The sequence below is a fragment of the Streptomyces sp. NPDC025784 genome (assembly GCF_055558435.1).
Genome location: NZ_JBVHMN010000025.1, coordinates 1 through 92,875, shown reverse-complemented (window position 1 = coordinate 92,875; position 92,875 = coordinate 1). Strand labels below are relative to the sequence as shown.

Here is a 92,875-nt window from a genome sequence, read left to right as displayed (position 1 = left end):
CGCGTGGTGCGCGTCATCACCGGTGCACCGGGGGAGGACACCCCGCGGGGGCCCGGGCCGCTAGCGGCCGGGCCCCCCTCATGTTGCTTGCGCCAGTGCCGGCGCCCAGGAGGCTCGGATTTTATTGCTGTATCTTCCGCAATCAACCGTTCATGTGGACGGTGAAGTGCCTTTCGGTGACTCCGGCGGGAATGGTACGAACGAAGCCCGAGGCATTGCTGTACGCGCCCGATCCACCGGTAATGCCGACGTCGACGTACGACGGAGCGGGCAGGTGCAGCAGCGCCTGTGCGGCGAATTGCCCCTCGGGCAGGGAGAAGGTACCCAGACACTGGAGCGCCGTCGGATTGACGTGGGTGACGGTGCAGATCGCGCTGTGATCGCCGACCTTCTTGCCGTCGCGATAGAGGTCTTCGTGGACGACGTTCTCGTCACCGATGCTGGCGCCCTTCTGGCCCAGATCTATTTCTGCAATTGAGGTCTGCTTGCCGACCAGCTCGAAGGTCTGGGCCCGGTGCTTCGCCGCGGGAGCGCTGACGGAAGAAGCCGGCGAGTCCGCCGAGGCCCATGGCGCAAGAGTGATGCCGCCGGCGAGTGCCGTGGCCACGCCTGCGGCCGCACTCAGGTAACGCCCCTTCTTGGTCTTGAAAATCTTCTGCATCATGTGGCTCCGTTCGGTGGTGAATCGATGCGATAGCGACAGAAAGAGCTACCGGCCCCGATGGGGGGCTCCCGATGGATAGGGCCGGCTTGGATCGCCTCGCGATACAGCCCTTGTTCGGGTAGATGGTGGGACAGTTTCATATCAATTCGTCACCTGTCAAACAGGTGACGAGATAAGGATCGAGCTCCTGGTCGCCGACGCGGGCAAGAGGCGAGCCCTGTGTCGATGGTCATATAGGAGTATATGCTCCTAAGTGTACTGCAGGCCGCGCCGCGGTTCCAGGGGCAGCACGAAGCTACGCAGGGGCATCGAGCCGACACACGTGCTGAGCGGTGAAACAGGCGCCGAGGCAGGCGGCTCGAATCACCCCCTGGGCACTGCCACCGAGAGCGTGTCTACGGGCGGGACTCCGAGGAACAGCGGCTCAGCCCGACGCTCATGACTGGTGGCGCGCTTCGCGTCCGCGCCACTGGAGGACTTCGAGAGCGGCCGCCACTTCGAGGGTGTGCCCGGCCAGCGGGCGCGGCAGCAAGTGGTCGGCGCGGGCGAGCCGCCGGAGCAGGGTGTTGCGATGGGTGAAGAGGCGGGTGGCGGCCCGGGAGGCGTTGCACTGTTCGGCGATGAAGACGCGTACCGCGTCGGTGATGTCGGCCGGTGCCGTTGCCAGGTCGCCCAGGACGCGACTGACGAAGCGGTCGGCGTGTTCGGGGTCCTGGGTGAGGAGCGCGACGAGTTCGACCTCGTCGTACGAGGCCAGGCGTTGGACGGACGACAGGCGGGCCAGCATCTGCTGTGTGGTGAGTGCGTCGAGATGACTGCGGCGGAAGCCGTCGACGCCGGGGGCGGGCGAGCCGAGCGCGATGCGTACGGCGGGGAATCCATCCAGGGCGTCCTGGACATGGTCCGCGTCGGGACCGGCCGTGGACCCACACCCAGCGGGTCGCGGCACTGGCGAGGACGCTCAACGGCGGTACCTGGCCGGCCGCGGCGGCCAGGGCGTCCGCGGCGCGGTCGAGTTGATGGAGGTCGGCCCCGGGATCGTCGGCCCAGACGACGGCTGCGGTGTGCGTCGGCTCCAGGGCGTAGCCCAGTCGTGCCTGGGCGCGCTGCTGGGTGATCGGCGCGCCGTCCAGCAGCAGGGCCACGATCTCGCGGCGCTCGGCGTGGGTGCCCCGGGTGAGCTCGCCGCGCTCGACGTGCATGCGTGCGGCGATGGCGGCGACGGTGTCGTCCACGAAGGCGGCGATGGAGCGCAGTGACACGTCGAGCAGCTCGCGCAGTTCCTCGGTATCGGTGGTGAGCGAGCAGGCGATCTGTGTCCACACCCGCACGGCGACACTTTGACCCACCCGGTAGGAGTCGAGCGCGGATTCGTCGAGGCCCCGCCGCACGAGGTCGCGGGCGATGGCCAAGGGGGCTTCGCCGTCGTTCGCGGGCACCGGTTCGCCGGGGGCACGGACGTTGCAGGCTGCCCAGAACAGCAGGTTGGACCGGTTGGTCCGCCGTGTCCCGGCGGCGAGGACCGGGTCGGCGGCGACCTGCTGTGCCTGGCCGGACAGTGTGGCCGCGTCGAGTTCGGCGAGCCACTCCGGCCTGGGACGCAGCGCGATCTCGGCGCCCCGGCGCATCAGTTCCCGTACGCGGGGCGACGGCGGATTCCACGGCGGCATGCGACGACACTAGTGGTGCACTGTGCACCGCACGAGGGTCGATACGGTGCAGATCGCGACTGGCCGCTCGGTCACCCGGGCCTCACCATGGTCGAGCCGCACCTCGTCGTCTGGAGTCGTCGCCCATGTCTGCTGCCTCAGCCCCGTCCGCCGTCGAGCATGTCGACGTCCTGATCGTCGGCGCCGGGATATCCGGCATCGGGGCCGGTCGCTATCTGAAGACCGAACTGCCGTCGAAGACGTTCGCGATCCTGGAGGCGCGGGCCGCCTCCGGCGGGACCTGGGACCTGTTCCGCTATCCGGGCATCCGGTCCGACTCGGATCTGCACACCTTCGGCTACGAGTTCAAACCCTGGCGGGACGAGGAGTCCATCGCCTCCGCGCCACGGATTCTGTCGTACCTGCGCGAGACCGCCACCGAGAACGGCCTGGACAGCCACATCCGTTACCACCACAAGGTGGTTTCCGCGTCCTGGTCGACCGACCAGGCGCGGTGGACGGTGCGCATCGAGCGCGCCGACACGGGCGAGCGCACCGCACTGACGTGCGCCTGGCTGTTCTGCGCCGGCGGGTACTACCGCTACGACGAGGGTTTCATCCCGCACTTCGAGGGCCGGGAGCGCTTCGGCGGCACGATCGTGCATCCGCAGCAGTGGCCCGAGGACCTGGACTACGCAGGCAAGCGGGTCGTGGTGATCGGCAGCGGCGCCACCGCGGTCACACTGCTGCCCGCGATGGCCGACACCGCCGCGCACGTGACGATGCTGCAGCGGACCCCGTCGTACATCCTGCCGGTGCCGAAGAAGGACGTGATCGCCAACGCCTTGAAGAAGTACCTCGGGCCCGAACGGGGCTACGCGTTGACCCGGCGCAAGAACATCGCCCAGCAGCGCTTCGTCTGGTCCTTCTGCAAGCGATACCCGAGGACCGCACGCAGGCTCATCCGGTGGGCCAACGCGAAGCAGCTGCCCGATGGTTATCCGCTCGACGAACACTTCAACCCGCCGTACGACCCCTGGGACCAGCGCCTGTGTGCCGTCCCCGACGGGGATCTGTTCAAGGCCATCGCCGCCGGAAAGGCCTCCGTCGTCACCGACCGGATCACCACGTTCACCGAGGACGGAGTGCGGCTTGAATCCGGCCGGGAACTGGAGGCCGATGTCGTCGTCACCGCGACCGGGCTGAACGTGCAGGCTTTCGGCGGCATCACGGTCACCGTCGACGGCGAGGAGATCCGCCTGTCCGACACCGTCGCCTACAAGGGCATGATGCTCTCCGGGATTCCCAACCTGGCCTTCTCGATCGGCTACACGAACAGTTCCTGGACGCTGAAGGTCGGTCTGCTGTGTGAGCACTTCTGCCGACTGCTGGCCCACATGGACACGGCCGGCCACGACATCTGCCGCCCCGAAGTGGCCGATCCGGGGATGGAGACCCGGCCGTTCCTCGACTTCGCCGCCGGCTACATCCAGCGCGCGGTCGACCAACTGCCCCGGCAGGGCGACCGGTTGCCGTGGCTGACCTCGATGGACTACCACTCGGACGTCAAGCTGCTCCGCGCCGACAGCGTCGTCGACCCGGAACTGCACTTCTCCCGGGTCGAGGCCTCCCACGCCGAGTCCACGGCGGTCGCCGGCTGAGCGTCGTGAGAAGGGTGGGGACGAGGCGCCGCAGCATGTGGTGACTACGGCGGAATATCACTCAGGCCTGATCGGCTGCCTGCTCGGCTTCGTAACAAACACTGCAGGTCAGGCGCCTGGCCGCGGGCCTTGCCGTGGAGGTGCCGGGCGCGCTGGAAAGCGATTCGCTGGTGACATGCAGATGCGTGCCGCAGATTCCGGCCCCGCACCTCGAGCAGACGCCGACAGCGCTGGCCGGGCTCGGGACGGTGGTCGAAGCCCGGGGCGTTTCGACCATACAGTCGAAGCAGTTCATGACAACCGGCCTTTCTGGGCAAGGAAGCCTAGCCGACTTCCGCATTCTAGCCTCGATACCTTCAGAACACTCGGACCACGGTCGCCGTCACTGATATCCGGTCCGAATTGCCGTGATGTCCAGGCTCCTTATGAATTCACGCTGTGCAACACGGCGCCAACAGGAGGCGAGGTCGTTCGCCGGGCGCTCCACAGGTATTCATGGGACGCTGTGTGCACGACCGGCTCGCGGCTGTCGCTCATGCCGGTCCAGGCCGGTACGGGCACGGACGACTCGATGCTCCAGTGCTGCACGGTGGCGGTTCCCTCCGTCGGCGGGCGGCTCGCCGCACTCGTGACACGCGTCGCCATTGCCGTCCCGCGTACACGCTCGTATGTTCTTGAATAGCGAGCCATGGCTTCCAGTGCCGAAATCCCACACTCGGGCGACGAGTCGGCGCACATTGTGCGGTGGCGCGGCACTGCCACGGGTGCATTCGAACGCGGTCCGACCCGTGATCCCGATTGCATGAACGATCCGGTCGCTGGTTGAGGATATCTGCTGTGCGGATACGCGAGAGGTAACGTCATGGACGGTATTGCCGATATGGGGGGAGCCCCGGGATGGGGCGCCGTGCCGCCGCCGAGGCCGGATGAACCGGTCTTCGAGGCACCCTGGCAGGGTCGGGCCTTCGCTCTGACACTTCTGTCCAGCCGTATCGCGTGCGGCGGCTACAACCCTGATGCCTTCCGGCACGCGCTGGAACGCCTGGACCCTGCCGCCTATCTGGATGACGGCTACTTCGGGCGCTGGCTCAACGCCGCGGAGCTGATGCTCACCGAAAGCGCCACCCTCGCGGTGGGTGCGATCGACGCCCGCGCCCGCAACCTGCGTGGTGAACATCTTCAGGAGCCGCCGCCACCCGCCCCTCGTCCCGACTACGCCCCGACCGCCGTGCCGGTCGGCGCGGGCTCGCTGCGCTCCGTGGACACCGCGCCGGTCTTCGTTCCCGGCGAGCGTGTGCGGGCCAGGGCCAGGTCGGTGCCCGGGCACACCCGGCTGCCGAAGTATGTGCGGGGACACGTCGGTGTCGTCGAGCGCATCCTGCCGGCTTCCGTGCTGCCGGACACCAACGCGCACTTCCTGGGCGAGAATCCGGAGCATGTCTACTCGGTGCGGTTCGACTCGGCGGAGCTGTGGGGAGCCGACGCGGCGCCCTCCACAGTCACAGTGGAGATGTACGAGAGCTACCTGGAGACAGCCTCATGAACACCAGCGGAGCGGGCGACCGCCTGCCCCCGTCCCTGCGCGCCGAGGCGCTTGAGCAACTGCTCACCGAACGGGGCCTGATCGACCCCGAGGCGATGGACGGGATCATCACCACGTACGAGACCAACGTGGGCCCGCTCAACGGCGCCAAGGTCGTCGCCAAGGCCTGGACCGACCCGGAGTACCGGCGGCGGCTTCTGGAGGACGGCACCGCGGCCATCAAGGAGCTGGGGTTCTCGGGGGCGCAGGGCGAGCACATCGTCGTGGTGGAGAACACGGCGACGACACACCACGTCGTGGTGTGCACGCTGTGCTCGTGCTATCCGTGGCCGGTGCTCGGCCTGCCGCCGAGCTGGTACAAAGACCCCGCTTACCGGTCGCGGGTGGTCAAGGAGCCCCGTGCGGTGCTGTCCGAGATGGGGCTCGAACTCGACCACGACGTGCGGATCACCGTGCACGACTCCACCAGTGAGGTGCGCTGGCTCGTACTGCCCGAGCGCCCGGCCGGCACCGAGAACCTGTCCGAGGAAGAACTCGTGCCGCTGGTGACACGGGACAGCATGGTCGGCGTGGCCAAGGTGGCGGCACCATGAGCGCGCCATTGGACATCGACGGGCCCACCGCACCTCCGAGGTCCAACGGAGAGCTGGTCTTCGCCGAACCCTGGGAGGGTCGCGCCTTCGGCATGGCCGTCAGCCTGTACGAGGCGGGCGCCTTCACCTGGCCGGACTTCCAAGGCGCTTTGATCGCCCGGATCGCGGCCTGGGAGGCTGCGGCGGCATCGGAGGAGCCCTACTGCTACTACCGGCTCTGGCTGGCCGCCCTCGAGGACGTACTGGTCGGACTGCGCGCCGTGACCGCGGACGAGGTCGCCGCGCGCGCCCAGGCCCTGGCGCGACGTCCGGCGGGCCACGACCACGTGCACCCCTCGCCCCCGCACTGAGACGGGGCGCACACTCTGCGCACACCGGACTCAGTACCGCCACGGTTTGTGCCGGTGCTTCCCACCCGGCGGTTGGTCGGACGGCGCGGAATCGCTCGGCTCGGAGCACACGGCCAGGCACCGAGGGGTGCCGGGCTGATCGCGCCGCGCAGGAAGGCATGGGGGGAACCCGGTCTTGCCGCACGATAAATACGAGCATGTGCTCGTACCGTCCGGTCCCGTCCCGGGCGGGGAGCTCCTGCCTCTGTCCGTCCCACCAGTGCATTCGGTGTGCTGTGGTCCAAGCGAAGGAACCCCCTCATGTCCATCAAGAACAAGGTGCTCGCCGCTGCGGCGGCGGTGATCGTCGTCGGCGGCCTGGGTGCGGCGGGAACGGTCCCCGCGAACGCGGCCACCCAGGGGTGCGGGGACAGCTGTATCCAGATCTACAGCGCGAAGTTCGGCACGTCCGCACAGCCCAATCTGGTTGAGACCGTGTATCGAGGGGAGGCGAGGGCGGGCCGGCCCACCGTGATGCACCCCGTCAGCAAGACGGACCCGGCCGGCGACATCGCCGGTCACCGTGCGGGCCCGGTGTCCGATTTCTACAAGGTCGGCCTCGTGTCCGCCGAGGTGAACGAGCACTACGGCAACCTGCGCGCGGTGGAGGTCGAGTACGCGCCGCACGGCATCCGCACCGGTCTGTGCGCGGGCCTGGCTCACACCGCCCACCAGAACGAGGGCTTGACCCTGCAGAAGTGCAGCGTCTCCGCCAGGACCGTCTGGATCATCGACACCACGGATTCACCCTCGACCGTGTCGCAGGGGCACTTCCCGCTGGTGAACGGCTCGAACACGAACTTCGCCCACCCCTACTCGATGACGTTCACGCACGACTCTCCCGACCACGACGGCTGCGGGGACGGCGATCACCGGAGCGCGGTGCCCTCGCAGATCCGGGTCGCCAGACTGGCGGGCAACCCGTCCCACGTGCCCGACAGCCAGCTGTGGGGTGTGACGAAGTAGCAATCGTCGCGCACACCTGAGCAGATCGTGCTGTGCCCGACCGGTGCGGACTCCCGCGGCGAGCCCTCTCCGCGCGGCTCCGGATCCCCTTCGCCGCCATGCACCCGCGACTCGCGCCATCCCGACGGGCTGGCCGGACGGGAGGCCGGGGTGGTCTGCGGGAGTCTCCTGGCGCTCACAACCGGCTGTACTTCTCTATGTCTTCGGTGAACTCCTGGATCGCCTGTGCCGTGAGTGTCGGCCGTGTGTCGGCGATGGCGTTCATGTAGTCCTCCGTGGTGGCCGGCCGGCCCTGACGATGTGTGACCTCGCGCTCGAACGCCGCTTGAGCCCCCTTGCGGGAAGCGAACTCGATGTCGGCCGGCGTGAACATCTCGCTGGCCTCGACCAGTTGGCCGACGTCGACCTCGTCGGACGCGGCCATGAGGTAGCGGCCCCAGATCGCCTCACGCGCGGCTCGGTCCGGCGGGCCGATCGGGATGACGTAGTCGAACCGGCCCGGACGCAGGAACGCCGCGTCCAGGGAGCGTACGGAGTTGGTGGCACAGGCCAGCAGTCGCGCGTCCTGCTCGCGGAAGACGGGGATGAGTTTGAGCAGTTCATTGGTGACGCCGTGACCGGGGTCCACCGCCTTGCCCGACCGCACGCCGGCGATCTCTTCCACCTCGTCGATGAAGAGCACCACCGAGTCCAGTTCCGCCAGGTCGGCGAAGGCCTCGCGCAGTGCCGCGGCGAGTCCCTCGTCGGTGTCGGCCGCCAGACGGGAGGGGAACAGTTCCACGAACGGCCAGCTCAGTCGTGAAGCAACTGCCTTGGCGAAGCTGGTCTTTCCGGTGCCGGGTGGTCCGAACAGGATGATCGCCTTGGGCGGGACGACACCGTAACGGTCCGCAAGTGCCGGTTCGGTCAGCGGGAGCACCACACGTCGTTCGACGACCTGCTTCTCCCGCTCCATGCCGGCCATGGTGTTCCAGAGTCCGTCGGGCAGCATGCGGCCGCCCAGCGCATCGAGGACACCGGCATTGACGGTGCCGGGAGGTTCGAGCTTCTCGTAGTAGGTGAGGCCGTCACGGGACTGGTATCCGCAGTTCTCCAACGCCCTTGTCCCAGCGGCGTGAGCGGGCAGCAGCGCGCTGATGTGGCGCACACCCATCGCCCGCAGACGTCGTTCCACCTCGGCGAGCAGGGCACTGCCGATGCCGCGTTCGCGCCAGCGCGAGGCCAGCGCCACCAGGAGGATCCATCCACGTTTGCCGTAGGCCTGCGCAACGGCCATGCCCACCAGTTCGTCGCCGACCACCGCGACCACCGCTGTCTGACCCGCCTTGGCCGCCGCCATGACCTCGGAGACCGGAAACACCCTGTGTTCGTCTGCCCGGCGGCTCTGGTCCCAGATCTGGATGGCCTGGTCGAGGTCGTCGTCGTGATAGTCGCGCAGATGCCATACGGGCATCGTCACCACCTCGCTCGGGTGGGGAATCCCATTCTCCCCAGGGCGGCGGAGAGTGACGAACGGACCAGGCTCTCCTCCACGCAGCACTCGGCGGAGCCGACCTGCGTCCCGCGTCGAGCAGTCGCCGTGCGAGCCGTCGGCTCCCGGCTCATGCTGGAAACGAGGGGGGTGAGACAACGGAGGAAGTGGTGGAGATGCGGACCGTTGTCGATCTCACACGCTGCCAGGGCTACGCGCAGTGCGTGTTCCACGCCCCCGACGTGTTCGAGCTGCACGGCGAGGAGGGGCTGCTGTACGCCACGGCCGTGCCCGACGACCAGATCGAGCGCGTGCGCCAGGCCGCGGCGGCGTGCCCGGTGCAGGCGATCCTCCTCGGAGAAGCGGTGAGCAGCGGTGCCCGGTGACCTGAAGGACGGCCGTATCGTCATCGTCGGCGCGTCGCTTGCCGGGCTCAGAGCCGCGGAGGCACTGCGCGAGGAAGGCTTCACCGGCTCACTGACCGTCGTGGGGGATGAACCCTACGCGCCCTACGACCGGCCGCCGCTGTCGAAGCAGGTGCTGCTCGGGCAGGCCACAGCGGACACCACCGACCTGCCGATGCGCATGAATCCGGACGCCGAGTGGCGGCTGGGCGTACGTGCCACCGGTGTGGACCTACTGGCGAAACAGGTGCTTCTGGAGGACGGGGAGTCACTGCCGTACGACCGGCTGCTGATCACCACCGGGACCCGGGCACGGCCCTGGCCCGACCCGGACGAGGCCGCCCTGGAGGGTGTGTTCACCCTGCGGACGCGAGAGGACGGCGCCGGGCTGGCGGAGCGGCTGGCCGCGGAGCCGGAGCGGGTGCTGGTGATCGGCGCCGGTTTCACCGGTTCGGAGATCGCATCCGCCTGCCGGGAACTCGGAGTGGAGGTCACGGTCGCCGAACGCGGCCCCGCACCTCTGGTGGGTGCCCTGGGCGGCACCCTGTCGAAGCTCGCTGCCGTCATGCAGCGCAATCACGGTGTGGATCTGCGCACCGGGGTGACGGTCACCGCTCTGCACGGCAACGGCAGCTTCACCGGAGCGGAGCTGTCCGACGGCAACCGCGTCGACGCGGACGTGTGCGTCGTGGCGTTGGGAGCCGTCCGCAACGTCGAATGGCTGGCCGACTCCGGACTGGCGGCGGGCCCGCGCGGGGTCGCCTGCGACGCCGGTTGCCGCGCCTTCAACATGTACGGGATCGTCACCGACGACGTCTTCGTGGCCGGCGACGTCTCCCGCTTCCCCCACCCGCTGTTCGGCTACCAGATGCTTTCGCTGGAGCACTGGGGGAACGCCGTGGAACAGGCAGAGGTGGCGGCCCACAACATGGTCAACCCGGGGCCGCTGCAGCGCCCGCACCTGTCCATCCCGACCTTCTGGTCGACCCAGTTCGGACTCAACATCAAGTCGGTGGGCGTTCCCACCTACTCCGACCACGTCGTCATCGCCCAGGGGTCGCTCGAGGCCCGCCGTCTGGCGATGGTCTACGGCTACCAGGGCCGGGTCACGGCCGCGGTCACCGTCGACATGGCCAAGGCCCTGGACTACTACCGGCACTTGATCGAGACCGCTGCTCCGTTCCCGCCGCCGCCCGGCGCGCAGGACCGGGCCATCGCGGCCGACATCACGATCCCCTCCGAGGTTCCGGACCCTTCCGTCCTGTCGCACGGCCCGACCGTCGCACTCACCGGCCATCTCCCCGACCGCCGGCTGGCGGTGGTGTGAACCACCGACCGGCCCGCGTTCTGCCCACCCCGAGGAGCCGTCATGGACTCCGAGACGTTGCTGGCACGGATCACCGACTACGCCAGCCGCCCCAACCCCTACCCGCTCTACGAGGAACTCCGCCAAGCCGGTCCCGTCGTGTGGCAGACGGGCGGCAATTGCGTGATCGGCACCTACCATCAGATCGCCGCGCTGCTCCACGACCCGCGGATGAGCGCCGCCCCGCACGCCCATGGTGAGGCGCCTCGACAGCCGTTCCTACGGGTGGACGACCCCGAGCACCACCGACTGCGCACCCTTGCCATGCGGCCCTTCGGCCCCCCGCACAGCCCCCGCCGTATCGAGGGCATGCGCGGGGAGATAGACGCCATCACCAAGGAGCTGATGGCATCCTTCGAGCCGGGCCGACAGATCGACATCGTCGACGACTTCGCCTACCCGCTGCCCGTCACCGTGATCTGCCGTCTGCTCGGCGTGCCGCACGAGGACGAGCCGCTCTTCCGGGCCTGGTCCGACGCCCTGGTGGCATCCGCCGACGTGCGACCGGACCAGGAATCCGACGAGACCGACAAGGCCGGTGAGCAGGCACGCATGGAGATGGGCGGGTACCTGCTGAATCTGGCCGAGCAGCGTCGTGGCCACCCGAGCGACGACCTGCTGTCCGCCTTCGTCAACGAGCCCGACCCGGCCCTCCGGCTCACCCAGGAGGAGCTCGCCATAACCGCCGTACTGCTCCTCATCGCCGGACACGAGACCACCGTCAACCTGATCACCAACGGGGTGCTCACTCTGCTGCGCCGGCCCGAGGAGCTGGATCGCCTGCGGCGCGAACCCGATCTGCTGCCGCGAGCGGTCGAGGAACTGCTGCGTTATGAACCACCGGTCCACATGCGCGAACGCATCCCGATCGCCGACATCGAGGTGGCCGGCACCGTCGTCCCCCGAGGAACCTCCGTCATCCTGGTCCTTGCCTCCGGCAGTCGCGACCCCAAACGGTTCCACGAGCCCGACAGGTTCGACCCCACCCGCCCCGACAACCAGCACCTCGGCTTCAGCAGCGGCATCCACTTCTGTTACGGAGCGCCCTTGGCCCGTCTCGAAGCGCAGGCGGCGCTCGGCGCACTGCTCCCTCACCTCGGCACCGCCGGCCTGGTCCAGGATCCGCCGCCCTACCGCCAGAACGCCATGCTGCGCGGGCCCCGCCACCTGCCCGTCCAGCTGTGAAAGCGTGGATCGGGCAGACGGGCCACCGACAGCCCCGCTCCGGGGCGCGGTGTCAGGCATTGCGCAGGAGATCGGCCGCTCGCTCGGCGATCGCGTACACGGTGGCGTTCGTGTTGTTGGACGGGATCGAGGGGATGACGGAGGCGTCGGCGACACGCAGGCCGTCGAGACCGCGGACGCGCAGCGCCGAGTCGACGACGGACATCTCGTCCTCTCCCATCATGCAGGTGCCCACCGGGTGGCAGTACGACCCGAAGTGTTTGCGGGCGTAGTTGCTGATCGACTCCGCGTCCACGGCGTCGAGTCCCGGGCTGACCTCCTCGATTCCCCATTCGGCGAGGGAGGAGGACCAGGCGATCCTGCGCGCCGTCGTGATGCCGGACAGCACTGTCCGGACGTCCTGCTCCGCGGAGAAGTAGTTGGGGTCGATCACGGGTGCTGCGTAGGGGTCGGCCGAGGTGATGCGTAGTGTGCCGCGGCTGGCCGGGCGCATGGGGGACACACCGATGGTGAAGCCGTTCGACACGGGGGCTACGGGGTTGGGAACCGGTATGTCGATGAAGATGATCTGCAGGTCCGGTCCGTCCGCCTCCGGTGTGCTGCGCAGCAGACCCAGGATCTCGCCGTGGTTGTTGCGCGCCATGGGCACCGGGCGTTGTGCGCGGAAGACGAGGTTGGCCCGCGGGTGGTCGTGCAGGTTCTGCCCGACCCCGGGAAGTATGTGGAGGACGTCGACCTGCGCCTGCCGGAGGTCCTTCTCGGGGCCGATGCCGGAGCGCAGCAGCAACTGCGCCGATCCGATCGTCCCGGCGGTGAGCACCACTTCACCGGCCGTCGTCGCGGTGCGGACGCGGCCCCGCGTGCCGTACTCCACGCCGGTGCAGCGAGTGCCGTCGAAGAGCAGACGGTGCGCGACCGCGTCGGTGACGACGTCCAGGTTGGGGCGGTTGCGTACCGGGGTGAGATAGGCGTCGGCGGCACTCTGGCGCCGTCCGGCGACGATGTTGAGGTCCACCGGGGCGAAGCCCTCTTCGAGGCCGCCGCTGATGTCGAAGGCCCGGCGGTGCCCGGATTCGACCGCCGCGTCGAGGCACGCGAGCAGGACCTCGTTCGGCTCGGCGGCCGGGCCGACGAACAGCGGTCCGTTCGTTCCGCGGCCGACCGCGCCGCAGACGGCGGTCTCGCTGCGCTGGAAGTAGGGCAGCAGGTCGTCGTACGTCCAGTCCTTGGCTCCGTGCTCGCTCCAGGCGTCGTAGCCGGTGTGGTGTCCGCGTGCGAACACCATGGCGTTGATCGCGGTGGAGCCGCCCAGGCCTTTGCCACGCGGAAGAGCCACCGGGGCGCCGGAGGCGCGCTGTGGCACGGTCAGGTCACCCCAGCCGGCCTCCGAGGCGGCCAGCGAGGGCCACGCCGGCGGCTGGGCGACAGCGTCGGGGAGCGTGGACGAACCGGCTTCCAGGAGGAGCACGCGGACGTTCTCGTCCTGCGTCAGCCGGGCCGCGAGCACACACCCTGCCGTCCCAGCGCCTACGAGTATGTAGTCGTACACAGTCGGTGATGACATGACGATTCCATCCTTGCCTGAATCGGTGGAAGCCTTTCGAGCGTAACACCGGTTCGAATCACTGATTCGATAGATTTGATAGCGTTGATTCATGACCGCTGACGTGGTGGACGGCCAGACGGCCGAGACGCTTCATCGCAAGATCGTTCTTGCCGCTGCCGATGTGCTGGAGAAGGGAGGGCTGGACGCCATGTCCACGCGCGCCGTGGCGACGCGTGCCGGTGTCTTCCCGCCGACGATCTTCCGGCTCTTCGGGGACAAGGACGGCCTGCTGGAGGCGGTGGCCGAGCACGGCTTCGAAACGTATCTCCAGGCCAAGAGCCGCATTCCGTACAGCGACGACCCGGTCGCGGACCTCCGCCTCGCCTGGGACCTGCACATCGAGTTCGGGCTGATGCAACCGGCCTACTACGTCCTGGTCTTCGGGCAGGCACGCTCCGGTCACCTGTCGCGCGCCGGCCGCAAGGCCGTCGCGGAACTGCAGCGCATGATGACCCGCGTCGCCGCGGCCGGTCGGCTGCGCATGAGTGTGGAACGGGCCACGGCCGTCATGCACGCCGCGGGCGTGGGCGTGGTCTCCACGCTGAACAGCACACCCCCCGAGGCTCGCGACCTGGACACGGCCGTCGTGACGCGCGACGTCGTCTTCGACGCCATCGCCGCGCCCCCCGTGGCAGATGCGCCGTCCCCTGCGAAGGACGCGGGTCCGGCCACCGCAGCCATGGGGCTGCGCGCGGTTCTGGCCGAAGCGGGGGATCTGCCCCTCAGCCCGGGGGAGCGGCTGCTCCTTCTGGAACTGCTCAACCGTCTTGCCGACGCCCCGAAGGTCATCGGCTGACGGAAACCACTGATGGCTTCCACGAGTCGTCGGCCCGCGCCGCTGGGACGGAGACTGTCGATCGCCTCGGGCCCGAGCGCCGCTCAAGAGGTGACCCTCCCGGTCGATGCCCTGGCGAGAGCCTCGGCCGCGGAGCGCGCCGCCTGCTCCACGAGGTCGATGCCGATCTCCTGGGTGCTGCTGCCGTTCAGCAGGACGGCCAGGTAGAAGACCCGGCCGTCCTTCTCTATCCGGCCGATGCTGTTGACGTCCCACTTGTTGCTCTGACTCCTCTGCAACCAGCCGTTCTTGAGGGCGGTGGGCCGTCCCGGATCCGCTGCCACGGAGACGCCCCAGTCCTGGTCCGGCGCGATGTGGTACATCAGATGCTGGATGTAGGCCCGTGCCGCGGAATGGAGCGGCGACCTGTCACCGAACACGGCGGCCAGCAAGCGGACCTGATCGAGTGCGGTGGTCTGGGTGAGGCCCCAGACGGTGCCGTCGCCCCCCGTGGTCTCCCGTAGCCCGAGACGCGCGTTGGCCTTGTCGAGCGCCGATGCCCTGCCGATGGCCGACCAGAGCGCGCTGGTCGCGTCGTTGTCACTGTTCTCGATCATGGCGGTCGCGAGGCCGCGCTCCCGGGCGGTCAACTCCCGCCCCGCGTCCTGGGCTTGGAGCAGAAGTGTGGAGAGTATGTCCACCTTGACGATGCTGGCCGTGTCGAAGATGCCCCTGCCGTAGTCGGCCCATCTGTTGCTCCGCGGGTCCAGGAGCGCGACCGACATCTTGCCGGTCCCGAGAAGGGACGTGACAGGAGCCAGCGCCGACTTGAGGTCCACAGTGCCGGGCGGGGTGGGAGCGGACGCGGTCGCCGGTCCGGTGGGGGCCGCCGGTGTGCCGGCGTCCGAGGGGTTCAGCCAGCGTGCCGTGCACGATGCGGCAGCGCCTGCCAGGACGGCACCGGTGGCCACCGCGACTGTCACGCGTCGCCTCTTGACCCGTCTGTGGCGCCGTACTTCGGCCCGGGTCGGACGGCGACCGGCGGGGATCTCACGTCCGGTTTCGATGTCGTGCGGGTGCGAGTCCGACATGCGTGGGCATCTCCTTGCACCGTGCGGTGGCGCCTGTGCTGGTGAACGAAAGGGTCCGCGGCGTTCGGGTGCCACGGACGGCCGAGACGGGGCCTGGAGGGGCGCTGAGCGCAGGTCTCTTCGGCGTTCTGCCGAGCGGGAATCGGGACGACCGTGTCGGCGTGTGCTGGGAAGCCGCGGCGCCCGGCATGCAGGGAACCGGCGGTGCCGGCCCGGCCCCGCACCGGTCCGGAGACGAGTGCGGGGACGAACCCGCCGGCCCCCCGCCCGCGACGGTTGCCGCGGGCGGGGGCTCAGCCGCGATGCACGCCGCATACGCGGCAGCGCCGGATCGGCGTCACATCTTCATGCCGGAGTGACTGCCCTTCATGTGCTTCATGCCCGTGGATCCGTTCATGTCCATCGACATGGCGTGGATCTCGTGGACGGCGGCGGGCATGATCACGAAGGGGCGCATCATCCCCTCGTCCTCGTGGGACAGGATGTGGCAGTGGTACATCACCTTGCCGGTCTGCTTCGCCAGACGACCGGCCACCGTCACGATGGTGTTGGCGTTCACGGTGATGGTGTCCTTCCAACCGGACTCCTCGGGAGCGACGGGCACCGTCCCTCCGAGGGTGATCGGCTTCGTCGTCCGTCCCGCGGCGGGGTCCATCCCCGACCCGTCCACGGAACGGCGGTCGATCACCTGGAAGTTCATCAGGTGGATGTGCATCGGATGGTAGATCGGCACCTCCGGGGGTCCGACGCTGATGAAGTGCCACTTCTCCCACGTGCCGGACGCGGCGAAGAAGGTGGTCGTGTCCTCGAACGTGGCACCGGTACGCCGCAGGGTTCGGGTCTTGCCCGACATCTCGATCTGCACGATGCCGTCCTCGGGCTTCGTGTCCCCCGACACCTCCTGCATCTCCCAGAGTTGAGGCATCGCGCCGGTCTTGTCGAAGGTCAGCACGACGAAGCGCTCGGTGGCGTCCGAGGGGACGTCCTCGGCCTTGAGGTTGCGGAAGGAGCTTGACAACGTTGTCGGAACAGGGTGGTGAGGGTACCGCTTCTTGCCGACACGGAACTGCATGACTTCGGGGAAGGGCATGATGAAGTCGGGAAGAGCAGCTCCGGGCTGCTGGCCCGGGATGGAGTTGACGAGCTTCAGCCGCTTCCCGGGGAATGCGGCGAAGTCGATCACGATGTCGGCGCGCTCCGCGGGGGAGAGCGTCACAGCCTCCTCGACGGTGTGCGGCTTCCCCAGCAGGCCCAGGTCCGTGCCGATCAGCTTCATCGCGCCGGGCACGGCCTTGCCGGTCTCCTCGTCGATCACGACAAGTCGGTAGACGCGGGCGTCCGAGACGTTCACCGCACGGAAGCGGTAAGCCCGCGCCTCCACGTCGAGGTACGGCCAGACCACACCGTTGACCATGGTGAACGGGTTGAGGGTGGCGAGCGCCGGCGGCAGAGTGCCAGGCTCGGGAACGTCGTGTCCGCCGATGATCCTCTTGCAGAGGATCTGCCCGTTCAGGCGACCCTGGGAATCGGTGTCGAAGTTCGCGTCCTGGATGGTCAGGGGAATCTCGAAGTCGCCGTGCGGCAGGTCGAGGCGGGACTCCTCCTTGTCGCGGACGAGGTAGTTGCCTATCAGGCCGGCCGACACGTTGAGTGCGGTGACCGCCATGGCGTGGTCGTGGTAGAAGAGGTGCGCGGCCGCCTGGTCGTTCGCGTACTCCGCCAACTGCGCGCTGCCCGGCCCGACTCCGAACTCGGCCGCACCGTCGTTGAGGGCGTTCTGGTGTCCGCCGTGCAGGTGCACCGTCGTCCAGGCGGTGAGCTTGTCGACCTCCGCTCGCGGGAACGAGCCCTCGGATCCCGGGCGGTTGTAGGGCAGCAGGCCTGGTCCAGGGCCTTCGGGGTGGACCCAGACCGCCTTGACGGGGGTGGTGCCCGTCAGCTTGTTGCTCCACGCGACTCGGAACTTGTGTCCCCGGCGTGCCTCGATGGTCGGACCGGGGAAGTGGCCCTCGTAGGTCCACAGCCGGGTGGTGGGCATCTGGGAGTGCAGGCGCAGCGTTGCCTCGACGAGATCGATCTCGGTGACGCCCTTGCCCGCAGGGCGCAGGGTCGGAGGTATGCGCAGCGGATCCTTGAAGGGAGTCAGCGTCGAGAACGCCGGCTTGCTCACGCCGTCGATGACGCCGGCGGTGAGCACCTTGTCGTCCTCGGCTCCGTTCCCCTTGAGGATTCCGGTACCGGCCACGGCGACGGCGGCTGTGGTGAAGCCTGCCATGCCCAAAAGGGACCGCCTGGTCGTGCCTGTCATGTGATGGTTCGTCCTAACTCGGTGGTTGAGGCGCACGAACGCACATCGCCGAGGCCGTCGAGGCCTCAAGGGTGTGGTTCGGCAACGCACTGGCGCGGAAGAGGCGCCTTGTGTGGAGAGAAAGGTTCCGCGAGGTGGTCGACCCGCCCACAGGGTTTCCGTCCTCGCCCGTTGTCCCGACCGGCCGTTCTGGCTCGTGGCGATGGCGGAAGAGACGCGTGGGCCCTCCCGCGGCCGTTGCCGGATGCCGGCATGACCGGATCTCACAGGATCGACTGGAGCTACCGGTTCACGCTTGCACCCCGTCATGCGATGCAGGCCGGATGACTGGGAGGTGGTGAAGGGGCGCGTCGACCGGGTCCGGCTGCGCAGGTCCATCGGACCGGTGTCGGCAGCCGTGACCTCGGGTCCGTGTGACGTCCCCGTGCTTCACTCTGGCCACTGAAGTAGATCATAATAAACTTGACTGTGCAAACATCGTGCTGAAGTCGTGTGGGTTCTACGAGTGTTCCGACGACGCGGTCCGCGGTCGTCCCATCGGTGGAGGCTGTCCGCTCATACGTTGTGCACTTGGGCGGTCACATCGCTCCACTCGCACACCGCACCGGCCGACCGGGCACATCAGGGCGACACCCCCATCGTCCTCCGCCCGCACATGTGTCGGTCAGCGGTCGCCCGTGTCGGCGCCGGCCCGTGCGTCGTCGGGTACGAGCCGAAGGCCGTGAGCGGTCTGCGCGGAGCTCGTCGTGTCGGCCGGTCCTGTCTCGCGCAAGGCCGAGGTCTCACTCTTGATGATCCGCATCGACTGTCCGAGGGAACGGGCGATGCCGGGAAGTCGTTTGGCGCCGAAGAGGAGGACTACCGCGACGAGGAGCAGCATGATCTCGGGTGCTCCGAGTTTTCCGAACATGGGCGATTCCTGTCTGAGTGCATGTACACGCACGGAGTCAGAGCACCTCATGAGGGCGGGCGATCTGCCCCGCCCTGCAAGGGAGCCCTGGGCACCGATCACATGGTGTGGCGTCGAGAAGGTCCTTCCGGCGGAGTGGCTACGGAACTTCCGCGGCCGCTCCGCCGGCCGAACAGCCCCGACACAGACAACACGAGTGGACAGGGCCAAGATGTTCACGGTCTGCCCGAACACGGGCACGTCCTCGGTGAGCTGCCGGCGGTCGGCCCGCGTGCGCGGGTGTCACCCGGCCCCCGGCGGACCGCTACCGATGCGACGCGTGACGGGACAGGCCCCGCTCGACCGCGCCGGCCATCGCGCTCTCGCCCGCGGCGTTGGGATGTACGGGCGCAGCCGGAGTCTCCGGAGCGAACGTCTCGATCCACCGGTTGCCCGTCGGCTGACACAGATCGTGTCCGACGGTGGGCGCGTAGGTGTTGACGTACTCCGCCCCGCCCCGGCGCGCCTGGCGGGCGAGCATTCCGTTGAGCTCCTTCTCCTTGTCCCGCAGATAGGAGAAGTCCCCGGCCGCCAGAGGCACCTTCGCACTGGTGCAGCCGACTCCGTTCTCGGGGAAGAGGTCGGGATATCCCACCACCACGACGCGGGCGTGCGGGGCGCGGTGACGGATGCCTCGAATCACCTGAGCGACCTTCGGGGCGGTCTGTTCGATGGACTCCGTGATCGTGTCCGACCCCGTGCCCGTGAAGTGGGTACGGCACGGAGCACCGGCGGGATCGGTGGCGGAGAGCTGCGCACAGGTTCCCAGGACGGTCGAGAAGCCGATGTCGTTGCCGCCGATGGTGACCGTGACCAGGTCGGTACCCCGATCGAGGGCATCGAGCTGGGCCGGCACCGCGCCCTGAGCGGACGCCATGTGGGCAGTGGTGGCTCCGGCGCAGCTGACATCCGTCAGCGTCGCCCCCACCGAATGGGCGGCCAGGGAGGGGTAGTTGTGGTCGGAACGCAGGCAGGTCGCGTCGGACTGGTTCGGGACCAGGGGCGCGGAGGCGTACGAGTCACCGAGGGCGACGTAGTCCACCTTGTGTCCGCTGTCCGTGGCGGCGTCGGCCGACGCCGCCACAGACGTGGCAAGTGCTGCTCCTGTGGAGAGCAGCACGGTGCCCACGGTCATGACGCGTGCAGCGCCGGACGTGGGAAACAGTCTTCGCACAATGTGTCCTCTCGGGGTCGGGCTTTCCGGCGGGCGAGGAGCGGCGGCCACGGCTGTGGTGGTACCGCCGCGCCGCACGTCCGGCGCAGAAGCCCGGGCGATCTCCGCCCCGGCCGACGCTGGTGAGCACTGCGCCATGTGGGGCGCGTCAGCGGGCGGTCGAGGCATTCACTTCTCACACGTACGGAGAGCGTGAGCAGGTGTCACGCGCACGGTAACGACTTGGTTTCTTATGAGGGACGGAAGTAATTGACGATGCAACTATAGTTGGGTACCTTCACACGCATACCGCCTCTCCGGTCTGGATTCGGCGGTACGTTGTCGCCTCCACCGCGGGCCGGGTACCGGCCGGAGCGGCCTCTTGCGACGTGAGTCAGGAAGCTTCTCGCCGTGCGCATCCTCTTCTTCAGCAACTCCCTGCCCCAACGCCTGTCTCCGCTGCTGCCGCTGGCTCGGGCCTTCCGTCTGCAGGGCCACGATGTCGCGCTCTCCACCACTCCGGAGGCAGCCGTCCGACTCGAGCCGGAGGGCTTCGAACTGCTGCTCTGCGGCCCCACTCCGTACGAGGTGTCCGCTGAAGTCGCGCGCCGTGCCGGAGCCGACATCCTGTTCAGCGCGACCACGAGCCTCATGGCGGAAGTCTTCGCCGGCACACGTGTCGACCTCATGGCGGACGAAGCCCTGGACCTGACCGAACGCTGGGCACCCGACCTGATCGTCTCCGAGCACTACGACTTCGTGGGTCCACTGGTCGCGAGCGCGCTCGAACTGCCCTGCGCCGTAGTGGCCTCCGGTCCTGCGCCGGCAGCCGAGGAGCTGCACGCCCTGGCGGCGACGGTTCGCCCACGGTATGTCGATCGCGGACTGCGGCCACCCTCCCATGTCCCGTCCGGTCGCTGGCTGTTGGATCTGTGCCCGCCCAGCCTGCAGCGCCGGGGACGGCCTCCGTTCCCTGAAAGCATCGGGCTGAGAGCGGAACCCGGCCGGGGTTCGGTGAACTGGTCATGGGCGCGCCGGACGACCGGCATCCGCAGGCCACGGGTACTCGTCGACTTCGCCCCGGAAGCGGAGACGTCGCTCGGACTCGACACGGTGCTGCACTCGTTGGGTACGCTCGACGTCGACCTGGTGGTCACCGCGCCGAACGGAGATGTCGACGCTGTCGGACCGGAACCGGTCCGGACACCGGTGGATCCAGGCTCCCCGGACGGCGAGCGGCCGGACGGTGTTTCCGCGGTGGTTCATCACGGAGATCCGGACATCACGTTCGCCACGCTGGCGCGTGGCATACCTGCCGTCGTCGTCCCGGAGTCGCCCGAGCAACAGCAACAGGCGGAGCGCCTCGCGGCCATCGGGGCGGGTATCGCGCTGCCGGCACGGGAACAGGACCCCGCGGTGATCACGGCTGCGGTCGGCCGACTGCTCTCGGACGCACGCTTCACCGTGGCGGCGTCCCGCGTCCGCGACGAGATCGCCGCCATGCCGACGTCGGCGCAGGTGGCTCGGCGGCTCGTGACGTCGCTTCGCCACGCTCAGGACGAGGGAGCGTCGGCAGAGCCTGCTTCTGTCACGGCCTGGTGAGCTCGGTGCCGACCGTTCTCCCCCGGGCAGGAGGGCCCGGGGCCACGGTGAAGGAGGGCATGCTGTGGGGTGTGCGCCGGTCCGCGGCGCACCCGCGGCTACTTCTCCGCGCGGGACCGGGCCAACGCGACGGCTTCCCTGGGCGACCCGTGGTGAACGGGGCCGTGGCCGGGAGCCATGACGTCGGCATCGACGGCCTCCAGCGAGTCGAGTGCGCCGAGGGCACGGGTGCGATCGGTGTGGAACATGTCGGGCAGCAACTGGGGGCCTGACAGGCGAGATGTGGGGTGCGCCGTCACCAGGGCGTCGCCCGTGACGAGGATGCCACTGCCCGGCAGGTGGTACGCGCAGTGACCCTTGGTGTGTCCGGGCGTGTGGATGGGGACGGGTGCCCCGGGCAGGTCGAGGGGTCCGGTGTCAGGAAAGGTCTGTGCGACGCGGACGGGGACGTGTGCCGTGCCTCCGGCGCGCAGTGCGTGCGCGGCCCAGGGGACCACTCCCGGTCGCCATGCCTGGGCGAGTACCTGAGCCACGGACACCTGGTCGAGATAGTCCCGGCGGGCATGCGGGACCTCCTCGTGGTGCATGACGACAGGCACGCCGTGAGTGAGGCGGAGGCGCTCGGCCGACCCGATGTGGTCGTTGTGCGCATGCGTGACCAGGATGGCGGTCACGGCGTCCGGAGCCAGCCCGACGGCGTCCAGGGACGCCAGCAAGGTGTCGTGGTCGGCCGGGTAACCGGTGTCGATCAGCGTGCAACTGTCGCCGTCCTTGATGATCACCCAGTTCGTGTTGCTGCCGGAGACCTGGTACACGTCGCGGTCGATGCGCACGACGTCTTCTCCTCGCAGGACCTTGTGCATTCTCTTCCGACTCCCATGATGTGGCGGCGCTCGGGCGGGCCAAGGGTGCGCGATGCGAGCACGGTGCGGCCGAGATCCGTCGCCTCCGCGCGAGACACGCACCGTGCTCACGGAGGCGGCGGGACCAGGGCGTCCAAAGGCTCCTCGCCGGTGGACATGTCCAGCGCACGAGCGCCGCGGTGCCGAGCTTCCCTCGCAAGAAACACGAATCGGCGACCGCTGTGGTTCACACGTTCACTGTTCCGTCCGGCATCCGTCGTCCACTGTGCGAAGGGCTTTCCGCCGGGCTGTCCGAAAGGTGCGCTCCGTTCCCTCCGGCCGGTCTTGATCCTGACCACGGCTGCATGCGGCGGCACACCTGGGACCGTGCGGTATCTCGTCACCGTCACAAAAGCGGAAGTTTTCGGACACCTGCCTCTGCCTACAGTGCGCGTGCGGAGGCTGCATCCGGCCTGCGACCGTTGTGACAGAGAACCAGGACGGCTCAGAAGACGATGGCTACGCCCCCCACGGAAACGACGTGTTCGGAGCTGCTCGCGCTCATCATGACAGAGCACCGGCACGGGCTTGTCGCGTATGCGGAGAGGATGCTGGGCGACCATGGGCTCGCCGAGGACGTCGTGCAGGAAACGATCATCCGGGCATGGCGGAACATGGACCGACTGCTCGGTATGGAAGGCTCGGTGAAAGGGTGGCTGTTCACCGTCACCCGTCACCTGATCGTGGACTGGGTGCGAAAACCACATGCGCGCAGGGAGGTTGTGGGAGGCACGTACAGCGAACCCTCGTCCGGCACCGATCACATCGAGGCGGTGCACCACGCCATGGTGGCCCGTCCCACGCTGAGCCGACTGTCCCCCGAACACCGGGCGGTTCTGGTCCACCTCTACCTGTTCGACCGCACCATCAAGGAGACCGCAGCCATCCTCGGCATACCTGCGGGAACCGTGAAGTCCCGTCAGCACAACGCCCTGCGCAAGCTCCGTAGGGCGCTCCACGCCGACGTGGTCGCCTGAACCGACCGCGGGACGTCACCCGCGACGGATTTCGGGGCACCGGGACCACGGAACGGGCCACGGCGCCCCGCGGCCGCGCCGCACGGTGCCGCGCCTCAACGGCGCCTCGGGCGTGGTGGCATGTCGAGCGTACGGGTGAGCTGGCGCCGGAGTGTCTCGCGCTGGGGTGAAAGGCGGGCGTCCTGGACGAGCGCGGGCAGGAGCTTCCGCTCAGCGGTGATCCACTCGGCGGCGTCGGCGCGATCGTAGAACGTCTGTGGTCGGACTCCTGGCCGCGGCGGCGGCAGGATCACCGTACGGCGTTCCGGCGCGAGCAGGGCGGTCGCGGCGTCGGCGCTGTACAGGTAGTGCTCGAACATCCGCGCACGCGCCTGGAACCGCACGCTGACCGCGTCCAGCGTGGCGCTCAGCTCCCCTGCCCAGGCGCGCAGCAGATCGTGGCAGGCGTACCGGTCCGGGGTCGGCTCGACGAGCAGATGGTGATCCGCCAACTCCGCCATGTCTTCCATCGTCGTGCACAGGTCCGTTCCGGCCAGGCTGGCGGCGGCGCTCAGTGTGATGGCACGCGCGGGATGAAGACTGAGCAGACGCAAAAGCCTTGCCGCACCGCCCGTGAGCCCTTCGTAGGAACGCCGGAACGCGCTGCGGACGTCGGTGGGGGCGTCCTGGCTCGACAAGGCGACCAGGCCGCCCCGCAGTTGGGCCGCGAGCGAGGCGAGAGAGAACCCCGGTGGCCGTGACAAGGCTCGTGTGCCGGCCACGGCCAGTGCCAGCGGCAGCCCTCCGCACAGTTCGACGATCTCCTCGGCCGACCCGCGTTCGGCCCTGATCCTCTCCGGACCCAGGCGCCGTTCGAGGAGCTGGAGCCCCTCCGGCACCGTCATCGGGTCGAGCGTGAGGATGTGCGCGTCATGGGTGACGGCCAGACCCTCCAGTCGCCGACGGCTGGTGACGATCGCGAGACAGCCCGGATCGGTGGGCAGCAGCGGGCGGACCTGCTCGCAGTCACGGGCGTCGTCCAGGACGATCAGCAGTCGTCGTCCGGCCAGTGCCCGTCGGTAGACGGAGTGGAGTGCCGTGTCGTCGGGAACCTCGCTCCGGCTGACGCCCAGTGCGTCGAGCACCGTCCTCATGGCCCGGGCCGCGTCGAAGGGCTGCTGCGAGGAGTGGTATCCCTGGAGGTCGACGTAGACCTGCCCGTCGGGGAAGCGGTCGGCGGCGGAATGGGCCCAGCGCAGGGACAAGGCCGTCTTCCCGACTCCCGCCATGCCGCACAGGACGACGGTGGATGCGGCCGACTCGTTCTCGCTCTCCGGCGGCACAAGCTCCAGGAACTGCTTCAGCGCCTTCTGGCGGCCGGCGAAATACACGGATTCGGGCGGCAGGCGAACCGGTGCCCTGACCGCGTCGGCGGGGCCCGTCGGCCTGTCCGCGTCACCGGAGGACGTGCCGCGTACGAGGTGCTGCCGGGCGGCCCTCAGACCCGGGCCTGGTTCGACTCCGAGCTCGTCGGCCAGTGTACGGCGGACGGCCTCGAACTGCCCCAGGGCTTCGGCCTGTCGACCGGTGGTGGCCAGGACGGAGATGATCCGCGCATGGAGGGCCTCGTCGAACGGGTGGCGCTCCACGGCACGCCGCAGGGCCGACAGTACTTCTTCCGTCAGTGCCGGAGCGGAGGTCAGTACCACGTCGGCGGCCTCTTTGACCGTCGTCACGTATTCGTGCCCGACGGAGGTGAACGCCGGGTGCCGGGCGACAGAGGTGCCTTCGGCGACCATGGGGCTGCGCCAGAGACCGAGGGCCTCGACGAAGACCTGGGCGGCCCGTGCGGGGTCGCCGTCCTTGAGGGCGAGTTGTGCCTGGCTGCGGAGGTCACGAAAGCGCAGGAGGTCGGAGGTCGAGGGGTCGACCTGGAGCCGGTAGCCGTCGGAGGCCCGGGCCAGGTGCTCGGCGTCGGTCCGGCTGCGCAGACCTGGTTCGAGGATCCGGCGAAGGGCACCTATGTGCCGGTGCACCACGTTGACGGCGCTGGCGGGTGGCTCACCGTCCCACAGGACGTCCACGGCGTCGCTGGGCGATACGGGACCGGGTGCGCGCAGCAGCAACAGGGAGAGCAGGGCGAGCCTCTTCGGAGGGCCGAAGTCGACCTCGGTGTCACCGCGAAGCGCGCGCACGGTGCCGAGGATGGAGTACCGGACTGTCGCATCCATGTTCCGCTGTCATTCCTCACGTGTCACTGTGCTGTCTGTGCGTGGACCACCATGGTCACGACCGGGAAGAGCGGCTCCGCGGAGCGTACGATCAGGCGCGCGAGGCCTTGACCGGTGCGGTCACCGTCCGTCGGAGACCGCGGCGGCCCCACCCCGTCGGAGTGCCCCGATGCCGCGAGCGGGCGTCACGACGGGCCGGCTTTCGGATGCCGCACGACCGGCGCACGCCGATGTGCGTCGACGCGGCGGAGGAAGGGGCAGCACTGGGTGCCGGCGCGGTCGCCCTCCCGGGACATCCCCGTACAGGCATTATACTAATTGGCGAGTCAAGTAGATTCTGTGTTGGTTTCCTCGTCCATGAGGAGAGCGGCGGAATACACCCCGCGGTCTTCTTCGGTTCCGCGTCAGGGCCGCAGGGCCACCCAGGAACCGTGCGGAGCGCTGCGCAGGAGCGACGACAGGCCGGCTTCGTGAAAGGCGAGCTCCAGATCGGCGAGCCCTTCGGAGAAGTGGGTCCAGCCGTCGTAGTGGGCGGGGACCACGACGTCCGCACCCAGCACGGCTGCTGCCGCGGCGGCACGACGGCTGTCCATGGACAGCGGCCGCCCGTCGAACTTCGCCGGCACACGGGCCGCTCCGGCGTGGAGCAGCGCGGCACTGATGTCCGGGACGCGGCGGGAGACCTCCGCCACCGTGCGGATGGAGGCGTTGTCGCCGCTGATGTAGAGCGTGGGAAGCCCTTGGCCGGACACGACGAACCCGGTGACCTCGCAGTTGACGTTGCCGTCGGCGTCGCGCTCTCCGTCCTCGGGTCCGTGCACCGCCGGGACCGCGAGGACGGTGAGGTCGCCGCGACCGTCCGGGCGCGGGACGAGGTGGCTCGTCCAGGGGGCCAGACCGACGGCCCGTTCGCCGAGCCGCGCGGCGGAGAGCGGGCCCGCAAGGAGGAGAGGGGCCGCTACGGCGAACGCCCGCCCGCGCTCGTCGAGATTGTCCGGGTGCTGGTCATGGCTGACCAGCACCACGTCGACGGAGCCCAGGGCTTTCTCGTCGACAGCCGGTCCTGCTGTCTTGGTCAGGTACCCGTGCGGACCGGGATCGTCGAATGTCGGATCGCTGACGAGGCGCAGGCCGCCCATGTCGATCACGGCAGTGGGTCCGCCGAGCACGGTGACGGCGCAGTCCTGCCGGGACAGCTCTCTGTTCGTCATTGCCACCCTCGCTGAGCGTTCCATCACTGCGGACACGTTCACGCTAATGATCCGCGCGGAGCCGCGGAAATGCCTTCCGTGAGGCATCCATGCCGTGCGTGCATCGGCGCTGGTCACTCGCGTGTGGCCGTCGTACCGGTGTGTGCCGCCGCGACGCCGGCTTCGAGGAAGCGGCGAATGAGCGCGCGGGGGCCGCTGGACAGATGGGCGAGGCCGACCTCCACCGGAGGCGCATTGGTCAGGGTCACGAAACGAAGAGCAGGGTGCCTGGTCCGACGTCGCGCCACCTCGGGAACGATGCCTATGCCTCGGTTGGCGGCCACCGTCTCCACCCACTCGTCGTAATTGGCGGTCTTCACGATCCTCTTCGGGCGCTGTTCCGCCGGCCAGGATCCGGGGCCCGTCGTCCCGCTCACCGTGTTGACGACCAGAGGCCACTGCTGGACCTCCGTCCAGTCCAGCCGGCCGCGTTCGGCGAGCGCGCACTGCCTGGCACACACGGCGATGCGCGGTTCGTCGTACAGGTGAACGACCTTTATGGGTCGGGGCAGGGGCATGTCACCACGGACCACCGCGACATCGACGGCACTCTGGCGCAGGGCCTGCACGGGATCGTCGGTGCGGGTGAGGGTGACGGACGCGCCGGTGGCCGCCTCGAAGCTGTCCACGGTGTGCTGCGCCCAGGGATCCGGCAGCAACCAGCTGAAGCCGAGCCGGAGCGTGACCATGCGGCGTGCGGCGTCCAGGGCCTGCTCGAAGGTGGCGAGGACACGCTCCACATGCATGAGGAACTCGGCCCCGGCGTCGGTCAGTTCGACCTGCCGTGAGGTGCGGTCGAGCAGTCGGACGCTCAGCGCGCCCTCCAGCTGGGCGATCGTGCGGCTGAGGGCCGGCTGCGTGATCAACAACTCCTGGGCGGCGCCGGAGAAGGAGTGGACGCGTGCCACGGCGGCGAATGCCCGTAGGTGACGCAGTTCGACATCCACGACGTCGGTCACCCCTCGGTGGATCGATGCCTGTCGCGCATGGACCCAGCCTAATCGGCATTTCACAAGGCCTCTCGCGCTGCCTAACCTCACATGTGTGCGCCGCGCGGACGACCTGGCGCCGTGGCGGACGGCCGTGGCGCCCAACGCGATACGTGAGCCGGGGACGGCCCGTTCCGTCCCGATGGAGCAGAGGAGGAGCCGGCGATGAGCTCATTGCTTTCGGACATCGGCGTCGAGCTGCCGGTGCTGGCCGCGCCGATGGCCGGCGGACCGAGCACTCCCGACATGGTCACGGCGGCCGCGCGTGCGGGCAGCCTCGGTTTCCTGGCCGGCGGCTACGAGAGGGCACAGGCACTCGCCGACCAGATGCGCGCCGTCCGGGCGGACGGCGTCCCCTTCGGGGTCAACCTGTTCACCCCCCGTCCGGTTCCCGTGTCGCCCGGGAGCCATCGCACGTACGCGCAGACGTTGCAGCCGGAAGCCGACCGCTACGGGCTGAACCTGAACGACGGCGCTCCCGTGGAGGACGACGACGCCTGGGAGGAGAAGGTGGACCTGGTCATCGGGAGCGACGTCCCGTGGGTCTCCTTCACCTTCGGCATTCCGGACCCCGACGTCATCAAGGCGGTGCGCCGGTCCGGCACCGCCGTGCTGCAGAGCGTCACCTCGGCGGACGAGGCCCGTCGGGCGGCGGAGGCGGGAGTCGACGCGCTGATCGTGCAGGGCGCCGCGGCCGGCGGGCATTCGGCCACGCTCACCCCCGGCCGCCCGCTCGACGACGTCGCACTGCCCGACCTGGTCGCGAGCATCCGGAACAGTACCGAACTCCCGCTCCTCGCGGCCGGAGGCATCGCCACCCCCGCGGACGTGACCGCAGCCCTGCGTGCGGGCGCGGACGCCACGATGGTCGGCACCCTCCTCCTGCGCACGGACGAGAGCGGCGCGTCCGTTCCCCACAAGCAGGCCTTGGCGGACCCCGCCTTCGACACCACCGTCGTGACCCGCGCCTTCACCGGCCGACCGGCCCGTGCCCTGCGCAACCACTTCACGGACCGCTACGACCCCGTGGCGCCGGCCGGCTACCCGGCCGTGCACCACCTCACCGCGCCACTGCGCAAGGCCGCCACCGCGGCGGGCGACACCCGGCTCATCCATCTGTGGGCCGGCACGGGATACCGCCAGGCGAGAGAGGAACGCACCGCACAGACTTTGCAGCGGCTCGCCGGTCAGCTGTGAGGGCGACGCGTACGCACGGCGGTGCGGGGAGGGACGGATCCCACCCCGCACCGCCGATGTCTCAGGCCGTCATGTCGAGCACGACCCGGAAGCGGGCCCGGCCCGACAGCATGCGCTCGTATGCCTCACGGGCCTGGCCGAACGGCATGACCTCGACGCTGGGACGGATGTCGTGGGCGATGCTGAACGCCAGGTTGTCCTCGTTCTCGATGGACGAACCGGTCAGGCTGCCGACGATGGAATGCGTCCCGAAGATCAGGTCGGGGGTGGACACGGTCAGCGGGTCGGGCGCGGCACCGACCACGACGAGCCTGCCGTTCGGCGCGAGGCCGCGGACCAGCGGGTTCATGGAGGCGCCGCTGGACGCTGTGGCGACGATGACGGAGGCGCCGCCGAGGGCGCTCAGGGCCGCTCCGGGGTCGGTGCTGCTGCTGTCGATGTACTCATCGGCGCCCAACTGCCGGGCGTACGGCTCCTTCTCCGCGCCCCGGGCCACGGCGGCGACACGGTAGCCGAGGCTGCGCGCGTACTGAAGGGCCAGGTGTCCCAGCCCGCCGATGCCTTGCACGGCCACCAAGGCGCCGGCCCTGGTGGGGCCCTGCTGGAGGGCGATGAAGGTGGTCAGACCGGCGCACAGCAGCGGAGCGGCGTCGATCGCCGAGATGCCCTCGGGGATGCGCACCAGTCCGCTGGCCCGGGCATAGGCCACTTCTGCGTATCCGCCGTCGGTCGTGGTTCCGGTCTGCTGCTGGTTCAGGCAGTTCACGAAGTCACCGCGGCGGCACGGCTCGCACTCCCAGCACTGCCCGTTGAGGAAGCCGACGCCGACTCGGTCGCCGGGCTGCCACGCGGTGACGCCGGTGCCGACGGCATCGATGACACCGACGATCTCATGTCCCGGAACGAGGGGGCGCGAGGGGTCGCTGCGCAGGCCCTCCACGGCCAGGACGTCGGTGTGACAGACGCCGCAGGCCTCCACCCGCAGGCGTACGTGCCCCGGTGCGGGGGCGGTCAGTTCGCGCTCGACCAACTGCAGATTGTGGACTCCGGTGGCCTCGAAGGCGCGGTATGTGGACATGACTGCTCCTGCTCCTGAGTGTTGCTCTGTCCGTGTGCGAGGGGTGGTCCCGGGAGTGACGGCTCACGTGCGGCGGGGTGCGTGGGCGCTGACCGAGCCGTGTCTAAATGACCGGTCGTCTCAATCAGAGTAGCAACTCCGGCAAACGAGCGGCCGCGGGGCGCGCGGCGGCACGCGGGGGAGTGGAGGGGGTGAGGGGGTCGCTGTAGCGTTTCTTCCAGGTCATGGACGGTTGGTCGACTTCGGGAAGTCCCGTCGTGAGGATTGTGTCGCGCTCCACAGGTAATCGGGTTTGACGGTACTAGACCGGTCGTCTAGTTTTGGCGACCGGTCGGCTAGTCAGTCGTCCCGTCACTTCCCTTCTCAGAACGGAGCGCTCTCGTGGCCACTCCCGTCAAGCTCGCCATCGTCTACTACTCCTCCACCGGCACGATCACGGAAATCGCGAAGGAACTCCACGACGCGGGCGTCAAGGCCGGCGCCGAGGTTCGTCTACTGAAGGTCGCCGAGCTGGCGCCTCAGGCGGCCATCGACTCCAACCCCGCCTGGGCCGCCCATCACGCGGCCACCGCCGACGTACTCGAGGCCACCCCCGAGGACATCGAGTGGGCGGACGCCGTGCTGTTCGGCACGCCGACCCGCTTCGGCAACGTCTCCGCCCAGCTGAAGCAGTTCATGGACACGTTGGGCGGCCTGTGGGCCGAGGGCAAGCTGGCCGACAAGGTCTACAGCGGCTTCGTCTCCAGCGCCACGGCGCACGCCGGTCAGGAGGCGACCCTGCTCTCCCTCTACACCTCGATCCACCACTTCGGCGGGCTCACCGTCACGCCCGGTTTCACCGACCCGCAGAAGTTCGTCGACGGCAACCCTTACGGCACCTCCCACGTCGACGGCCAGGGCGCCAACCCGGTGGACGACGTCGCGCGCGCCGCCGCCCGTATCCAGGCCGAGCGCGTGATCAAGGTCGCCGGCGCACTCAAGGCCGCGGCCGCCTGACGTCGGCGGCACGGGCCGGCGTCCGCGCGGAGGGGGCCTCGACTGTGCCCCCTCCGCCGGGCGTCCCCACCTCGCCTCCGGCGATTGCCGGTGGCGCAAACTTCGTTCGCGCGTCGGACCGAGAGAGGAAGATGTCATGAAAGAGTTCCTGGTCGAACTGACCACGACGGTGCCCGAGGGCACCGACCCGGCGGAGGTCGACAGGCGTCGCGCCGCCGAAGCCGTGCGGGCCAAGGAACTTGCCGCCCAGGGGCACCTGTTCCGGCTGTGGCGCCCGGTCGGAGAGCTTCGCAGCATCGGGGTGTGGAGCGCCGACGACGAAACCGAACTGCGCGAGAGGGTGCTCGGCACCCTGCCGCTGTGGCCCTGGATGACAGCGGTGGTCACCCCGCTGCAGGCGCACCCCAATGATCCGGGACGGGTCGGTTGAGCCACCCGCCGCGTTCCGGAGGCGGCGACACCTGTTCCTGAGCGGCTCCGTGGCGTGATTTCCATGAGCTGAGGAACCTTCGAATCCGATACGGAATCCCGGAGCGCGGCGCCTGCGGGCCGACCCGCGCGGTGAACGTAGGTGCGGTGCTCCGGCGCCGCGAGCCGCGGGGCGCCCTGACCACGGGCAAGTGACCTGGCTCGGCTCACCGGTTGTGGTCGACGGTGCACCGGGAACCCCGGGGGCTGCTGTCCGCTCTCACCAACCCGGCCCCACACGGGGTGTGTTCGGCGTCGAGCAGAGGCTCCGGTCTCGCCGGTGAGGGCAGCGAGAGCATCACTGGCCGCCTCTCGTAGTGGATTTGGTGTCTTCCAGGGCAAGAAGCCAACGTGCCCACCGTCCTGTGCCACGGCGTCGCCGTGGCAAGAAGCCAACGTGCCCACCGTCCTGTGCCACGGCGTCGCCGTGCCCTGATCACCGCGACAGGAGTACTCACCGTCGCAGGCTGGGTCGCCGTGCCGCTGGTGGCGCAGGCCACCGGTGGCAACGACGCGACCGACGCCGCGCGGCAGCGCTCCTTCGCTGACGCGGCGGCTGAATTCCACGTCCCGCAGGAGGTGCTGCTGGGCGTGGCCCATCAGGAGTCGGCATGGGAGGGGCACGCCGGACAGCAGAGCGCCGAGGGCGGTCACGGCCTGATGCACTTGACCGACGTCACCCGGCGATGATCGCCGGGAGCGACGCCGGAGCCGCCGTCAACACGGTGCGCGCGCACGACGTGACGGTCGTCTCGTCCGGCGCGACCGACGGGAGCCGGCCGGTCGCCGTGGACGGCTCGACATGCCCGTGGCGCGTCCGGTCGAGGACTCAGCATCGATACTCCTGTGCATGCGGTTGGCGGTGGAGTTCCTGCCGCCCCACAGCAACGTCCGCCACACGGAAGGCTCAACACGGTGACCACCGTCGCATATCAGGGTGAACCCGGCTCCAACTCGTCGACCGCCGCACGGGCGTTGTTTCCCGAAGGCGGGGAGCTGCCCTGCACCGCTTTCGAGCAGGCTCTCGACGCGGTCACCCTCGGCTCCGCCGACGTCGCGGTGATTCCGGTCGACAACTCCGCGGCGGGACGCGTCGCCGACGTGCATCATCTGCTGCCCGAGTCGGGGCTGCTCATCGTGGCCGAGTACTTCCTCCCCATCCGCTTCGACCTGATGGGTGTCCCCGGTGCGTCACTCGATCAGGTGGAGTGTGTACGCAGCCACGTGCACGCGCTGGGCCAGTGCCGAAAGGTGCTGCGTGAGGGCGGCTGGCGCACTCAGGTCAGCGACGACACTGCGGGGGCGGCACGTGAAGTGGCGGAGCTGGGCGACCACCGGCACGCGGCGCTCGCTCCGCCCGCCGCGGCAGGGCTGTTCGGCCTCGACGTGCTGCGGTCCGGAGTCGAGGACGATCCCGACAACACCACGCGGTTCGTCGTCCTCTCCCGGGAAGCCGAACTGGCCCCCGTCTCGGATCAGCCGACGATGACGAGTCTGTTCTTCTCCGTGCGGAACATTCCCAGCGCGTTGTACAAGGCGCTGGGTGGATTCGCCAGCAGCGGCGTCAACCTCACCAAGATCGAGAGCTACCAGATGGGCGCCGGGCTCAACGCCAGTCGGTTCTATGCCGAGATCGAGGGGCACCCCGACGATTCCCGAGTCGACCTCGCCCTGCAGGAGTTGCGCTTCTTCTCGTCCGAGGTGCGCATCCTCGGCGTCTATCACGCGCACCCGCACCGGCTGCGTGAACGATAGGCCGCTCCAGGCCCGTGTTCACGCCGACAAGCTCCCGCTGCCCCACCCCTCGCGGCGGGACGGGGGCAGCCGCGCGCGTGTGGTGCAACGGGAGTTGGAGGTGGACGGCGTCCGAGGCCGAGGGGGTCGCCCGGGGCGCGCGACGGACCTGCCGTCACCTGCCGGGCAGCCGGGTGGTGACCTCCTGCAGCACCCACCCGTTGCCGTCCGGGTCGTTGAAGGCTGCGAACGAGCCGTAGCTGGCGCGCTCCGGCTGCGGTCCGCTGACTCGCCCCTCTTCCGTACCACGGTGGAACACCCCGCCCGCGTCGTGGAAGATCTCGCCCATCTCGACGCCGCGGCCGACGAGTTCGGCACGGGCGGCCTCGATGTCGGAGACGATGAGGTGCAGGCCCTGCACCGAACCCGGTGCGGCCGTGGTGACTCCGGTGCCGAAGAGGATCGAACACTGCGAGCCGGGAGGCGTCAGGTGCACGACGCGATAGGTGTCGTCGGCGACGTAGTCCACATCCAGGCGGAATCCCGCCTTCTCGTAGAAGTTCTTGGCCCGGTCGACGTCGGAGACGGGCAGCACCACAACCTCGAGCTTCAGATCCATGATCGCCTTCGCTTTGGGGGACAGGGGGTTTCACGCGCGATCACGCGCGAGGGTCACCGGTTGAACCGGTGAGATCATGATGGCAGGGCGATTAGTCACCGGTCAAGGCGGTGACGCCGCCGGCGCCGGACGGGGCGTCGGCGACAGCCGGCCCCGCCGAGCATGATGCGGCCGATGTCCGGCGAGGAAGGTGCCGGCGTGTCGCGGCGCCGCATGGTCATCCGCGGGGGTGTTGGCAGGGGGTGTTCGGTGGAGGCGTTTTCGGCGTCGTGCCGCGTTTGTCCACATGCGCCTGGGTGGAGTCGTACCTAGGCTGGTACCCGTTCGAATCATCCCTAAATTGTCAAATAGGGATGAGGAGGTGATGCCTCATGGTGGAGTGCCCGTCATCGTGACCGAGGTGACGTACAGGGCGTGCAATGGGGCACCACGTGTGCGACCGGTTGACCGGCCGAAGAGTTCGCGCTTCACAGCCGAAGAGTTCGCGCGTCGCGGGTGGATCCGTGAATGCGGGGGCGGGCCGCGTCCGGCCCCGATCGGCGGTCACGGGCAGACGGGTATGCCCCATCGGCTCACCCCTACAGTCTGTTGCCTCCGGTGCCGGCCTTCGAGCGGCGCAGCGTCGACATCACCGACGGGGAGTCGCTGGACGCCCCCACACTCGGCGTCACGACGGAGGTGACCCCTCCCTGGCTGGGCTTCCGGCTCGTCGCCCACGGCTTGGCGCGGGCCGTTTTCACGCCCGTGTTCGGGATCCCGGCCCGAGTCGGGGCATGCCGCGGGATGTGCACAAGCCGGCGCTTCAGGTGCCGGCGTTCGGACTCGACGGAACGGGAGGAGTTCAGTTGTCGCCCGGCTGCGTCGGGGCGACCGCATCGGTTCTGGTCACATGCTGGAAGTCAGTGGGGCCCCGCGGCGGGGAGGGCGGGGGCGAGGAGGTGGAGTGCGATGGCGAAAGTCCTTTTCATCGTGACCGGGGCGACGTACTGGGTGCTCAAGGACGGCACCAGGTACGCGACCGGTTACTGGGCCGAAGAGTTCGCGATGCCGTACAAGAGGATCACGGACGCCGGACATGACGTCGTGGTCGCGACACCGAACGGTGTGGTCCCGAACGTCGACATGATGAGCCTGCGTCCCTCCATGGCGGGTGGCGAGGAAGGGGCCTTGGAGCTGGAGGCCATCATCCGTTCCGCGGAAGTGATGCGTCGGCCGCTCAAGCTGTCGGATGTCCGCCTGGAGGACTACGACGCCGTGTACCTGCCCGGTGGCCACGGTCCGATGGCCGACCTGGCGTTCGACGCGGACGTGGGGCGGCTGCTGACGGCCCAGCTCGCCTCGGGCAGACCGCTGGCGATCGTGTGTCACGCGCCCGCCTCGATGCTGGCCACCCGGATCCACGGCGAGTCGCCCTTCAAGGGCTACCGGGTCACCTGCTTCACGAATGAGGAAGAAGAAGCCGTCGGACTCGCCTCCAGGTCGACGTGGCTGCTTGAGACCGACCTGAAGGAAAAGGTGGGCGTCGACTTCAGCCGTGGTCCGATCTGGGAGCCGTACATGGTCGAGGACCGCAACCTCGTCACCGGGCAGAACCCGCACTCCGCCGCGATCCTGGGGGACCGGCTGCTGGAGATCCTCAAGTGAACGTACCTGGGGCTGCGTCGAGGGTGCGAGCGGAGCGCGCTGCCGATTAGTCCGGGTGTGCCGGAACAGCGAGGGGCCGATTCCTTCCCGTCACGGCGCTCGGCGTGCGGGCCGGGCGCCGTGACGTCACGCTCGGGAATCGGCAGCCGGGAGCACCTCGGTGGATGTCGCCCCTTTGATACATTAGACGACCGGTCGGCTAATTGTGCGGGCGTCGTGCCCGCCGCGACCGCACGTTCTGCCGGAGAGCACATGAGCCAGACCTGCGTCACCCAGCGAGCAGCGACCTGATGGCCGCGCCCTCGCCGATGCGGACGTGGTCGCCGCCTGACGGCCAACGGTCGGCCTTGGCCCACAACGGCACATTCAACAGCGGCGATTGGAGTCCCCCATGCCTACATCGGTCTCTTCCGATTCCCCTACACCTGTCGACTTCTGGTTCGACCCCGTGTGCCCGTGGACCTGGCTCACCTCCCGCTGGATGCTGGAGGTCGCACATGCTCGGCCCGTTCAGGTGTCCTGGCACGTCATGAGCCTGTCGGTCCTGAACGAGAACCGCCTGGACGAGCTGCCCGAACGCATCCGGGCGCTGATGGGCGAGGCGTGGGCACCGGTGCGTGTCCTGACCGCCGCGGCTCTCAAGCACGGTCCCGAGGTCCTGGAACCCCTCTACACCGCGCTGGGCACCCGCTACCACCTGCAGCAGCAGCCCAAGGACCGGGCCACCTTGGAAGCCGCGTTGCGGGAGGTGGGACTGCCGGTGGACCTTGCCGACGCCGGCGACACGGACCAGTACGACGAGGAGTTGCGGGCGTCCCATCACAGGGGCATCACCTTGGTCGGTCAGGACGTCGGCAGTCCGATCATCGCCGTTCCCGGTCAGGATGCGGGCGGCGATCCCGTCGCCTTCTTCGGCCCCGTCGTGAACCCCGCCCCCAAGGGGGAGGACGCCGCCCGCCTGTGGGACGGTGTCCTCGCCGTCGCGTCCACGCCGAGCTTCTACGAGATCAAGCGCACGCGCAGCAGCGCGCCCGACTTCGGCTGAGGCAACGCGCACCGTCGTCGGCGCCCGCGGCCACCGGGGGCCGCGGGCGCCGAGGTCATGGGCGCAGCGCGCGCAGCACACCCACCTGTCGCAGCAGCAGGGCATCGGACGAATTCGTCCACCCAGCCTGTAATAACCCGGCCGTCACGCGCATTACCTGGTGAAAGAGCCGACACGAGGAGACGGCGCGTGACCCAAGCTCAACGCTTCCGGGACGTATACGAGGAGTGCTATCCGCGCGTCCTCGCCTACGCCACGAGTCAGGTGGGACGTCATGTCGGTGAGGACATCACCAGCGAGACGTTCACCGTGGCCTGGAGACGAAGGGGGGAACTCCCGCACCCCGCGCTGCCCTGGCTGCTGGGCGTGGCCCGCAATCTGGTGCGCGAGCTGCGTCGTCGGGACAGCCATCAGTACGCCCTCGCCTCGCAGGAGGCACGGCGCATCGCCACGACGGGCCGGGACGAGACGACGGACGTGGCCACGGACCTGGCCGATCGCGAGGCAGCGCTCCAGGCTCTGGCGAGTCTGTCCGACGCCGACCGTGAACTGCTGACCTTGATCGCCTGGCACGGACTGACCGCGAAGGACGCCGCACGAGTCCTGGGCTGCACCACCGCGACCTTCACCGTCCGGCTGCACCGGGCCCGCCGTCGACTGGAACGGGCGATGGAGGCCGTGTCCGCACCGTCCGCCCGATCCGTGCGCCACACCGACACCGAGGGAGTACTCACGTGAAGGCAAGGAAGACCGGCGGGCGAGCCGCACGTCGACAGGACGTCATGAAGACGCTCGCGGCGGCCCGGCCCGCCGAGCTGGACCCGAGCCTGTTGGCCAACTCGCCCCGGCAGCGTGAGGACCTGGCGCACATCACGGCCGAATCGCGGGAGAGCTCTGCCGGCGCGGCTTCGGTGTTCCCGGTCGGGTGGCGCCCCCGACTCGTGCCGCTCGGAGCGGTCGCGACCGTCGCGGCGTCCGCGGTCGTGCTCAGCGTCCTCGTCGGGCAGGACGCGGGCGACACTTCGAGCACTCCAGCGGCGACGCGTCCGCCGTCGAGCGCACCCGCCACGCTGAACGACCGTATGGAACTGCTCGGCGTGGCGCAGGCTGCGGAGACCGCGGCGGCCGAGGGCACGTACTGGCAGGTGACCACACGTTCGGAGAACGTGGACGTGGTAGGTGAGCAGGGACGGCGCTACGCCCTGCGCAGCGCCTCCACCGAGAAGTGGTCGGTGGGTGTGCGCTCGGGAACCCAAAGCCTCATGGTCTCGGGTCTGGACGCGAGGACCGCACCGCGCACCGCGGCGGACATGGCACGGTGGCGGGACGCCGGTTCACCGCATCAGGTCGAAGGACAGGTGAAGGCCGACAGCCGGCTCAAGGTGCGCCTCATCGTCGGAGCCGGCCGACCGATGGTCATGCACACCAACGTGGGCAACAAGATCTACGCCCTCGGCCCGTACAACGTCTCCTACCACGACCTGCGCGCACTTCCCACGGACACCGGCACGTTGCGCCAGGAACTGGTCCGGCTGTACCGGCAGGACGGTGGTGCCGACGGACGCACCGCCTGGATGCTGCGCCAGATCGCCAACCTCATCACCATGCCGGTGAGGCCGGGGACCCGGGCCGCCGCCTACCGCGTGCTCGCAGACCTGCCCGACATCCGCGTCGAGGGCCCCGCCACCGACCCCCTGGGACGTTCGGGCGTGGCCATCACCCTCCCCATGAGGGCAACGACGGTACTGGGGGACGTGGAGCAGCGGCTGGTGGTGGATCCTGCCACCGGTGCCCTGCTGTCCGATCAGAGTGTCCTGGTGGAACCGTCGGCCGTCGCACGGGACGCGGGGCTGAAGTCCGGCGCGACGGTGCACTACGAGGCGACCACCCAGATGGAGTGGGCCGACCGGCAGATCACCGTACCGGCGAACGCCAAGGAAGGCTGAAGCGCCGGAGAAGAGATGCGCGCCAGGTCACCGACCTGACTTCTCCGCACGGCAGTTGAAGCGAAAGAAGGGCGCGCCCTCGCTGTGGGGGACCGGCGCCGCGAGCACGCACCCGGCCCGCCGGAGGACGGCGCTCTTGCTCCGCTCCCACGGGCCGCGCCGCTCCTCGCCGCCGACACACGTTCAGGCGACTCACCGGCTGAACACGCCAGATCGGACGCGTGCGTCCGCAGACACACCACTGACTCACACGTGTCATCCAGGTTGAGGACCATGACGTCATCCACGCACCGATCGTCCCTGCAGGCTGCCCTCCTCGCTCCGCTCGACGAGCGCCCGGCCACCGGCCGTGGTGCCCGCCGCCCGCACCTTCTGCTCATACCCGGCACCGTCCTGGCGCTGACGTTCAACCTCGCCGGATGCTCGGGCGCCGGAACAACCGATGCGGTCCGGCCCGCGGCGCTCGAAGCGCACGGCGCCCCGGCCGGTCCCGGCAAGAGGCAGCCGCTGCCCCCGCGTGCGGCCCGTGGCGGCGATGCCCCCGCCGCTCCCGTCCTCGCACAGCTGCCAGGCCTTGGCCCGCACACGCTGGCGAAGGTCCCGGCCCGCACGCGTCAGGTCGTACTCGTCACCGGCGAGGCCAAGAACTCCTCCGCCGCGCAAGCGGTGTTGTACCAGCGCAGGGGCGCGGGCTGGGAGCCGGGACCCACTTGGCCCGCCCACAACGCCCTCAGGGGCTGGACGGACGACCATCATGTGGATGATCTCCACTCGCCCATCGGCGTGTTCTCTCTCACCGACGCGGGCGGACGGCTCGCCGATCCCGGCACCCGGCTGCCTTACCACCACACGGCGGCCTTCACCGCCGGCGGTCTGGGGTTCCGGGGCGAATCGCTCGCGGGCACCTTCGACTACGTCGTCGCCATCAACTACAACCGCAGGACCGGAACGTCACCCCTCGACGCAACTCACCCGCAAGGCGCGGGGAAGGGGGGCTACATATGGCTGCACGTCGACCATGGCGGCCCCACGCACGGATGTGTGAGCCTGCGGAGGAAGGACATGCGAGCGCTGTTGCGAGCCCTCGAACCCGCTCGGCATCCCGTGATCGTCATGGGGGACGCCTTGTCCCTCAGCCGGTGACGACGATGCCGCTGTCGTCCTTGGCCTCGGCGTCAGCCTCATCAGGGCACTGCACCGTTGCAGTCAGGCGTTCCCGGAACACGCCCTGCAAGTAGGAGGCCGGCTGCGGCTGTTGCGCATCCTGGCCCCCTACAAACAGGAGGTCGGCTGCTGCGCACCCTGGCCCGCGGCCCCCACACGCCACCGCCGAACGGGCCCACACCTGGAATCTCTCGCCCCGGAGGTCTCCCGCCACGTCGCCGTCCTGCGGCAGGCCACTGGGCGGTACGGGCGCTGTTACGACGGAGTCTCTGCCGGCGCCGGGTGGCGGGCGAGTAGACCGGAAGCGGCCACAGCCGCGGAACGGCGCACCACGTCGGTGAAGTCGACGTGCATGGCGGCCAGTTCCGGATCGGAGGCGTATACGGCGAGCATGGCCTCCGAGGGGCGGCTGCACGGCCAGGCGGCCATGGCCGTCAGCAGAGTCGTCTCGATCAAGGAGGCGGCACCTGCGGTGCCGAGTTCGGGCAGCTGCCGCACAGCGAGCCCAGTGAGGACTTGCATCGACTGCCGTGCGGCGTGCTTGTGGCGGATGCCGACCTCGGTGGAGATGTTCTGTTCCAGAACCGAGCCCTGCGCGCTGAACAAGTCGCACAGCACCGGCCTTTGGGCCATCGAGGTCGCCAGAAGATCTGCGAGTCGGTCTCCGCGCTGCAGCGCGTTGCCCTGGTCGGGGAGGGACGCGCGCTCCAGTTCGGCCGTCCAGTCCGCGACCTCGGCGTCCAGCAGGTCGAGCAGGACCGCCTCGCGCGATTCGAAGTAGCGCAAGACGTTTGCCTTGGCCAGACCGACCCGACGGCTCAGCTCGTTCAGGCTGAGCCGGGAGACGGGCATCTCGGTCAGCATCGCGGCTGCGACGTCCAGGATCTGCCGTCGCCTCTGGGCGCGCTGTTCGTCGGTGCGGGCTCGCTGGAAGGTCACGTCCCCATCTTACTGACCACCGGTACTTTGCTAAGTTACCGCCGGTCCGTTAACGTGGTGCGAGACAAGATACCGGCAGTACTTAAAGAGGTCCGTCATGTATCAGGTTCCCGATCAGCAGGGGAAGCTCGCCGTAGTGACCGGCGCCAACAGCGGCACGGGCAAGGAGGCCGCCAAACGCCTCGCCGGTGCCGGGGCAGACGTCATCCTCGCGGTGCGCACCCCGGCCAAGGGCGAACAGGCCAAGGCCGAGATCACCACCGCACACCCCCGTGCCCGGGTGGAGGTCCACCGCCTCGACCTGGCGGATCTGTCCTCGGTCCGCGCGTTCGCCGACGGGCTGATCGACGACGGCAGGCCGCTGGACCTGCTGGTGAACAACGCCGGCGTGATGAACGTGCCCCGGCGCACGGAGACCGTCGACGGATTCGAGCTCCAGTTCGCCAGCAATTTCCTCGGTCCCTTCGCACTGACCGCCCAGCTCCTGCCCCTCCTGCTGACCGCCCCGGCGCCGCGCGTGGTCACGATGAGCAGTGGCACCGCCAACAGGGCGCGTATCGACTTCGACGACCTGCAGTCCACACGCAGCTACAGCCCCACCCGGGCCTACGCCCAGTCCAAGCTGGCCGACATGCTGATGACGGTCCACCTGGCCGACCTCGCGGCCCAGAACGACTGGCACCTGTTGTCGGCAGGCGCCCATCCGGGCTACACCCGCACCGACCTGATGACCTCCGGTCCCACCCTCGACGGCGGCAGGCCTGGCCTGATCGAGTCACTGCTCTACAAGATCGTCCCCTCGCAAGGGCCCGAACAGGGCACGGAACCCTTGCTGTACGCGGCAACCAGCCCCGATGCCGTCTCCGGCGGCTACTACGGGCCGCGCTGGGGGGTGGTCGGCGCCACGAAGCCCGTCCGGCTGCCGCGCCCAGGCCGGGACATGGCAGCGGCGGCCCGCCTGTGGAGCGAGGCGGAACGCCTGACTCACACATCTGTCGCGGCGTGAACGCGTCACCGTCCCGCCCAGCCGGCTGCGCAAAGCCGCACACCGGCGCGACGGCAAGCGGCGGACAGCGTTCGCTGTCCCATCTTGATCCGCGGTGTTGCGACGACCATGTGCTCTTTCTCTGATCCTCGCCCGGGTGGTGCGGCGGTGACGGCCCAACTGGACCCACGGCGTTCCGCCGGGCAGTCGAGAGTGCGAAGCAGACCATGGCGAGTCTTGTGGCCGGCTCGGGTCAGGGCTGACGGACGGTGTTGTTCGCTGCCCCCGACACGTCGGCTGATGTGCCGTGCGGGTGTGGCGGGATGCGTGCTCGCGCGACGAGGACGCAGGCGGCCGCAGCTGCCCCGGCCGCGGTCAGGGCGCACCAGGCGGCGGCAGGGCACACGGCTGTGAACAGCAGGCCGCACAGCATCGGCCCGGCTGCGGCTCCCAGCGAGACCCCCATCTGGCTGTACGCCGTGGCCCGTTGCTCGCGGCCTGGGTAGGGGAGCGCGATGACGTAGTGCAACAGGCCCGCCCAGCCCCAGCCGCCGCCGTAGGCGAGCAGGGCACCGATCGTGATCAGGGTGAGGCCCGGGCGGGAGAGCAGCGTGGTGCCCGCCGCACCGGCCAGGAACAGTCCCGTCAGGGCTCCCAATGCGGCACGGGGCACCCGGTCGGTGAGCCAGCCCGCGGCCAGCCGGACCACGATGTTGAACGCGGCTCCCGCGGTCGCCACCGCGCTGGCGACCGACAGGGACGCTCCCTTCGTCGTCAGTGCGAGCACCAGGAATCCGCCGAGTCCGTTGCCCACCATGGCGCCGAAGAATCCGGCGCAGCTGAGCGTCAAGAGATAGGGGTCCGCGCGCAAGGGCGCGGCACGATCCCGGTCGACAGCCGCAGGTGCGTCCGTAGGGCCCTTGCGTGCGAGCACGATGGCGCCTGCCGCGCACGGCACGGCGGCCGCGATGAACGCCGTTCGCCAGCCGGCCGGTCCGGCCAACAGGGGCATCGCCCCACTGGCCAGCAGAGTGGCGGCCGGTACCGCGGCTTGCTTGAGGCCGAAGGCCAATGCGCGCAGCCGTGGCGGGCACCGCCGCATGAGAAGGGCGTTGGTGTGCGGCTGGGTGTAACCGTAGACCGCGCCCCCGAGCGCCGAGCTGAGCCACAGGCCCGCCACGGGTACCGCTGTTGCCGTGAGCAGCCCGACGCAGGTGGTGGTCAGTGCCATGGCCAGGGTGCGTTCCAGGACGCGGGGGAGCGCGGCCCGTTTGCTGAGGTAGGCACCGGCCAGGGAGGCCAGCCAGTACACCGCCAGGATGGCCCCCATACGTAGGGAACTCCACCCGAATTCGGTGCAGATCAGGCCGTTTGCGGCACCGGGGAGGAACACCGGGAGCGAGGTGAGGACGGTGACGGCCGCGACGCCCGCCGCGGTCGGCAGGCCTGCTGGGGCATTGCCTCCCGTGCGGGCTTCACCTGGTCGTTGATCGTTGTGGACGAGGGTGCTCACGAGACGTGTGCCTCCACCTTGTCGACCGACGGCGACGCCCCGCATCCAAGGACCGCTCGGGCGACAGCGTCGGCGTCGGAGAGCGTCACGGAGTCGACGCCGGGTCGGACGCCGGCGGCCGTTGCCCAGTGGACGCCTTCGGTGGGGATGCCGAGGGCGAACCGCCTGGGGTGTGCGCGGCCGTGGGCGTCCAGCAGGCGGCTCGGGTGCGTGGTCACGGCGAGCGCTCCGCTGTGGTGGTGAGCGCCGTCAGGATCGGGGATGCGGTACGCGCTCGCCTGGCCTTGCTCGAGGAGCCGACGCAGCAACGGGTCGGCGGTCGCGCGGATGTCCGGGTTCTGGATGCGGGCTTCGATGAGGGTGGTCACGGTGATCGGGGGGCCGGGCACCATGGAGGAGGTGATGTGGAAACCGCCGGATCCACTCAGCGGGGTCACACGCATTCCCGGTCCCACCGGTTGCAGGACTTCGGCGCGCAGGAGCGCGGCCATCTCCGCGATGCGGCGTCGGGGAGGTCCGATGGAGACGCCGGCGTTGAACGGTGAGTACCAGCCGCTGAGTTCGTCACGGTAGGAGCGGCCGGTGATGCCCGCGTGATCCACGATCTGGCGGACCTCGTTGCGCAGGTCGCGCAGCACGTCGAGGGCGGACTTCAGGGGGCCGTCGACATTCCCGTGGCGGGCGAGCTCCGCATCGCGGTCCAGGTACGACACGAGCCAGTGTCTGAACTCCGCCGGCCCCTGGAGCGCGTGGTCGTCGTAGGGAGTCTCGATGGCCTGCCACGACCAGCGGTCCTGCCGGCTGACGCCGTGGCGTCGCAGGACCCGTTCCTGGCCGGGACCGTCGGCGGGGGAGAGCAGATAGGCCTGTACGAACGTCGCGATCGTCTGGGACGAGGCGCCGTACTGCCGCAGCAGTGCCCGGTAGTAGGCGATCTCGACCTCGCGGGCGATCAGCGGCCAGACGTCCTTGTCGAAGGTGACGTCGCGGCGTGAGGCGGCGCGTGCGCGCAGCGCGCGGATCGTGCCGGGCGTGAGGAGCAGTGGCTGGTGGCGTTCGCCCATGCCCTTTTGGTTGTCGCCGCGTGCCTGGTGGGGGATGCCGCGCCGGGAGCCCGCGTACAGGTGTGGCTCGCGGCCGGAGGGGCGGTACTCGAGGCGTCCGTCGGGCATTTCCGCGAACTTTCCGCCGCGTGCCTCGGTGAAGAGGGTCAGGTAGTCGAAGAAGGTCAGCCCAAGTCCGCGCAGGGCGACCGGTTCTCGCGGGGCGATCGCGTCGAGGTTCACATCGGCGGGGTTGCCGGGTGGGATGTGACGGGCGGTGTTGTGCGGATCCGTGGTGGAGGCGGGCATCGCCGCCAGGTGTCCCTGTGCCAGGATCACGGTGTCGAGGAGCAGGCGGTCGCCGTCGGCGAGCCGAAGGAGCTGCTGCTCGCCGTGGTCGGTGAGTTCGACGGCCGTGTCCTGATGGATGTGCACGGTCACCTGCGGTGGTGCGGTGTCCACGGTGCGACGGAAGGCCCACTGCAGATAGTGCCCGTACAGCACGCGTGGGGGATACGAGTCGGGTCCCACGGTGCGCGCCTGCTGCAGGAGTTCGTGGGGGTGGCCGCCTGTCGTGCCCGCGGCGGTGAGCAGGGTCGCCCACTCGTACAGGTTCGGCCCCGGCAGCACCGGCCCGGCGCACGACACACTCGCGTCGGTGAACACCGTGATCTGTGCCGCGACCGTGTTCATCAGCAGGTGCGGCGACTGGTCCGTCCGCCAGACCCGGCCTGCACCGGCCGGGGCCGGGTCGATGACATGCACGGTCACGAGTCCGGCGTTCGGCCGTGTCGCCGCGTTCGCGCACAGTCGCTCCAGGGTGATGAGTCCGCGCGGCCCCATCCCCACGATGGCGACACTGAGTCGACCGTTCAACGAGAGCCCCCGATTCCGTCTTCCTCTGTCTGGGTCGACGCCGATCCTATGAGGCGTGGAAGTGCATTGATGCAGTGCGCACATGACTTATGCGTTCGGTCAATGGACCGTATTCATGCGGCATCTGAATGAGTCGGTCGAGTCGTCTATTTCTCGCCGGACGTGATCTCTGACTAGCTTTCTGGGCGGGGCGAGCAGGGGAATCGTCGAACCGGTCCCGGGCCGAGTGCGTGGACGCAAAGAAGCAGATCATGCGCGGGAGCTTGCATCCACGTGGTCATCGACCAGCCGGTCGTTCCCCGTTCGCCCCGTCTCGCCGTGACCTTGAAGGCAACTTCCGCCATCCGGACGGGGAATTCACATGAGTGACTCCAGCCCTGCCACGTACAAGCCCTACAACCGCTCCTCGATTCAGCGGGCACCGCAATGGGAGCTGATTCCGCCCGACCTCCGTGAGGCGGTCGACGTCGTTTCGCACGTCCTGCCCTTCAGGACCAACCAGTACGTCCTCGATGAACTCATCGACTGGGACTCCATACCCGACGACCCGATATTCCGGCTCAATTTCCCGCATCGGTCGATGCTGGAACCCGACGACTACGTCACCCTGCGCGACCTGCTCCGGTCGGGCGACAAGCAGCGGTTGGCCAAGCAGATCCATGTGGTCCGCTCGCGCATGAATCCGCATCCCGCCGGCCAACTGACGCACAACGTGCCCGAACTGGACGGCGACGTCGTCCCCGGCATCCAGCACAAGTACCCGCAGACGGTCCTCTTCTTCCCGAGCGCCGGCCAGACCTGCCACGCCTACTGCACCTTCTGCTTCCGATGGCCGCAGTTCATCAAAGAGGACGACCTGCACTTCGCCGCCCGGGACGCTGCCGGACTGGTCGCCTACCTCAAGCAGCACCCCGAGGTCACCGACGTGCTCATCACCGGCGGCGACCCCATGATCATGCGGACGGCCACGCTCGAACGGTACCTGGAGCCCCTCCTGTCGGCCGAGCTGGACCACATCCAGAACATCAGGATCGGCACGAAGGCCGTGGGCTACTGGCCCCAGCGCTTCGTCAGCGACGCCGACGCCGACGACCTGCTCCGCCTGTTCGCACGCGTGGTGGCCGCCGGGAAGCACCTCGCGCTGATGGGCCACTACAACCACCCGGCCGAACTGCGTCCCGCCCTCGCACAGAACGCGCTGCGGCGCATCACGGCGAGCGGTGCCGTGGTCCGCATGCAGTCCCCTGTCCTGCGGCACATCAACGACGACCCGGGCGCCTGGCGAGAGCTGTGGACCCAGGGCGTGAAGCTGGGAGCCGTCCCGTACTACATGTTCGTCGAGCGTGACACCGGGGCCCGCGCGTACTTCGAGCTGCCGCTGGCCGAGGCGTACGACATCTTCCGCACCGCCTACGGCTCTGTCTCCGGTCTGTCCCGCACGGTTCGGGGACCGTCGATGAGCGCGTTCCCGGGAAAGGTCCTCATCGACGGCGTCCCCACGATCCGCGGGGAGAAGGTGTTCGCCCTGCAGTTCCTGCAGGCGCGCCAGGACGGCATCGTCCGCCGACCCTTCTACGCCAGGTTCGACCCCGCGGCCACCTGGTTCGACCAGCTCGTTCCCGCCTTCGGTGAGAGCAGGTTCTTCTTCGAGAAGGAGACGGCGGCAGCCGAGTCCCCCGTCGCCGGCCGGCCGCTCGACCTGGTGGGGGCGTGATCGGCATGGCGGAGAACACCTACGAAGTCCTCGCACTGCGGTTCGGCACGCACCCTGATCGGCCCGCACGGGACAACTTCCTGGTCGACGAGGGGCAGTTCACCCCGGGCAGCGACATGCCGATGGACTTCTACCTGTGGGTCATCCGCAACGACCGGCATTTCCTGCTGGTGGACACCGGATTCCCCGAACCGATGGCGCGACGCCGCAAACGCACCCTCTTCCGCGACCCCGTCGAGGCGCTGGCCGACCTCGGCACGCAGGCGCACGACGTCGAGGACGTGGTGATCACCCACATGCACTACGACCATGCCGGGAACCTGGACCGCTTCCCGCACGCACGCATCCACCTGCAGGAGGAGGAGCTGCGGTTCTGCACCGGGCCGGCGATGCGCCACCACATCGTGCGCAAGCCCTTCGAACCCGTCAACGTGCAGGCCGCAGTCCAGGGGCTGTTCGAGGACCAGCTCGTCCTCCACCGGGGCGAGGCCGAGATCATTCCCGGCGTCACGGTGCATCCGGTACCGGGCCACACGCCGGGCACCCAGGTCGTGCGCGTGCCCACCGCACGGGGCTGGGTCGTGCTGGCGAGTGACGCGAGCCATCTGTGGGCCAACATCCGCCTGCGCAGCCCCTTCCCCATCCTCGACCACCTCACGCCCATGCTGGAGGGCTACGACCGGATCGAGGCCCTGGCGGACGGCGACGACCACATCGTTCCCGGACACGACCCCGAAGTGGCGCGGCGATTCCCCCAGCTCCCGGGAGCGCCTGACTGGGTCTGTCTGCACGAACCGGTCCTCGACGGAATCGCCGCCACCGCGGCGGTCGGTGGAGCCGCGCGATGACGGCCCTGACGGTGTCGGTCGTCGGGGTCGGCCCACGCGGCCTGAGCATCCTGCAGCGGATGTCGCAGCTCGCGGACCGGTTACCCGCCGGCCGCACGCTGGAGGTGCACCTCATCGACCCGGGCGACGGCGGCCAGGGTTCCCATCCCGCACGCCAGCCCTCCCACCTGCTGACCAACACCGTCGCCAGCCAGGTGACCATGTTCAGCGACGACACCGGCCCCTCGTTCACCGAGTGGGCGGCGACGGCGGGTTACCGGGATTTCGGGGGAGTGTTCCTCCCGACGGGCGACGATGCCGGCGATCCGTTGAGCGAACACGCCTATCTGCCCCGACAGATGCTCGGCGGCTACCTCAGCTGGGTCTTCGACGAGACGCTGCGCACCTTGCCGTCACAGATCCGTGTCGTGCACCACCGTGACCGCGCGGTGGACATCGAGGCGCGCGGCGGCGCAGGCTTCGCCGTTCATCTGGAGAAGGGCTACACGCTCCCCAGCGACTACGTCTTCCTCACCACCGGACACAGCGAACGGATCCCCAGCGCAGAGGACCGGGCGTACGAGGAGTTCGCCCGACGCGGCGCCGTGCGCAACCCCCGGCTGGTCTACCGTTCGACCCCCTATCCGGTGGACCGGCTGCAGGAGATCGCCCCCGGCACCACCGTCGCGGTCCAGGGGTTCGGACTGACCGCACACGACGTCATCTCCGAACTCACGGTCGGCCGCGGCGGCTTGTTCCACGGCGCGGGGCGGGACATGGAGTACCGCTCCAGCGGGCGTGAGCCCAAGATCCAGCTGTTCTCCCGCCAGTGCCTGCCGTTCAGCGCGCGCGGGGTGAACCAGAAGGGCCTCACAGGGCAGCACGAACCTCGGTTCTTCACCAAGGAAGCGGTACGACGCCTTCGAGAGCAGGCGATCCAGCGCCGTGACGATCCCCGACTCGATTTCGTGGGGGATCTCCTTCCGCTCCTGCTGAAGGAGATGGGGTACGCCTATCGCGCGGCCGCGGAACAGCGTCATGTCCCGCCCGAGGAGTACGAGTTCACCCCGGACGACCGGCTCGCCGTCGAGGACATCGTCGACCCGCTGCGCGGGCGCACCTTCGCGGACCACGACGCGTTCGAGCGCTTCTTCGTCGACCACGTCGTCAGCGATCTGGCGCAGGCGGAGCGCGGCAACCGGAGCAGCCCCGTCAAGGCCGCCACCGATGTCATCCGTGACACCAGGGCGAGCCTGCGGGAAGCCGTCGAGTTCTCGGGGCTCACCCCGCCCTCGCACCGGACGTTCAACTCGACCTACGTGCCGGTCATGAACCGGGTTTCCTTCGGCCCGCCACGGCACCGCAACCACCAACTCCTCGCACTGATGCGGGCCGGGATCGTGGACCTGGCAGGCGGCCCCGGAAGCACCGTGGTCCTGGACCAGGAGGCGGCGCGATTCGCGATCCGGACCACGTACACCGCAGAAACCGAAGTACGCCATGCCGACGCGCTGGTCATCGCGCGTCTCGACGCCTTCCACCCGGAGCGCGACAGGTCACCGCTGATCCGCAACCTTCTGGATCGAGGCCTCGTGCGCCCCTACACGAACGGCACGTACCAGCCGGGCGGCATCGACATCGACGAACAAGGCCGGCCCGTCACAGCGGTCGGCCAACCACTTTCCGCTGCCTGGGCGCTCGGTTGTCCGGTCGAGGGACCGCGGTTCTACACCCATGCACTGCCCCGGCAGGGACTGACCTCCCAGTTCGCCACCGACGCCGACACCTGCGTACGCGACATGTTCGACCACATCCGACACCGGGACGACCCGCTCCAGGAGGACCAGCATGCCCGTGCAGAACGGCAGTCAGTTTCCGTACCCTGAGTTCCGCAAACGCCATGTGCGCCACCATCCGTCCCCGATCGTGTGGCCCTGGGATCGCCTGGCCAAGGAACTCGAAGCCGCCGAACACACGGAGTACGGCACGCTCACCCTGGCCGCGCCCGGGGGCGGCCACGAGATCGTCCCGGGTACGTCGATGACCTTCCAGGCCGTGCGCCCCGGTGACCGCACCACGGCGCACTCGCATTCCTGGTGGCACCTCTATTTCGCCCGGTCCGGCGCGGGCACCGTGATTTTCGACGAGACGGGAGAGTCCGTCGAGCTCGGCGAGGGCGACATCCTCCTCATCCCGGCCTGGTCGACGCATCACTTCGAAAACCCCGACGGGAGTGAGGATCTGCTGCTGCTCAACCTTTCGAACCTGCCTCAACTGGCGGCGATCCACAACAACTTCTCCGAAGAGCACCCGTAGACGACCGCCCGACATCAGGAGGCGTACATGTTCAAGCGCATCGACCACATCGGTGTGGTCGTCGACGACATCGACGACGCGAGGGCGTTCCTTGAGAGCCTGGGGATGCGTCTGGAACGGGCACAGGACGTGCCCGAGCGCAGTGTGAGGATCGCGTTCTACCGGTGCGGGGACGGCCTGATCGAACTCATCGAGCCCACCACCGAGGAGGCGCGCCGGCGACGGCTCGGTGACGGCAACCAGGCCCGCCTGGAGCACATCGGTGTCGAGGTCGACGACGTGCCCAGGATCATCGAGGCGGTCCAGGGCCTCGGTGTCGGGTTCACCACGAGTGAGCCCGTCCCGGTCGGCCCGAACCTCAACGCGTGGACGCGGCCCGAGACATCCGACGGAATCCAGTTCCAACTGGTGCAGCGGGACGCGGTCTGACGCGTCCTCAAGTACGAGGCCGGGGGCCTGTTCGGTCCCTGGCCCCCGTGTCCGACAGTCGCGCGCAGCGTCGATCGATTGCGACTGTACATACTAGTAGTTACAATCCCGGGGTGGATTCCTTGAACACGTCAGTCGCACACGAGCCGGCCCGCACCGGGACCCGTCAGGGGCAGTCGACGCGGCGCGCCAGACGTCAGGGCCTGATGCTGGCCTCGCTCCTGGGCGGGATGTTCCTCGGAAACGTGGACATCGCGGTGGTCAACGTCGCCATCCCGTCCATCCGCGACCGCCTGCACGCCTCCGGCGGCCAACTGGAACTCATCGTCTCGGGGTACACCCTCGCCTACGCCATGCTGCTGATCACCGGTGCCCGGCTGGGCGAGATCCGCGGCAGACGGCGGGCCTATCTGTGGGGCCTCGCCGTCTTCACCCTGTCCTCGCTCGCCTGCGGACTCGCGCCCGACAGCGCCACACTGGTCGGGATGCGACTCGTGCAGGGCATCGGGGCGGCCCTGATGGTCGCCCAGGTCCTGACGAGCATCCAGGTGCACTTCGACGGAGCCGCCCGACGGCGGGCCCTCGGCGCGTACACCGGCGTCCTCGGGGCCAGCTCCGTCATCGGCCAGGCCCTGGGCGGCATCCTCGTCCAGGCGGACATCCTGGGCACCGGATGGCGGCCGATCTTCCTGATCAACGTGCCGATCGGCATCGTCCTGCTGGTCACCTCGCTCGCCTTCCTGCCCCACGACGAGACCGCACGGGACACGAAGCTCGACATGCGCGGTGTCGGCCTGCTCTCAGTCGGCCTGTTCCTGCTGGTGACCCCTCTCGTGCTCGGGCGGGACGCGGGCTGGCCGCTGTGGACGTGGCTGTGCCTGGCCGCCTCTCTGCCGGCGCTCGTGCTCTTCGCGAGAGTCGAGCAGAGCATCGCGCGGCGCGGGGGCAGTGCGCTGATGAACGTCGCCCTGCTCGCCCGCAAGCACGTCGCCCTCGCACTGGTCTCCCAGGCCGCCACCCGCGCCGGCTACTTCGCGCTCCTGTTCGTCCTCGCTCTCTACCTGCAACAGGGACTCGGCCGCAGTGCCGCCTACTCCGGTCTGATCCCCATCGCCTGGGTGGCGACGTTCGCCCTGGTCGGACCGATCCTCGGCCGACTGCCGGCACGCGTCAGGAAGCTCGCCGCACCGGCGGGAGGACTCCTGATGGCGATCGCCTTCGCCGGGATGGCAGCCGGAGCCCACAGCACCGCCTGGCTGACCGCCCTGCTCGCCGTCGGCGGCATCGGCTACGGCGCGGCCTTCAGCGGCACCCTGACCCACCTGACCGAATCCGTCGAAGCCCGCTTCGCCCCCGACGTCAGCGGCCTGTTCAACACGACGCTGCAGGTCGGCGGAACCCTGGGAGTGGCCGTCTTCGGCACCGTGTACCTCGACCTGGCCGCAAGCCGCGGGACGCCCCAGGGCGCGTTCAACACCACCAACGCCGTTCTGGCAGCACTCTCGGTCACCGCCTCCGTGCTCATCCTGTTCGCGGGCAAATCCGGGGCGGCCAGGACCGCCGTCACGGACTGAACCGACCCGCGCGCGCCGCCCACCGAGGGGCTGAGCGCTACGACCCTCTCATCAACCACCCGTCACGACCGATCACTCAAGAAGGAGCTCGCACATGGACGTCAACCGGCACCCGGGCGACGCGACCAAGGGCCCCGACGATCGCTTCTCCGGCGACGTCTGGCTGTGGCCGCGCATCGGAGCCACCGCCAACGCCGAGGTGCGCAACGTGCTCTTCACGCCCGGTTCCCGCAGCGCCTGGCACAGGCATCCGGCGGGCCAGGTGCTCCACGTCACGGAAGGCGTCGGCTTCGTGCAGTCCCGGGGAGGCGAACGCCAGGAGATCAGGGCCGGAGACACGGTGATCTGCCACCCGGGCGAGGAACACTGGCACGGCGCCACGCCGGGCACATTCATGACCCACATCGCCGTCACGGACGGACCGACCGAATGGCAGGAACACATGACGGACGAGGAGTATCTCGACTGACGTCCTGCACATGACGGACGCCGGTCCGACACGGCTTCAGCGAAAAGAGGGCAGCGTCGGACCGGCAACCCGTGCATGACCGACGTACGCCCCCACGGTCAAGTTCCCATGAACTCTGCGCCATCTGAGAATCCGTCACACCCTCTGAGGCCAGGGGGTGATGATCGTCGGAGCAGGGCATACCTTAGAATCTTGCGGACAGGGGTCAGCTGCGTTGTCATCGCGGCATCGAGGCGCATCCGGCACCGCGAAAGGTGCTTTCGGGGCACTTCATATGCTGCTCTCCATGAGCATCGAGTTACACCACCTGCGCGGGTTCCTGGCCCTCGCAGACGAGAAACACTTCACCCGTGCCGCGAAGCGCATGAACGTGTCCCAGCCGACACTCAGTCGGAACATCCGCCGCCTGGAGACATTGCTCGGACGACGACTTCTGGAACGGACCACCCGGCAAGTGACCCTCACGCAGGCAGGCGAGACCCTCTACGACCGCCTCCAGGTCCTGCTGCCGCAAATGGAGGCGGCACTGCGTCTCGAACCGGACGACGACACCTTCCGCGTGGGCTTCGCATGGGGCTTCCCCACCGGCTGGCCGCAAGAAGTCATCGCACACTTCGAGGAAGAGACCGGTGTCTCCGTGCAAGCACACCGCCATGACGCGAAGCTCGCAGGAGTGGACCGCGGGGACGCCGACATCGCGATCCTGAGAGGGCGGCTGAGGGCCCCGGGCATGGAAGCTGTCACCCTGTTGCACGAACGGAGAGTCGCGGCGGTCTCCACACGCTCCGAACTCGCCGAGCGGCACGAGATCAGCTGGCGGGAGATCGCCGATCAACAACTCGTCATCAACGAGGTGAGCGGCACCACCGACTTGACCGACTGGCCGACCGACCATCGGCCCGGCATCTCCGTGGTGTGCAGCAATTTCGACGAATGGCTCGAAGCTGTCGCCGCCAACAAGGGAGTAGGGATCGTCCCCGAGTTCGTCGGTCGGCAGCACGTCCACTCCTTCGTGTCATTTCTCGCCATCCCGGACGCACCGACTGTCCCGCTCAACCTGGTCTATCCCTCAAACGCCGGTCACCCCCTGATACCGCGCTTCGTCGCCATGGCACGGGCCGCCGTAGCCGAGCCGGCCTAGGTGAGTGCCCGGATCGGCGGGGCACTCGCGCGGCCGGCCGTGCCTGAGTGGTGCCTCGCCGACACAGGCGAGTGCGCAGTGACGCGGGACGTCGACTTCGGGCCGCTGCGGCGTCGCTCGTTCCCCGTACGGGATCACCACCATCATGTGGCCGCGCAGAACGAGCGTGACCGTCCGCACCTCCTCGGGACGGGGAAGCTCGGCGTCGTCTGCGAGCAGCCGCTGGGCGATGGCGCGAACTGGTAGGCGTCGTGCCCGACGCTCGTCGGCGACCGAGACGGTCGCCTCGGCGACCTGCGTGACGGTGTACTCCCGGACAGTGGCCCCATTCCTTGCAGGCGCTCAGCGTCGCCTTGCCGCCCCCGCCGGAACACGGGACCACCGAGCCGCCGAGCCGAGAGGACGCGAGAGTCGCGGACCGGGACCGGGGAGAGGAATATCGGAGGCACGGAGGCAAGGTGGAGGCTATGGGGACGCCGTCGATGCTTTTCAGCGAGAGTCCGGAGGATCCGTTCGCCCTGGGGCATGGCGCCTCGGCAGTGCTCGACGATCACGGCACAGTGGTCGGCTGGAGCCCACGTGCGCAGGAACTGCTGGGCTATACGGCCAAGGAAGTGATCGGACGGGCATGGCAGGACCTCCTGGTCGACGCCCGTGACCTGCCCGCCGCGCGGTCCGTCGTCGTGGACGCCATGAGGGCGGGGGGCTGGTTCGGAGTCCTGCCCATCCGGCACCGCGACGGACAGCGTGTGGAGATGGGCTTTCGGGCCCGTGCGACCATCCGTGACGGGGACGCTCAGGAGTGGATCCTGGTCGGTGCTCCTGCCGCGGAGGTCATTGCCTGGCAGCGGGACCGTGCGCTGCTGGACGGCCTGTACCGCCGGTCCCCGATCGGTCTGGTCACCTACGGCCCGGACATGAGAGTGATTCGGGTCAACCGCGCGATCGAAAAGGCGAGCGGCGTCCCTGCCGAGGCGCCGGTGGGCCGCCGTCCCCGCGAATTCATGGTCGACGAGGACGCAGGTCCGGCCGAGGAGCGGGTGCGACAGATCCTGGAGACCGGCCAGCCGTGGATCTTCACGGAGCAGTCGGCCCGGACGCGGCATGATCCGGGTCGGGAACGGATGGTGTCCGTCTCAGGATTCCGGATGGAAGACTCCTCGGGCCGGGTTCTCGGTGTCGCCGAGACGATCGAGGACGTCACTCAGCGCTACCGGGCCCGACGCAGACTCACGCTGTTGAACGAGGCGAGCGCCCGTATCGGAACCTCGCTGGACGTGACAAAGACGGCTCGGGAACTGGCCGAGGTGGCTGTTCAGGGCTTGGCCGACTACTGCTCGGTGGACCTTCTGGAGCCGGTGACGGTCGGTGACGAACCGCCCCGGGGTTTGAGAGGTTCCCTGTTCCGGGTAGCCCTCGCGCCTCCGGAACACCGGGTCCCGTTCCAGGAGGGCGAGGTGGTCCCGCTCCTTCCGGAGTCTCCGCAGGCGCGATGCCTGGCCGAGCGCCGCACGATTCTCGAACGACTGCTGTCCCTTCGCCCCGAGTGGTACGCAATGGACCGGCGACGGGTCGAGGTCGCCTTGGGTCTCGGCGTTCATTCGCTGATCGCGGTGCCCCTGGTGGCGCGTGGCCTGGCACTGGGGGTGGTGAGCCTGTGGCGAGCTCGCCATTCGGAGCCCTTCGAGGATGACGACGCCGCGGTGGCCCAGGAGTTCTCCTCGCGCGCCGCCGTCTGCATCGACAACGCCCGCCGCTTCACCCAGCAGCAGAGCGCCGCCCTGACGCTGCAGCGCAGTCTGCTGCCGAGCGCGGCGTCCGACCTGCCGGCCGTCGAGGTGGCCTGCCGATACCTGCCGGCGAGCGGTGAACCGGGCATCGGCGGTGACTGGTTCGACGTGATCCCGTTGTCAGGGGCCCGGGTCGCCCTCGTCGTGGGAGACGTGGTCGGCCACGGGATCCACGCTGCGGCCTCGATGGGCCGCCTGCGCGCCGCCGTGCGCACCCTGGCCAGTCTCGATCTGGAACCGGACGAGGTGGTCGCCCGGCTGGACGATCTGGTCGGCCTGCTGGCCGCCGAGCTGGAGGCGAACGCCGACGGCAGCCGGTCGGCGGTGGAGCAGGTGCTCGGAGCCACCTGCCTCTACGCGGTCTACGACCCGGTCTCCCGGCGCTGCTCCTTGGCACGCGCCGGCCACCCGGCACCGCTGGTGTCCACTCCGGACGGCCAGGTGACCATGCTCGACCTGCCCGCGGGGCCGCCGCTCGGCCTGGGGGGACTGCCGTTCGAAACGTGCGACCTCGACCTCCCCGAGGGCAGCCTGCTCACGCTGTTCACCAACGGCCTCCTGGAGGCGCGCAGCGGTGACATCGACGCCGCGCTGGAGAATCTGAGCGCAGGTCTCGCCCGCCCCGCCGACCCTTTGGACCGCACCTGCCAAGCCGTGGTCGAAGGGCTGCTGCCCGTCGGACACCTTCCCAGCGACGACATCGCGCTGCTCATCGCCCGTACCCGGGTGCTGCCGCCGGAGAATGTCGCCTCGTGGGAGCTCCCCCTGGAGGCGACCGCCGCTGCCCGTGCCAGGGAGCTGGCCACGGCGCAACTGACCGAATGGGGGCTGACGGAACTGACCTTCACCACCGAACTGGTCGCCAGCGAGCTCGTCACCAACGCCTACCGGTACGCGGCCGGCCCCATCACCCTGCGCCTCGTCCGTGCGCAATGCCTGATCTGCGAGGTGTCCGACACCAGCCACACTTCCCCGCACCTCCGTAGGGCCCTCAACACGGACGAGGGCGGGCGCGGGCTCTTCCTGGTCGCACAGCTCACCGAGCGGTGGGGCACCCGCTACAGCCACGACGGCAAGACCGTCTGGACGGAGCAGCCCTTGCCGTCCTCATGACCCGCTCCCTCCCCGAGGACGTCCTCTCGGGTCCCGGTGGGCCGGCTGATCAGCGGAGTCCGGCGAAGAGGTCGCTTTCGGGCACGGCCGCGCCGGTGGTGTCCTGGACACGTACGAAGGTCTCGACGCCCATCAACTCGGTGAACCTCTCCTGGCCCATCCTGAGGAAGAAGATGTTCTCGCCCTGGCTGGCGTGCGCCGCCAGCGCGTCGAACTTCTGGCCACCGAACGCGGTGGTGTCCACCCAGGTGGTGATCTCCTCGTCGGGGAGTCCGATCTCGGCGATCGCGGCGGCCTCGGCGGGATCCGGCTCCTGCGCGTCCGCACCGAACTCGCGCATGATCTCGCCGAACCGCTGCATCATCGAGCGGGGCGCCGTCGTCCAGTACACCTTCGGCGTCACCTCGGTCATCGCCAGCGCCGCCATCGTGATGCGATTGGCCTGGATGTGGTCCGGGTGGCCATAGAAGCCGTTCTCGTCGTAGGTGACGACCACATCGGGCTGGTAGAGCCGCACAAGGTCCGCAAGTCGGGCGGCAGCCTCCTCGACGGGCGTCTGCCAGAAGGATCCGGGGGCGTCATTGGCCGGCCAGCCCATCATCCCGGAGTCGGCATAGTCCAGCATCTCCAGATGACCGACCTTCAGGACTTCGCAGCTGGCTTCGAGTTCTTGACGCCGCATCAACGCGACCGCCGCCGGGTCGTGTTCGGGATCGCCCGGCTTGACACCACCCGGTCCGTCACCGCAAGCGCCGTCGGTACACGTCACAAGGACCGTGCGAATGCCCTCCGCCGCGTACCGGGCAAGGACACCTCCAGTTCCCGTGGCCTCATCGTCGGGGTGGGCGTGTACCGCCATGAGCGTCAAGGGCCAGTCATTCATGAAGCATTCCTCCTGTGTGAAAGGGCCAGGCCTCGGACCCGGTCCGCGGCGGGCGTATCAGCGGTCGTCCCTGGTGGGGGAGCAGCGGCTCGCCGATCACCAAGTGTCAAGCATTTCGGCCTGGATCAAAAGGAACAGCAACCGCATCGTCCCCGTCCTACGATCTCCCGCATGCTGATTCGCCGGACATTACGGATGATCATCGTGTTCGCTGTGGTCCTCGCCGGAGCGATCGGCGGTGGCGTGGGGACCGCGCAGGCGGAGGGGAGCCGGACCTCCTACGACCGGCAACTGTTGTTCTACAACCACTCCTACGGAGTCCTCGACCGGGAGACCGCCGATGCCATCGAGCACTCCGACTACCTTCCGGACTTCGCCAACTTCCAGGTCCGCACCACGACCGGTACCGGCGGACAGACCTGGACCGGTCGTTATCTGATGGGCCGAGAGACCTACCTGGAACTGTTCGGTGTCGGCGACATCGCCGGCCAGGACGGCACGCTCGGCTCCGCCGGACTGGGCCTGTCGACCGAACGAGCGGAAGACCTGGCGACCGTCACCGAGCGGTTGAAGGACGAAGGTGTCGCCGATCCCGTCGAATTCCTCCAGACCCGGGACTTCGGTGACGGCGTGCCCGTGCCGTGGTTCGACGCCGTCCTCACCACCACCGAGTACGACGCCTTCGGAGCCTGGGCGATGGAGTACCGACCGGAGTACTTCGCCGATCCTCGCAGCAACACCGAGCCGGCGAGTTCTCCCGGTGACGTCGGCCGGGAGCGTTACCTGTCCGACGACTACCGCACCCACCTGATGCGTGACGTGACGTCGGTCCGCCTCGCGGTCACCGAGGGCGACCTCGCGGACACCGTGCCGCTCCTGCGGGCCTGCGGGTTCGCCGTCCGGACCGTGACGGATGGGGGTGTTGTGGCTGAGCGTGGCGGCACCACGATTCGGTTCGACGCCGTCCCGCGCGAACAGGCAGGGTTGCGGCAGATCGACATGTCACTCGACCGGCCCTTGATGGACCGGCATGTGGAGCGGATCGGTCGGTCGACGCTCGTCGTCGGCCCGGGCAGCCGTGCCGTGTGGACGTTCGCCGACAACGGCACCCGGTAGACAGTGGGGTGCGCTCCCTCGACGGGGCGCCCTCAACAGGGTCTGTGAGCCCGGCATGACATGGGCGGTCCGGGTCGCCGAAGCTCGCCTCTTCGCGCACGGGCGGGTGCGGTTCCGGTGGCGTGCCGGCGGGCACGGACGACGGTCGAGCCGACCGACACCAGCCAGCCGACCTCTGGCCCAGCAGTCCGAGTCAGCCCTATTTCGCTGGCGCGGCACCCGCGCGCGGTGGATGATCCGCAGGGTCCGGGGCCGCCCCGAGACCCCTTCGTCCGCCTGAGAGGAAGTCGTGATGACTGCCGCCGAGTCCACGCCGTCCGAGTCCCGGCCCGAAGTCCGTGCGGCAGCTGGAAGACTGCGCGGTGTCCGGGAGGAGGGTGTGGCGGTTTTCCGTGGCATTCCGTTCGCCGAGCCCCCGGTCGGCGTATTGCGCTTCGCCGCGCCGCGACCGGCACGGAGCTGGAGCGGGGTCCGGGAGGCCGTCTCGTACGGCCCCCCACCCCCACAGGGTGGCCACTTCGGCATGAACGAGCTGCCGCAGGACGCCGGCGACGACTGGCTGACGGTCAACGTCTGGTCGCCCGAACTCGACCCGGGAGCAAGGCTGCCGGTGATGGTGTGGATCCAGGGCGGCGCCTACGTGATCGGTACGTCCGGCCTTCCCGAATACGACGGTGGCCGGCTGGCACGGGACAACGACGTCGTCGTGGTGACGTTCAACTACCGCGTGGGTATGGAAGGCTTCGCGCAGATCGAGGGGGCTCCTGCCAACCGCGGGCTGCTCGATCAGGTCGCCGCTCTCGCGTGGGTACGCGACAACATCCGGGCCTTCGGCGGCGATCCCGAACGAGTCACGGTGTTCGGCCAGTCCGCCGGTGGCGGATCCATCGCCGCGCTGCTGGCGATGGACCGCGCGGCCGGACTCTTTCGCCGGGCCGTCGCGCAGAGTGTGCCAGGCACGTTCTTCTCACCGGAGCTCGCCGCGGACATCACCGGCGCGTGCGCCGCCGAACTCGGGCTGCGGCCAACGGCGGCCGATCTGTCCGGCGTTGCGCCACACCGTCTCTCCGCCGCCGCCGACACGGTCGGCGCCGCGATGGACCAGTGGGCGGACCGCTGGGGTCGGCCCGCGCACAGAGCGATCCTCTTCTCGCCCGTCGTCGACGGCGACGTCCTGGCCGCCACACCGTGGCAGGCGCTGCGCGACGGCGCCGGCCGCGACGTCGAACTCCTCGTCGGCCACACCCGCGACGAGCACCGGCTGTTCACCGCCCTCGACGGTCTGCTCGGCGAAGTCGGCGAGAAGCAGGCGGTGAGCGCCCTCCAGGTCTTCGCACCCGGCCCGGACGGCGCGCAACGCTATCGCGACGCCTTCCCCGCGGCAGGCCCGGATGAGCTGTACGAACTGGTCCACTCCGACTGGCTGTTCCGCATGCCGTCGCTCCACCTCGCCGAGGCCCAGACGGCTGCCGGCGGCCGTGCGCATGTCTACGAGCTGGCCTGGTCGGCTCCGGGCATGGGCGGAGCCCTCGGCGCCTGTCACGGCCTCGACGTACCATTCGTCTTCGGCAATCTGGACCGTGGCCAGCCCGCCGCGCTCATCGGCGATCCACCCTCTCCGGAGGCAGAGGCACTGTCCACCCGAATGCGCGCCGCATGGGCTTCGTTCGCCGCCCACGGCGACCCTGGCTGGCCCGTGTACAACTCCGATCAACGCCTCGTCCAGCGCTTCGACACCTTCTCGACTGTCACTGCCTACCCCCAGGAGGCCTCCCGCCTGATCTGGCAGAGCCACACCTTTCCCGCCTTGCCGCTGATCAGCCGGTAACGCCAACCAGCCCGGCCGACAAGGGCCACTGGTTCTGTTCGACGGCGAGGACGGCCATGGCGCCACGGGCGGCGCACTGCGGTGTTCACCGACGTCGAAGGCGGCTGCAAGGCCAAGGGCGTCCGGTCCGATCCCGCGGCGTACCCGTGGTCAGGGGCGGTTCGGTCAGCGTCCGGAGAAAAGCATTGGCCTCGCATCCGGGGCCGGGCGACCATGACTCCGTGAAACCGTTGAAGATCGTCGCAGGCGACGCGACCAATCCCCAGGCGAAGGGTCCGAAGATCATCGCCCATATCTGCAATGACCTCGGCGGATGGGGCAAGGGATTCGTCCTGGCGGTCTCGCGTCACTGGCTCGAACCGGAGCGCGAGTACCGCCGCTGGCACCGCGAGCGCGCCGGTAACGACTTCGCCCTCGGAGCAGTACAGATGGTCCGCGTCCGATCCGACATCCGGGTCGCGAACATGGTCGCGCAGCGCGGGATGAAGACGGGGAGCGGCGGTCCGCCCATCCGATACGACGCCGTGGAAAGCTGCCTGCGCGCCGTCGCCGAGCACGCCCTCGCCGACGAGGCCTCTGTTCACATGCCCCGCATCGGCTGCGGCCTCGCCGGCGGCAAGTGGGAACGCATCGAGCCGATCATCAGGAAGACCTTGGGCGCCCGCGACATCGCCGTCACCGTCTACGACTGCACATGAGACCGTCTCTCCGGCTGGTGCCAGAGCCGGGGAAACGATTGGACGGGGTGATGCTCGGGCTTGTAGCTTGCAGTGGACCGCGACTTCGCCCGAGGAGGTGAGACCCATGAACGCAGTATCGACGTGGGTGCTCCCCCTTCCCGTCACGGCCGGCGACTGACGTAGGTGTCGCCGGGAGCGCCTCCACAACAAGGCACTCCCGAAAGGCAACACCCATGGACTCCTCGCAGTTCACCTCCGAGCCGTCGTCGAGCGGGACGGTGGAGCGCGACTCCACCGTGAGCGACGTTCCCGGACCCCCGTCGTCGGCCTCCGGCGCGGATCGCGCGCCCCTCATGTTCGACGTCGTCATCGCCGGGTGCGGGCCGGCCGGTGCGATGCTGGCCGCCGAACTACGGCTGCACGATGTGCGGGTTCTCGTTCTGGAGAAGGAAACCGAGCCCGTGTCGTTCGTCCGCATCGTCGGTCTGCACATGCGCAGTCTCGAACTGATGGCGATGCGCGGACTGCTGGACCGCATCCGCGCACACGGAAGACAGCGTCCGGCCGGCGGATTCTTCGCCGCCATCGACAAACCCGCGCCCCGGAACCTGGATTCCGCGCACGCCTATCTGCTGGGCATCCCGCAGCCGGTCATCGTTCGCCTGCTCGAGGAACATGCGACGCAACTGGGTGCGCAGGTCCGGCGCGGTTGCGCGGTGGTCGATTTCGAGCAGGACGACGAGGGCGTGACCGTCGAGCTGGCCGGTGAGGGCGTAGCCGGCCGGCGAGGCGAACAGTTGCGTTCGCGCTATCTCGTCGGCTGTGACGGCGGGCGCAGTACGGTGCGCAAACTGCTCGGCGTCGGCTTCCCCGGTGAGCCTTCGCGGACCGAGACGCTGATGGGTGAGATGGAAGTGGGTGTGCCGCAGGAGGAGATAGCGGCCAAGGTGACCGAAATCCAGCAGACCGACAAGCGATTCAGTATCAGGCCCTTCGGCAAAGGCACATATGGCGTCGTAGTCCCTGCCGCGGGAGTCAGTGATCGCGCAGAGCCGCCCGTCCTTGAGGACTTCGAGCAACAGCTGCGCGCCATCGCCGGAACCGATTTCGGCGTGCACTCCCCGCGCTGGTTGTCCCGCTTCGGGGATGCCACCCGGCTGGCCGAACGCTATCGGGTGGGGCGGGTGCTGCTGGCCGGCGACGCGGCACACATCCATCCACCCACCGGCGGACAGGGCCTCAATCTCGGCGTTCAGGACGCATTCAACCTCGGCTGGAAACTGGCCGCACAGATCCGCGGCTGGGCGCCGGAAACATTGCTCGACACCTACCAGGCCGAACGCCGTCCGGTCGCCGAGGACGTGCTGGACAACACCCGTGCCCAGATGGAACTGCACTCCACGGAACCGGGCCCGCAGGCCGTGCGCAGGCTGCTCACCGAACTGATGGACTTCGACGAGGTGAACCGTTATCTCATCGAGAAGATCACCGCGATCGGCATCCGCTACGACTTCGGCGAGGGCCCCGACCTGCTCGGCCGCCGCCTGCGCGACATCGACGTGGAACAGGGCCACCTCTACGGTCTGCTGCATCGCGGCCGCGGCCTGCTGCTGGACCGCACCGAACGCCTGACGGTAGGTGGCTGGTCGGACCGGGTCGACTACCTCGCGGATCCCACTGCAGCACTGGATGTTCCGTGCCTCCTGCTGCGCCCCGACGGCCACGTCGCCTGGATCGGCGACGATCAGCGGGACCTGGACGGCCACCTCTCGCGCTGGTTCGGCGATCCCGCCAGCTGATTCCGCCCGAGCAGCCCGAACGGCCCGTGCGGAGGATCGGAACGGCCCGTAGCCACTGACCATCGGAAGGCCGGCGGCAGCATCGGCCGCGGTGCTCTGACGCCAGGGTCGGCATGCGAGGAGGGGCAGCCCTCGGCGTGACGACCGGAAGACGGCGGGAGAGCACCGCGGAGCGGATCGGCGCAGGCTGCCGGTTCGCGACGGCCGACCAGACCCTCGGAACAGCCCGGCACCGACGCCGGCCGGCCGTTCTCGACCATCTGGTTCACAACTGGCGCACCTCGCACAGGGCGTCGCCCCAGTTCCGACGGATACCGTCGGCCGGGGATCACCGCTCCGGATAGGGGAGCCACACGTAGCCGGGTCGGAAGGGAACCCAATCCGGGCCCAAGGTGAGACGGGTACGGAGGTGATCGGCGAGAATGAGGCGGGACAGGGTGCCGTCGGCGAGTTCCTCCGACCATTCGGATGCCAGTTCGTCGATGTCGAGAAGACACTCCGGATCCCAGCCCACCATGGCAGCGACGTAGCCCTCGAAACGCGCGAGCAACCTGTAGAGACCACAGCCGAGTTCCGTCAGCTCGGACTCGGTGAGGTCGAACCGCGGCAGACTGCCGTCGGCTGCAACGCCACGGCCGACAGCCACCGGCAGGACGCTGAGCTGCGCAGTGGTCCCGGCTGTCGACAGCATGGGCCGATGCAGCGGGATCCGGAAGGCGCCCGCGCGGAGCGTGTACGGCCACGGCTCGATGGACGCCGCCGCCCGGGCCGCCTGGACGTCGCTGCCGAAGTCCATCACCAGTTCAAAGCACAGTGCCACGATTCGCCCCCACCGTCCGCGCCCCCTGCCGGTTCACCTGTCAGATACCGCGCTCATGGTGTCGATTAACGGCTCGAGTGCCAACTGGCGGCCAGTCACAGCTCATTGGGCGGTGTGCATCGTGAAATAGCAGGTCACGGGCCTGGTGTGCGTAGGCGTCGGGGTGTTCACGCTGGTTGCGGGCCGATGACTTCGGTGTTGATCGTCGGTCAGCGGGCGACTTCGCGGTTCGTCAGGACCAGCAGGGCTCGTACCAGCGCGGTTGCCCACTTCGGGTCGGTGCGGACCTTGCCGAGCACGCGCCAGTTCTTCAGGTGGGCGAAGCCGTGCTCGACCGGCGCCCGGACCGCGGCCAGTGCCTTGTTGGACAGCTTCTGGCCCCTGGTCAGGGGCCGGTTGCGGGCCGCCTTGTAGCCGGTGATCACCGTCAGGTCGGCGCCCGGGCCGCTGTCGTCGAGGCCGACGAACCCAGGTCGGCGATTGCGCCGAGGCCGGCCGCGCGCAGATGGGCGGTGAGTTTGTCGTGGCGGCAGGCGGTGATCTCTGAGGTGCGTCCGGGTCGGATCGCGCTCACCCAGACCAGGCGGCCTTTGTCGTCGGTGAGCGCGATCACGAGCAGGCCGTGGCACTTGTGCTTACCGGAGTAGTTCTTCCGGTTCTCGGTCCCGGTGCGGCGGCGGGTGCGGATCAAGGAGCCGTCCAGCAGGACCACCCCGCCACCCGATCGACCGATCTTCTTCAGCGCACGGTCCAGGCGCGGGGCGCGGGCGGCCATCAGCCCGACGGCTTCCCGCACCCACCGGGACACCGTGGTGCGGTGCACCCCGTTTCCGTCGGCCAGGTCGCCGGGCCGCTGGTCACAGCGCAGCACGGCGAGCACGATCCCGGCGATCTTCCCCGCGGACAGGGCCCGCCACCGCGATCCGATCTTCTTGCAGTGGCCGCGTATCAGGTCGGCGAGCCAGCTCAAGGTGGCGCTCGACAGCGGCAGGCGGGCGGTGTAGACAAGACCGTCGGGGCTCTCGGCGAGGCTGTTGTTTTTCTTCACACCAAACTCAACTGCCGTCGGGGGCCCTTCAGTTACGCCACTGCGGTATGCCGGGCCAGCACGGCTACAGGCGCGCGGTGAACTTCCCGTCGGCGCGCTTGTGCAGCCAGCCGCGGTCCGCGAGCTTGACCAGCTTCGCCCGCAACGGCTCCAGCTTCCCGCGCACCTCCACCTGAAGGCCCAGTTCTTCGCCCACCGCCCGCACCTGCACCGGACCGCCGGCGGCCCGCACGATCGCCAGGATCCGGCAGTAGTCACCGGGAAGTGCGGCCTCATCCGGGCTGTCGCCGCGGTACGGGACCAGCAGCACCGCACGCCCGCCGACCTGCGCCGACGCCGGTGCGACGGCAGCGCGCTCCCCAGCGATCTGCTCGCTCATCCGCGCCAGGACCCGCTCGGTGACCGCGAGTTCGTCCCGCTCGGCCCTCACCTGCTCCAGCTGGTTGATCAGCTGTTCTTCCAGCCCGTCCAGTTCCGCGCGGCGCGCGGCGATCCGTTCCAGCACCTCGGGGTCCACCATGCCCGGAAGCGTAGGAGCCCCGCGGGCCGGAACGGACCGTGGCGGCACAGGGAGCCGATGGTGTAGGTGTCGGCGAGGTTGCCCTGGCCGCCCGAGAGCGTGCTACCGATGCGGTCCTTGTATCGTCGCCCTGTCCGGCGTGCGTCATCGACTGGTCCTCAACGGCGCCGAGGTCGTCGTCACCCTCCGCGCTGATCGCCAAGGGCGACTTCGAGGCGTACGAGCGTTTCCATGCCGCACGCGAACAGGAACGGCCGTATCCCGGTCTGGTACAGGGAGAAGCCAGTCCCAGGGCCCGATTAGCGACGTCACTCGAAATGATCCGCGCCTTTCTCAGTCTGCTTCGGGTCGCCAGGAGGGCGCGGCGCGGCGTGCCGAGTGCGCCGCGAGGAGGCCGATCGTCACAGCAGCGAGTGAGAAGCCAATGGCTGCTGTGGCCAGGACTGGCCAGGAGAATTTGCCTTCTCGCAAGGCCGGGGGTGACGACCTTCAGGCCGCGCTGCTCGTAGCGAGTGACCCAGTGCTCCCACGACAGCGGCGTCATCCACAGGCCATGAATGAGCACGACCGTGTCTGCGGCTGCTTCCCGTTCCATCGACGTCACCCGATTCTCTCCGGCCCGGCGACCGGAACTGCCGTCGGCCGGCTCGTCCTTCAGTTGCGGGCTCGGACGCCGCAACTCGTCGGCCCTCCGCCGACGACAGGAACGCTATTGAGACGACGGACCAAGTGGAGTGATCGATTCGCTGCATTTCTGTGCCCAAACGCTCAGCAGGCCGCACTGGCCGACCCGTGGCACCACAGGTCCCCTCGTGCGGCGCAGCGGCCATCCCTTCCGGGAGACGCGCCAAACGCGTGGAGCCGCGCCGTACTCGCGGGTGAAGGCCCTGGAGAACGCCGCTTCGGAGTCGTATCCCACCGTCCTGCCGATCGAGCCGACTGCTTCGGTGGTGGTCGCGAGCCGGTCGGCTGCGCGCGCCAGACGCAGCCGGGCCAGGTAGCGGGCGGGTGGATCGCCCACGAGTCGGGTGAAGCGCGCAGCGAACGCAGCCCGGGACATCGAGGCGAGGTCGGCCAGTTCCTCCACGGACCAGGGCTGTTTGGGGCGGCGATGGATGGCCCACAAAGCAGGTCCGAGCGAACGGTCGAGCGCCACGGTCAGCCACCCTGGGCTGCCGCCCGCTCCATCAGCGGCGGACCATGCCCTCAGTGCCTTGATGAACAGCAGATCGAGGAGCCGGGACGCCATGGCCCTCGACCCGGCGCTCGGGTCGGCGATCTCGGCCGCGAGCAGGCCGGCGCTGAGCGGCAACCAGTCCAGCCCGGCGTCGGAACCGCGCAGGACGATGACGGGTGGCAGTGCCGCGAGCAGCGGGGAGGCCGCGTTCTCCTCGACGAGGAAGCGGCCGGTCATCCAGGCAGCGCCGTCGACCGACCTCAACCGGTGTGCCGGTCGCCGGCAACGCCATGTCTCCCTGTCCGAGTCGCTGCTGCACGCCCTCGTCGACGACGAGTTCCACAGAACCCTGCTCGACGATGTGCAGCAGCCTCTCTCCTCGCACATGGCGGATGTCGGTCCCTCCGACCGCGCGGACGACGGTCAGCGCCTCGCCGCGCAGATGGATCAGGTCCAGTACGTCGGACAGCGCGTCGACGGACGCGTCGAGCGGGGCGGCGTCGTGCTCGACCGGATCACTCATGTTTCCTGGGCCTGCCTGTCGTGTGGTGCCTCTGTCACTGGTGCCGGCGGATCGTTCGCCACGGCGGTCCGGATCGCAGCAGATCCAGGCCGGCCGTCGACCACGCCTGGTCTGCGATGATTCCACCATCGCGACGGTGAAGACCGAGGGTGACGGCAAGATTGTTCACGGCCTCCCTCCGGGTACGGGCCAGCGGCTGACCGGGTGTGCTCCAGGAGACTGTGACGGAGGCGATGTCGCCGTAGCCGGCGTTGTTGACCACGACGTCCAGGCGGCCGAAGGTCTTCACGCCCTCCTGGACGGCCCGCTGCACCTGGTCGTCGTCGGTGACATCGAGGGCGCCAGGGCCAGGATCCGCTCGCCGTACTGGGCGACCTGGCCGTCGAGTTGGGCGGGCTTGCGGGCGGTGGCGACCACCTGGTCGCCGGCCTTGAGGGCGGTTTCGACGATGGCGCGGCCAAGGCCGCGGGAGCTGCCGGTGACGAACCAGACTTTGGACATGAGGGTGCTCATTTCTGTGGAGGAGGGGAGGAGTGGGGTCCCGCCGGGACGGGCGCTGCGAGCGGCGACCGTCCCGGCGGGCTGGTGGGCCGGGATCTTGGCGATCTGCTCGGCGATGAGGTCGCACATCTCGCGGGTGCGACCGGTTTCCTCGGTGAGGACGGTGAAGGCGTGGTCGAGGCCCTTGAACTCGCGGTGTTCCAGGAGGGTGTCGGCGGCCCAGCCTTTCGGCGTGGCGCGCGCCTTCGCCGCGCAGCAGGTCGGGTTCGCAGGTGATGACGAGGGCGGGGGCGACGCCGTCCGGGCTGTCGGCGTTGTTGCCGTACAGGGGTGAGGCGAGCCGGTCGCTGCCCCACGACGGAGTCGCCGCCGTGGAAGGTGTCCTACACCTGCGGTATGGCGTCCAAGTCCTGGGGCGGGTGGTGGATCGTGTCCTCGGCGTCGCCGTACGCCGTCGGAGACATCAGGGTGTTGGTGCGGCCGGGGAACTCCGGGAAGGTCACCACGGCCGGCACCCGGGGGCCGGAGCAGCCTGGACGCCTCGGGCGAGAGGACGGGCGACGAGGGGGGAGAACAAGGTCATGCTGTCCCCTCGGTCGGAAGGAAGCGGATCGGGGCGTCGAGCAGCGAGGACTGCGGGCGGCGCGGATCAGACGGCGATGGTCTTGTGCTCGATGTACTGATTGAGGCCGACGGCCCCGAACTCGCGCCCCACACCGCTGGCCTTGAAGCCGCCGAACGGGCCGTCGAAGGCGGGCATGGCGCCGTTGACGAGCATCAGGCCGGTGCGCACCCGGCGGGCGACCGCCAGCGCGCGCTCGCGGTCGGCGGACCAGACGCCGCCGCCCAGGCCGTAGTCGGAGTCGTTGGCGATCCGGACCGCGTCGTCCTCGTCGTCGAAGGGGATGACGACCAGGACCGGCCCGAAGATCTCCTCGCGGGCTATGCGCATCGAGTTGTCGACGTCGGCGAAGAGGGTCGGGGTGACATAGAAGCCGCCTTCCAGGCCCTCGGGAACCTGCGGCCCGCCCGTCACCAGGCGTGCGCCCTCGGCGATGCCGAGTTCGATGTAGGAGCGCACGCGCTCCTGCTGGTCGGCACGGACCATGGGGCCGATGAACGTGGCCGGGTCGGACGGGTCACCGACGGTCAGCGACTCCATCATCGCCTTGACCGCCTCGACGACCTCCTCGTAGCGGCTGCGCGGGGCCAGGATCCTGGTGTGGGCCTGGCAGTTCTCCGCGTTGTTGCCCAGCGAGTGGAACCTCAGCCCCTCGGCGACGGCGGCGAGGTCGGCGTCCTCCAGGACGATCACGGCGGACTTGCCGCCGAGCTCCAGACTGACCCGCTTGAGCTGCTCACCGGCCAGGGAGGCGATCTTGCGGCCCGCCGCGGTCGACCCGGTGAACGCGATCTTGTCGACGTCCGGGTGGGCGACGAGGTACTCGCTCGTCTCACGGCCCGCGGGCAGCACCGAGACGACACCCTCCGGGAACCCGGCCTCCGCGAAGACCTCCGCGAGCGCCAGGGCATCGACCGCCGTCTCCGGCGACGCCTTCAGGACGACGGTGGCACCTGCAAGCAGCGCGGGCACCATCTTGGCGAGGGCCGACTGGTGCGGAGCGTTCCACGGGATGACGGCGGCCACCACGCCGACCGCCTCGCGGCGCAGCAGCGCCCCTGACGCGAGCGGCTCCTCCCACCGCAGGTTCTCGGCGGCGCGCAGGTAGGCAGCGGTCTGCTCGGGCAGGCCGTGCACGTTCAGCCCGGTGGTGATCGCGATCGGCGAGCCGTTCTCCGCGGTGATCAGTGCGGCCATCTCGGCGGACCGGTTGCCGTACAGCTCCTGGAAACGCTGGACCGTCTCCTGACGCTCCTCGGGCGTCAGCCGCGGCCACGGGCCGTTGTCGAAGGCATCGCGGGCTGCGGCCACCGCCGCGTCCACGTCCGCCGGAGTGGCGTGCGGAACCGTGCCGACGAGCGACTGGTCGTGCGGGGAGCGGACCTCGATGACCTCGGAACCGGCCGGGGCCACCCAGTGGCCACCGATGAAGAGCTTGTCGTAGGACGTCATGGCACATCTCGCTTTCTGCCCTGCGGGCGCTGCTCGCAGGGCGGGGGACACCGACGAGCCCTTTCAGACCGCCGGTCTATTACGTGCTCCCAACGTAAGGGACCGTCGGTCTGATGTCAAAAGACCGTGAGTCTGTAAAGTGGGTGTATGACGACCTTCCAGCGCGCGCGCAGCGAGGAGCAGCGCGCGATGCGACGCCAGGCGATCCTGGACACCGCTGCGGCGATGCTCGACGAGATGCCCGTGAGTGCGGTTGCCCTCAACGAGCTGAGCCGCCGGGTCGGTCTCGCCAAGTCGAATGTGCTGCGCTACTTCGAGTCCCGCGAAGCGGTCCTGCTGGAACTCCTCGATCAGGCGTGGAAGCAGTGGAACGCCGATCTGCCCGAGCAGCTTGATGCCGCCGTCGACGCCGACGCTCCGGTGAGCCGACGCGGCGAGCAGTTCGCCGAGGTCATCACCCGCAGCCTCGCGGACCGGCGGATCCTGTGCGACCTGCTCAGCGCCCAGGCCGGCGTACTGGAGCACAACGTCTCGCCCGAGGTCGCCGCCCGCTACAAGAAGGCCGCCCTCTCCAGCGTCGCCGGCCTCGCCGCCCTGGCCCGCGTCCACCTGCCTGAACTGGGCGAGCGCGCCGAGCAGTTGTGCGGACAGATGATCATGGCCGCCGGGGCGGTATGGACACACGCCCGCCCGTCAGCCGCCATGCTCGCCGCCTACGAGGAAGATCCCTCCCTGGCCGTGTACCGGATGGACTTCGCGCCGTCCCTGCAGGAAACCCTGACGACCCTCGTCGCCGGGACCCTCGCCCGCGCGCGGTCCTGACGCGCGGCCCCGCCTCTCAGTGTTTGGAGCAGTCATGCGCGTGGTCATCTTCGGCGCCTCCGGCATGGTCGGGCAGGGTGTCCTGCGCGCCTGCCTCCTGGACGACACCGTCACCGACGTCCTGCTGGTCGTCCGCAAGCCCCTGGGAACGTCGCACCCGAAGATGCGCGAGCTCGTGCACGCGGACTTCGCCGACTTCTCCGCGATCCAGGACGAGTTGAAGGACCTGGACGCCTGCTTCTACTGCCTGGGCGTCTCGGCGGCCGGGCGGAAGGAAGCGGAGTACACCCGGATCACGTACGACTGCACGCTCGCCGCCGCCCGCGTGGTCGGCGCCGGCAATCCCGCACTGACCTTCACGTACGTGTCGGGGGAGGGTACCGACAGTACGGAGCAGGGCCGCGCGATGTGGGCGCGCGTCAAGGGCCGTACGGAGAACACCCTGTTGGCGATGGACTTCCACGCGTACATGTTCCGCCCCGGCTACATCCAGCCCCGGCACGGCGCCGTCTCGCAGACAGGCAGCTACCGGGCGCTGTATCGGGCCACGTCCTGGCTGTATCCCGTCCTGCACCGCATCGCGCCGGGGCACACGACCACCACTGAACACCTGGGGCGGGCGATGATCGCGGTCGCCAAGCAGAAGGGCAACGAGCCGCATGTACTCGGCAGCGGCGACATCAATCGGCTCGGCGCACCTTGACCACAGCTTGCCGCCGCGTCGAAGCCCACCGCCGCCGCCAGCCCGGAGAAGCGCAGCTCGTTCGGCGAGTTCGGGTTCTGCCTCTACCACGGCGACGGTCCGGCGCTCGCCCCCCCGACGGCTTCGCCCTGCACGCCTGGCGCGGCATGCTCGTACCGGCGGACTTCCTCGCCGAACTGCCCACGCTCACACCGGAGCGGATCCGCTCCGAGGGGAACGCCGAACTGCGGCGCGTGATGCTGGAGTACTACGGCTACGACCGCTATCTCGCCGACTCGGGCGCCCGGCCCGTGCGTCAGGACGAGACGGGCACGCTGTGGCGCATCGATCTCGTCGACGACGAGCCCGTCGTGATGGTCGAGGTACTCAACTCCACTCCGGAGCCGGACGGGACCCGGCGCACGTACTGGCTGCGAGTACCGCCGTCGACCCGGACGGCGAAGGCAGGAGTCGCCTGGACCTTCGGACTGCACGCCGAGGTGTACGCGCCGGTGCGGGAGACCTGAGAAGAGGGCGTCGGGAGGTCGGCGCCTCCCTGTCGGTCGAGGCGCCGCGCGGCGTCCCGTCGGAGGGTCTGTGGGACAACGCCAAGGGGCAGGCAGCCATCCGTCCGTGACGCAGCCGGTCGGCGGCCGCCACCCGTTCCCGACGACCAGGCGCTCAACTTCCGCCGACACGGCCCTGTTTGACGACGCCGAAGATCACTAGCCTGGTTCCTGACGGCCAGTCACCTATCCGAGGAGTCCCGTGTCCGCCCAGCAGCTCCCCGACATCCTCTCGCCCGAGTTCGCCGCCGATCCGTACTCGGCCTACGCGGTGATGCGGGAGAAAGAGCCCCTGATCTGGCACGAGGCCACCCAGAGCTACATCATCTCCCGCTACGAGGACGTCGAACGCGTCTTCAAGGACAAGCGGGCCGAGTTCACCACCGACAACTACAACTGGCAGCTCGAACCGGTCCACGGCAAGACGATCCTGCAGCTCAGCGGGCGCGAACACGCTGTACGGCGAGCCCTTGTCGCCCCCGCGTTCCGCGGCAGCGACCTGCAGGAGAAGTTCCTGCCGGTCATCGAGCGCAACTCGCGTGAACTCATCGACACCTTCCGGCGCTCCGGATCCGCCGACATCGTCGGCGACTACGCGACCCGTCTGCCCGTCAACGTCATCGCGGACATGCTGGGCCTGGACAAGGCCGACCACGCACGGTTCCACGGCTGGTACACGGCGGTCATCGCCTTCCTCGGCAACCTCTCCGGCGACCCCGAAGTGACCGCCGCGGGCGAGCGCACCCGGGTGGAATTCGCCGAGTACATGATCCCGATCATCCGCGAACGACGCGACAACCTGGGCGAGGACCTGCTGTCCACGCTCTGCGCCGCCGAGGTGGACGGTGTGCGTATGAGCGACGAGGACATCAAGGCCTTCTGCAGCCTGCTGCTGGCCGCCGGCGGGGAGACCACCGACAAGGCGATCGCCGGCATCATGGCGAACCTGTTGCTTCATCCCGAGCAGCTGGCGGCGGTCCGCGAGGACCGGAGCCTGATCCCGGCCGCCTTCGCGGAGACCCTGCGTTACACCCCGCCGGTCCACATGATCATGCGGCAGTCGGCGACCGAGGTCCAGGTGACCGGCGGCACCGTGCCGGCCGGCGCAACGGTCACGTGTCTCATCGGCGCCGCCAACCGCGACGAGCAGCGCTACCGTGATCCGGACCGTTTCGACATCCGTCGCGACGACCTCACCACGACCTCGGCGTTCTCGGCCGCCGCCGACCACCTCGCCTTCGCGCTCGGCCGGCACTTCTGCGTCGGTGCGCTGCTGGCCAAGGCGGAGGTCGAGGTGGGGGTGAACCAGCTGCTGGACGCCATGCCCGACCTCCGCCTCGCCGACGGCTTCGACCCGGTCGAGCAAGGAGTCTTCACCCGTGGCCCCAAGGCGCTGCCGGTGCGTTTCACACCGGACATCCCCTGAGTTCGCCGCGGCGGCAGCACGCACGGCAGCCGGCGGTGTGCCCGCCGGACGCGGGTGTTCTCCGGCGACCGGCGGGCATCGGCCGCGGGGCGCCCGCCGCCGGCCGATGCGCTGCTTCCGCGCGCTGTCACCGATCAGCCTGCGCGAAGGCGGCCGCCTTGCCCACGCCGCTGGTTCGGCCGCCCTGCTCACGCCATTGGTTCGGCGGGCCTGCCGGTGAGGAGTCCTTCGGACGCGGCGGTCACGGCGCGAGGTGCCGCGCCGAGGAGGACCGCCGCGGCGGCGCGAGCGGTGGCGGCTGCCGAGAGATCGCGGTCCATGCGCGCGGAGTGGGCGGCACCGTCGTAGAGACAGTGCAGTTGGCGGGCGAGGGCCTCGGGATCGGCAAAGCCGGCCTCGATGGCCAGTTCGGTGAACAGGCCGCGCAGCCACGCCCGGTGACCCTCGGCGACCTGCCTGACCGAACCGTCGTCCGGGGCCTCGGCGGTGGCCCGCATGAAGGCACAGCCCTGGTAGCCGGGTTCGGCGAACGCCTCGCCCTGGGCGTCGAAGATGCCCAGCAGCCGCTCGCGTGGGGTCCGGCAGCGGGCCAGCGTCCGAGTGATCCGCTCCTGAATGCGCGTGCTGCGCAGGTCGAGATAGGCGCAGACCAGTCCCTCTTTGCTCCGAAAGGTGTTGTAGAGAGACGCCTTGGCGACCCCGGCGTGCTCGATGACACGGTCGATGCCGACGGTCTGTATGCCTTCGCTGTAGAAGAGCTCGTCGGCTGCGTCGAGCAGGCGCTGTCGCGCGGACGCCTTCGGCACGGTCTTGGTAGCCACTCGTCTCACCTGTTTCGGACGGCCCGGTTCATTCTGCCTGTGCGGCGACTTCCGCCACGCACGGGCTCTGCGCGGCGCCCACGACTGCGCGGGGCTCCGGGTGGGACCGGACCACTGCGACCCGCTCCGCGCGACGGCCGCTGACCACGAGCCCGGTCAGGGCTATGAGGGCCAGCGCGATGACCGCGGCTCCGTACTCCCGGGCGGTCTCCACGAGCCCGCCGCCGTGCACGACCAGTATGCCGCCGATGACTGCGGGAACACCCAGACCCAGGTAGCACACGACATACAGCAGGGACAGCACGCCGGCCCGTTCGTGCGGGGCGACCTGCGGCATCACCATGCGGATGCCTCCCTGGAAGCCACTGCCGAAGCCGAAGCCGGAGATCGCGCCGCCCAGGAAGAATCCGGCCACGGAGACCGCGCCGCCCGCACCCGAGGCGATGGACGCCAAGGTGATCGTCACCCCGACGACCAGCGTGCCGATGCCGATCAGCATGACCGTCTGCGTCGCGGTACGGCGCAGGAACACCACGGCCAGCGCCGCGGAGCCGGCGAGCACGAACAGCGGCAGCCCGCCCCACACCACGGAGTCGGAGTGCTCCAGAGTCCTGACGATGGCCGGTCCCAGCGCGCCGTACAGGCCGGTCAGTGCCCACACCGCGAACAGCACGGGGGCGGCGATGGCCACGGGGGTGCGCGCGGCCGCGGGGAGCTTGATCTCGGGCGTCATGCTCGCCAGCGCGCCCGGCTTCCGGCTCACCGATTCGCGCAGAGCGAGTACGGCCAGTGCCTGCAGGACGAAGACCGCGAGCAACACGACGTAGACGAGGTGGGTGGGCGCGGGCAGGTACTGGACGATCACACCGGACACCAGGGCGCCAGTGGCGGTCCCGATCGCCGGTGCGAAGGAATTCAGGAAGCCGCCGCGGCGTGGGTCGATGTCGAGCATCCCGGCGCCGATCGCGCCGACCGCTGCTCCGGTGCTCAGGCCTTGGACGATGCGGGCGGCCAGCAGTCCTCCCACTCCGGTGGCGGTGAGGAACACGACCATCGCAAGGGCCTGGCCCAACAGCGCTGCCACGAGAACCGGCCGTCGGCCCACGTGGTCGGAGATCTTGCCGAAGATCAGGAGGGAGGCCAGCACGGCTACGGCGTAGACGCCGAAGACGACGGTCACGGTGATGGGGGAGAAGCCCCAGTGCTGCTGGTAGATCGCGTAGAGCGGTGTCGGCGCGCTCGACGCGGCCAGGAGTGACACGAGGATCGAGGCCAGCAGGCCGACGGAGGCCAGCGGCCCCAGCAGCGGCTTCCTTGCGCGGGCGTGCGCGGGAGTGGACACGGCCGGGCGGCTCGCGGGGGCATCGGCTTTGGCTGTGGATGCAGAACTCATGGGTCACTTTCGAGACTGGTGCAAGGGCTCTCACCCAGGCACTAGACAGATCTGTCTAGTGCCTGCCTCAACAGTGGGTGGGGAGTCGCTATTCCCGTCGTCCTCGTATGTCGCGGGGGAGTCGTGGCGTGGCCGCGGCGCGGGAGTCGAAATGGACGGTCGGCCGAAATAGATGGTCGGTCGTCTATATTGGAACCGGTCAACCGGACCGTCCCGGCGGGGAAAGCGCCTGATCGCAGAGCGCTACCGCGCACATGCAAGGAGATGTTGAACATGCGTGTCGAAATATGGACCGATATCGCCTGCCCCTGGTGCTACGTCGGCAGGGCTCGCTTCGATCGAGGGCTCGCGGCGTTCGCCCACCGGGACCAGGTGGAGGTCGTCCACCGCTCCTTCGAACTGAACCCCGAGGCCTCCGACGGTGACGTGCCGATCATCGACGCGGTCGCCGCGCAGTACGGGCGCACCCGTGAGCAGCAGGTGGCCCGGGAGGAGCAGGCCGCCGCCATGGCGCGGGAGGTGGGACTGGGGTACCGCATAGGCGGCCGTGTGTTCGGGAACACCTTCGACCTGCACCGGCTCGCCCACTTCGCCAAGACGCGTGGCCGGCAGGCCGAGTTGATGGACGTCGCCTTCCGGGCGAACTTCGCGGAGGAGCGTTCGGTGTACGACAGGCAGACACAGCAGATTCTGGCCGTCGAGGCGGGGCTCGATGCCGCGGAGGCACGGGAAGTACTCGAGAATCCCGACGCGTTCGCCGCGGAGGTCCGGGCCGACGAGCGACTGGCGGCCGAACTCGGCGCCACCGGAGTGCCCTTCTTCGTACTGAACCGGCGCTACGGGGTGAGCGGTGTCCAGGCGCCGGAGGGGTTCACCCGGGCGCTGGAGCAGGCCTGGGCGGATCGACCGGCGGCCTGAAGGCGTCGCCGGAAGAGGCGGAAGCCCCGACACCCCCAGGGCCCGGCGGCAGCCGACCGGCTGGACTGCCGCCGACCTGGGGCTCCGATGCCTGTCGCCGCGCACGATCGTGCGGAGCTCACACTCGCCACCACCACGCCCCGCACGGTCTCCCCTTGCGGCGGTGTCCCACCTCTCCCTCTCCCCGAACAGCGGCACAACCCTTGAGGCCTTCCAGGTGTCCAAGACGTGACCGGACGGCGAACGTCCGGTCGCCTTGCTTCCTGTTTCGACGAGGAGACCCATCCGTGCGCCAGCACATTCGCACCTCGCACCTCCGCGTGTCGGCGGCCTGCGTGGCCGCTGCCGCGATCGCCGCGGTCGCTCCCGCGGTCGTCGCTTCCCCGGCCCATGCCGAGGAGGGCGAGCCCTCACTGGTGATCTCGAGCCTGCCGCGTACCTCGCCCAAGCCCGGTGAGGTGTACGACAAGTCCGTCGTCATCACCAACAAGGGCACCGCGGCAGCGGACGGCGTCACGTTCCGGGTCCGGCTGACGCGAGGGCTCGACTTCCCCGAGGAGGTCAAGGGCTGCACCTACTCGACCATCCAGGACCAGGTCAGGCAGGCCCTGTGCGAGCTCGACACCGTCATAGAGCCCGGCGCTTCCGTCGAAACCCCGGTCCGCTTCAAGGCGCTGCCCAACGCGTTGATGGAGGCCGTCCAGTACGGCACCTCCGCCACCGGCGAGGAGCCGGGCGAAGGGTTCAGCGACAGTCACCGACGGCTGACCCTGACCGCCGACAGCTCGGCCGACCTCGCCGCCGTCGGCGAGGACACCGAAGCCCTCGCGGGCAACAGCCAGTCCATCACCGTCAGGCTGCGCAACGAAGGCCCCGGCTGGATCCAGAACCAGGAGAGCGACGACCAGACGGCGCTCATGGTCCGGATCCCCAAGGACACCGTCGCCACTGAAGTCCCCAAGGAATGCGCTCCGTTCGGGATCGACGGCCCGAACGCCCCCGGAGGTACACCGGGCAAGTCCACCTACGTCTGCTGGCCCGCCGACTACACCATGGACGTCGGCGAGGAGCTCTTGTTCACGTTCATGCTGAGCATCGACGACGACGCACGGACCACCACCGGCTGGGTGAAGGCGACCTCCGCCTACGACATCCACCCGTTCTTCGACAAGAACCCCGCCAACGACAAGGACACGATCCGCGTCGCCATCCCCACCGACAACGAGGAGGACCCCACCACGGGCGGCTCCTCCACCGGCGGCGATTCGACCGACGGAGGATCCACCACGGGCGGCGGCAACCACCACGAGGGTCAGTCCACCGGCGGTTCAGGCGGCGGTACGGGCAGCACCGGCTCCACCTCGACCGGCACCTCGACGGGTGGGAGCTCCACCACCGGTACCGTCGACGGCAACCTGGCCAGCACCGGCTCCGACGGCACGCCGCTCATCGCCGCCGCCGCGGCCGCCACTGTCGCCCTCGGTGGCGGCCTCGTCCTGGCGGTACGTCGTCGGCGCGCGACCGCCAAGTCCTCCTGACGACACCCTGTCCGTGAGGCCGCGGATCTGATGACGCCCCGCCCTTGGGACCGACCGACGGAGCACCCGGCAGGATCGGGTCTCAGGGGTGCGGGGCCCGGCATCGGCGTCTGCGGCAGCCGCGCGGGCCACGGCGAGTGGCGGCCGGGGCCCGAGTCGGCTCAGCCCGCGCGGTACGCGCTGATGACGTACCGCGCTTCGTCGTCGATCGCGTTCTCGTCCGGGTCGAGTGAGATCCGCTCGGGGTGACCGTCCGCCGCGTACGCCACCTCGGCCGTATCGGCGTGGTCGCGCCGGGCCTGGTCCACCTGTTCGAGCAAGGCGCCGATGGTCGGCACCTCGTCGGGCATGCCTTTCACCACCCGTCGTCCGCTGTCGTCGAGGCCCACGGCCTGGGACACCTTTCCGCCTCGCACCGTGATCCGGAACGTTCCGATCAGGGAGCGCTCGCCCTCGCTCGACTCCAGCGTGTAGCTGTAGGACGAGGGTTCCTTCCAGGTGTTCACCGTGTTCTTCTGTCGGGCCGATCCCGTGACGGCGTCGTTGCCACAGGCCGAGGTCGACCACACCAGTGCGCCGGTGAGTACGACGACGGGAAGCGTGGCGCGTGGTCGGGGACGGCGGACGGTCATGTAGTCCTCCTTCGCGGTGGTCCGCCTCTATGACGCGGCCACGGCGCCGAACGTTCGCGCCGGTGGTGCTCGCCGACCCGGAGGGGAACGAGGTCTGCGTCCTTGCGGGCCGCCGCCTCTGAGTGGAGGCCCCACATCGCTCAGGACCGACGTCCGGTCGCCTCTTCGGCCGTACGGTCCGTCGGTAGCCGTCGGTTGAGCTGTTCGGCCCGTCCGACAACGACGCCCTCGGGGCCGCGGACGTGGCAGAGGCGATAGCTGTCCTCGAACTGAGCCACCTCGCCGACGAGTTCGGCGCCGTGCGTGCGCAGGCGGGCGATGACGTCATCGATGTCGTCGACGGCGAACATGACGCGACGGATGCCCAGCGTGTTCGCCGGCGCGTCCTTCGGCTCGGCGCTGATCGCCTTCGGCGTGTGGAACATCGCGAGCTCGATCCGGCCGTGGCTGTCCGGGGTCCGCAGCATGGCGATCTCCTGCCGGACGTCGTCGACCCCGATGACGCGCTCCACCCCGCGCTCCTCGGGTGCCACCCGTGAAGATCCAGGCCGGCGGCCCGCCCCGACCTGATCGGCAGTACGGCTGGGGTCCTTCCGGGGGCGCGACCGATACCGGCGTACTTGGTCTGTCAGCTCTCCGGCAGCACGAGCCACATCTCGGAGAAGGAGAGGCCGTGCCGGTGGTTCACCGTGCCGCAAGGGCAGCCCAGCGTGACCCGACGCCAGTCGCACGTCACCGTCCACGGACCGTCCTTGCCTCCGCACTCCGGACACACGACGGTGTCGGCTGCCCAGACCCCGCTCGCGGGTCTGGTGTAGCGACGGAACCTCCCCGTGTGCCGGGCCTTCCAGGGCTCCACCGGTGGTGTGAGCGGGGCGGTGCCAGGCGCCCTCGTCGCGACGAGGGCGCTGAACAGTGAGGTCAGCTCGGGAAGCAGGGCTTCGCCTGCCTCCGTCGGGGGCGCCGCGCCTTCCGCCGTCCCCGGCACGGGTCCGTACCTGGGGGCCGCGGCCGCAAGCGGTGGATTCGGGGCGGCGTGCCAAGGCAGCAGAGCGCGGGCGACGGCGGCCAGGAGGGCCGCGGCGGGCGGGCTGACGGCACCGGCGTCGAGGTGATGGACGGTCGTCCGGAGTATGCGTTGAAGCCGTCTGTCCCGGTCCGTCGCCCGGGTCCGCTCCGCCGTGCCTCGCCGGGCGGGGAGCGGGGCGGTGAGACGGGCGAGGACAGCCGCCACCGCTTCGGCGTCCGTCGCGGAGAGGCGCCACTCGCCCGAGGCGAGGAGCCGCCGGGCCCGCCGGGACTCCACGCTGAGCGCGCGCGTGGGCAGGGGGAGGGGGCGCGATGCTGTGCCCGGTTCTGCGTGCACGCCGGTCATTGGTTCTCTCCTCGCTCGCATCGGGCGCGGGGGTGCACGCATGCCGGGCCCGATGGTCCTGGCCGTCCGCGATTCTTGCAGGTCGCTACCGGTTCTTTCTCGAACTGAAGTCAATACTTAGAAAAATCAATTTTGATGCGTTGCCTCCTTAAAAAACTCAAGCTACAAATGAAGGGTGAGAGTCGCCGAAGGTAAGGGGCCGAGGGTGGACTGGCAGGAGCTGACGGACCTGACGCACGGACAGCCGTTCGTGGTCGAGCGGGTCCGCCTCACGGGCAGTGGTGTCGCGATCGAGGGACAGTTCGAGCCGCCGCAGCTGGCACAACTCGGCGTCGACGACCAGGTGTTCGTGGCCGCGTTCGTGCGGTCGCACGGGTCGATCAAGGAGATGGAGCGGATTTTCGGGGTGAGCTATCCGACGATCAAGGCCCGGCTGAAGCGGATCGCCGAGCAGCTTGACTTCGTCGACACCGACCCGGCGCCCACCGGCGCCGACGTCGTGGACCGCCTGCAGCGGGGAGAGATCACCGCCGAGGAGGCGCTCGCCGAGCTGGAGAGGTCCCGGTGATCCCGCAGTTGGTGACGGTCCGCTATCGCCGACCCGACGGCCGCAGGCGGCGTCTGTACGTCCCGGTCCTGCCGATCCTGCTGGTGCTCTCGCCTCTCGTGCTGCTCGCCGTCCTGGCCGGACTGGTCGCCTGCCGCGTCACCGGGGTGAGCCCGGTGGGCGCGCTGCGTGCCACCGGACACCTGGTGTGGGCGCTGCCCGGCACTCGGTTCGAGATCGAACAGGACCGCACGGTCGTACTGGTAACCGTCAGATGAGTCAGAGGACCAAGGAGCCAACGATGAACGAGCAGCGCCGTCAGGTCCTGCAGATGCTGGCCGAGGGCAAGATCACCGCGGACGAGGCCGAGCGGCTGATCGAGGCCCTCGAACGCCAACAGCCCGAGGCACCGCAGGGAACCGAGTCCCGTATCAAGGCCCGACCCAAGTATCTGCGCGTGGTCGTGAACGCGGCGGACGACTCGAGCGGCGACGGTCAGAGCCGGGTCAACATCCGGGTCCCGCTCCAACTGCTGCGCGCCGGAGTGCGGCTCACGAGCCTCATCCCTCCGCAGGCACTCACCAAAGTCAACGCGCAGTTGAACCAGTCGGGTGTACCGATCGACCTGGCCGAACTCAAGCCGCAGCACCTCGAGGAACTCATCGAGCAGATCGACGACCTCACCGTCGACGTCGACGACCCCGACGGCAAGGTGCGGATCTTCTGCGAGTGACGGCACCGCGACGTCGGACGCCGACGTCGACCATGGCGTCGGGCGTCCGCTGCGGTCGCCAAGTCGGCTGACTGTCAGACCGGTTGACAGTCGCGGCGTTCAACTCGAACGAGCAAGTAACCCAGTTGGCGCAGACGTCGTAGTTGTCCCAGCGCACACCCGCGGTGGGCGGCCTGGGCAGGGGAGCCGCCCGGGCGTGACACTCTTCCGTTCCCGGCGGTCAGATTCCGTTCCCGCGGTCGGACGTCCGAGTCGTCCGTTCGCAGCGGTCAGGCATCCGGGCGGCTGCCGCGTGCGGCGCCTGCCGACGCGGCCACCACGCACAGCACCGCGATCCACTGCGACCAGTACAGCGACTCCTGGAGCACGACGAGGCCGATGAGAGCTGCCATCGCCGGTTCGAGGCTCATCAGGATGCCGAACACACGCGGTGGGATCTTGCGCAGTGCTTCCAGGTCCAGCGAGTACGGGATCACCGACGACAACAGCGCCACGCCGAGCCCCGCGATCAGGACCCACGGCTGGGCCAGCGCCGTTCCGCTGTCGGCCACCCCGAACGGCACAGCCACCAGCGCCGCCACGGCCATCCCCAGGGCCAGGCCGTTGCCTTCCGTGGTGCGGCGGCCCAGCGCCGCTCCGACCAGGATGTACAGACCCCAGCAGGTTCCCGCGGCGAGGGCGAACAGCAGACCGGCGAGGTCGAGGTCGCCGCCTCCTTCCGTCAGCAGCACCACACCGCCCGCCGCGAGCACGGCCCAGAAGGCGTCCAGCCATCGTCTCGACCCGGCCAGAGCCACCGCCAGCGGCCCGAGGAACTCGACGGTCACCGCGATCCCCAGCGGGATCCGCGCCAGCGCCAGGTAGAAGCAGAGGTTCATCAGGCCGAGCGTCACGCCGTAGCCGAGTACCACGGTCCAGGTGCGACGGCTCATGCGCGGTGACGGCCGCCACCACAGCATCAGGACCGCCGCCGCGAAGAACAACCGCAACGCGACCGTCCCGAAGCTGCCCACTTCGGTGAACAGGTGCTTGGCCAAGGCCGAGCCCACCTGAACACTGACGATGCCCAGCAGAACCAGTGCCGTCGGCGGGATCGTGCCGAAGGAGCTTCCGGCCCGCGCGGTCGGAGAGGAACGGCGCGACGGGCCGAGTTCGCTCCTGTCGACATTCATGGTGGCCACGCGTGGATTGTCGGCGAACGGCCGTCGCACGGCACGTCATTTTCTCGGGCGTCCTCAGGCATCGGGCGCCGTCCGGGGCACCACGTCTCACCAACCCTGTGGGCGCAGAAGCCACTTGGGCGCTTCCGCAACCCGTCGGCGCGGCCGTTGCCCGGGTCTTCTGAGCCGAGGCGGCGGTGCTCAGCGCGGAACGACCCAGCTCGGCGTCCAGGTGCCGGCGTCGTCGTGGTCGGCCGTGGTGGCGGCGAGATGGGCGCGGAGCGTGGTCAGCGCCGGGTGGGGGTTGTCGCGGTGCCAGACGAGCGAGTGCGGGTACACGGGTGTCGGGTCGGTGACCGGGATGCGGCGCAGGCCGTGGCCGGCGGGCCAGACTAGGCGGGTCTGCCCGCCCATGAAGGTGGCCAGGGCGGGGGTGTCGGCGATGGTGTCGAGGAGCGCGTCGGAACCGAAGTTCGGGCCGGTCGCCTCGATGGTGAGGCCGAACTCGGCGACGAGATCGTCGTAGTAGGCGGCCCACTCGCTGCCGGGGACGATGCCGGGCATCCAGATCCGGTGTCCGGAGAGCCGGGCGAGGGGCACCGACCGGGCGGACGCCAGCGCGTGGGCGGGACCGGTGAGGAGCTGGAGCGGCTCGTCGAGCACCCGGACGGACTCGATGTCCTCGGGGAGAGGCCGGTCGGGCGCGGCGACGGCGCGGAAGGACGCGTCGATCGCACCGGACCTGATGGCGGTGACGGCCGCCTCGATGTCGAGCAGCATCACCACGTCGAGTTCGATCTCGGGGTACGCGCGGTGGAAGCCACGCATCAGGCCCGACGCCGCACCGCGCGAGGCGATCACGTCGACGCGCAGCGGACGGCGGCCGGTACGCACGGACGCGACGGCGCGCTCGGCGACGCGCAGCAGTTCGCGCGCGTGGGGCAGGAACGCCTGCCCGTCGATGGTGAGCTCGGCGCCGCGCGGTGTGCGGGCGAACAGCCGCACACCGAGGTTGCGCTCCAGCGCGGCGATGCGCTTGGAGACGGCCTGCTGGCTGACCGCCAGCTCGGCGGCGGCCTCCTGGAACCGTCCCGCGTCGGCGGCGGTGACGAAGGTCCGGACGGTGTCGAGGTCCATTCCGACACCCTACGGCTACAACCATTGGTTGTGGCGATCGACTCCGTGGTTGTTTGACCCCAGGTCACGGGGCTCGCTTTGATGCTTCCGATCGCGGATCGGTTGTGTGGATCGCGTATCGGCCGTGCGGATGAGTGGCGAAGGGTGTCGGGCATGAGGAGCGGGCACCGGCTGGGGCGGCCGTTCGGGTGGCTCTGGGGAGCGTACGGGACCAGCGCGCTCGGCACATGGCTGGCCTTCGGCGCGTTCCCGCTGATCGCCATCCGGGTCCTGCACTCCGGGCCGGCCGCGGTCGCCGCGCTCTCCTCCGTGGGAGCGGCGGTCGGGGCGGCCGTGGCGGTGCCGCTCGGCCCGTGGGTCGAGTTCCGCCGCAAGCGGCAGGTGCTGATCGCGATGGATCTGGTCCGCTGCGCGGCACTGCTGACGATCCCCGCCGCGTTCGCGCTCGGCGTGCTCACCTTTTTACAGCTCCTGCTGGTCTCGGTCGTCGTCGCCGCGGCCGACATCGCCTTCCGCGCGGCCTCCGGCGCGTACCTGAAGACGCTGCTGTCGGCCGAGGACCTGCTCGTCGCCAACGCCCGGTTCGAGTCGACGGCCTGGACGACCACGATCATCGGACCGCCGCTGGGCGGCGCGGCGATCGGGCTCCTCGGGCCGGTGGCGACGGTGGTGGCCGACGCGGTCAGCTATCTGCTCTCGGCCCTGGGCATCCGCGCGACGGGCGGGCACGAGCCCCGGCCCGGGCGCGGGGAGGCCGCGCGTATGCGGGCCGGGGACCTCCTGGACGGCTGGCGCCACATCCTCGCCGACACGACACTGCGTCCGCTGTTCTTCAACACCGCCTTGTTCAACGGCCTGGTCATGGCCACCCAGCCGCTGCTGGCCGTCCTGATGCTCGGCCGGCTCGGGTTCGCACCGTGGCAGTACGGCCTCGCCTTCGCCGCGCCCGCGATCGGCGGGCTGCTCGGTTCGCGGCTGGCCCGGCCGCTCGTCACCCGCTTCGGCCGGAGTCAGGTCCTGGTCCTGGCCGGGGCACTACGCGCGATCTGGCCCATCGGCCTGACCTTCCTGGGGCCGGGCACCGGAGGGCTGCTCCTGGTGATGGGCGTCGAACTCGGGCTCATTTTCTTCTGTGGGGTCTTCAACCCCGTCTACACCACCTACCGCCTCGAACGCACCGCGAACGACCGCGTCGCCCGCACACTGACCGCCTGGGCGGTGACGACCAAAGCCTCGACCGCGCTCCTGACGGCCCTCTGGGGCGTGCTGGGCGGCCTGCTCGGCCCGCGCACGGCCATCGGCCTGGCCGGGGTGCTCCTGCTGGCGACCCCGCTGCTGCTCCCGCGGCGCGCGTCGGCGCAACTCTCGGAGCCGGACTCAAGGGCAGAGCCGGAGCCGAGCCGCACCTGACCACCGCCGCCCCCTCCGCAGGCGCGGAAGGAGGATGTTCCCGACATGCGGACGACTTGGCGGGGCGGAACTCGTCGGTCGTGCGCGACAGGCAGCGCACGTACCGTCGACCGCCCGTGTCATACCCTCGTTGACGGAGACGCCATGTGATGCCCTGGGCATCAACTCTGGGGAGGCGATGATGCTCGGAAGGGGCACGCGGTTACTCGCGGGCGCCATGGCCGCTCTCTGTCTGCTGCTCATCGGCCCCAGCGCACCCGGCGGTGCCCCCGTCGCCAAGCCGCTTCCGGTCGACGCCGCCACGGGCGTCGTACCGAACCGGGTCATGACATGGAACATCTGCAATCCCTGCAATCGGAGCGGGCAGAATCTCGGCCGCGCCATGGAGATCGCCACGTATGCGCCGCAGGTCGTCGGCCTGCAAGAAGCCTGTGTGCGTGACGTCGAGAAGATCCGGGAGTACCTGGAGAACTTCTACGGGCTGGTGTACCACGTCGAGTACGGGTCGGTTCTCCGGAATTGGGGCCGCTGCGGGGGATGGCCCTGGCACCCGGGGGGCTTCGGTCAGGCGATCCTCTCGGCGGCACCGATGACGGACCGCGTGACTGTCGAATACCCCGACGGCGGATCCGAGGACCGCGGGTACATGGCGGTCACCACCACGGTGAGCGGCCGGTCCGTCCGCGTCTTCGACACCCACCTCGCCCAGCGGCGTCAAGAAGCAGTCCGCGCGGACCAGATCGGCGTACTCGCCGCGGAAGTCGCCCGGCACGACCGCGCGATCGTTCTCGGTGACTTCAATTCCGTGCCGGACGCCCCCGAACTCGGCCGGATGTGGCCCTTGGCAGCGGACGCGGACCCTCAGTGCCGTCCGTCGCCCGCCGACGCCTGCGAGCCGACCACCGACTGGTACAGCAAGTTCGACTACGTCTTCCTGCGAGGCATCGCCCCGCTCGCCCACCGAGTGCATGCCAGCCCGTACTCGGACCACCATCTGCTGTACGCCGACCTGGGCGCGACCTAGCCTTCGGGGAGACCCGGCCGAGGAACTGATGCACCCGATGAGGGGTGTTGGCGACCGGCGAGGGGTCACGATTCGTGCGGCAGCCGCGTTGATCGATAGGGTGCGGTGTCACGACCGCACCCCGTTCGATCCACGGGCCGGTCAGGGCTCTGCCGCAGTCGGTGGCACCTCCACGGCTGCCGTGCCGATCTCTGCCTGCCCGGGCCCTGGGACACGGGGGCGATCCTCACGGCGGGGGCAGTCGGGCCCCGGCCGACGGGTCAGGAGGAACGAGTGGCACAGATCATCGCCGAGGTCTCACGGACGTTCAACGAGTTTCTGCTCCTGCCGAACCGGACCCGGACCGACTGCTCGGTCGCGACGGTCGAGCTGCGCGCGCCCCTGGTACGGCACATCGCAGGCGAGGCGTCGGCGATCGAGCTGCGGTCCCCCTTCACGTCCGCGATCATGCAGGCTGTCAGCACACCAGAGCTGGCGATCGCGCTCGCGCGCAAAGGCGGTCTCAGCTTCCTGCACCACAATCAGCCGATCCAGGACCAGGCCGCAGCGGTCCGCCAGGTGAAGAACTTCAAGGCCGGATTCGTCACCAGCGACACGAACGTCCGTCCCGGCGACAGCCTGAGCGTCCTGGTCGACGTCATGCGCCGCACCGGCCACAGCACCGCCGCGGTCACCCACGACGGGACCGCCACCGGCCGGCTGCTCGGCCTGGTGACCTCCCGGGACTTCCACCCCCAGCGCCACGACCTGGACGGCCCGGTCAGCGGACGCATGACGGGTGTCGCCGACCTGGCGCCCGCCGGGCCCGACATCACGTTGTCCGAGGCCAACGCGCGGTTGTGGGACGAGCGGCTGGACTGCCTCCCGGTGCTCGACGCCGAGGGCCACCTGCAGCATCTGGTGTTCCGTTCCGACTACGCGGACAACAAGCGTTTCCCGAACCAGGTCGTGGACGGTGCCAAGCGACTGCGCGTCGGCGCGGGTATCAACACCCACGACTATCAGGAGCGCGTCCCCGCCCTGCTGGAGGCAGGTGTGGACGTGCTGTGCTTCGACTCGTCCGACGGCTACAGCGACTGGCAGGCGAAAGCTCTGACCTGGGTGAAGAAGCACTACCCGGAGGTCCCGGTCGGCGGCGGCAACGTGGTCGACGGCGAGGCCTTCACCTTCCTCGCCGAGGCGGGGGCGGACTTCGTCAAGGTCGGCGTGGGCGGCGGTTCCATCTGCATCACCCGGGACCAGAAGGGCATCGGCCGCGGCCAGGCCAGCGCCGTGCTGGACGTCGCGGCGGCCCGGGACGCCTTCCGTGAGCGCACCGGCGAGTACGTGCCGATCTGCTCCGACGGCGGGCTGGTGCACGACTACCACGTCTCCCTGGCGCTCGCGATGGGAGCCGACTTCGTCATGATGGGGCGGTACTTCGCCCGCTTCGACCAGGCGGCCGGCGCGAAGCTGCCCACGCGTGACGGCTTCGTGAAGGAGTACTGGGGCGAGGGCTCGAACCGGGCCCGCAACTGGCAGCGCTACGGACAGGGAGGCCAGGGGCTGGTCTTCGAGGAAGGCGTGGACGGCCACGTCCCCTATGCGGGCGACCTGAACGAAGGGCTCGCCCTGACCATCGCCAAGCTCAAGGCCACGATGGTCTCCTGCGGCTCCACCACTCTGCCGGAGTTCCAGTCCACGGCCCGGCTGACCCTCGTCTCGGACCAGAGCTTCCAGGAGAGCCACGCCAACGTCACGGTGCGGGAAGCCCCGGCGTCGGTCTCCTGACAAGTCGCCGGAGTCCGGCAGAGGGGTTCCTGGTCGAAGGGGAACAGCGGACCCGCACCGCGTACGGCCCGTGGCTGGAGTGCGGAAGGCATTCGAGTTCTCCGTGAACCGGCCGGAACGGCCGTGGAGCTCGCGACCTGTCGCGCTCCGCCCGCGGGCGACTACACATCGTCACAGTCGTGATCGTCGGCCTTCGCGCTCGCGTGTTCGAATTTATGTTCGATATCGTGTGGACGGAGGTGAGCGCGAGATGACGACGCGGTCGACGGAGGACCGGCAGGGCGTGGTGATGCATGTGCGTTGCCCCGACCGGCTGTCGGAGGACACGTACCGTCAGGTGCTGGAGTTGCTGGCGGAGCTGTCGCCGGTGGTGCAGGCGCTGCCGCCCACCGCGGCCCTGGTGGACCTGCGCGGAGCGCTGCGCTATCACGGCGCCACCGCACGCCGGCTGGCGGAGGTGCTCCGCGTCAGGGCGATCGCCCGCCTCGGCGTCGATGTCCGGGTCGGTATCGGTCCCACCGTCACGGTCGCCGCGACCGCCTCCGCCCAGGTGCCGGGCCCCGGCGGCGTCCTCGCCGTCGACGCCGAACAGGCCGCCGGCTGGCTGGCGGGCCTGCCGGTCGAAGCCCTGCACGGCATCGGCCCACGGCAGGCGGCCGTCCTGATCGACTACGGCATCCACTCGGTGGGCCTGCTCGCCTCGATCCCGCCGGCCACCGTGCAGCGCCTGCTCGGTGGCAAGGCGGGACGCCTCGCCACCGACCGGGCCCGTGGCGTCGACCCCCGCGCCGTCGTCCCGCGCGCGCTGCCCCCGACGGCCATCGTGCGCTGCTCGTTCGACCGGCACACCCTGGACGGCGCCACGGTGCGTGCCGCCCTGCTCGACCTGGTGGTGCAACTGGGGTCCCGGCTCCGCGGTCGCGATCAGGCCGCCCGCGCCCTCACCCTGACGCTCAAGTTCGCCGGCCGAAGCACCTGGGAGAAGACCCGGCGTCTGCGCGAGCCGTCCGCGCACGACGAGGACCTGCGCCGTCTCGCCTACCAGCTGATGGATGCCGCAGGCCTGCAACGCGGCCGTCTGACCGGCCTCGCCCTGAAGGCCGAGGATCTGACCGCCGCCGACCAGGTCGCCGAGCAGATCAGTCTCGACACCGGGCGAGAGGCCCGCCTGGTCGCCGAAACCGCCATCGACCGGGTCCGCGACAAGTTCGGCGCCCGTGTCATCGGACCCGCGGCCGTCTACCGCCGCGCCTCATGACTCCCGAATGAGGGTCGGCAGCGCCGGAGTGTGCGGAAACTGGGACAGGTCGGCTCACGGCGGAGACACAAGACCGATCCCGCCGTGTGACGCGCGATCAGGCAGGGATGAAACTGGGCCACCAGGAAGGCACGTTCCCCGGGCACGACGGGTCCGGATACGAGTCCGCCATGCCGAGCCACGTCACCAGGAACCATGTGAACCACACGCTGAAGACGATCCCCGCAGCCAGTGCCGCACGCCTGTGACGCCTTCCCAGCGTGCCGTGCAACACGACCCACGGAACGGCTGCCGCGAGCCATATGAGGGGGGCGAGGAAGAGCAAAGTCGCGCTGTCGGCACCGGCGTTGACGCCGACGTCGCACGAAGCCCACACCCGCCCGACGGCGACGACGGAGACCACCGAGGTCACACCCGCGAAAAAGACGCCGAACAGAACTCCTGCGGACCAGGGTCCTCGAGGACTCGACGGCCCCGCTTCCATCTTCCGTCTCCCGTCGTCGTAGAGGCGGAGACTACCAACGACTCGGTCACGAACCCCTGCACCCGCATCCCGGAGCCGCCGTGGGCGGATGAGCCCAGGGCCGAGGCACTCGCAGACCTCATGCAGGTCGCTCGCGCAGGTACGCCTCCAACTCGCCTGCCCCGGCCAGCATCGCCCGCCCGCGGGCGGACAGCCGGTCACGCCAGTCGCGCAGCGCGGCTTCGAGCGGCTCCAGCCCGCCGGCGGCTCGCACCTGGGCGATCAGCGGGGCGATCTGTTCCAAGAGGTAGCCGCCCCGCCGGAGTTGGTGGGCAAGCCGCGCGTCCCTGACATCCGCCTCGTCGTACACGCGATACCCGGTCTGCGGGTCGCGCCGGGGGCTCACCAGTCCTGCCTGCTCCCATTTGCGCAGCGTCGCCGGCCGGACACCGAGCTTCCCGGCCAGCGGCCCGATGAACGTGCCGCCGGACCCGGACATCACGGCCGGCTCGGAGTCCATGTCGGCTTCGGACGCCGTGATGGGCGCCAGACCACGCAGTGCGCTCTCCACGGCCTGGAGGGTTCGGCGGTCGTCGAGGAGCTGGGCATGGCTCTCGTCGATGAGCCGGAACGCCTCCTCGGTCGATCCGTCGTTCACCGCCCGCATGATCGCCGTCGCCGTCCGGTGTCCGTGTCCGGGTACCAGGGCGAGGAACGCGCGCAGTGCCCCCGCGTGCAGCGAGGTGTAGGTGCGATAGCCGTGGGGCGTGCGGTCGGCGACCGGAAGGATGCCGGCCACCTCGTAATTCCTGACGGCCTGCGTGGACAGGCCGTGCGCGCGGGCCAGGTCGACCGGCCTGAGGTGTCTGTCGTTTTGAGGGTTACGACCCATCGCCCTGCCGATATCGTAGAAAAGTTTCAACCGAGGGTTCAACGATAGCGTTGAGGGCATGGACATCGACATCACGGACACCGCCCATGCCGTCGAGGCCTCCGCCGTCATGAAGCTGCTCCCGGCCCGACCGCGGCTGCTCGCCCTCGGCGAGCCCACCCATGGCGAGGACACACTCCTCGAACTGCGCAACGAACTGTTCCGGCAACTCGTCGAGCAGGAGGGCTATCGGACGATCGCCATCGAGAGCGACTGCATCAAGGGCCTGATCGTGGACGACTACGTCACCTCGGGAATCGGCAGCCTCGACGACGTCATGGAGCGCGGCTTCAGCCACACCTGGTTCAACACCTCCGCGCCCAATCGCGAGTTGGTGCGCTGGATGCGCGCATACAACGACGCCCGGCCCGCATCCGAACAGGTCCACTTCGCCGGTATCGACGGCCCGCTGGAGATGACCGAGGCCGCCGGCCCCCGCCAGGCCCTCACCGCACTCCACGACTACCTCGCGGCCCGGGTGGACGCGGACCTGCTCCCCTGCACCGCGGACACGCTCGACCGCCTCCTCGGCGCCGACGACCGGTGGACCGATCCCGCCGCGATGACGGAACCGGACCGGTCCGTGGGACAGTCGGCCGAGGCCAAGGAACTGCGGCTGTACGCGGACGACTTGGTGGCGCTGCTCGATGAGCACACCCCGCACCTGATCGCGGTCTCGTCGCCGCAGGACCATGAGCGGGCACGGCTTTACGCACGCACCGCCGTGGGCCTGCTGCGCTACCACCACTGGATGGCCGACACCTCACCGAGCCGCATGACACGGCTGGTGGGTCTGCGCGATGCGATGATGGCCGACAACCTCCTCGCCATTGCCCAGCGGGCCCCGGCACTGGTGCACGCCCACAACGGCCACCTCCAGCGAGACAAGAGCACGATGCGGATGAGCGGCCGCCCGCTGCAGTGGTGGAGCGCCGGCGCGCTCGCCGGCGCCCACCTGGGCGAGAGGTACGGCTTCCTCGCCATGGCTCTCGGCACGATCCGGCACCAGGGAGTGGACACCCCACCGCCGGACACCGTCGAAGGTCTCCTGTACGCACTTCCGGAGGACCGCCGCCTCGTCGACGCCCCCCGGCTCGCCACCGTCCTCGGCGACAGGCGACCCGCCCCTCGCGTCTCCCCCTACTTCGGCTACGCCCCACTCGACCCGGCCCATCTGGCGGGCAACGACGGGATCGTGTTCGTCAAGGACGTCCCGCAGCGCTAGCGCTGTCCGGCAGCAGGCAGGGCTGTCTGCGCACCTCGTGTCCGCGGGAGGCGATCCCGGCAGGCGGCCGCGCCGCTGAGGCACGTTCGGCCCATGACGCACTTCACGGACTCCGCCCGGGTGGCGCGGTGAGTGGTTGGTGGCCCTGCTGGAGGAACGCACCCGCAGGGAGGTCGACGCGAACGTGCTGCGCGGTGCCTTTCCACTTCGCGTCCCCGGATGTCCCCGATGACGAGGCTCCACGCCGGCGGACACTCCGGTCGGGCCCCTGACGTTCAGGGGCGGGCGGACAGTTCCTGCTCCAGGCCGTTGAGGAAGTCGGTGACGATCCGGGTGTACTCGTCGGGCCGGTCGAGGTTGGGGAAGTGGGCGGCGTCGTCGATCGCGGCCGTCCGGCCTCGTGGTGCCGTGAGGGCTATGGAATCGGCCATGGCGCGGAGCTCGGGTGCGTCTTGTGCGCCGTTCAGGGCGAGTACGGGGACGGTGATGTGGCCGGCCCGGGTGCGGAGGTCCTTGACCGGGACGTGGTGATCGGGTTCGTCGAGCGTGTGCTTGCCGATGGTCCGCTGGCGCATCTCGCGCAGGCGTGTGTAGACCTCGGGCCGGACCGCGTCCCGCGGGCGCTCGGGGCCGTGCGCCCAGGCGTCGCTCGCGTCGTGCCAGGCCGCGATGTCACCGGAGGCCAGGGCGTTGAACTGGGCGTTCTGGAATTGCCTGGACCACGACTCGGTGAACTCGTATTCGTTCGTGCCGCCGCCGGAGATGACCAGAGCCCGGACGAGCTCGGGGTGTTCCAGCGCGGTGGCCACGGCGAGCACCGCGCCCATGGAGACGCCGACGAGGACGGCGGGGCCGGTGTCCAGGTGGCGCAGCAGCTCGGCGAGATCGTCGGCCTGCCGGAACGGGCGGCTCGCGTTGGCGGACCGTCCGTGGCCGCGGGCGTCGGGCGTGATCACGCGGAACTCCCTTGAGAGCGCCGGGACTTGCTCGTCGAACATGGTGTGGTCGACGAAACTGGCGTGCAGCAGCACGACGGGCAGGCCGGTGCCGCCGGTGTCGCGGTAGGCGAGGTCGCCGTCGGAGGATGCGAAGAAGCGGAGGTCGGACTCTGAAGTCATGACAACCAAGTTGTCATAGACCGCGCTGGATGACAACTGGATTGTCATTTATCATCGGTGTGTGAGTGATGAAGAACGCCCACTGTCGCCCGACGAGGCGGGGCCGCGGCTGATGGAGATCTTCGCCCTGATCGGACCGCTCTACCGGCGTGTTCAACGGAAGATCGAACAGGACGCCGCGGGGCAGGACCTGTCGGTGGGAGTCCGCGCGGTGCTCGATCTCCTGCGCGAGCACGGGCCGATGACGGTTCCCCAAATGGGCCGGGCGCAGTCGATCAGCCGTCAGTTCGTCCAGCGGATGGTCAACGACGCGGCGGCGAGCGGTCTGGTGGAGGCCGTGCCGAACCCGGCGCATGCGCGGTCCTCGCTGATCCGGCTGACCGACAGCGGCGGCACGACGATCGAGGCCGTCGTCGCCCGGGAACACGCGCTGCTGCGAGAGGCGGCGGACGATCTCACCACCGCCGACGTGGACACCTGCGTCCGAGTGCTCAGCCGGATGCTCACCCTTTTCGACGACGTCGACATCAACAGCTAGACCCAATACCGGTGATTTAGGCGGTTTTCTGGCCTCTGCTAGTTGTTTTGGTGGGCGGGACCAGTGTGATTGCCGCGGTGGGTGGTCGGGGCGGGT

At 69.4% G+C, this 92,875-nt stretch carries 88 protein-coding genes and 3 pseudogenes; 53 read left to right on the top strand and 38 right to left on the bottom strand.

The features are described 5' to 3' along the window. Positions 1-142 precede the first annotated feature (142 nt). Both ACZ4IF_RS39160 and ACZ4IF_RS39155 read right to left on the bottom strand, forming a co-directional pair. Positions 143-664 carry an allene oxide cyclase barrel-like domain-containing protein gene (locus ACZ4IF_RS39160; RefSeq protein WP_467572243.1) on the bottom strand — a complete coding sequence of 174 codons (522 nt, stop codon included), beginning with the start codon at positions 662-664 and terminating at the stop codon, positions 143-145. Between the two features lie 436 nt (positions 665-1,100). Continuing rightward, positions 1,101-1,613 (bottom strand): PucR family transcriptional regulator, encoded by a 513-nt coding sequence (locus tag ACZ4IF_RS39155; RefSeq protein ID WP_467572240.1) that lies wholly within the window; start codon positions 1,611-1,613, stop codon positions 1,101-1,103. Here ACZ4IF_RS39155 and ACZ4IF_RS39150 point away from each other — a divergent pair. From ACZ4IF_RS39150 to ACZ4IF_RS39125, 6 genes are all read left to right on the top strand, one after another. Further along, positions 1,585-1,923 carry a hypothetical protein gene (locus tag ACZ4IF_RS39150; protein ID WP_467572237.1) on the top strand — a complete coding sequence of 113 codons (339 nt, stop codon included), beginning with the start codon at positions 1,585-1,587 and terminating at the stop codon, positions 1,921-1,923. The genes ACZ4IF_RS39155 and ACZ4IF_RS39150 overlap by 29 nt on opposite strands. 536 nt (positions 1,924-2,459) lie before the next feature. Further along, positions 2,460-3,974: a flavin-containing monooxygenase gene (locus ACZ4IF_RS39145; protein ID WP_467572234.1), complete on the top strand. Its 1,515-nt coding sequence runs from the start codon at positions 2,460-2,462 to the stop codon at positions 3,972-3,974. An 862-nt stretch (positions 3,975-4,836) separates the two neighbouring features. Next, positions 4,837-5,517 carry a nitrile hydratase subunit beta gene (gene nthB / locus ACZ4IF_RS39140; RefSeq protein ID WP_467572231.1) on the top strand — a complete coding sequence of 227 codons (681 nt, stop codon included), beginning with the start codon at positions 4,837-4,839 and terminating at the stop codon, positions 5,515-5,517. Beyond that, the gene (gene nthA, locus ACZ4IF_RS39135; RefSeq protein WP_467572229.1) at positions 5,514-6,110 is read left to right on the top strand and encodes a nitrile hydratase subunit alpha; all 597 of its coding nucleotides are present in this window, start codon (positions 5,514-5,516) and stop codon (positions 6,108-6,110) included. The genes nthB and nthA overlap by 4 nt, the downstream gene beginning before the upstream one ends. Beyond that, on the top strand, positions 6,107-6,460 hold the full coding sequence (locus ACZ4IF_RS39130; RefSeq protein ID WP_467572224.1) for a nitrile hydratase accessory protein: 354 nt from the start codon (positions 6,107-6,109) through the stop codon (positions 6,458-6,460). Before nthA ends, ACZ4IF_RS39130 begins: the two co-directional genes overlap by 4 nt. Before the next feature lie 300 nt (positions 6,461-6,760). Continuing rightward, a complete protein-coding gene (locus tag ACZ4IF_RS39125; RefSeq protein ID WP_467572221.1) occupies positions 6,761-7,465 on the top strand; it encodes a hypothetical protein in 705 nt (234 codons plus the stop codon). 175 nt (positions 7,466-7,640) lie between these two features. On the opposite strand, the gene ACZ4IF_RS39120 is transcribed toward ACZ4IF_RS39125, so the two are convergent. Beyond that, positions 7,641-8,918 carry an ATP-binding protein gene (locus tag ACZ4IF_RS39120; protein WP_467572218.1) on the bottom strand — a complete coding sequence of 426 codons (1,278 nt, stop codon included), beginning with the start codon at positions 8,916-8,918 and terminating at the stop codon, positions 7,641-7,643. Between the two features lie 194 nt (positions 8,919-9,112). On the opposite strand from ACZ4IF_RS39120, the gene ACZ4IF_RS39115 reads away from it, so the two are divergent. The 3 genes from ACZ4IF_RS39115 to ACZ4IF_RS39105 are packed head-to-tail and all read left to right on the top strand — an operon-like array spanning position 9,113 to position 11,891. Continuing rightward, entirely contained in the window at positions 9,113-9,322 is a 210-nt protein-coding gene (locus ACZ4IF_RS39115) for a ferredoxin (RefSeq protein ID WP_359497362.1), read from the top strand. After that, on the top strand, positions 9,312-10,667 hold the full coding sequence (locus tag ACZ4IF_RS39110) for an NAD(P)/FAD-dependent oxidoreductase (protein WP_467572212.1): 1,356 nt from the start codon (positions 9,312-9,314) through the stop codon (positions 10,665-10,667). Before ACZ4IF_RS39115 ends, ACZ4IF_RS39110 begins: the two co-directional genes overlap by 11 nt. Before the next feature lie 42 nt (positions 10,668-10,709). After that, positions 10,710-11,891 carry a cytochrome P450 gene (locus tag ACZ4IF_RS39105; RefSeq protein ID WP_467572208.1) on the top strand — a complete coding sequence of 394 codons (1,182 nt, stop codon included), beginning with the start codon at positions 10,710-10,712 and terminating at the stop codon, positions 11,889-11,891. A gap of 52 nt (positions 11,892-11,943) precedes the next feature. On the opposite strand, the gene ACZ4IF_RS39100 is transcribed toward ACZ4IF_RS39105, so the two are convergent. Continuing rightward, entirely contained in the window at positions 11,944-13,455 is a 1,512-nt protein-coding gene (locus ACZ4IF_RS39100) for a GMC family oxidoreductase (RefSeq protein WP_467572204.1), read from the bottom strand. A 91-nt stretch (positions 13,456-13,546) separates the two neighbouring features. Between ACZ4IF_RS39100 and ACZ4IF_RS39095 the strand changes: the two genes are divergently transcribed. Beyond that, on the top strand, positions 13,547-14,293 hold the full coding sequence (locus ACZ4IF_RS39095; RefSeq protein ID WP_467572201.1) for a TetR/AcrR family transcriptional regulator: 747 nt from the start codon (positions 13,547-13,549) through the stop codon (positions 14,291-14,293). 83 nt (positions 14,294-14,376) lie between these two features. Here the strand turns inward: ACZ4IF_RS39095 and ACZ4IF_RS39090 are convergent, their stop codons facing one another. The 4 genes from ACZ4IF_RS39090 to ACZ4IF_RS39075 all read right to left on the bottom strand — a co-directional run bounded on the left by ACZ4IF_RS39090 (position 14,377) and on the right by ACZ4IF_RS39075 (position 19,755). Next, a complete protein-coding gene (locus ACZ4IF_RS39090; RefSeq protein WP_467572199.1) occupies positions 14,377-15,255 on the bottom strand; it encodes a serine hydrolase in 879 nt (292 codons plus the stop codon). Between the two features lie 445 nt (positions 15,256-15,700). Continuing rightward, positions 15,701-17,638: a multicopper oxidase family protein gene (locus ACZ4IF_RS39085; RefSeq protein WP_467572195.1), complete on the bottom strand. Its 1,938-nt coding sequence runs from the start codon at positions 17,636-17,638 to the stop codon at positions 15,701-15,703. 697 nt (positions 17,639-18,335) lie between these two features. Further along, positions 18,336-18,581: a Sec-independent protein translocase subunit TatA gene (gene tatA / locus ACZ4IF_RS39080; protein WP_467572192.1), complete on the bottom strand. Its 246-nt coding sequence runs from the start codon at positions 18,579-18,581 to the stop codon at positions 18,336-18,338. A 304-nt stretch (positions 18,582-18,885) separates the two neighbouring features. Continuing rightward, positions 18,886-19,755 (bottom strand): SGNH/GDSL hydrolase family protein, encoded by an 870-nt coding sequence (locus ACZ4IF_RS39075; protein WP_467572190.1) that lies wholly within the window; start codon positions 19,753-19,755, stop codon positions 18,886-18,888. A gap of 429 nt (positions 19,756-20,184) precedes the next feature. Between ACZ4IF_RS39075 and ACZ4IF_RS39070 the strand changes: the two genes are divergently transcribed. Further along, positions 20,185-21,375, top strand: a complete 1,191-nt coding sequence (locus ACZ4IF_RS39070; RefSeq protein ID WP_467572187.1) for a glycosyltransferase — start codon at positions 20,185-20,187, stop codon at positions 21,373-21,375. Between the two features lie 98 nt (positions 21,376-21,473). Here the strand turns inward: ACZ4IF_RS39070 and ACZ4IF_RS39065 are convergent, their stop codons facing one another. Continuing rightward, entirely contained in the window at positions 21,474-22,238 is a 765-nt protein-coding gene (locus ACZ4IF_RS39065) for an MBL fold metallo-hydrolase (RefSeq protein WP_467572184.1), read from the bottom strand. A gap of 494 nt (positions 22,239-22,732) precedes the next feature. On the opposite strand from ACZ4IF_RS39065, the gene ACZ4IF_RS39060 reads away from it, so the two are divergent. Then, positions 22,733-23,254 (top strand): sigma-70 family RNA polymerase sigma factor, encoded by a 522-nt coding sequence (locus ACZ4IF_RS39060; RefSeq protein WP_467572181.1) that lies wholly within the window; start codon positions 22,733-22,735, stop codon positions 23,252-23,254. Positions 23,255-23,349: 95 nt separating this feature from the next. On the opposite strand, the gene ACZ4IF_RS39055 is transcribed toward ACZ4IF_RS39060, so the two are convergent. The 3 genes from ACZ4IF_RS39055 to ACZ4IF_RS39045 form a co-directional block, all read right to left on the bottom strand. After that, positions 23,350-25,464: an AfsR/SARP family transcriptional regulator gene (locus ACZ4IF_RS39055; RefSeq protein ID WP_467572178.1), complete on the bottom strand. Its 2,115-nt coding sequence runs from the start codon at positions 25,462-25,464 to the stop codon at positions 23,350-23,352. A 404-nt stretch (positions 25,465-25,868) separates the two neighbouring features. After that, the gene (locus tag ACZ4IF_RS39050; RefSeq protein WP_467572175.1) at positions 25,869-26,675 is read right to left on the bottom strand and encodes an MBL fold metallo-hydrolase; all 807 of its coding nucleotides are present in this window, start codon (positions 26,673-26,675) and stop codon (positions 25,869-25,871) included. 113 nt (positions 26,676-26,788) lie between these two features. Beyond that, positions 26,789-27,673, bottom strand: a complete 885-nt coding sequence (locus ACZ4IF_RS39045) for a LysR family transcriptional regulator (protein WP_467572171.1) — start codon at positions 27,671-27,673, stop codon at positions 26,789-26,791. A gap of 195 nt (positions 27,674-27,868) precedes the next feature. Here ACZ4IF_RS39045 and ACZ4IF_RS39040 point away from each other — a divergent pair, with 195 nt between their 5' ends. Continuing rightward, positions 27,869-28,900, top strand: coding sequence for a nitronate monooxygenase (locus ACZ4IF_RS39040; RefSeq protein WP_467572168.1), 1,032 nt, complete (start codon positions 27,869-27,871; stop codon positions 28,898-28,900). 61 nt (positions 28,901-28,961) lie between these two features. Here the strand turns inward: ACZ4IF_RS39040 and ACZ4IF_RS39035 are convergent, their stop codons facing one another. Then, positions 28,962-29,978, bottom strand: a complete 1,017-nt coding sequence (locus ACZ4IF_RS39035; protein ID WP_467572166.1) for an alcohol dehydrogenase catalytic domain-containing protein — start codon at positions 29,976-29,978, stop codon at positions 28,962-28,964. A 381-nt stretch (positions 29,979-30,359) separates the two neighbouring features. On the opposite strand from ACZ4IF_RS39035, the gene wrbA reads away from it, so the two are divergent. The 4 genes from wrbA (at position 30,360) to ACZ4IF_RS39015 (ending at position 33,197) form a co-directional block, all read left to right on the top strand. Then, a complete protein-coding gene (gene wrbA, locus ACZ4IF_RS39030) occupies positions 30,360-30,974 on the top strand; it encodes an NAD(P)H:quinone oxidoreductase (protein ID WP_467572163.1) in 615 nt (204 codons plus the stop codon). Positions 30,975-31,110: 136 nt separating this feature from the next. After that, complete coding sequence (locus ACZ4IF_RS39025) at positions 31,111-31,404, top strand: muconolactone Delta-isomerase family protein (RefSeq protein ID WP_359497402.1); 294 nt, start codon at positions 31,111-31,113, stop codon at positions 31,402-31,404. A 449-nt stretch (positions 31,405-31,853) separates the two neighbouring features. Further along, positions 31,854-32,132, top strand: coding sequence for a hypothetical protein (locus ACZ4IF_RS39020; RefSeq protein ID WP_467572161.1), 279 nt, complete (start codon positions 31,854-31,856; stop codon positions 32,130-32,132). 225 nt (positions 32,133-32,357) lie between these two features. Continuing rightward, positions 32,358-33,197, top strand: coding sequence for a prephenate dehydratase (locus ACZ4IF_RS39015; protein ID WP_467572159.1), 840 nt, complete (start codon positions 32,358-32,360; stop codon positions 33,195-33,197). A 154-nt stretch (positions 33,198-33,351) separates the two neighbouring features. Here the strand turns inward: ACZ4IF_RS39015 and ACZ4IF_RS39010 are convergent, their stop codons facing one another. After that, complete coding sequence (locus ACZ4IF_RS39010; protein ID WP_467572156.1) at positions 33,352-33,795, bottom strand: VOC family protein; 444 nt, start codon at positions 33,793-33,795, stop codon at positions 33,352-33,354. A 948-nt stretch (positions 33,796-34,743) separates the two neighbouring features. On the opposite strand from ACZ4IF_RS39010, the gene ACZ4IF_RS39005 reads away from it, so the two are divergent. The 5 genes from ACZ4IF_RS39005 (at position 34,744) to ACZ4IF_RS38985 (ending at position 39,573) form a co-directional block, all read left to right on the top strand. Further along, positions 34,744-35,439 (top strand): type 1 glutamine amidotransferase domain-containing protein, encoded by a 696-nt coding sequence (locus ACZ4IF_RS39005; RefSeq protein ID WP_467572154.1) that lies wholly within the window; start codon positions 34,744-34,746, stop codon positions 35,437-35,439. A 391-nt stretch (positions 35,440-35,830) separates the two neighbouring features. Beyond that, the gene (locus ACZ4IF_RS39000) at positions 35,831-36,484 is read left to right on the top strand and encodes a DsbA family oxidoreductase (protein ID WP_467572151.1); all 654 of its coding nucleotides are present in this window, start codon (positions 35,831-35,833) and stop codon (positions 36,482-36,484) included. 189 nt (positions 36,485-36,673) lie between these two features. Next, a complete protein-coding gene (locus tag ACZ4IF_RS38995) occupies positions 36,674-37,222 on the top strand; it encodes an RNA polymerase sigma factor (protein ID WP_467572148.1) in 549 nt (182 codons plus the stop codon). Continuing rightward, on the top strand, positions 37,219-38,430 hold the full coding sequence (locus ACZ4IF_RS38990; RefSeq protein WP_467572145.1) for a CU044_5270 family protein: 1,212 nt from the start codon (positions 37,219-37,221) through the stop codon (positions 38,428-38,430). Before ACZ4IF_RS38995 ends, ACZ4IF_RS38990 begins: the two co-directional genes overlap by 4 nt. Positions 38,431-38,703: 273 nt before the next feature. After that, complete coding sequence (locus ACZ4IF_RS38985; RefSeq protein WP_467572143.1) at positions 38,704-39,573, top strand: L,D-transpeptidase family protein; 870 nt, start codon at positions 38,704-38,706, stop codon at positions 39,571-39,573. Between the two features lie 276 nt (positions 39,574-39,849). Here the strand turns inward: ACZ4IF_RS38985 and ACZ4IF_RS38980 are convergent, their stop codons facing one another. Continuing rightward, positions 39,850-40,533, bottom strand: coding sequence for a TetR/AcrR family transcriptional regulator (locus tag ACZ4IF_RS38980; RefSeq protein WP_467572140.1), 684 nt, complete (start codon positions 40,531-40,533; stop codon positions 39,850-39,852). Positions 40,534-40,630: 97 nt separating this feature from the next. Here ACZ4IF_RS38980 and ACZ4IF_RS38975 point away from each other — a divergent pair, with 97 nt between their 5' ends. After that, complete coding sequence (locus ACZ4IF_RS38975) at positions 40,631-41,539, top strand: SDR family oxidoreductase (RefSeq protein ID WP_467572137.1); 909 nt, start codon at positions 40,631-40,633, stop codon at positions 41,537-41,539. A 232-nt stretch (positions 41,540-41,771) separates the two neighbouring features. Here the strand turns inward: ACZ4IF_RS38975 and ACZ4IF_RS38970 are convergent, their stop codons facing one another. Together ACZ4IF_RS38970 and ACZ4IF_RS38965 are read right to left on the bottom strand one after the other, a co-directional pair. Beyond that, complete coding sequence (locus tag ACZ4IF_RS38970) at positions 41,772-43,076, bottom strand: MFS transporter (RefSeq protein ID WP_467572134.1); 1,305 nt, start codon at positions 43,074-43,076, stop codon at positions 41,772-41,774. Further along, positions 43,028-44,917, bottom strand: a complete 1,890-nt coding sequence (locus ACZ4IF_RS38965) for an FAD/NAD(P)-binding protein (RefSeq protein WP_467572394.1) — start codon at positions 44,915-44,917, stop codon at positions 43,028-43,030. Before ACZ4IF_RS38965 ends, ACZ4IF_RS38970 begins: the two co-directional genes overlap by 49 nt. A 394-nt stretch (positions 44,918-45,311) precedes the next feature. Between ACZ4IF_RS38965 and ACZ4IF_RS38960 the strand changes: the two genes are divergently transcribed. The 8 genes from ACZ4IF_RS38960 to ACZ4IF_RS38925 all read left to right on the top strand — a co-directional run bounded on the left by ACZ4IF_RS38960 (position 45,312) and on the right by ACZ4IF_RS38925 (position 53,420). Further along, positions 45,312-46,664, top strand: a complete 1,353-nt coding sequence (locus ACZ4IF_RS38960; protein WP_467572131.1) for a KamA family radical SAM protein — start codon at positions 45,312-45,314, stop codon at positions 46,662-46,664. Between the two features lie 5 nt (positions 46,665-46,669). Continuing rightward, the gene (locus tag ACZ4IF_RS38955) at positions 46,670-47,512 is read left to right on the top strand and encodes an N-acyl homoserine lactonase family protein (RefSeq protein ID WP_467572391.1); all 843 of its coding nucleotides are present in this window, start codon (positions 46,670-46,672) and stop codon (positions 47,510-47,512) included. Beyond that, entirely contained in the window at positions 47,509-49,377 is a 1,869-nt protein-coding gene (locus ACZ4IF_RS38950) for an FAD/NAD(P)-binding protein (protein ID WP_467572129.1), read from the top strand. The genes ACZ4IF_RS38955 and ACZ4IF_RS38950 overlap by 4 nt, the downstream gene beginning before the upstream one ends. Then, complete coding sequence (locus ACZ4IF_RS38945; protein WP_467572126.1) at positions 49,340-49,807, top strand: cupin domain-containing protein; 468 nt, start codon at positions 49,340-49,342, stop codon at positions 49,805-49,807. Before ACZ4IF_RS38950 ends, ACZ4IF_RS38945 begins: the two co-directional genes overlap by 38 nt. Positions 49,808-49,834: 27 nt before the next feature. After that, positions 49,835-50,236 carry a VOC family protein gene (locus ACZ4IF_RS38940; protein ID WP_467572124.1) on the top strand — a complete coding sequence of 134 codons (402 nt, stop codon included), beginning with the start codon at positions 49,835-49,837 and terminating at the stop codon, positions 50,234-50,236. 113 nt (positions 50,237-50,349) lie between these two features. Then, positions 50,350-51,810, top strand: coding sequence for an MFS transporter (locus ACZ4IF_RS38935; RefSeq protein WP_467572121.1), 1,461 nt, complete (start codon positions 50,350-50,352; stop codon positions 51,808-51,810). A 94-nt stretch (positions 51,811-51,904) separates the two neighbouring features. Further along, positions 51,905-52,279 (top strand): (R)-mandelonitrile lyase, encoded by a 375-nt coding sequence (locus ACZ4IF_RS38930; protein WP_467572118.1) that lies wholly within the window; start codon positions 51,905-51,907, stop codon positions 52,277-52,279. Positions 52,280-52,565: 286 nt separating this feature from the next. Then, entirely contained in the window at positions 52,566-53,420 is an 855-nt protein-coding gene (locus ACZ4IF_RS38925; RefSeq protein WP_467572116.1) for a LysR family transcriptional regulator, read from the top strand. Here the strand turns inward: ACZ4IF_RS38925 and ACZ4IF_RS38920 are convergent. After that, positions 53,349-53,600, bottom strand: coding sequence for a DUF6415 family natural product biosynthesis protein (locus tag ACZ4IF_RS38920; RefSeq protein WP_467572114.1), 252 nt, complete (start codon positions 53,598-53,600; stop codon positions 53,349-53,351). The two genes, ACZ4IF_RS38925 and ACZ4IF_RS38920, sit on opposite strands and share 72 nt — an antisense overlap. Before the next feature lie 302 nt (positions 53,601-53,902). Between ACZ4IF_RS38920 and ACZ4IF_RS38915 the strand changes: the two genes are divergently transcribed. Continuing rightward, positions 53,903-56,323 carry a SpoIIE family protein phosphatase gene (locus tag ACZ4IF_RS38915; RefSeq protein ID WP_467572112.1) on the top strand — a complete coding sequence of 807 codons (2,421 nt, stop codon included), beginning with the start codon at positions 53,903-53,905 and terminating at the stop codon, positions 56,321-56,323. Between the two features lie 49 nt (positions 56,324-56,372). Here the strand turns inward: ACZ4IF_RS38915 and ACZ4IF_RS38910 are convergent, their stop codons facing one another. Continuing rightward, positions 56,373-57,206, bottom strand: coding sequence for a PIG-L family deacetylase (locus ACZ4IF_RS38910; protein WP_467572110.1), 834 nt, complete (start codon positions 57,204-57,206; stop codon positions 56,373-56,375). A gap of 195 nt (positions 57,207-57,401) precedes the next feature. Between ACZ4IF_RS38910 and ACZ4IF_RS38905 the strand changes: the two genes are divergently transcribed. The 4 genes from ACZ4IF_RS38905 to rox all read left to right on the top strand — a co-directional run bounded on the left by ACZ4IF_RS38905 (position 57,402) and on the right by rox (position 62,629). Continuing rightward, positions 57,402-58,322 carry a DUF5829 family protein gene (locus tag ACZ4IF_RS38905; protein ID WP_467572388.1) on the top strand — a complete coding sequence of 307 codons (921 nt, stop codon included), beginning with the start codon at positions 57,402-57,404 and terminating at the stop codon, positions 58,320-58,322. A 292-nt stretch (positions 58,323-58,614) separates the two neighbouring features. Continuing rightward, on the top strand, positions 58,615-60,150 hold the full coding sequence (locus tag ACZ4IF_RS38900; protein ID WP_467572107.1) for a carboxylesterase/lipase family protein: 1,536 nt from the start codon (positions 58,615-58,617) through the stop codon (positions 60,148-60,150). 221 nt (positions 60,151-60,371) lie between these two features. Then, on the top strand, positions 60,372-60,848 hold the full coding sequence (locus tag ACZ4IF_RS38895) for a macro domain-containing protein (protein ID WP_467572104.1): 477 nt from the start codon (positions 60,372-60,374) through the stop codon (positions 60,846-60,848). 215 nt (positions 60,849-61,063) lie between these two features. Beyond that, the gene (gene rox, locus ACZ4IF_RS38890) at positions 61,064-62,629 is read left to right on the top strand and encodes a rifampin monooxygenase (protein WP_467572101.1); all 1,566 of its coding nucleotides are present in this window, start codon (positions 61,064-61,066) and stop codon (positions 62,627-62,629) included. 328 nt (positions 62,630-62,957) lie between these two features. On the opposite strand, the gene ACZ4IF_RS38885 is transcribed toward rox, so the two are convergent. The 8 genes and pseudogenes from ACZ4IF_RS38885 to ACZ4IF_RS38850 all read right to left on the bottom strand — a co-directional run bounded on the left by ACZ4IF_RS38885 (position 62,958) and on the right by ACZ4IF_RS38850 (position 67,218). Further along, positions 62,958-63,425 (bottom strand): hypothetical protein, encoded by a 468-nt coding sequence (locus tag ACZ4IF_RS38885; protein WP_467572098.1) that lies wholly within the window; start codon positions 63,423-63,425, stop codon positions 62,958-62,960. A gap of 233 nt (positions 63,426-63,658) precedes the next feature. Further along, the gene (locus ACZ4IF_RS38880; RefSeq protein ID WP_467572095.1) at positions 63,659-63,874 is read right to left on the bottom strand and encodes a transposase family protein; all 216 of its coding nucleotides are present in this window, start codon (positions 63,872-63,874) and stop codon (positions 63,659-63,661) included. A gap of 2 nt (positions 63,875-63,876) precedes the next feature. Then, positions 63,877-64,497 carry a transposase family protein gene (locus tag ACZ4IF_RS38875; protein ID WP_467572092.1) on the bottom strand — a complete coding sequence of 207 codons (621 nt, stop codon included), beginning with the start codon at positions 64,495-64,497 and terminating at the stop codon, positions 63,877-63,879. Between the two features lie 64 nt (positions 64,498-64,561). Beyond that, positions 64,562-65,017 carry a hypothetical protein gene (locus ACZ4IF_RS38870; RefSeq protein WP_467572089.1) on the bottom strand — a complete coding sequence of 152 codons (456 nt, stop codon included), beginning with the start codon at positions 65,015-65,017 and terminating at the stop codon, positions 64,562-64,564. A gap of 709 nt (positions 65,018-65,726) precedes the next feature. Further along, positions 65,727-66,266, bottom strand: coding sequence for a helix-turn-helix domain-containing protein (locus ACZ4IF_RS38865; RefSeq protein ID WP_467572385.1), 540 nt, complete (start codon positions 66,264-66,266; stop codon positions 65,727-65,729). Positions 66,267-66,272: 6 nt separating this feature from the next. Next, positions 66,273-66,717 (bottom strand): annotated as a pseudogene (locus ACZ4IF_RS38860) (cupin domain-containing protein); the annotation flags it as partial. A 34-nt stretch (positions 66,718-66,751) separates the two neighbouring features. Beyond that, positions 66,752-67,030 (bottom strand): hypothetical protein, encoded by a 279-nt coding sequence (locus ACZ4IF_RS38855; RefSeq protein ID WP_467572086.1) that lies wholly within the window; start codon positions 67,028-67,030, stop codon positions 66,752-66,754. Then, positions 67,003-67,218 (bottom strand): SDR family NAD(P)-dependent oxidoreductase, encoded by a 216-nt coding sequence (locus ACZ4IF_RS38850; protein WP_467572083.1) that lies wholly within the window; start codon positions 67,216-67,218, stop codon positions 67,003-67,005. The genes ACZ4IF_RS38855 and ACZ4IF_RS38850 overlap by 28 nt, the downstream gene beginning before the upstream one ends. Here ACZ4IF_RS38850 and ACZ4IF_RS38845 point away from each other — a divergent pair. Then, positions 67,217-67,552 (top strand): hypothetical protein, encoded by a 336-nt coding sequence (locus tag ACZ4IF_RS38845; protein ID WP_467572080.1) that lies wholly within the window; start codon positions 67,217-67,219, stop codon positions 67,550-67,552. The two genes, ACZ4IF_RS38850 and ACZ4IF_RS38845, sit on opposite strands and share 2 nt — an antisense overlap. Positions 67,553-67,601: 49 nt before the next feature. Here the strand turns inward: ACZ4IF_RS38845 and ACZ4IF_RS38840 are convergent, their stop codons facing one another. Together ACZ4IF_RS38840 and ACZ4IF_RS38835 are read right to left on the bottom strand one after the other, a co-directional pair. Further along, on the bottom strand, positions 67,602-67,724 hold the full coding sequence (locus tag ACZ4IF_RS38840; protein ID WP_467572077.1) for a hypothetical protein: 123 nt from the start codon (positions 67,722-67,724) through the stop codon (positions 67,602-67,604). A 143-nt stretch (positions 67,725-67,867) separates the two neighbouring features. Next, the gene (locus ACZ4IF_RS38835) at positions 67,868-69,292 is read right to left on the bottom strand and encodes an aldehyde dehydrogenase (protein ID WP_467572074.1); all 1,425 of its coding nucleotides are present in this window, start codon (positions 69,290-69,292) and stop codon (positions 67,868-67,870) included. Between the two features lie 147 nt (positions 69,293-69,439). On the opposite strand from ACZ4IF_RS38835, the gene ACZ4IF_RS38830 reads away from it, so the two are divergent. The 4 genes and pseudogenes from ACZ4IF_RS38830 to ACZ4IF_RS38815 all read left to right on the top strand — a co-directional run bounded on the left by ACZ4IF_RS38830 (position 69,440) and on the right by ACZ4IF_RS38815 (position 72,788). Next, on the top strand, positions 69,440-70,114 hold the full coding sequence (locus tag ACZ4IF_RS38830; protein ID WP_467572071.1) for a TetR/AcrR family transcriptional regulator: 675 nt from the start codon (positions 69,440-69,442) through the stop codon (positions 70,112-70,114). A 34-nt stretch (positions 70,115-70,148) separates the two neighbouring features. After that, positions 70,149-70,817 carry an NAD-dependent epimerase/dehydratase family protein gene (locus ACZ4IF_RS38825; protein ID WP_467572068.1) on the top strand — a complete coding sequence of 223 codons (669 nt, stop codon included), beginning with the start codon at positions 70,149-70,151 and terminating at the stop codon, positions 70,815-70,817. An 81-nt stretch (positions 70,818-70,898) separates the two neighbouring features. Further along, positions 70,899-71,323, top strand: a pseudogene (locus ACZ4IF_RS38820) (DUF6745 domain-containing protein); the annotation flags it as partial. 241 nt (positions 71,324-71,564) lie between these two features. Further along, positions 71,565-72,788 carry a cytochrome P450 gene (locus ACZ4IF_RS38815; protein ID WP_467572065.1) on the top strand — a complete coding sequence of 408 codons (1,224 nt, stop codon included), beginning with the start codon at positions 71,565-71,567 and terminating at the stop codon, positions 72,786-72,788. Between the two features lie 188 nt (positions 72,789-72,976). On the opposite strand, the gene ACZ4IF_RS38810 is transcribed toward ACZ4IF_RS38815, so the two are convergent. Both ACZ4IF_RS38810 and ACZ4IF_RS38805 read right to left on the bottom strand, forming a co-directional pair. Further along, the gene (locus ACZ4IF_RS38810) at positions 72,977-73,609 is read right to left on the bottom strand and encodes a TetR/AcrR family transcriptional regulator (RefSeq protein ID WP_467572063.1); all 633 of its coding nucleotides are present in this window, start codon (positions 73,607-73,609) and stop codon (positions 72,977-72,979) included. 28 nt (positions 73,610-73,637) lie between these two features. Then, on the bottom strand, positions 73,638-75,002 hold the full coding sequence (locus ACZ4IF_RS38805) for an MFS transporter (RefSeq protein WP_467572059.1): 1,365 nt from the start codon (positions 75,000-75,002) through the stop codon (positions 73,638-73,640). 273 nt (positions 75,003-75,275) lie between these two features. Here ACZ4IF_RS38805 and ACZ4IF_RS38800 point away from each other — a divergent pair, with 273 nt between their 5' ends. Beyond that, positions 75,276-75,920: a DsbA family oxidoreductase gene (locus tag ACZ4IF_RS38800; protein WP_467572056.1), complete on the top strand. Its 645-nt coding sequence runs from the start codon at positions 75,276-75,278 to the stop codon at positions 75,918-75,920. 287 nt (positions 75,921-76,207) lie between these two features. After that, a complete protein-coding gene (locus tag ACZ4IF_RS38795) occupies positions 76,208-77,458 on the top strand; it encodes an LPXTG cell wall anchor domain-containing protein (RefSeq protein WP_467572053.1) in 1,251 nt (416 codons plus the stop codon). 161 nt (positions 77,459-77,619) lie between these two features. On the opposite strand, the gene ACZ4IF_RS38790 is transcribed toward ACZ4IF_RS38795, so the two are convergent. The 3 genes and pseudogenes from ACZ4IF_RS38790 to ACZ4IF_RS38780 form a co-directional block, all read right to left on the bottom strand. Beyond that, on the bottom strand, positions 77,620-78,090 hold the full coding sequence (locus ACZ4IF_RS38790) for a DUF6174 domain-containing protein (protein WP_467572049.1): 471 nt from the start codon (positions 78,088-78,090) through the stop codon (positions 77,620-77,622). A gap of 140 nt (positions 78,091-78,230) precedes the next feature. Continuing rightward, a pseudogene (locus tag ACZ4IF_RS38785) lies at positions 78,231-78,599 on the bottom strand (VOC family protein); the annotation flags it as partial. Positions 78,600-78,718: 119 nt separating this feature from the next. After that, the gene (locus ACZ4IF_RS38780) at positions 78,719-79,465 is read right to left on the bottom strand and encodes a hypothetical protein (RefSeq protein WP_467572047.1); all 747 of its coding nucleotides are present in this window, start codon (positions 79,463-79,465) and stop codon (positions 78,719-78,721) included. 205 nt (positions 79,466-79,670) lie between these two features. Here ACZ4IF_RS38780 and ACZ4IF_RS38775 point away from each other — a divergent pair, with 205 nt between their 5' ends. The 3 genes from ACZ4IF_RS38775 to ACZ4IF_RS38765 are packed head-to-tail and all read left to right on the top strand — an operon-like array spanning position 79,671 to position 80,745. Next, positions 79,671-80,033, top strand: a complete 363-nt coding sequence (locus ACZ4IF_RS38775) for a DUF2089 domain-containing protein (RefSeq protein ID WP_467572044.1) — start codon at positions 79,671-79,673, stop codon at positions 80,031-80,033. Further along, complete coding sequence (locus tag ACZ4IF_RS38770) at positions 80,030-80,290, top strand: hypothetical protein (protein ID WP_467572041.1); 261 nt, start codon at positions 80,030-80,032, stop codon at positions 80,288-80,290. The genes ACZ4IF_RS38775 and ACZ4IF_RS38770 overlap by 4 nt, the downstream gene beginning before the upstream one ends. A gap of 23 nt (positions 80,291-80,313) precedes the next feature. Further along, positions 80,314-80,745 carry an SHOCT-like domain-containing protein gene (locus ACZ4IF_RS38765; protein ID WP_467572039.1) on the top strand — a complete coding sequence of 144 codons (432 nt, stop codon included), beginning with the start codon at positions 80,314-80,316 and terminating at the stop codon, positions 80,743-80,745. A 269-nt stretch (positions 80,746-81,014) separates the two neighbouring features. Here ACZ4IF_RS38765 and ACZ4IF_RS38760 read toward each other — a convergent pair whose 3' ends face one another. Together ACZ4IF_RS38760 and ACZ4IF_RS38755 are read right to left on the bottom strand one after the other, a co-directional pair. Further along, positions 81,015-81,917, bottom strand: a complete 903-nt coding sequence (locus tag ACZ4IF_RS38760) for an EamA family transporter (RefSeq protein ID WP_467572382.1) — start codon at positions 81,915-81,917, stop codon at positions 81,015-81,017. A 189-nt stretch (positions 81,918-82,106) separates the two neighbouring features. Continuing rightward, entirely contained in the window at positions 82,107-83,042 is a 936-nt protein-coding gene (locus tag ACZ4IF_RS38755) for a LysR family transcriptional regulator (RefSeq protein ID WP_467572036.1), read from the bottom strand. 153 nt (positions 83,043-83,195) lie between these two features. Here ACZ4IF_RS38755 and ACZ4IF_RS38750 point away from each other — a divergent pair, with 153 nt between their 5' ends. From ACZ4IF_RS38750 to ACZ4IF_RS38730, 5 genes are all read left to right on the top strand, one after another. Next, positions 83,196-84,452 (top strand): MFS transporter, encoded by a 1,257-nt coding sequence (locus tag ACZ4IF_RS38750; RefSeq protein WP_467572033.1) that lies wholly within the window; start codon positions 83,196-83,198, stop codon positions 84,450-84,452. Between the two features lie 217 nt (positions 84,453-84,669). Beyond that, positions 84,670-85,476: an endonuclease/exonuclease/phosphatase family protein gene (locus tag ACZ4IF_RS38745; protein WP_467572030.1), complete on the top strand. Its 807-nt coding sequence runs from the start codon at positions 84,670-84,672 to the stop codon at positions 85,474-85,476. A 273-nt stretch (positions 85,477-85,749) separates the two neighbouring features. After that, positions 85,750-87,246: an IMP dehydrogenase gene (locus ACZ4IF_RS38740; protein WP_467572027.1), complete on the top strand. Its 1,497-nt coding sequence runs from the start codon at positions 85,750-85,752 to the stop codon at positions 87,244-87,246. 250 nt (positions 87,247-87,496) lie between these two features. Next, the gene (locus ACZ4IF_RS38735; protein WP_467572024.1) at positions 87,497-88,504 is read left to right on the top strand and encodes a DNA polymerase Y family protein; all 1,008 of its coding nucleotides are present in this window, start codon (positions 87,497-87,499) and stop codon (positions 88,502-88,504) included. Positions 88,505-88,590: 86 nt separating this feature from the next. Continuing rightward, the gene (locus ACZ4IF_RS38730) at positions 88,591-88,752 is read left to right on the top strand and encodes a hypothetical protein (protein WP_467572021.1); all 162 of its coding nucleotides are present in this window, start codon (positions 88,591-88,593) and stop codon (positions 88,750-88,752) included. Between the two features lie 354 nt (positions 88,753-89,106). Here the strand turns inward: ACZ4IF_RS38730 and ACZ4IF_RS38725 are convergent, their stop codons facing one another. Then, on the bottom strand, positions 89,107-89,859 hold the full coding sequence (locus ACZ4IF_RS38725) for a TioE family transcriptional regulator (RefSeq protein WP_467572018.1): 753 nt from the start codon (positions 89,857-89,859) through the stop codon (positions 89,107-89,109). Positions 89,860-89,917: 58 nt separating this feature from the next. Between ACZ4IF_RS38725 and ACZ4IF_RS38720 the strand changes: the two genes are divergently transcribed. After that, the gene (locus ACZ4IF_RS38720; protein ID WP_467572015.1) at positions 89,918-91,123 is read left to right on the top strand and encodes an erythromycin esterase family protein; all 1,206 of its coding nucleotides are present in this window, start codon (positions 89,918-89,920) and stop codon (positions 91,121-91,123) included. 275 nt (positions 91,124-91,398) lie between these two features. Here ACZ4IF_RS38720 and ACZ4IF_RS38715 read toward each other — a convergent pair whose 3' ends face one another. Further along, a complete protein-coding gene (locus tag ACZ4IF_RS38715) occupies positions 91,399-92,241 on the bottom strand; it encodes an alpha/beta fold hydrolase (RefSeq protein WP_467572012.1) in 843 nt (280 codons plus the stop codon). Positions 92,242-92,302: 61 nt separating this feature from the next. Here ACZ4IF_RS38715 and ACZ4IF_RS38710 point away from each other — a divergent pair, with 61 nt between their 5' ends. Further along, positions 92,303-92,779, top strand: coding sequence for a MarR family winged helix-turn-helix transcriptional regulator (locus tag ACZ4IF_RS38710; protein ID WP_467572009.1), 477 nt, complete (start codon positions 92,303-92,305; stop codon positions 92,777-92,779). Positions 92,780-92,875: the final 96 nt, after the last annotated feature.

Bases quoted from the DNA above. Each gene is read 5' to 3' on its own strand.
- ACZ4IF_RS38955 (WP_467572391.1), top strand. From the start codon at position 46,670: ATGGCGGAGAACACCTACGAAGTCCTCGCACTGCGGTTCGGCACGCAC.
- ACZ4IF_RS38945 (WP_467572126.1), top strand. From the start codon at position 49,340: ATGCCCGTGCAGAACGGCAGTCAGTTTCCGTACCCTGAGTTCCGCAAA.
- ACZ4IF_RS38915 (WP_467572112.1), top strand. From the start codon at position 53,903: ATGCTTTTCAGCGAGAGTCCGGAGGATCCGTTCGCCCTGGGGCATGGC.
- ACZ4IF_RS39105 (WP_467572208.1), top strand. From the start codon at position 10,710: ATGGACTCCGAGACGTTGCTGGCACGGATCACCGACTACGCCAGCCGC.
- ACZ4IF_RS38720 (WP_467572015.1), top strand. From the start codon at position 89,918: ATGGACATCGACATCACGGACACCGCCCATGCCGTCGAGGCCTCCGCC.
- ACZ4IF_RS38950 (WP_467572129.1), top strand. From the start codon at position 47,509: ATGACGGCCCTGACGGTGTCGGTCGTCGGGGTCGGCCCACGCGGCCTG.
- ACZ4IF_RS39160 (WP_467572243.1), bottom strand. From the start codon at position 664: ATGATGCAGAAGATTTTCAAGACCAAGAAGGGGCGTTACCTGAGTGCG.
- tatA (WP_467572192.1), bottom strand. From the start codon at position 18,581: ATGTTCGGAAAACTCGGAGCACCCGAGATCATGCTGCTCCTCGTCGCG.
- ACZ4IF_RS38745 (WP_467572030.1), top strand. From the start codon at position 84,670: ATGGCCGCTCTCTGTCTGCTGCTCATCGGCCCCAGCGCACCCGGCGGT.
- ACZ4IF_RS38870 (WP_467572089.1), bottom strand. From the start codon at position 65,017: ATGGTGGACCCCGAGGTGCTGGAACGGATCGCCGCGCGCCGCGCGGAA.
- ACZ4IF_RS38825 (WP_467572068.1), top strand. From the start codon at position 70,149: ATGCGCGTGGTCATCTTCGGCGCCTCCGGCATGGTCGGGCAGGGTGTC.
- ACZ4IF_RS38835 (WP_467572074.1), bottom strand. From the start codon at position 69,292: ATGACGTCCTACGACAAGCTCTTCATCGGTGGCCACTGGGTGGCCCCG.
- ACZ4IF_RS38940 (WP_467572124.1), top strand. From the start codon at position 49,835: ATGTTCAAGCGCATCGACCACATCGGTGTGGTCGTCGACGACATCGAC.
- ACZ4IF_RS39095 (WP_467572201.1), top strand. From the start codon at position 13,547: ATGACCGCTGACGTGGTGGACGGCCAGACGGCCGAGACGCTTCATCGC.
- ACZ4IF_RS38970 (WP_467572134.1), bottom strand. From the start codon at position 43,076: ATGCGGGGCGTCGCCGTCGGTCGACAAGGTGGAGGCACACGTCTCGTG.
- ACZ4IF_RS38755 (WP_467572036.1), bottom strand. From the start codon at position 83,042: ATGGACCTCGACACCGTCCGGACCTTCGTCACCGCCGCCGACGCGGGA.
- ACZ4IF_RS39060 (WP_467572181.1), top strand. From the start codon at position 22,733: ATGGCTACGCCCCCCACGGAAACGACGTGTTCGGAGCTGCTCGCGCTC.
- ACZ4IF_RS39100 (WP_467572204.1), bottom strand. From the start codon at position 13,455: ATGTCATCACCGACTGTGTACGACTACATACTCGTAGGCGCTGGGACG.
- ACZ4IF_RS38975 (WP_467572137.1), top strand. From the start codon at position 40,631: ATGTATCAGGTTCCCGATCAGCAGGGGAAGCTCGCCGTAGTGACCGGC.
- ACZ4IF_RS38760 (WP_467572382.1), bottom strand. From the start codon at position 81,917: ATGAATGTCGACAGGAGCGAACTCGGCCCGTCGCGCCGTTCCTCTCCG.
- ACZ4IF_RS39130 (WP_467572224.1), top strand. From the start codon at position 6,107: ATGAGCGCGCCATTGGACATCGACGGGCCCACCGCACCTCCGAGGTCC.
- ACZ4IF_RS39075 (WP_467572190.1), bottom strand. From the start codon at position 19,755: ATGACCGTGGGCACCGTGCTGCTCTCCACAGGAGCAGCACTTGCCACG.
- ACZ4IF_RS39055 (WP_467572178.1), bottom strand. From the start codon at position 25,464: ATGGATGCGACAGTCCGGTACTCCATCCTCGGCACCGTGCGCGCGCTT.
- ACZ4IF_RS38885 (WP_467572098.1), bottom strand. From the start codon at position 63,425: ATGGACTTCGGCAGCGACGTCCAGGCGGCCCGGGCGGCGGCGTCCATC.
- ACZ4IF_RS38805 (WP_467572059.1), bottom strand. From the start codon at position 75,002: ATGAGTTCTGCATCCACAGCCAAAGCCGATGCCCCCGCGAGCCGCCCG.
- ACZ4IF_RS38865 (WP_467572385.1), bottom strand. From the start codon at position 66,266: ATGGCGTCCCGGCTCCTCGATCTGCTGTTCATCAAGGCACTGAGGGCA.
- rox (WP_467572101.1), top strand. From the start codon at position 61,064: ATGGACTCCTCGCAGTTCACCTCCGAGCCGTCGTCGAGCGGGACGGTG.
- ACZ4IF_RS39000 (WP_467572151.1), top strand. From the start codon at position 35,831: ATGCCTACATCGGTCTCTTCCGATTCCCCTACACCTGTCGACTTCTGG.
- ACZ4IF_RS38845 (WP_467572080.1), top strand. From the start codon at position 67,217: ATGAGGGTGCTCATTTCTGTGGAGGAGGGGAGGAGTGGGGTCCCGCCG.
- ACZ4IF_RS38780 (WP_467572047.1), bottom strand. From the start codon at position 79,465: ATGACCGGCGTGCACGCAGAACCGGGCACAGCATCGCGCCCCCTCCCC.
- ACZ4IF_RS38735 (WP_467572024.1), top strand. From the start codon at position 87,497: ATGACGACGCGGTCGACGGAGGACCGGCAGGGCGTGGTGATGCATGTG.
- ACZ4IF_RS39145 (WP_467572234.1), top strand. From the start codon at position 2,460: ATGTCTGCTGCCTCAGCCCCGTCCGCCGTCGAGCATGTCGACGTCCTG.
- ACZ4IF_RS38830 (WP_467572071.1), top strand. From the start codon at position 69,440: ATGACGACCTTCCAGCGCGCGCGCAGCGAGGAGCAGCGCGCGATGCGA.
- ACZ4IF_RS39085 (WP_467572195.1), bottom strand. From the start codon at position 17,638: ATGGCAGGCTTCACCACAGCCGCCGTCGCCGTGGCCGGTACCGGAATC.
- ACZ4IF_RS38925 (WP_467572116.1), top strand. From the start codon at position 52,566: ATGAGCATCGAGTTACACCACCTGCGCGGGTTCCTGGCCCTCGCAGAC.
- ACZ4IF_RS39115 (WP_359497362.1), top strand. From the start codon at position 9,113: ATGCGGACCGTTGTCGATCTCACACGCTGCCAGGGCTACGCGCAGTGC.
- ACZ4IF_RS39050 (WP_467572175.1), bottom strand. From the start codon at position 26,675: ATGACGAACAGAGAGCTGTCCCGGCAGGACTGCGCCGTCACCGTGCTC.
- ACZ4IF_RS39065 (WP_467572184.1), bottom strand. From the start codon at position 22,238: ATGCACAAGGTCCTGCGAGGAGAAGACGTCGTGCGCATCGACCGCGAC.
- nthB (WP_467572231.1), top strand. From the start codon at position 4,837: ATGGACGGTATTGCCGATATGGGGGGAGCCCCGGGATGGGGCGCCGTG.
- ACZ4IF_RS39120 (WP_467572218.1), bottom strand. From the start codon at position 8,918: ATGCCCGTATGGCATCTGCGCGACTATCACGACGACGACCTCGACCAG.
- ACZ4IF_RS38765 (WP_467572039.1), top strand. From the start codon at position 80,314: ATGAACGAGCAGCGCCGTCAGGTCCTGCAGATGCTGGCCGAGGGCAAG.
- ACZ4IF_RS39025 (WP_359497402.1), top strand. From the start codon at position 31,111: ATGAAAGAGTTCCTGGTCGAACTGACCACGACGGTGCCCGAGGGCACC.
- ACZ4IF_RS39035 (WP_467572166.1), bottom strand. From the start codon at position 29,978: ATGTCCACATACCGCGCCTTCGAGGCCACCGGAGTCCACAATCTGCAG.
- ACZ4IF_RS38985 (WP_467572143.1), top strand. From the start codon at position 38,704: ATGACGTCATCCACGCACCGATCGTCCCTGCAGGCTGCCCTCCTCGCT.
- ACZ4IF_RS38960 (WP_467572131.1), top strand. From the start codon at position 45,312: ATGAGTGACTCCAGCCCTGCCACGTACAAGCCCTACAACCGCTCCTCG.
- ACZ4IF_RS39005 (WP_467572154.1), top strand. From the start codon at position 34,744: ATGGCGAAAGTCCTTTTCATCGTGACCGGGGCGACGTACTGGGTGCTC.
- nthA (WP_467572229.1), top strand. From the start codon at position 5,514: ATGAACACCAGCGGAGCGGGCGACCGCCTGCCCCCGTCCCTGCGCGCC.
- ACZ4IF_RS38910 (WP_467572110.1), bottom strand. From the start codon at position 57,206: ATGAATGACTGGCCCTTGACGCTCATGGCGGTACACGCCCACCCCGAC.
- ACZ4IF_RS38930 (WP_467572118.1), top strand. From the start codon at position 51,905: ATGGACGTCAACCGGCACCCGGGCGACGCGACCAAGGGCCCCGACGAT.
- ACZ4IF_RS39010 (WP_467572156.1), bottom strand. From the start codon at position 33,795: ATGGATCTGAAGCTCGAGGTTGTGGTGCTGCCCGTCTCCGACGTCGAC.
- ACZ4IF_RS38800 (WP_467572056.1), top strand. From the start codon at position 75,276: ATGCGTGTCGAAATATGGACCGATATCGCCTGCCCCTGGTGCTACGTC.
- ACZ4IF_RS38725 (WP_467572018.1), bottom strand. From the start codon at position 89,859: ATGGGTCGTAACCCTCAAAACGACAGACACCTCAGGCCGGTCGACCTG.
- ACZ4IF_RS39125 (WP_467572221.1), top strand. From the start codon at position 6,761: ATGTCCATCAAGAACAAGGTGCTCGCCGCTGCGGCGGCGGTGATCGTC.
- ACZ4IF_RS38715 (WP_467572012.1), bottom strand. From the start codon at position 92,241: ATGACTTCAGAGTCCGACCTCCGCTTCTTCGCATCCTCCGACGGCGAC.
- ACZ4IF_RS38965 (WP_467572394.1), bottom strand. From the start codon at position 44,917: ATGGGGCCGCGCGGACTCATCACCCTGGAGCGACTGTGCGCGAACGCG.
- ACZ4IF_RS38750 (WP_467572033.1), top strand. From the start codon at position 83,196: ATGAGGAGCGGGCACCGGCTGGGGCGGCCGTTCGGGTGGCTCTGGGGA.
- ACZ4IF_RS38900 (WP_467572107.1), top strand. From the start codon at position 58,615: ATGACTGCCGCCGAGTCCACGCCGTCCGAGTCCCGGCCCGAAGTCCGT.
- ACZ4IF_RS38850 (WP_467572083.1), bottom strand. From the start codon at position 67,218: ATGTCCAAAGTCTGGTTCGTCACCGGCAGCTCCCGCGGCCTTGGCCGC.
- ACZ4IF_RS38905 (WP_467572388.1), top strand. From the start codon at position 57,402: ATGATCATCGTGTTCGCTGTGGTCCTCGCCGGAGCGATCGGCGGTGGC.
- ACZ4IF_RS38790 (WP_467572049.1), bottom strand. From the start codon at position 78,090: ATGACCGTCCGCCGTCCCCGACCACGCGCCACGCTTCCCGTCGTCGTA.
- ACZ4IF_RS39040 (WP_467572168.1), top strand. From the start codon at position 27,869: ATGAGCTCATTGCTTTCGGACATCGGCGTCGAGCTGCCGGTGCTGGCC.